Source organism: Desulfurococcus sp., assembly GCA_026626905.1.
Taxonomy (GTDB): Archaea; Thermoproteota; Thermoprotei_A; order Sulfolobales; family Desulfurococcaceae; genus Desulfurococcus.
In genome coordinates this window covers 1-94,228 of sequence record JAPNUX010000002.1, presented here as the reverse complement: position 1 = coordinate 94,228, position 94,228 = coordinate 1, and the positions used below count along the sequence as shown (strand labels likewise).

Sequence of the window (94,228 nt, the reverse complement as noted above, 5' to 3'; positions counted from 1 at the left end):
AGCTTACTAGAGCTAGCTGAGCACTTAGAGGGGAGGATAAGAGAGCTTGGAGGAGAGCCAGCGTTCCCAGTGAACATTAGCATCAACCATATTGCAGCACACTACACTCCGATACCAGGTGATAGCAGCGTGATCCCCAATGACTCCGTTGTAAAAATAGATATAGGTGTCCATGTAGACGGCTTTATAGCTGATACGGCTGCAACAGTAGCTTTAAGCCCTGTCTACGAGGGGCTTGTGGAAGCATCGCGTAGAGCCCTAGAGAAGGTTGCAGAGGCAATCCACCCGGGGGTTAAGGCTAACGAGATAGGGAGGATTATCGAGGATACAGTTAAATCCATGGGGTTTAAGCCTGTGAGAAACCTTAGTGGTCACAGCATAGACTGGTATACTCTGCACGCCGGCCTCAGCATACCAAACTACGCTGACCTACTCTCTAGGTGGAGACTGGAGCCGGGGGTTTACGCTATTGAGCCTTTCGCATCAACTGGCGTGGGCTTGGTTGAAGAAGCAAGGGAGGTCACAATATACTCACTTAAGAAGAAGAATAGAATTCCATCGGAGGTTAGAGATATCTACGAGAAACTCTACGGTGAGAGAAGAACTCTACCATTCGCTGAGAGATGGCTCTACAAGTACACGAGGGATACACGGGCGGCTGTAAGCCAGCTAGCTAGAGCTGGTCTTACTCAATCCTACCCGGTGCTAGTTGAGAAGTCTAGAGGCATGGTCTCTCAGTTCGAGCATACATTCCTGGTACTCGAGAAGGAGGTTATTATAACCACTATTTAAATTCCTCTAAAGCACTCACAGATATCACGGCAAGCTGGTGGCAGTAGAATATGTGGTGAGACTGAATGAACGGGGATACATTATCCTTGATAGTCCAGATAGCCTGGCTGATCCTATTCGTGCTGATTCTAACAGGATTCAACCAGAAGATACAGATGAAGATCTGGGTTGCCGACATACGGATGAAGCTTAACTTCATTAGAAGTATTGTTGAAGAAGATAGAAGGAAGGTTAGAAGCATGCTCATGAATCTAGGATTGCAGGCACCCGAGGTCCTCGTGGATCGGTTAATGGAGTTCTTCACCATCGACCCCGTGGCTGTTGAACCCGTGGATATAATTAAGAGAATGGATCACTTGATTAGAACAAGTGATTCAACTGTGAAGGGGCTCGTCGAATCTAACCTAAAGCATATAGGCAGGTATGAGAGGAGTCTTGTCGAGACATCCATTATGATAGTAGGCGCTCTCTACATGCTGTACAAGGTGGTTAGACACTACCTTCTAATAGGTGAGAAGGAGAATAACTGGGTGTTGATAATGCAGCTGCAGATGCTAATGCCTCAGATACTGAGATACGTTAACGCCTACCATGAAGCATTCGAAGCCTTCTCTACAGGCAAGCCTATTGGTGATGGTGTAGGCCCGCTCATAGCATACCGGCTCATAGAGATGGGGGAGAAAGTATCCTCGAAAGTCTTAGATGAGACATCAGTAAGCGAGATCCGGTATAAGGATAGAAGGATATTCGTGGTTAAAGCCGAGGGGCCTGGAAGCAATGTAGGCCATCCTGGCGCAGTGATCAGTAAGCTCGTAGAGGAGCTTAACGGTGGAGTAGACCTCATAATAACTGTTGATGCAGCCCTCAAGCTGGAGGGTGAAGCAACAGGTTCTCTAGCTGAGGGTGTTGGCGCAGCTATAGGGGATCCAGGCCCGGAGAAAATAGCAATTGAGAGAGCAGCATCAAAGTATGGTATCCCTCTGAGGGCCCTCGTAGTGAAAATGGAGCTTCGCGAAGCTATAACCACGATGCGCAAGGAGATATTCGACAGCGTTGAAGCAGCTTTAAAGTACATCGATAAGTTAATAGAGGAGAATACTAAGCCCAACTCCACAGTACTCGTCGCCGGTATAGGTAACACTATGGGTATACCAGGGTGACGAGTGTTGGATGAAAACACTCTCTATAATCTAGTACTACTCATTCTCCTCATAGTGTTCATTGTATACTTCTACTTTGAGGCCCGCTCGAGAAGGGAGAAGAGAGAAGAAAGCGTCACGAGAGTCCTATTACAGTGCGTTAACTGCGGCTTTAAGCTGGAAAGAGACTTCGAGGCAGGAGACTACATTGGATTAGAGCGGGGTAAGTGCCCGAAGTGCGGTGGAACTCTCAAGATCAGAGGCATATATGCAGTCGAGAAAAGCAGAGTTCTCTCCAGCCATAAACCTGAAGGTAGCTTCAAGCAGGCCTTCATTAAATACCCTTCTGTGAAGTCAAGCGAGGAAACGCTTTAAAACCCCTCTACCGTAATAGTGTAGCTTGGCACCCGACCCGGCCATAGTGGCCGGGCAACACCCGGTCTCGTATCGAACCCGGAAGTTAAGCCGGCCACGTCAGAACGGCCGTGAGGTCCGAGAGGCCTCGCAGCCGTTCTGAGCTGGGATCGGGTGCCGTTTCTAATCAAAATAGCAGTGTATCAAGTACTCCTGCTCGAGCCTGCTGCATCGTTGATGTCGCTGGGAGATTTAAAGAAGACGGGGAGTATTGCATCTACCGGGGGTGCTTGTGGCTAAACAATACTATGCACGGGATTCCGTGAGAGTTAAAATCATTGAGGTGGAGGGTAAGAAGCTTGTAGGTGTTGAGGTATCGCTACCCAACAGTCCTCCACTAATAGTCCTGGCTGGAGAGAAAGGTTTCGCTATGTGTGGGCTCCTCAATATTAGTGTAGTTGAGAAGCTTAGAGTAGCTGCTGTTAGGGTTCCGGGTGTAAGCTCACTGGAGGAGCTACTGGATGGACGGATAGCTGATGCTACAAGCACAGCTAGATCACTCGGTTTAACTGAAGGCAGCAGGTTGAGGGATGTTATCCACGCGCTCTAGGTGGGGTCTGTGGGTAGAGTTAAAATCATAGTGACACTTGGGCCTAGCAGCATTGAGTATGATGTAGTTAAGAGAATGGTTAAGGAGGGGGCTTCAGGTGTTAGAATAAACTGTGCTCACGGTGATGAGAAATCATGGATGGAGTACGCTAGAATCGCTAGGGATGTTGCAGCCGAGCTGGATACAGTTGTCCCGTTAATACTTGACACGCCGGGCCCGCAGGCGAGAAGCGGTGACTTCACAGAGTTTACAGTAAACCGTGGTGACACAGTAGTCTTCACTCTCAACCGCGATGGGCAGGGAGAGAAGAATATATGGCTACCCATGAAGGCATTCTACACTACAGTTTCAATAGGAGACACGCTGCTATACGGTGACGGCGAGCTATCCTTCCGCGTAGTGGATGTTGAGGATAGTGCTGTTAGAGCAGTAGCATTAAACTCCGGGGTAGCGAAGCCCAGAAAGAAAGTAGTCGTAGAGGGGAAGGAGTACGAGGCATCTTTTCCAGGCGAGGTGGATAAGAGGGTATTCAAGTTTGCTGCAGATGTTAAAGCCAGCTTCATAGCTTTAAGCTACGTGAAGAAGCGTAGGGATGTAGAGATAGCTAGAGACCTCCTCGCCATGCATGGATGGACACCGGGGCTTATAGCGAAGATTGAGACTAGAAGCGGCTTCATCAACATGAGGGATATACTTGAAGTCGCTGATGGTTTAATTGTAGCGAGAGGGGATCTTGGATTACACTTCCCTCTCGAGGAGATCCCGCTGATTCAAGAGCAGATAGTTAGAGAGGTAGTGAAGCAGGGAAAGATCGTTATAGTGGCTACTGAAGTACTTGAATCCATGGTTAATAATCCAAGGCCTAGTAGAAGCGATGTAGTCGACCTCTACAACTCAGTATTCAACCTGGTAGATGCAGTTCTACTAACTAATGAAACAGCTATAGGCAGGTATCCTGTTGAAGCCGTTAAATGGGCTAAGAGGATAATAGAGAAAGCCGAGCTAGGGTTATCGAGGAGTATTGTAAACGAGTACAGAAGCTTTATCCCAGTGAGAGATCTATTGGAGAAGTATGTTCAGGGATTAATCTTGCTGAGCGAGAGTATTGGAGGAGTGATAGTAGACTTCAGTAGAACAGGGCGTGTGCCAACACTACTCTCCAAGCTTAGACCTCAAACCTCAGTGTATATCGGTGTGAGCGATAAACTACTAGCTGAGAAGCTTACACTAAGATACGGGTTGAACGTTATTGAGATGTCAAAGATTCTTCCAGCTGAAAGTGACTATGAGAGAGGGGTAGCTAGATTACGAGAGCTACTAGTAGAGACAGGCCGCTTAAAGCCTGGAGACATAGTTATTGAAACTTACGCGAGGCCGCATATCAATGTGCACGAGATAAGAATAAGCCAGGTCATGTAGTCTTCTCCATGATGTTGAAAATAAAGCCGCCGGCGGGATTTGAACCCGCGTCCACCGGCTGTCCAGCGACTTCGGCTTGACAAGCCGTTACGAGGCCGGCGCTCCACCGGGCTGAGCTACGGCGGCTTTTCAAGGCTTTATTGAGTATTCTAAGGGAGCTTAAAATGTATTCTAGCTGCCGGGAGTAATGTATCAGCTCACTTGAGCTACATGTTCATCCGCAGGCTGGCAGCTTAATTAAGATATATACGGAATTAAGGTCTTCGTGGTAGTCTTGCAAGAGAAGCATGGATTGTATGACCCACTGGAGTTGTATTCGAGGCTTGAACCGGTAGTTGCACCTTATGTAGGCGGGGAGCAGTATAGGAGGTACTATAGATTCCGCCGTGATAGATGGTATGGCGGTATAATCACAGGGGATACAGTAGGCTGTAATCTCCGCTGTGGATTCTGCTGGGCATACTACTTTACATGGGGTGGTTTCTCCAAGGGGGAACTGTATAGTCCCCTCCAAGCCGTGGAAATTTTAACTTCGCTAGCTAGAAGGCATGGTATAAACCGTATACGGTTGAGTGGTGGTGAGCCTACACTAGGGTTTGATCACCTGATTAAAGTGATAGAGCTTATCACGAGCAGAGGATACCACTTCATTCTAGAAACTAATGGAGTAGTCATAGGCTCCCGGGAGGAGTATGCACGTAGACTAGCAAGCTTCCATGGTGCTGGAGTAAGTGTTAGAGTATCTATAAAGGGGACAAGCCCACAGGAGTTCGTAATGCTAACTAGAGCAGAGCCACGTGCATGGGGATTCCAGTTGAAGGCGATTAAACTACTAGTTGAATACGGGCTTGAACCAGGCGAGGAGGTTTACCCGGCTGTAATGCTAAGCTTCACTGATAGTAAGGGTGTTGAGAGAATAAAGCGAGTACTTAGAGCAATACATCCAAGGCTAGCTGAAAGCATTGACCCTGAGTACGTTATACTGTACCCGCATGTAGTGAACCTGCTTAAGACTACTGGGTTAAAGCCTCTTGTAGCCTTTAAGCCCGACGAGTTACCCTCAGAGCTCATATGACCTAGCGGTAGAAGGCTTCGAGCTCCCTGTAAAGCTTTTCACGCCAGCTGGTAGTGCCTAGCCTTCCATGCACGTACGAGATTGTTTGAACTAGGCCGGCTCCAGCGCTGAAGGAAGCTACAATTAAGCCTTGAAGACACTGCCTGCTAATGCTGCAAGTCCTACACCAAGCCCCTCCCTTAAGACACATGTTTTTTGATGCTAGCTTCCCCGTGAGACCTAGATAATATCTAGCAAAGCGGGTTAAGTGTCTATCGCCAGGCGCGACCATTGATGAAGCACCAGTGAATAGTATTATGGCATCAGCTATCTTCGGACCCACACCTTTAATGCTAAGCAAGCGTTTTCTCAGAGTCTCCAGGCTTACCTCGCCTACTTTCAAGACAACATCTCGTAGCTCGGGGAGAATTCTAGCCAGGAGTCTGGGTTGAGGACTGGTGAGTTTTTCCGCGGTTGAAGCAGCCTCCACGAGTAGCGAGCTCTCTTTTAGATCTAAGCCCCCAAATATCAGTTTCATCCACCTTCTAACGTTACCTGCATAGCTGGTATTAGCTGAGAGAACTACAGCCGATGAGACCAGTATTCTATCCACGGGCTCTAAGGCAGCAGCGATCCTAAGCCCCGGATACAACTCAAGAAGCCAGTTGAACCCTGAGTCTCTAAGGATTGATATGCAGTCACTCCAGCACCATAATCCCCCAATACCATGCAGGAGCCGGTGGGAGCATCCATCTCCACTACAACATAATTCCCCACCCTGTTGAACCAGTAGGTGCTTAAACCCTATTCTCCTAACCCAGTATCCAGGCTTCTCGAAATCGTATATGCTTGAGAGGAAGCTGGGATACATGGTTAAATCGAGATTAAAGTCTTCTCCAACACTCACGCAGAGCGCTGGCATAGCGAATCACAGGTGCAGATGTAATCCTCTCCATGATGAGATTAAACTCTGCCTCAAATAATGCTTCTAGAAGCATTATCTTGCATACCGGCTCCCCGGTAGATTAACCGGAGGTTTTCTCGGATAACCTCTACTCGAGGAATAAACTAAATTAAAGAAGTATGTGGAGGCTGGAGGAAGTGGAGTAAAAATGTAGCCATGTTAAACTTATAATGCTTTAAGCATCGATTCAGCCATCTCCTTCATTACATTGTAGGGGTCCTTGGCTTTCACTATACCTGATGCTACCAGAACCCCCATGGTGCCTAGTTTTACAGCCATGTATGCGTCTTCACCTGTTGTTATGCCAGCTCCAGTTAGAATCACGGTTTTCTCGTTGACACGTCTAATCATCTTCACGCTGTTTGTCACAACCTCTGGTTTAGCCTTGCTAACACTTACACCGCTCCCTATGAGCTCAGGGGGTTCTACTGCAACATAGCTGGGTTCTAAGACTGCTACAGCAGCACCTGTCTCAGGGGTATCAGCGCAGACCAAGGTTTCCAAGCCAAGGCTTCTAGCTTTCGCCACTAAGTAGTTTATCTCGGATATTCTAAGCTTGTGCTCACTGTGATTAATGATTACTCCTTGAACACCAGCCTCCTTTAGTCCTTCAAGCGGCATAAAGCCTGTGATAGCACCTGGCTCAAGAGGGTCAGCGTGCTGAGCGAATACTTTCACGCTACTTCCTTCAACTATCTCCTTAATTCTCCTTATCTCTGTGAATGGTGGTGCTAGTATGATATCCACACCTGTCTCACGCCACACTCTTACAGCATCCCTTGCTATCCTGTACGCGTTCTCGCCGAAGCTATGGGGGTAGTATGCTTTGAAGTTGACTGCTAGAATAGGTTTAGCCATGTGACTTCCTCCTCATTAACATGTATGAGTTATAGATGGGAAAAAAGTCTCGAGGAGACTAATCGTGAGATTCTAGCATCTCGCTGTGTCTCTTAATTACCTTATAGGCTTCTTCAGACTTAACGAACCTATCCTTCAGCTTCTCTAGTACCTGTGGTAGTGTCGTGTACTCCATTTCCTCAGGTCCAAGCCTGTGCGGCATGAATGGGCCGTGTCTCCTCATGTAGTCGGCGATAGTCTGTGCCAGCCTCCTAGCTTCATCGAATGCTACATCATCGAAGAGGTCGGCTGGACCGATCAGCCTGCCGTTAGAGATGTTCCATCCAAGTGCTATGATTCTCGGAGGCCCATCGAAGCGTGTGACTCTAGCGTACCTCATTGGAACAGGCATTAGAGGGCCGTGATGACTGCCTCTCATCCATCCAGCAACTAGGTGCGGGAAGCTGAAGGGTTCTAGGACTTCTCCTAGAGCCGGGAGGCCATGCTGTGCTCTCACGATTGCAACTGGATCATCCTTACCAACGTACTTGCCAGCCATGAGGTTTAATCTCTCAACGCTGACTACTGCAGCTAGCAGGTTATCACTCTTCCTGTACACTCTTCTCACAATGTACCTGCCGGGGGTACCGATTAAGGCTAGTATATCGTACATCTCCTCCGGAGACTTTAGAAGAACGCTTCTACCCTCGAATACATCGAATATCTCGAAGACGAATCCGTCATGCATGTTTGGATCAATCACTAGTCCAGCCGTGTTGAATGGATCTGCGAATATCCTGAAGATAGGTAGGTTGAATGCACCAGGCTCAGTTTTATCAGCGTGGAACGTGACAACAGGCTCAGACTTCCTCTCCTCCATCTCAAGCTCTGCTACACCAGGCCCCATACCTCTAACGTTGCCTGAGAAAGCTTCTGATAGAAGGTCCTGGCCGGCTGCATACAGCTTCAACTCGCGTGCAACCTTAGCAGCAGCCTGGAATGCATCCCATGCTAGCCCATGGATATCAGGGTGGTCTGTTCCCTTGGTATGAGTCATTATCAATTGAATATCGTCGCCGACGTGCGTGACGTAGAAGTCAATTATAATCCCCTTCTGCTTAGCCTCAGAGAGCACTTTTGTAGCAGCAGCTAGCTGGTCGGGGTGTGGCATGTAGTGGCCTGCGATACTTCCTAAGTCCGCTTTAATAACAGAGAGAGTTACCTTCATGTTCATGCACCCATCAATATTGAATTGAATGGTTAAACCCTTAATAAACCTTACCCTGAGTAAAACGCCTGAACTTTTAAATATCCAATTAAATTAGTGTTAAGCTGGAAGGAAGTACTCTCCTCGAAGCCTCTGCTCTCTATCCATTACTGAGCCAGGCTTGTTTATCCTCGGCCTTCCGCTTTCACTATCTCTTCTAACAGTTACATCCAGTTCCTTTAAGAGAAGGTTTAGTCCCTCCTTCACGTTCACTGGCTGGTATGCATGGCCGTGGAGACCTGGCTCCCCGAGGAAGACTATCACTCTGTCAGCAATATAGCTTTGCATAAGGAGGTCGTGTTCTACAACGAGAGCACTCTTCCCTTTCTCCTCAACTATTCTCCTTATAGTTCTTGCAATACTAATTCTCTCTTCAACATCTAGATAAGCTGACGGCTCGTCAAGGAAGTAGAGGTCGGCTTCTCTAGCTAGAGAGACTGCTACAGCAAGCTTCTGTAGTTCTCCCCCGCTTAACTCATCTACTCTTCTATCCAGCAGCTTATTCAATCCTAACCTTCTCACCAGCTCATGGTAGATCCAGGATGAAGGGTCTAGGGTTTGAGGTGACGCGCTCTTCAAGTTCCCTGCAACACTCTCCTCACTGAAGATTCTTGGTGAAAGCTCCTGGGGCTTCAAGCTTACTTTTCCAGCTGAGATTAAAACCATTCCCTCCTGCGGCTCTAGTTCCCCGCTTAAAAGCTTGATTAGCGTAGTCTTCCCTATCCCGTTTGGCCCTAGGATTCCTAGTACCTCCCCAGCATGCACGTCGCCTGGCTCGACTACAAGCTTGAAGCCAGAGCTACCGTACTGGAATACCATTGAATCCCACTTGAGTATCGGGTAGGATTCCGGGGTAACCTGCTTCTCCTGAGCCTGTATTCTAAACTTTATTTCATCTTCTCTTATCCTCATGTTTTCTGCCGGCAGGTATCCTTTCAGGTAGTGGTTTACTCCTACTCTCGTTCCATAAGGCTTGGAGACAATACCGTATACTCCTGGCTCCCCGTATACTACGACAATATTGTCGCTTATGTAGTCGAGGATCATTAAATCGTGTTCAACGACTACTACGTAGTTCTTAGAGGGCTCACTGAACTCTCTAATGGTATTTGCCACTCTTATCCTCTCCCTTATATCCAGGTAGCTACATGGCTCGTCGAAGAAGAATGCATTCCCATTCCTCGATAGAGTTGCAGCTACAAGGAATTTCTGTAGCTCCCCACCGCTTAGCTCGCTTACCTTACGGTCTAGTAGGTTGGTTAACCCTAGCTTCTCCACTAGCTCGCGTCCTAAGCCTCTTTCATCTACTTTACTCAGCAGTTCTCTCACAGTGCTTTTTAACAGCCTTTTAGCAGCCTCAATATACTGTGGTTTAACTACAGCTTTAATATCGCCGTTTGCAAGCTTAGTAAAGTATGATTGTAGCTCTGTCCCCCTGAAGTACCTTATTATTTCATCCCAGTCTGGTGGATCCATGTATCTCCCTAGGTTAGGCTTCACCTGCCCGGAAAGTATTTTCACGCTAGTGGATTTTCCAGCACCGTTTCTCCCGATTACCCCTAGAATACCTCCGATGCGTGGTGCTGGTAGATTATATAGCTTGAACATATTGGCTCCGTACCTGTGCACTAGTGTTTTCTCGAGCTCGTCGGGTAGGTTCACGATTGATAGAGCATTGAAAGGACACTTCTTAACGCATATACCGCATCCGATGCAGGTCTCCTCGTATACTACTACATACTTACCGTCACTACTCAACTCTATAGCCTTCTTCTTCCTCCCCCTGTTGACAGGGCAGAACCTAATACACTCCAGGCTACACTTATCCGGCTTACAGTAGCTTCTATCTACTATGGCGACTCTAACCAAGGCTGACACCTCTCCTCGTAAGCAGTTCTTCAATCATGTTAACCAGGGTTACCGGTATTTTTCTTTCTCGCAATGCATCCTCTCAGGTTGTACCTGGCTGCAGGGTTTAGTGCCTTCCTCCTATAGTTGAAATAGTTGAGCCAAGCACTATTAAAGCACCTCCCACTAGGTCTCCTACTCCAAGGCTTTCTCCCAGCAGCATGCTGCCGAGAAGGGCTGTGAAGACAGGGATTAAGTTCGCGAAGGGGGCGGCTATAGCAGGGCCCACTAGTGAAACTCCTTTATTCCAAGCGTAGTAGCCTAAAGCCCCTGTTGCAACAGCAATCCAGAGGAGGGCTAAGAGAACCTCTGGTTTCAGCATGATCTCGAGCTTCGTGTAGATTAATGGTGAGGCAGTAAGCCCTAGTAGGGGTGCTGTTAGAACTATTGAAGCATACGTTAATGCTGCTTGATCTCCTCCAGGATAGAACTTGCCTTGGAGGACAGTGTAAACCGCCCATATAACCCCTGTTGAAACCCCTAGGCTTAAACCCAGTATATCGCTGCTGGAGGCTGCTGCTCCTTTAAGCGTGAAAAGCAGGATGACGCCTAGTACTGAGAGAGTGGATCCAGCAACCTGTAGTCTGCTTGGTTTTTCAAGGCCTATTAGAGCGGAGAATATTAGGATTAATGCAGGCGTGAAGCCGTATGCTAATCCTACAAGTGACGCTTGCGTTAACGCTAGGGACTCGTAGAGGACGATGTTGAAGAGTACCATGCCTGTTAAACCCAGTATCAGCGTCTTCACGCTGATATAGCGTTTCACCCCCCATATAACACTCCACCCGAGTATTAGAGGGTAGAAGGGCATTGCCAGAAGCCACCTGAGAGCAGTTACAGTCACCGGGTCTAAGACCCCGCCTAGTACTCTCCCAGCAATGTTGTTAGTACTCCACAGGAAATGGCAGAGAACCAGCATTAAAACCCCCTGCATAGTCCTCTTAGATTTCATCCCAGCCCACCTAGCGAGCTTTTAAGACTCCACTGGTACTAAGCTACTTTAACTAACCTAACCACTCTTGAGACTCTGCAGTTAATAAGGTCTACTTGGATCAAGCTGGTTGAGATGATGAGTGGTGACGGCTCCGAAAACCTGTAATGTGGAGACCATGCAAGCTGAAGCCTTGTAGTCTTAATCTAATTCCTCGGTTCCCTCTTCTTCTTGTGCCAGCTCCTCTAGAAGCACCTCGTAGTACTCTCTAAGCATCTCTCTTTCCTCCTGTGAGAGCCTTGCTTCCCCTGCCTCAGTTGCCTGAGCAGTTGAAACCCGTTTGCTTGCATCCACGTGAAACTTCACTTTGTGTTCTCTTCTATCTTTAACTTCTACTTCATAACCGCATCTATTACACTTAAGAATAATCTTCCTTCCCTTCTTAACAGGTACGAGTGGCCCTCCGCATCTAGGGCAGAATTCAACCAATAAGCCTCACCGCTGCTACCCTTGGATTAAACCTATTAAACTGGTGTTATACCAGGTTATAAGTTTTTCATTCAGCCTCCACAGTGAAGGTGGACTCGACCCCCTGGATATTTAAAAACCCAGGTGCATGGAGATCGTGATTGTGTGGGAGGTGTAGTCGTAGTGAAGCCGTGGCTAGAGGAAGAATGGGAAGAAGAGGAGTGGGAGGAAGAAGAGTGGGAAGAGGAATGGGAGGAGGAAGAGTGGTAGGCTAGCGGAATGCTCTAGGTTTTTTCAAAGCATCCTGCAGGAACGCCCTAAATACTAGCTGCGTGCTATATCATCTCAAGTAATGCATGAAGGTTTTTCACGAGGGGTGTGAAATCACTGACCCCTACCTGCTCAAGCTTCTTGAGAGGCTTGCAGTACTCTCCATTGATACTAGCCTGCCAGCCGGGTTCTACAGGCGGCTCCTCAGCTAGCTCAACTAGGTAGTACTCGAGGCTTCCCTCAAATAGGTCTCTAGCCTTAGAGAGAGCTTTGGAGATCTGAGTGTACCCTGTGGAGAGCATTAAGAGTAGTAGCCCCTTATTCTTGAATCTCGAAAACTCCTTCTTGTATATTATGAAGTGAAGAGCACCTTGCACTATCTGTGGAATACTAGTCATGCTTAAAGGTATTATAGCTATAGTAACACCTGTTCTTTCGCCTAGTTCTTCGAGCTCCTCGTCTAGGCTGTTCTTCCTCCTACTGCAAACACTAATCCTTAAGTAAACGGTTTTCTCGAAGAGGGATATACGGTGGAATCCACCTGGGAGAGATTCAACTGTAATCGGCTGCATAATGCTCATTGCTCAGCCTGCTCTAACGCCGCCTTGCGTTTAGACTGAATAGCTATCAAGTGGGTCACATAGCCGGCTATCATGTTCCTCAGCTTCTTCGATGATGTATCCACCAGCCTTGAGACTACAGCCTTATTGTGCTGGAAGTCTCTTGTAAACAGCTCTGGATGCTTCTCCAATAGCTCGCGTGCAATCCTCTTAACAAGTCTTATTCTCACCTTACCCATTAAACTCACCTTTTAACGCTGAGATCAGGGGTATAGCATAGAGGATTTTTAAGCTTAGAGCTACTGGAATCGATCTACAGGCCTGCGAGTAAGCTGTTGATTCACTACTACCTCAGCCCCCGCTAGCTCTATCACATGCTACTTCACGCCTGCTAAGTGGGGTTTGAGAGTGCTGTATGCAAGCGTGGATGCTGACTCTGAATTAGAGAAGAAGCTCCTGTCTAGATGAAGAGGCCTACCTGGAGTCAGCTACACGTGTAGTGGTTATCCTAGCATGAAGTTTAATGCCAGTAGTATGGTGAAGCCTGTTAGAGGTACTGTGATATTATCGTCTATTCTCTCGTAGATCTCGAAGTGTTCTACTATGCTGGCTGCTACAGCTGAAATTAAGCCTGGCAGGCCTGCTAGATAGTAGCCTATTGGAGCGACTGTAGCTAGCATTGCTATATTACCATACCAAGATTTATTCCTCCCACCGTAGATCAAGTTTCTAACAATACCTGTCACTCCATCCCCGAAAGACATGAAGGCTACCGGTACAACCCCGTAAACCCAGTTATTGAAGAGCAGCCATGAGGACGTCATTACTACACCCCACATGATAATGAAGTGTACTTCATTAATGTTCTCTGGATCCTGAAACCAGTACATGAGTTTTCCCTTCTTATGGGGGAGGTAGGTTGCAGCAGCTAGGAGCACTATCATTGGTATGATAGTTACAGGTGTCTTGTACTCCAGTAGAGGAATCATTATGGATACTAACCCGCCTGCAAGAATATGTATAATCTTTCTATTATAGTATACCGCTTTATTATGGGGGACCCCATGCCTCCTCATCAAGTAGTATAAGTGTTTGGTTAAAGGGTGGACGACTACTATAACCCATGCGAGTAGTAGGAGTGTGTAGACACTCTCTTTTACTAGCACTTGGGGTTCGAGTGGAAGCATAGCTCTGTACACCACTTCGTACTGTTACCTTGTTACCAGCTGGTAGCTAAAATATTATAGAACTACAAGAGTGGAGTTGGCTTTAATAAAGCTAGGTATCAGTCTATAAAGGCTTGGCAAGCTATACGAGTATACTCATGGTGAACGACGTGGAGTACCGTGTCAAGGATTTATCCCTAGCCCCTCAAGGTGAAGCCAGGATCTCCTGGGCTGAACAGCATATGCCGGTTTTAATGCTTATTAGAAAGCGGTATGAGAGCTCGAAGCCTTTGAGGAATGTGAGAATTGGGGCTGTGCTCCATGTGACTAAGGAGACAGCTGTTCTAATGAAGGCCTTTATTGATGCAGGAGCTGAAGTAGCATTAGCTGGAAGCAACCCGCTTTCAACACAAGATGACGTAGCAGCCGCTCTAGTAGAATACGGTGTCCACGTCTACGCGTGGAGGGGTCAGAGCAGTGATGAATACTACTGGTGTCTTGAGAGGATTATCGAGTGGAAGCCGGATATAGTGTTAGATGACGGGGCTGATCTCCACGCTTACCTGCATGAAAAGCACTTGGATACGGCTAGCAGAATCACCGGGGGGACTGAGGAGACTACAACCGGTGTCATAAGGCTTAAAGCCTTGGAGAGGGAAGGCTTATTAAGGTATCCTGTGATAGCCGTGAACAACGCTTACACAAAGCACATGTTCGACAACAGGTATGGGACAGGGCAGAGCACATTCGACGGGATCCTTAGGGCTACGAATATTCTTGTAGCCGGTAAGGTGGTAGTAGTCGCAGGCTACGGCTGGGTTGGCAAAGGTATAGCTGCAAGAGCAAGGGGGCTTGGAGCAAGGCGTGTTATAGTCACAGAGGTTAACCCTATCAGGGCGCTTGAAGCAGTATACGATGGCTTCGAGGTTATGCCGATGAGCGAGGCCGCTGAGGTAGGCGATGTATTCATAACGGCAACAGGTAATAAAGCGGTGATTAGGAGAGAGCACTTCGAGAAAATGAAGAATGGTGCTATACTAGCTAACGCAGGACACTTCAACGTAGAGATATGGATACCAGACCTCGAAGCCCTCTCCAAGGCTAAAAGGAATATACTCCCCAATGTAACTGAGTACGAGCTCTATGATGGGAGGAAGCTCTACTTGCTCGCGGAAGGCAGGCTAGTAAACCTTGTAGCTGCAGAAGGTCATCCCAGTGAAGTAATGGATATGAGCTTTGCAAACCAGTTTCTTGCATCACTATATCTGCTCGAGAATAAGGGTAGGCTGCCTGCAAGAGTCTTCAATCCACCAGTAGAGCTGGATGAAATGGTTGCTCGATTAAAACTTGAGTCAATGGGCGTGAGAATAGACTTCATGACAAGAGAGCAGGAGGAGTATACTGCTTCATGGAGGTATGGAACGTAGCAGGTTAAGGGGTCTCCATGGGCTTAAAAATACGAAGACCTGAGCCGAGAGAACTCTCAGAGCTAAGGTGGATAGCGAGACTTCAGTTTGGTGTTAGAGGCGAATTTATACCCGACTCGGTAGAGCTCGCTGTCAGCCCGAGCACAATGAAAGTAAGACATGTCATGCTAGGTGGCGTGAAATACCTGACTCTAAGAGCAGGAGACTACAGGTTTAACCTGCATGTAGCTTCAGGCAGAGTCCTTAACAAGATGCTCCCCTATCCAAAGCTGAGAGTCTACGTTAAACGAGACTACGCTGAATTCATAGCGGCTGGAGGCAACTTGTTCAGCCGGCATGTGTTGGCGGCAGATCCAGGTATACGGCCCGGCGATGAAGTTCTAGTAGTCTCACTGAGCGGGGATTTACTTGCTGTGGGAAGAGCTGTTCTCGCTGGACACGAGATGGTTTACTATAAAAGAGGCGAGGCTGTTAGAGTTAGAGAGGGAGTGATGGAAGGGTTAAGCAATGATATCATTCATTAAAACCTCTGATGTAGACCTTCGCTCACTAAAACAAGCGTTTCTAGTGACCGGCTACCAGGGCTTCGGGATGGTAGGGTATCTTACAACAAGACATATTGTAAGAGAGCTTAAGCTACGTAGAATAGGCTTCATAAAGACTAGGTATATGCCTGAATTCACATTCTATACTAGAGAGCATGGACTAGTATACCCCTTCGAAGTCTATGCTGGTGAAGCTGGTGGTAGAAGCCTGCTTGTAGTACTCCATAATGCAACACCTGTTGAAAGAGAGAGAACAATGTACGCTGAGTATCTAGCCTCATTCGCCAGGGAGCTGGGTGTTGAAGAGGTTGTTCTAGTAGGGGGTCTAGACCCCAGCTTAAGGGAAGGCAATGAGAAGTATAGGTGGATACCGATAGGCGAGACAAGCATTAAGCTTAATGCTAGGATACTCGAGGAGAGATACGTTATCGGGCCCCTCGCCTCAACTATGATGTTCATGCAGGCGTATGGATTAAAGGGTGCTACGATACTACCCTACACAGAGCTCTATAGACCTGATCCTAGAGCCAGCATAGTTGCCGTTGAAGTGTTAAGCGAGGTTCTCAACGTTAAGATAGGCACGTCAACTCTCGAAGAGGAAGCATTAATGATAGAAGCTATTGAGAGCGAGAAGGAGAAGATCGAGAAGGCTCTCGAGGAAGGAGAGAGGAGATCTCGTCTATCCTACATATAGCTGTAATATCCTCGACTCCTTTAACCTCTCTAAGTATTTCAGCATAGAGCTTTTTATCAAGCCATCCAGCCTCCACGAGTATTATTTTTACTGCCCCCTTCTTCTTCAATTCAGCGAGGAGCCTTCCAATATTCCTCGATGATATATCGCTTCTAGTGAACAAGGCTTCATGCTGGTAGAAGGGGTATGTTGACGACAACCCGGGAGGGATTAAGCCTAGCATCGGGTGGAGGAATAGTAGTGCTATTCTACTATCACTACCATACTTTTCTTCGAGTACAGCATACTCCACCTGGCTTGTATAGGGTTTCCTGTAAGCTGGGATAGCGATTACAATCTTGTTCTCGACGAGGTCTCCTATAGCCTCTCTAACTCTCCTCGAGGTGGCCTCTAAGCGTGGGTTACGGGTTGAAGAGCTATCAACTAGCATTAGAGCCCTGGCGTCAGGCTTGGATACAGGATTGTACTTCTCTAGTATACGCCTGTACTTAACAAGCACTTTAAAGGCCTCGCGGAGGCGGGGATGCCCTCTACTCTTATACTCGAGGAGCTCCCATAGCCTCCCCTCTCTGATAGCCTGTTTTACTCTTCTAAGCTCTTCTGCTAGAAGATGAAGATTGTGGAGTGCGATTAACCTTGTTCTCTCCTGCCTAGGCATCTCAAGTAGCTCTCTCACAGTATACCTGCTGCAGATAGGGCAGCTGCATGGAAGGTACTGGAGGTCCCTTATATTCCTCGTCCCTGTTTCAGTCATGTATCTATCGTCTCGAGCGTAGAGCACGTAGCTTGCTGAATCAAATAAGTCGCCGCCAGCAGCCACCAGGAATGGTATTATCATGGGGTGGCCGACTCCGAAAACATGGATTGGCTTTCCTGGTGGCAGCGTCATCCTAGCTAGGATTGTTGACTCCACGATTCCAGCATAACTGTACTTCTCGAGGAGGATTGTCGGGGATCCAAGAGCATATATACTATAGACTGGTAGCCTCCAAGCGAGAATAGATGATCTAACAACTAAATCCCTGTAAGGAAGCCCCTGGATTGGTAGAACCCATAGCTGGTCGCTATCAGATATTAATGGTGCAGCCTCCACTGCCCTCTTGTACGTCTCGTAAACGCTTTTAAGGGCTTCTTCATGGGATGCCATGCTACCTGTAGGCTTATCTAGTATTACTCCAATATCAACTCCTATATCCCTCTGATAGGAAACTATTGTTCTATTATCGACTTCTACATCCCCGTATACTAGAACCTGGTAGCCCCCGGAATCCGTCATTAATACTTTATCCCACTTTAAGGCTTCGTGAATAGACTCCACAGACCCTTTTCTCCTCTTGTAGAAGAGGTAAGCGTTTGTTACCACTCCGTTGAATCCCAGCTCCGCTAGGCTGTTTAAAGACACTTCTTGTCTCAACGGGTCTACAACGGGAAAAAGATAGGGGGTTTCAATACGCCCGTGCCTAGTGGTTAACCGTGCTATCCTCCCAGCTAGATCGTGTTCTCTCGGCTCGAAAAAACATTCCTTTATCCCTGCACAATCTTTCTCCTATACTCCATGTACTTCACGTAGATGCTGTGAAGGGTTTCAGCTATAGGGCCTGAGCCTATTACGCCCTCCTCGCTGATCCTGTAGCGCCCTTGGACTTCTACAACTCTAGCTTCAGGTATTACTTTAACCATGTGCTCTGGTATCCTCATCTCTCTTAAAACCCATTCCTTGAACTCCTCTGGATTGAATAACGGCTCCTCAAGTATCATTATCTCTGATATCCTCTCACCTTTGATTAAGACCTTTGGGATTCTACCTCCCTTCTCGTTGACAGCTCCTCTCAGCAGCAGGTTTAAGCCTGGATGGTCGAAGCCTACTAGTATCCCCTCATAGTATCTTCCATCGCTTAGTACTACACGGATCTTTTTATCCATCAACGAGGTAAGCTCGCTGACTAGTTTTCTCGACGCGTCAACCACAGACATCCTGCACCACCAATGCTTATTAAAGCCTAGGTATCTTTTTATCTTACCCTAGGCTAATTAGTGAAGCAGGTGTTTTAAACAGTGGTGGAGTACGAGTGTAGTATCAGTGAAATCCAGCAGCTGAGGGCTCCAAAAGTATACAGGCTGAAGGCTTCATGCGGGAGTGGATTGCTCATCGAGGTAGAACTACACGAAGAGGTAGTAGAGCAGCCTAGAGTAGATGATACAGTAGTTGAAGTATACGTGGGAGGCGATAGAGAGGCCTGCCTCGAGAAATATTTCTGTGCTCAGGGATACATTGTATCAAATACCATGCTGGGCGGCACCTATAGAACTGTGATATCTCTTCACGGGCTGCTAGTAGTAATCAGAAGCCCTGGCGAGCTAGGATTAAAACCCATGGATAAAGTCTACGTTGGCTTAACCTTTAAGTCTAAGCCAGGTTAGAAGAGAACTGGGAGTAATACTTTAGGTTATTCGAGCATGATTCTAGATAGAAGCCTCTAATTCAGCCGTGAACTAGAGTGAAGCGGGATAACTGTGTTTAGAAAATATATCGGTTGATCTGCACTTTACTTGCCTGTATTCATCCCGTAGGAGGTAGGATTATTCGGGCAGGCTATACGTGTTCTTGAAGCATGTTAACGAGCTGTGGGTGTGGCTTAAGAGTATTAGTGAATCCTTATAAAAAGGAGTGAGTATTGAGCTTGGTTATTCTTCCTCCTTCTTCTCTTCTTCGCCAGGCTTCTTGGTTTCTTCTTTCTTCTCGAGCTTGCTTGCAGCTATGACGTCATCTATTCTTAGTATTATTGTTGCGGCTTCTGTGCCAGCTTTAATAGCGTTGGCTATTACGCTGACAGGCTCTATAACACCCTTTTCCTTCATGTTCACGAGGTCTCCGGTTGAGAGGTCTACGCCAATGTGCTTTCCATCATCTCTCTCGTGGGCTGCTCTTAGATCCATCATGACGTCTATCGGGTCTAACCCGGCGTTCTCGATTAACGTGGTTACTAGTCCCTCTAGAGCTTTAGCGAAGGCTTCTACTGCCAGCTGCTCTCTACCCCCGATTCTAGTAGCCAGCTTTCTGATGCGTTTTGCTAGCTCGACCTCTACTGCTCCACCACCGGCCACGAACATTCCATCTCTTATAGCGTCAGCTGTAGATGAGAGAGCATCTCTCAGGCTTCTCTCAGCTTCATCTACAAGCCTCTCTAATCCACCTCTGATTACTATGCTTACAGCCCTCGGGTTCTTACATCCCTCAATGAACACCATCTTGTCTTCTCCAACCTTCCTCTCCTCTACTAGCTCAGCATAGCCTAGATCCTCGGGTGTTAGGTCGTCAATGTTGCTTACAATTCTGCCTCCGGTAGCTCTCTCAAGTTTCTCTAGGTCGCTTCTTTTTACTCTTCTTACTGCTAGTATTCCTTTCTTGGCGAGGAAGTGCTGGGCTACCTCGTCAATACCCTTCTGGCATACAACAACATTAGCACCAACACTAGCAATCTTATCAACCATCTTCATTAGTATCTCTTCCTCCTGCTGCAGGAACTTGTCGAGCTGCTCGGGATCGCTTATCCTTATCTCTGCATCGATCTCTGGTTTCTCTATTTCTAGTGGGGCGTCGAGGAGTACTATTCTAGCATTCTCTACTCTCCTCGGCATTCCCGGGTGAACAACCTCCTTATCTAGAACTATACCTGAAATCAGCATTGAGTCTAGTAGTGCTCCACCATACTTCTTGACTATCTGCACGTTGTCGAGGTCAACGTAGTACCTGTCGCCTCTCTTCTCCACAATCTGCTTTACTGCTTTAACAGCCATCTCAGCGAAGAACTCGCGGGCATCATGAACAGCTTTGCTTGTGAGAGAGGTTCTAGCAATCTTTTTCAATAGCTCCTCATCAGCTATGTTTAACGGCTCGGCTATCTCGCTGAGAGCCTTTAACGCCTCCTCCATAGCTATCCTGTAGCCGGAGATTATGACTGTCGGGTGGATGTTCTTGTTGAGTAGTTCTTCAGCATTCTTTAAGAGCTCGCCTGCAAATATAACTGCACGCTTTGTTCCATCTCCAACCTCACTATCCTGGCTCTTGGAGACCTGGACTAGCATTTTGGCTGCTGGATGCTGGATCTCAGCTTTATCAAGTATTGTTGCACCATCATTAGTTATAGTGACGTCTCCAAGAGCATCAACGAGCATTTTATCCATTCCTTTAGGCCCATAAGTAGTTTTAATCATTTCTGCAACAGCTCTAGCAGCGAGTAGATTAGCTCTTAACGCGTCTCTCCCCGCTGTCCGCTGCGTCCCCTCCTTTAATATCAGTACAGGTATACCAGTAGGCTCAGCTGCCATGGAGATCACCACTCGAGAGAATCCAGGGATATCTCATGTAAGGGCTTCTATATAAACTTTTCTATCATGACTGTTTAAATGATCACCATGTTGGCATTAGTCAACCTTTCAGCTTGAACTCCAAGGTCTCCTTAAGCAGATTTCCCTCTACAATACTCCACTCCTCAACTACGTAGTAGTCTCTAATAGCATCACTACTTAGAATTCTTTTAGCAGTACTTTCATCTTCGATGAGAACTAGCACGCTGCTCCCACGTACACGTGCACCTTTAACCCCTGGAATCCTGTAGAGGTGTAGTAGCACTGTGGCTATGCAGCTAGGGCACCCTTTGCTTTTAACTCTCATTATGAGTGTCCACACCACTAGACACCATTTTATGCCGAAGACTGGAATAGATATAAGTCTTTCTAGCAGAATATATACTTAGTAGTATTAGATGGTGAGTAAAGCTGAGTAAGGTCTTTGAGGCTGAAGAAGGCAGCGAGCTGCTTAGAGTACTCGAGGAGCTAGTTCAAAGTCTCTACGGGGAGCAGGGGGTTAAGCTACTCAAGCTTATCATTGAGAGAGGATACGTTGCTGAAGAACTCCTCACGCAGGATACTGGGATAAAATCTAATGAAGGCAGGAAGATCCTGCAGAAGATGTCGGAGGAGAATCTAGTTGTTCCCGGTAAGCTTAGAACAAAGGATGGAGTACTCCACATATGGAGGCTTAATGAGCCTGGAGTTAAAAGCGCCCTGCTCCTCAGGTTGAGGAAGACCCGTGAGAAGCTTGCCGCGAGACTACGCTTCGAGGAGGAGAATGCCACATACCAGTGTCCTAGGTGTGGTAGAAGGTATACACTTGAAGAGGCTTATGCAAGCGACTTCCTCTGCCCTAACGATGGTGAACTCCTCATTGAAGTAGATAGAGATAGAATTATAGAGGCCCTGAAGGAATCTATTAAGAGGGTTGACGAGTTAATCAGGAGGCTGGAACGGGTTTAAGATTGAAACCCGTCTACAAGTATATTGACGTATTCTCGGGGGCTGGGGGCTTCTCACTTGGATTCCACTTGACTGGTAGATTTAAGCCTCTACTAGCTGTGGATAGCTTTAAGCCAGCTGCCCAGACATATAAGGCTAACTTTCCTAGCACTATAGTCTTGAATGAAGATGTTAAGGATCTCAGCAGAGAGCTGATAGTAGAGCTCGTGGATCCAGGTGAAGTAGACTTAGTTATAGGTAGCCCTCCCTGCGAGCCTTTCACAGGAGCTAACCCTAGGCGCGAGAGAAACCCTGTGGATAGGCTTTACAGCGATCCTATGGGCCAGCTAACCCTCCACTTCATAAGGATACTAGGATACTTTAAGCCGAGGGTTTTCGTCATGGAGAATGTTCCAGCTATAACTGAAAACGGGCTACGCGACGCACTAGTATACGAGTTCAAGCGAGTCGGCTATAGCAGGGTATACTTCAACGTGCTGCTTGCTGAAGACCACGGGACTCCAAGCCACAGGAAGAGAGTCTTCATATCAAACGTTGAAATTAAGCCTGCTAGAACGAGGGAGAGAATTACTGTGAAGAAGGCTCTAGAAGGGCTCCCGCCGCCTGGACGCTGGCCTCCGAACCACGAGAGTCCACCAGAGCTCCCTTGGAGGAAGCTTAAGAGAGTCCAAAGGCTTAAATGGGGTGAGGCACTAGTATTCTACCAGGGTGCTAGAAGACTCCTTCCAAACCTAGTAAGACTTAACCCGGATACCATAGCGCCGACTGTTCTAGGCTCCTCGAGGTTCATCCATCCCTTCGAGAACCGGCTGCTGACTGTTAGAGAGCAGGCTAGATTAATGGGCTTCACAGATACATTCGTTTTTATAGGAGGAAGAGATGAGCAGTATAATATGGTTGGCGAGGCTGTCCCAGTCCCGTTAGCAAGAGCTATAGCCGGACACCTAGCTGAACTACTAGATAGCGGGGTGGCTTAGAGTGTACATGGCTCTCTACTTGCCCTCAAGTATCCAGAAACTCATGGACTTCATTAAAGCCGTGTATACTTCAAGCATCCTCGTACCGGTTGTAGTAAAACCTATTGGGGCAGCCGCGCAGATAGGAGTGCCGGAAGCCCATAAGCTGGCAATAAAGCTCGGCAGGCCCTTCATAGTTCTACCCGAAGTCAGAGATCTCCGCGGCGTGCTTGGATGCGAGAGAGTAGTCTACGTTAGCGAGGCTGGAAGAGAAGTAGGGGTAGAGGAGCTTATCGCTGGATCCGTGAGGACAGCTCTACTCCTGGGTTCAGGCGACCAGGAGCCTAGTGGAAGGGAGATTGAAGGCTTGGAGATCGCCTGGCCTAGAGGCGTGCCTAAAGGTATGCCGGTGACAGCGCTAGCAGGGATACTAGTATACGAGATATTAAGGATTAAGGGGTAGTGAAGTATTATTAAGCAGCGTGGAGTCTAAAGGCTAACATGGTGGTTACTCGTGAGCTTAAAGTTCAGGTTAACAGGACTAGCTAGAACGACACGTGAGACAGGGGAAGTATACGATGTAATAGTAGTAGGTGGAGGGCCAGCTGGGCTTACAGCAGCACTCTACAGTGCTAGATACGAGCTTAAAACTATAGTTGTAGCTAAACTACTCGGAGGAGCATTATCTGAGGCTCCATTAGTCGACGACTACATTGGTATCCCTGATACACCAGGCAATGACCTAGTAGACAAGTTTGTTAAACATGTAAGAAAGTATAACGTGCCGATAGTATCAGGCGAGGTAGTCAACGTCTTTAGGAAGCCTGAAGGCAGCCAGTGGTGCGTTGAGCTTAGTAGTGGTGAAGTCATATGCGGCTACGCTGTTATACTGGCAGTTGGAAGCGAGAAGAGGAGGCTCAATGTTCCCGGTGAGAGAGAGCTTGTCGGGAAGGGAGTCTCCTACTGTGCTACATGCGATGGCCCGCTCTTCAAGGGTAAAGTAGTAGCCGTAGTCGGCGGCGGTAACTCTGCTCTGACATCAGCACTATACCTTGCGAACATTGCATCCCACGTCTACCTTATACATAGAAGAGACTCCTTCCGTGCATTCAAGATATACGTGGATGCAGCCTTCAAGAATCCCAAGATAACAGTTCTAACCAACAAGGTTGTCAAGGAGGTAGTCGGTAGTGAAAGCCTTGAAGCTGTGAGATTAATGGATACGAAGACCATGGAGGAGACAGAGTTGAAAGTAAACGGTTTATTCGTGGAGATCGGGCTGGAACCCCCAGTAGAATTCTTCAAGAAGATAGGTTTAGAGCTCGACGAGACAGGTCGAGTCAAAGTAAACGTGGATAGAAGCACTAATCTACCAGGAGTATTTGTAGCAGGTGATGCTGCAGGCGGCCCCTACAAATACAGGTTCGAGCAGGTGATAACAGCAGCAGCCGATGGAGCTATAGCTGCAGACGCAGCCTTCAAGTACATTCTCGCAGTCAAAGGATCCAGCTGAAGCCTGCTAGGGCTTCCATGCTAGGACTTCATGCAAGTGTAACCACCTGAAGCTCAGTGATTCTAGAGATACCGCGGGAAACTATCCTTTGAAAGGAAGATGGTTTTTACAGAGTATACCAAGGCTCTCCGACAATATCTTTGATATACAGGCTGATAGAACACCTTCCTCAACCAGCCCTCTAAGGCTACCAGCATCTCCTCTACCCGCGCCACCAACAAAGAGCTCAAGTTGTAGTTTAATCCTGCAGGATTCAATGGAGATTAAGCAAGCATGTGAAAAACTATTAAAACCCTTTTACAAGTCATTAGAATACGCTTAGGGCCCGTAGCTCAGCCAGGTAGAGCGCCCGGCTCATAACCGGGTGGACCGGGGTTCGAATCCCCGCGGGCCCATCCTTCAAGCCATCCTCCAACCCTGGGGCTTGCAGGTAAGCCTAAACTACTGTAGACTATGGGATCTCCGTAATAGTAGTTCTTTTGAAAGCAATTTCTTTTCCGTGCCCCTAGGAATCTTTCCTTTTTATCTATGTTTTATCAACTTGATGAAGCTCTATGATGCTGGGCTTGAAGAAGCTTCATGACTCCTGTGCGACTAGAGTATGTGTGAATGAGGGGGTAAGATTCAATAATAGTAGTGTAGGGTCAAATGGTTACTGGTAGATTGATGGCTCCTGGTATGCTCTTTCCGGACGCCATTCACTACTGCGCAGCTTCTTCTTGGCTTTAACCTTCTCTACGGCTTCTAGGAGGTCCTTCATTACGACTTGCCTGCGGCCTGCACGTATAGCATTGTATCCTGCTTCTGTCACCACTGCTTTAATCTCTGCTCCAGTGAAGCCGTCGGTGAGCTTGGCTAGCACGTGGAAGTCTACGTCGCTGGCGAGCTTCATTCTACGAGTATGTATTCTGAATATCTCGATTCTCCCATTGTAGTCTGGGGGTGGTACTTCTATCAGTCTATCCAGCCTGCCCGGCCTCAGTATTGCTGGGTCTAGGATGTCTACTCTATTTGTTGCCGCTATAATCTTGACTTTATCAAGGGGCTTGAATCCATCTATCTCAGCTAGGAGCTGCATTAGGGTTCTCTGGACTTCTCTCTCACCGCTAGTGCCTATATCTATCCTCTTAGCTGCTATAGCATCGATTTCATCTATGAAGACTATTGAGGGGGCTTTCCTCCTAGCGAGGTCGAATAGCTCTCTAACTATTCTAGCTCCTTCACCAATGAACTTCTGGACTAGCTCGCTGCCGACTAGAGCTATGAAGGTTGCATTGGATTCCGAGGCGACTGCTTTAGCGAGCAGGGTTTTACCGCATCCAGGAGGCCCGTATAATAGTACTCCTTTAGGCGGCTCTATCCCTGTCTCCTCGAATAGCTCTGGGTGCTTGAGTGGTAGCTCTATTACTTCTCTCAGCTCTCTAATCTGCTCTGCTAGCCCGCCGATATCCTCGTATCTCACGCCAGGCTTCTCCACGACCTCCATTAACTGCACGTAAGTGTCTATATGGGATGGTAGTACTTCAACTATAACTGAGCCACGCTGGTTGAGGGCTACTCTCGCTCCTGGTTTAATGAGGCTTCTATCAACTCCTTCAGCAACTGGGACTATGAGGTTAGGGCCTGTCGAGCTCTTTACTACTACTCTACCATCCTCTAGAATATACTCGACGATACCTTCTATGAGGGGTGGTGAAATCATCTTCTCCAGCTCAGACTTATAGTAGTTCAGCTTCATTAAGAGTTTCTCGCGCTCTGCCTCCAGGAGTCTAACCTTTGATTCAAGATACCTTATGTAGTCCTCCTCGTTTAATGCTACATCTACTTCACTACTACTCTTATCCATTTCACTGCTCAAGGCTTAAACCCCTCTTCGATATGGCTTTATGAAACTAATTTAAACCGTAGAGCCATCTCTTCAAGGTAGCCATGGCTTAAGGCTCACCAGAGTAGATTTAATGGGTGAACCACACTTCTTGTTTAATGGTGCTGGCGATGCCCTGCTACTGTGAGATATGTGGTAGAGAAGTCGAGGACTGGGAGTGCAGGAAGGTTGTAGTTGAGGGCAGTGTGCTCAACGTGTGCCCTCAATGCTACAATAGGCTTGTAAGAGAGGGGAAGGCTAGACCCTTCATACCAGAGAAGAAGTCTCCGAGTACAGTAAGACAGCCTGTAAGAGGCATGCCGGTGAAACCAAAGCCGAAGATAAGCGAGGAGTACGAGGTTGTAGAAGACTATGCTAGGAGGATTAAGGAGGCTAGGGAGAGGCTCGGGTGGAGTCAGCAGGCGCTGGCTCAGAGAGTAGGTGAGAGTGAGGGTGTGATTAAGAGGATTGAGTCGGGGAGGCTTAAACCCGACCTGGATCTAGCTAGGAGGCTGGAGAAAGCTCTCGGAGTAAAACTGCTTGAGCCAGTTGTGGAGGAGAAGGTTGAAGCCCGCGGTAGCAGCGAGGATCTAACAATCGGTGATTTAATAAGGCTTAAACGAGAGTAGAGCTGGGTGGAGTATTGAGGGTAGCTGTAGCGCTACCTGGAAGGTACTGGGGTTTCCTAGAGGAGGAGCTTGGATTAGTGAAAACCCTCTATAGTAGTATAGAGCTTGTTTTAAAGATTGGAAAGCCTGTTCCTAAAACGTATATTTCAATGGATAAAATTGAGAAGCTTAAGAGCGTGGACTTCGACAAGCTGATTGTAATGGATAGGCTTAAGCCATCCCAGCTAGTGAACCTAACTAGGGAGTTGAAGAAGGATATCGTGGATAGAGTACTATTGATACTCGAAGTATTCGCTGAGCACGCTGGATCCAGGGAGGCTAAGCTACAGATAGAGCTAGCTAGACTCAGGTACAGCATGCCTTTAGTCAAGGAGGCTATAAGGTACGCTAAGATAGGCGAGCTCCACGGATTCCTCGGCGCCGGTAGGTACGGCTACGAGAAATACTACCTGATGCTGAAGAAGAAGGAGGCAAGGGTTAGACGAGAGCTAAGCGAGCTGAGAGCTATCCGCGAGCTTAGAAGGAGGCTTAGAGTTGAAGCAGGATTCCCCCATGTAGCTATAACAGGCTACACTTGCGCAGGGAAGACCAGCCTCTTTAACGCTTTAACAGGGTTGAGTAAGCCTGTCGGCCCGGAGCCTTTTACAACGCTAACACCTAAATCCAGTAGAGTCTCCTACAGGGATTTAACGTTTATTGTAACCGATACTGTCGGCTTCATAAGAGACCTGCCGCCCGAGGTTGTTGAAGCATTCTACGCTACACTAGAAGAAGTTAGCTCAGCTGACGTAGTAGTGAACGTGGTAGATGCCTCTAAGCCCTTGGAGAGGATAAGCGTGGAGCTGGAGACAACTAGAGGAGTGCTAGCTAGACTGGGAGTTCAGGGTAGACCTGTAATTATAGCTCTCAACAAGATAGACCTGCTAGGAGACTATACGAGCGTGGCTGGGAGTGTTGAGAAGCTACTGGGTGATAGAGAGGTATTAATCCCTGTCTCCTCACTTAAGAAGCTTAACTTAGATAAGCTAGTAGAAGAAATCTACCGTGTTGTTAAGAGGTAGAGCTATGAGAGTCTACGTTTTAAGATACGGTCATAGGCCTGGGAGAGATAAGAGGATTACAACACATGTAGCTCTCGTCGCGAGAGCTTTCGGGGCAAGCGGCTTTATTCTCGGTGATGTAGTAGACGAGAGGATCCATAACTCGCTTGAGAAAGTCGTAGAGTGGTGGGGTGGTAGACTACACTTCGAGATGGGTGTTAACTCCCAGAAGTACTGTATTGAATGGAAGAAAAATGGCGGGGTAGTAGTACACTTAACAATGTATGGAGTCCACTTAGACGACATTATAGACGAGATTAGAGGGCTCGGCAGGGATATACTAGTGGTAGTAGGCTCCAGGAAGGTTCCAGGCTTCTTCTACCAGATAGCAGACTACAATGTTGCTGTCGGCCACCAGCCTCACTCGGAGGTGGCTGCACTAGCAGTATTCCTAGACAGGCTGTTCAATGGGAGGGAGCTCCACTTAAAGTTCCCTGATGCTGCGCTCGAAGTAGAGCCGTCGCCCCGTGGAAAGAAGGTTAAAAGAATTAAGCCGGGGGAGTAGTCTCAGGCTTCACAGTCTTCTTGCCAGTAGAGTACATGAAGCTAGCATGACTACTAGTGAGATTAACGGTAGGAGAACTATGATTAGAGGTGGCCAGCTTCCAATCCTCTGGAATGAAACCTTATAGTAGGTTAGAGTAGAGTTTTGGAGCTCGCCTGTGGACACCACGTATATTGATATATTGCTGTTAACAGTATACCTGGTGTAGTATGCCTCGCCTACTATGCCTCCATTACTCCTGAGGACTCCGCCGGCTTCAACTGGAAGGTATACTGTGAGTACTCTAGACTCGTTGACTCCTTGACCGCTGAACTGGGTGATAACGTAGGATGGTATAATGTTATCCTTGAAGTTGAATGATATATTGACTAATGCTACACCATTGATGCTATCAGTTGTCGCATAGTAGTATAGTGAAGGGGTTGTTTCATTCAAGTACACTCTCATTTCTGATAGAGGCAGGCTTACCCTTCGATCACTAGCTGTGTAGCCGGCATTCAACCCTGTTGACAAGTAGAGTATTGAGGATGCAGCATTAAGTGCTACTAGGAGGAGGATTACTGCAACCGCTATAATCAGTCTTACTCCTCTAGCCTTCTTCGAGATAACCCAGGCTGTTACTGAGGCTGCAGGGATGCCGGCAGCGTTAACTACTGTTGTATAGAGGCTTAAGCCTCTCACGGATACTACAGCGTATTTTGTTTCAGCTGGCCCTAGAATGAGCTCCCAGGGGACTCCTCTAATTACTTCAATGCTTATAGAGCCGTCTCTCACATCTACTAAGCCTAGTGTCACGCTCTCCTTGAAGTACACGTGGATGCTTTGAGCAGTATTCAAAGGTATAATCCAGGTGTAGGATAGCCCTGAGTCAAACCAGTATACGTATGCGAAGACTACTAGTGAGAGTAGAGCTACTGCTAGGGCTAGAATAGTATTGTACGAGAGCTTCACCTCAATGCTCACTACTACTCACCGCTAGACAGGTGTTCAAGGTGACTGGTTCTCCCAGTCAGCCTACAGTATAAGGGAGGATGGCTTGAACAAGTATTAAAATTAAAAAAGATTAGGGGTTAGGGAGGGTTATTTCGAGACAATGCTTCTCCTTACAGTCAGGTAGGCTAGTAGAGCGAATATCATGGCTAGCAGCGAGAATACTACAGCTCCCACACCAGTGTAGAAGGCGTTGGATGCTGTAGCCCCTGCTGCATCAGCCTTGCTTATAGCAGTATCAACCTTGCCTGAGACAGTGTTAATACTGCTCTGCACGCTGTCAACTTTGCTTGAGACAGCATTCACATCACTCTTTGTTGCGAGATTGGCTAGATCACTCTTTGTAGCAACGTTAGCTAGCTGGCTTGAAATGCTGTTAACTTTACTTGAGAGGTCGCTTACACTGGTCTTTAAGCCTGATACATCGCTAGCTATACTGTTAACCTTGCTGCTCACGCTGTTAATGCTCTCCACGGCTGTGGAGAGCTGGCTGGCTACACTGTTAATCTTGCCTACAGCATCGCTTAGGCTTGCAGACAGCGTGTCTATCTTACCGCTTACACTGCTGAGAGTTGATGAGACAGAATCAATCTTACCGGCTAGCGTGTTTACATCATTCTTCGTGGCGACGTTAGCTAGCTGGCTTAATACATCGTTAAGCCTGCTTGAGATGTTGCTGACAGAGCTAGCTATACTGTTCACAGTTGTTGATATCGAGGATACAGTGTTAGCTACGCTTCCCAGAGTACTGGATACCTTGTCAACTTTGCTTGAGACAATGCTTACATCATCTACTGTTGCAAGCCTCGAGATGTTGTTGACTACGTACACGTATCCTGGCAGGCTCTTCTTAATTACACCGCCTACTAGAGAGTAGACTAGGCTGACAGCATACTTACCAGGCTGCACCATAGGTATCCAGAGGCCGAGTACATCTGTGAACTGGCTTGTCAGCACACCGTTGCTATCTGTGGTCCACCTCTGCACGTTTGATGTAACACTGAGTAAGGCGTCTGTATCATTAACCAGCACTCCGAGTACAGCTACATCAGGTGTGAAGCCTGTACCGAGTACTCTCACTATGCCGCTACCGACTAGTATCGGCACGTAGTCTCCGCTTAACGCGGCTAGTAGTATCTTAGGTGTTACCTGCGGGTTAGCGTAGTCGTTAACGTTCATTGAGAAGTTCACGACGATTTCACCGCTAACACTGCTAATTATCCTTATAGTGTACTCGCCTTCAGGTAGTGTTGGAACTACAAAGCTGAATGTTAAGACACCCTGGCTGTCAGCAGTAGCAGTTCCAACAAGCTTGTCGCCGAAGTATACTTCAACGCTCTCACCGGGCACCATACCGTATGCTACAACCTTTATCAGGTCGCCGAGGTAATCGCACTCCTCGCCATACTTGACGCACTCACCGCAGAAGGCTGTACCGTTGACAGTTTCACACGGGCATACTATGAATGATGTAGTTAAGCCTGGTAGTGTAGCAGATACTTGAGTACTAGGCAGGCTTGTATTGGTTAGCGGGTTGATGCCTACCCAGTATGCTTTCACGCCGACGACTACTGCAAGGCTGTACTCGTACTCCCATCTATCAATACCCCATATGTAGTGTGCACCGAATGGTGTATCTAGTGGTATCTGTACTGTGAAGGTTGCATTACCATCCTTACCTAGCGGTATACCTACAGCCAGCCACCTAATCTTGTCTAGCGAGACGTTGAGGAAGTTAGCCTGGTATCCCCACTCCTCTCCAGGACCGTAACCGTATGCAGCTATAGTGATAGTGTCACCAGGCTTCACGCTTGGTGCTGGAGCATCACACTGCGGGGCACCGCCTACCACGTAGCATAAGAGTGGCCTGACTAGGTGATACGTGTTCCTGAACGTGTAGCTTGAGCCATCGCTGAGAACTACTATGGGTATGTATAAGCCTGCAGTCATATTAGTGAAGTTGAAGCTCTTCAAGTTAGTTATATTGAAGAAGCCGTTGGCGTCTGCTGAAGTGTTCACGTTGAATACGTAGACTACATTAGTGAAGTTAGTGTTGAATAACTTCACCTGGCTTACTGTAGCATTAGCTGGGAACCCGTATCCAGCTATGGAGATAGCCTCAACATCCCTGCCGTGACCATAGTTCGGGGTGATCACTGCTTGAGGTATAATTGATAGTATCCCTGTTGAAGTATTAGCTGCAAGGCTTGGTGTTGTTGTTGTAGCATAGCTGAAGTTTACACTATAGGTTCCCATAGGTAGCTGGAATGTAGCATTGAATGATACAGTTACAGCGACACTACCATCAGAGCCTGTAGTAGCCGGGGTATCCAGTAAGTATGGAGTGGTATTGAATTCCACATCAGTTATATTGATACCCTCTGGGAAGCCGTAACCGTAGACTGTCACGCTCTTAAAGTTGCCTAAGCCGTCAACTATTGTTGTCGTCGATGGTGACACCTCTATTAACGGGTACACATAGAGAGTTCTCGAATCGCTGCCTATGAAGGGTATGCTAACTGTCACTAGTAGTGCTGGCGGGTCGGTGGTTCCAATGTTGGGTAGCTTCTTGGGTATTGGGATCTGCACAGTGTATGTTCCAGGTGCTGGAGGAGTATAGTATTGAGTTGCATATACTACACTGGTATTATGAGCATTATAGATAGTGATTATCACTTGTGCTACTATCGGGGCATTAAAGTTTACTATTACTACTCCACCAGGGTAGACTCCATACTCGTCGCCTGGGGATCCCTTCACGTAGTTTATTATTCCTTGTGCTGTTGCTACCGGGATGAATGCTGTTAGAGATGCTAGCATAGGTGCTATGAGTAGTATTGAGAGTATTATGGATAGTATTCTCCTAGACATTTACTCCACCGTGCTGAAAGTAATGGCCTGGTGAACTTATAAGAGGGGTGTTTAGACAAGCATATACACTGTGTATACACTTGTATACAAATGCATACTCTAGGCTCAACTAGTGATCTAGGCTGGCTGTGCAAGTAGGATAGTAAGGCTTAAAGGAGTTAACTATAGGTGTAGTAGAAGAAACAAGAAAAAATATTGGATTAAGTGTTTTAGTTTAAGGGAACCACCAGGAGTACTGGAGTCCTGTTATAACCCAGTCCTCTAGTATGTATGTTGCTGTGACAGCCTCGTAGCTTGTACCATTCCACCTGTATACTGGTAGGCTTGGAGCTGTCACCTCAACGAGTATTGAGATGTCAACTCTATCTAGTGTTGTACCAGTATTACTCCATCTTAGAGTATACGTGAATATGTAGAATGATGGGTAGGATCCAGTGTAGCTCTCTGGCGTCACACTGTATGTTCTTGGATTCAGGTATTGTGAGCTGAATACTGGGAATGGTGATACATCAACTATAGCTGTAGACTTATTCACAGGGTACGGGAAGTATACTCGTAGCATCGTGCTGCCACTCGCAGGCATAGGGGTTAATGGTAGTCTCTGAGGTACTGAGAGCGGCCAGACTGACAGCGTGAATTTCTCTAGGTTTGTTGATGAATCGAATAGTACTGTTCTAACAGCTATAGTGTAGACTCCTAGTGTAGGCTTCTTTGATGGGTAGAGCATATACCTGTACGATGTACTCGGGAATATTATAGTCGAGGTGTTTCCTCCAACCCCTCCTGTAGCATGCCACATGAATATGCCGCTACCTAGATACCTGTGCCATGATACTGATTCACCATAGGAGACTCCAGTGAAGAATCCGTTGGGACCTATAGTGTATACTACGAGAGAAGTGTTAGGTAGACTCCACCTGGCTTCAACCTGCATGTACGCTATACTGGGGCTTGCCACGTTAACATAGAAGAACCTCCAGTCTCCAGCCTCATACCTCCAGCCCCAATCGTTCTCTCCTCTTAAGTGTGATGAAGGCATTATAGAGCTAGTATCGCTCAACAGGTTCAATACTGTTTTAATCCCGGGGGTTAGTGATGCTACTACTGTATACGTGAGGGGCACGTAGTATTCTCTCTCACCATTGTTAACGATGACTTTTACGTAGGATTGGTAGACTGTTGGAGGTGTTGAATACGTAGTGGATACGAGGCCGTAGACTGTTATAGTTCTACCAGGGTATACTGTGAACGTGAAGCTGGGTAGCTTAACTGATGGGTCATCGACAGCCTTATAGTAGGTTACTGTTATGTTTACTGGTGCATTAATTAAGTCGCCCTTACTTGTATCCACGTCATTCCAGATCCTGCCTCTTATAACAAGTTTTACATCACCGTAGTATGAGGCGAATTTATCGAGCCATGCTCTTGGGTTAGCTATCTGGAGCCTGTTATACGAGCTTCTATGCAGCCCGTAGTTAACGTAGGCTAGCTCACCGGCTTGTATCATATTGCGTGGATCACTCGGATTGTACGGGTAGCCGTTTCTATCTGTATCGTTAATCCATATATAGGCGTACAACAGGGCATCGTAGTCAGGCACGTAGTTCCTGTTAGCGTCAAAGTACTTGAATGGCATGTTAATCTCGACATCCATGAAGGCTATGTCGCCGGGTATCTCACCTCTATCGAGTATCACGTAGAATGAGTAGTCGCTTAGATTCTTCGGTACAGTGATATTAAAGCTATAGGTTTTCTTGTAGGAGGCCTGGAATTTAAAGCTCTTAAAGGCTACTGTTATTGGAGTACTGGTAGGATTGTACACGGAGAGATCGAAGACTCTTGACAGCCCGAGCGGTATATCCGGCACGTAGACACCGTAGTAGCCTAAGCTACTCCATGATGAAGGCATGGAGGGTTGCGGCGGGAGCACTAACACGCCGTACCATTGTAGGATGTTGAAGGGTATGTAGTCCCTCCAGTAGTAGAACCAGGTTTCTGAGAGCTTGCCTGCCACACCACTATAGTAGCTTCTAGAGTATATTACTGGCTCACTGCTAGCTAGGATGCTGGCGACAGCTCTATAAACGTTTACTCTCCCAGCACCCTGGTCTAATGGCGGGTAGTTAAGGTAGTCTGCTGTGTTCATTAACAGCTGTTTAACCTCGAATGGACTAGTATACCTTGCCTCCTCACCATACCTGCTGATTAACGCTTGAAGCACAAGGGCTAGCGAGCCAGCAGTCAGCGGGGTAGCATAGCTTGTCCCGCCGAAGATACCTATGTATCCTGCATTCCACCCTATAACACTAGCAGTTAATCCGAATGCGCCGACATTAACTACATCAGGCTTCAAGTAGCCTGCTGGAGCCGGCCCTCTGGCAGACCAGCTTATTATTTGATCCCATGTTACATCACCGTACCCGAACAGCAGGTAGTAAGGCCACCATGATGTTGATGCACCTACTGTTATTACGCCTGCTGCAGAGCCAGGTGATGTCACTGTGCCGTAGCCGCCGCCACCATTGCCTGCAGCCTGAACTACAATTATACCCGGGTAGCCTGGATCGAGGAAGCCTGGTGTGACTAGAGCGTTCTCGAGGATTGATGTGAAGTCGTAGCCGAAGCCTGAGATATCATATATGAAGCTACTGATACCCCAGCTATTACTTATAATATCAGCTCTCCTGCTACCAGTGTAGTATAGGAAGCCGTAGCTGTCTACATCGAAGCCTGCAGCCCACAGCATACCGAGCTCAACATTACCCCACCATAAGGCTTTAACACCAATCACCTTAGCTCCAGGTGCTATACCCTGTAGTAATCCACCGTACATTACATCTACTCCTGCTGCAGCTGAAGCACAGGCTGATCCATGCCCGTGGAAATCATAGAATATACTAATGTACCATCCATTTAGATCCCAGCCTGGCAGGAACCTACCCGAGCTAAACCACCATCCGAGATCGTAGAAGAAGCCTCCGGCTACACCAAAACTATATTGCGGTTCAGTTAGGCTGGGTGATACTAGTATCCTGTTACCGTAGTAGGATGCCTTCATGTCAACGGGATCCGTGAAAGCACGGTTTCCATCGAGATCCACGTATAGCTCAGTATAAACGCCTGGGGCGGCAGGGTCTGCTAGTAGAATGAATCTTACAACAGGTTTAGAAGAGCCTACAAGGCTTAGGTATGTTAAGCCCACCCTGTATACTCCACTCGCTGAGGTTACACCTGTAACGTTAAGCGTGATGTCAGAGGATATGGGTATGTCCACAGGGAATGGTGTTATAACCCGGAATACTGTGCCAGCTGGAATAGTTATAACTCCATTTGTAGCTGTAAAGCCCTGGAGTATTATAACTTGTGATTCATCAGCATCTAGTACTAGTGGCTCAGTAATGTTGACTAGGTTGCCGTAGGCGTCAATGTACTCTCCACTCCAGTATATCAGTTTACCCTGAAGGTTGGGGTGCCCGTAGTCTACTCCCGTGTCAACAATAGCTATGGTTACCCCGCTGCCATCTACTCCGAAGACTCCTTCAGCTGCATCCACTCCTGTTATATACCTTACGAATGCTGTATCAACTTTAGGTATCTCTTTAACTGGTGCTGAGTCAGCTATTCTCTCATCTATTCTCGTGTTCATTAGAGTTAATGCTGGCTTCACGAGTACGTTGCTGAGGACTACACCTTTAACACCTTCAACTGTGCTTAACACTAGGTCTCGGGGCCCGAATACTTTTACAACGTAGTTTCCAAGCTTATCTCTAATAAGTCTTGATGCAGCTAGACTAACTTCTGCACCATAGTACTCGAATTTAGTGCTCTCAAGCTTACTATACAGCTTGTTAACTATGCTAGCTGGGGTTGACTTATCTACTACTAGTACTAGTGAGATGTAGTTTCCGTCAACCTTATTCACGATGTCTCGTATACTTGCTATACTGGGGGTTTTAACGCTGGCTGCTTCCACCATGGGAGAACTGTAGGATAGTATTACTATTGAGAGGAGTATTAACGTGGGTACTACTAATACTCTACGAATACTCATCCCACACACCCCAGACTTCAAGTTACTAGTGGTGAATATATAAGTTTTCCCCGTGTAAGCCGGGTTAGAGAGGCTTCTAATAGTTTTAAGCCTGCTACAGCCTAGTTGATCAAGGGGGTAAGCGTGTCGAGAGAAGTTAGAAGGAGATTCGTACCACTCTCTGATGAGGTTATCAATGAGGCTCTCGCGGTCTCCGAGAGGTATGGTATGCCTTACAGTGTGCTTATAGAGAGAGCTTTAGGTGGGCTGCTGAGAGTTATGAGGTATAAGTCCTCTATACTTGAGAGTATTGTTCTCGTCGACGCTGTAGACGACCTTAGAAGACTAGGCTTAGTCTTCATGCCGTACACTATTGCAGTTAAAATGATCGAGGAGGCTGGGGAAGAATTATACAGGCAGCTACTGGAAGAAGCCTCCAGGTCTGCCAGGTGGTTTGGAGAGCTGAGTAGAGTTAAACGAGGAAGCTCTCCACGCGAGTTCCAGACAGCTCTCTCAATATGGGCTCCACTGACAAGCGTGGATGTAGCTGATGAAGGAGAAGGAGTCTACAAGTACGTGGTTTCAATGGCTAATGCAACCCCTAGGGTGATGCGCTTACTAGAGAGTGTCATTAAGTCTATGGCGGCAGGCTACGAGCTTAGAATACTTGATTTAACAGTAGGCTCGAACACCATAGTGGTAAGGGTGACAGGATTCCTTGAGAAAGAATAGGAAGATGATTAACTTAGAGGCAGAGTACGTGGATGCCATCAAGGAGATCGCTAGGAGAAGAGGGCTCAGTATCTCAAGCTACATAAGACAGCTTCTAGATGAAGCCCTCCGCGTGGAGTCAATGGGCTACTATGCTCCTAGAGCTCTAATGGAGAGGTGGATCGAGCTACTACTAGTGAAGGCAGGATTCACCTACATACACCCTGATATTCTCACAGTAGAGGATCTAGGGGTAATCGAGGAGAAAGGGGTAAAGCTTGGTAGAGTTCTCTCAGAGCTGGGAGCAGACGCCATGAAGATTATAGAGCTACTGGGATCCGAGGCAGGGGTTGCAGTTGTGCAGGGTAGCTCTATAATACTGCTTCCCCAGGAGGATAAAATTAAATCAAAAATGCTCTCCTTGATTAAAGGGGTTGCGAGAGGAGCAGGGTTAACAGTATCAGTGAGCGGGAGCCTCACTATTATTTCAGCTAGCAGAAGGAGCCTCCTATAGCTTCCTCAACTTTATAATCCACTAGAGAGTGTTAGATTAGTATAGTATCAACTAGTGGTGGTTTAATGGTGGATGCTCTACCAGGCACAGTAGTTGGATTAAAGACTAGTGAAGGGGTTGTACTAGCCAGTGAGAAGAGGTTAACGTACGACGGCTTTATTCTAAGCAGGAACGCTAGGAAGATACACATGGTGACAAGTCGTGTAGGCGTAGGGTTCGCTGGCTTAATGGGGGATGTAAACTTCCTTGTAAGATTATTGAAGCTGGAGGCTAAGAACTACGAGCTACAGCACGGCAGGGAGATTAAGGCTAGAAGCCTAGCTAAACTCCTCTCAGTAATACTATACAGCTACAAGCTAATCCCAATGCTAACAGAAGTAGTAGTTGGAGGATACGATAATGACACTCCATCAATCTACATACTAGACCCTGTAGGCAGCTTAATCGAAGAAAAGTATGCTGCACTAGGCTCTGGAGCCCAGCTAGCCCTAGGATACATAGAGCCCCGGTACAAGCCCGACCTAACACTCAGTGAAGCCGAGGAGCTAGCAGTCAACGCTATTAAAGCGGTCATCGAGAGAGATGTGCTATCAGGTGACGGAGTAGATATAGCGATAATATCCAGAGAAGGCTACAAGTTCAAGGAGATACTATTCAAGGTAGCCAGCCAGTAAAACCCGAAACCCGAAAGAATCACTGGCTGAAAGCTTGATCCTGGAGTCTACAGCTCGCTCGTTTATAATTCTCCCATCCTAGATAGTAAGCTCAGGGCCCGTCGCCTAGCCAGGATAAGGCGCCGGCCTGCGGAGCCGGAGAACCCGGGTTCAAATCCCGGCGGGCCCGTTAACCCTCCTATAGAGAGATTTAACGTAGTTCTTGTTTCATAGGGGTTCCAGGAACTCTTTGGGGCTTGCTCTTAGATTCAGCTAGTAGTTCTTGGCAGGAGATGGTTAGGATTGAAGCTTTAAACCGGGAAGTCAGGTATAGGAGTGGATACCCAGAGGCTTGTCTACTTTTAGGGGGAGAAGTAGCTAGATTCCTGCAAAACCGCTTCAGAGAACTAAAAGTAAGTGAGGCTAGATACGAAGACCTACTCAGCGAAGCAGACCACACATACCCAGAATACCTGAAAACACTAAGAGAACAAAACTGCATCTAGAAGGGGAGTTATATTATTGAAATTCCTTACGAGTATCTCAGAGATTGTTCAAGGTTTATACAGAGGCTTCTCTGGTATACATACCCTTAAAAATCTCTGAACCCGCCGGCCCTGCAAAATTTTAAGGGTATAACCCTAAGATGCCCTTTCCCTCCGCTTCGAACCACGCTAAAGGAAATTCCACGTGAGTACTTTCTTGTCTTTCTCTTTCTTCGTCTTCACGTGAATTATCTTAATATTAGAGTCTAGTTTATTACGGAGCTCTACGATGCTATTTATTCTCGAAGATCTTCTTTTCTTATCTATTCTTTCAAGGTAGTTACGTTCATCGAAGAACAGGATGTACCTCTCATTCGATGTTTCTCCTAACTTTGCTAGTTTTCGAAGGTCGCCTTCAACATAACGGTAGCGTTTTTTGAGCTGTGAGCCCTTGAAGCCATTGAGGAATGATTTAACTTCGATGACGAGCCAGGGCTTATCTACGCACGGGAACTCCTCATTACTGAGTTTTAAGAGCTCCCCACTTTTTACATCGCCGGCTACAAAGTCGAACTTTCTTCTCTTACCTACTAGACCGCAGATGCGTGTATTCAGGTGAACCTTGCTTGCATTATCGAACTTGGAAATCCACAGGTAGTAGAGGTAGCCGACTACATCGGCTTCTAGGATTGGAGTGAACTTGCCATTAGCATAGTCTTCAGAGAGGGCTTTCAATAACTCTTTAAGTCTACCCGAATTCTCTATATCTACCACTAAACTCGTAGAGTGCTATACGCTATAATATAATTTTTAACACTTTACTTCAACGATTACTGCATGCCCTTGAATGCCCCAGATATAGCCAACATCCCATGGATTAAGAAGTATTGAGGAAGATGATGGTGATAGTAAGTCAAAGATAAGAAAGGAGCATATTGATAGGCGACTCGGGATCACTGCAGTAATGTAGTGTTGAGGAGTGAAAAGAGATAACAGGGGTAGTGAAGAATACACTCTAAGGAAACCCTACCCTAATCTTATTCTCAGCTCATCTTTACTTTACAAGCTCCTTCTGGTTGCAAAAGAAACTCATGCAACTTTAACGGGCTTGCCCGTAGAACACGGGCTAAAATAGAATCTCCACGGGCTGAAATTTGAATTCGATTTGAATCGAATTCGAATTTGAATTAATAGAGGAAGAGACTAGTGGTTTATCTTCTCGAATACCTCAATGTATGATATCATGATTGGATTCTCGCTGAGTAGCATGTTGAGTTCTCTCACATTCTTCTTTTTCACTTCTTCTAGGTTGTATTGGGTCTTCAGCTTCTCCTGGTATCTTAGCTTATTCAAACACTATTTAATGGTTGATCTTCAATAGGCTCAATGAAAATTAACGACTAGAAGCAATCAGAGAAGACTTAAAGGGAGATAATGTCTCTAAGTTCTTTTTCTGTTATATTGTAGAGCTGGGCAGTAATGCTATCTATTTCAGCTTCAATTCTCTTGAGCTTGTTCTTCAGGTTTGCTCTATCCTTCCCGTGGATTAGTCTAGCTACCTTGTGCGCCTCTTCTGATAGCATGCTTAGCTTCCGGTGTAGTGGGTCGCCTGGATCATACTTTGGTACTCTAATGTACTCTAGGATGTGTGTTGAGATTGCTGTTCCTAGAGCGTAGGATGATACGAGCAGTATTATAGGTGAGGAGTTAAGGATTCCTGCAAGGTAGTAGGCTTCGCTTCTATCCTCTAGTGGAACTATAACTAGCTTCTCATTAGGGATAACGGTTTTCACCCCTACATACTGGTCGCTTACAGGCTCTAGGACGGCTGCCGAGAACCTAGCTTTACCTGAGACTCCCCCGGCAATATACTTCCAGGCAACCTTGTAGGGTTTGAACGTGTAGCCTCCTATATCGTAGAGAGTGTAGAATGGCTTTCCTCTACCCCAAAGCTTGTGAATGGATCTATCCTCCAATTCCTCCTTGAAGCTAGCGAGGTACTCGTAGGTTCTAGGGTACTCGGCTTTCAATACGTCTTCAGGTATAGGCTTCCCTGATACCGGGTCGTGGGGGATGATGATCCACTCGCTCATCCTCTCTACAAGCCATCTCCTAATACTTCTACCTCTAACCAGCGGGTAGACTAGGTCTCTCTCTACTACCTGCTCTACCTGTTTAACCTTCTTCTTCTGGCCGGGTAGTGGTGGATTCGTGACGATCAGGAGGTTGCTTGATACCTCTGAGAGTACTTTAATCCAGTAGACTTGGTTGAGGGCTGTATTCACGCCTTCATAAGCTTTATACCATGGGGTTGAACCAGTAATCTTCTTCAACGTTCTGTAGGCTCTCCAGGATACCTCCATCCAGGGGCTCCCAGGATCCCTTCTGCTCACTGGGATGACAGCTACACTAAGCCTCCTGCAAGCTTCTACAGCCTCCTCCAGGCTTGCATCTCTCCTTATTCTCCTTGAACTACGCCACAGCACGCATGGCACTGGAAACCTAGTCTCCCCCTCCTTCTCCACTACGATTAGAGAGGTCATGTTGACTGCATTCTCGAAGGGGGTGAGCTCGACGAGGTCATGGATCCTCAGGATCCTACCTCTACTCGCCAGGAACCCCCTCAAGCCGGCTCCAGCCTGAGACTTAAAGACTGAGAAGGGTACTAGGAATGCCAGTACCCCTTTCTCCCTTACATACGAGTCTAGGCTTCTCGCTAGAAATAGCATGGAGATATCTCTCTTAACTCTACCAAGCCTTGCTCTACCTGACGACTTCAATAGCCCGTAGCTCTCCCACAGGGTCTTCGAGCTCCTCCTATACTCTAAAGGCAGCTTCTCCCAGTTCACCCATGGTGGATTACCGATAACATAGTCGAATCCCTTATAGGAGCCCGCAGCGAGGAGAGCTAGTATACTTCTCAGCATGGAGTCTCTTTCACTGTCTTCAAGCTTTAAGAGAAAGCTGTAGAAGCCTGCTACCAGCTGTACCTCGTTTTCACTGAGATTGAATCCCCTTTCAGCTACCTCCTTGAACTCTTCTACCCTGCATTCTACTCTCATGCATTCAGCTACAGCATTAACTAGCTTCCTCAAGAACTCTTTATCCCCAGCTTTAACTGGTAGTACTAGCTCTCCTAGCAGTGTTCTAACCACATATACACCTCTAGATGAGTCTACTTTAACTTCAACACTCAAAGGATCTGCTAAGTACACTGGTATTTCAAAGGGTTCTTGAAATGGCAGGAGGTCGGCTACTACAAGCAGGTAGTTTGTTCTAGCTGCTAGCACTGCAAGCGGGTTTAAATCAAAGCCTACAACACTCCTTGGTAGGTAGCCGGCTAAGTGGTCCTCTAAACCCTGCTTCTCAGCGTATTCTCTAAGCTTCTTCACTGCCAGGATCAGGAAGGTGCCGGAGCCACATGCTGGATCCAGGATCCTCAGATTCAATGGTGCCAGCGGGTCTCCTCTCTCTTCAGCCAGCTTCTCAAAATTCTCAACTGTTATTCCTGCTTCGCTTAAAACAAGATCGGCTAGCCAGTCTGGAGTATAGTATTCACCTAAACTACGTCTAACCTCTCTTGGCACAAGGTTCTGGTACAACTCCTTCAACAAGTCTCTCGGGTACTCTAAATCTAGTACCATGGCTGCAGGCTCATACTCAGAGAGCCTCCTAGCTATAGTGATTAATACTTCAGCGAGTTCTTCATCAAGCTCCTCGAGATACCATGAGGTGAAGCTGTCTCCACTGTAGTTTGCTATGTTCAGGATGCTCTTGAATAACACTCCGCTCTCAAGCTCCATTAAGAGCTTCTTGAAGGTGTTTAACCCGCTCGCGTAGGCTTCTTCAAGCACATCCACATATGACTCCAGGTACCTACCTGTACCGTAAGGATATGCTACGCTTGCTGCTAGCAGTTTCATGAGGAAAGCGTAGTAGGTGTAGACTGAGAGTAAGAGGGCTTCATAGTCTACTCTACCCTCTATACCGTAGAGATCCCTTAGCTCCTCGAGACCCCTGGATGCACGTAGGATATTAGCTTGAGGAGACGTTTTCCTCCAGTGCTCGAGGAGTCCTCTAGTCTCCTGGTTATTCGACTCTGTGAGCTTCTCGTAGAGTACTCTTACAGCACGCTTGGTGAGAGGGCTTGTAGACCCAAAGTCTTCGAGTAATTCATCTACTGACAGCCTTCTCCCCTTGAGGCTTCTAAGAGCTGTGAGAAGCATTAGGAGGGAGCGTCTTCCGAGGTCGTAGGGTCCTTTAAGCACCCAGCGCTTACTCTTAGAGTCGTATCTAGCGAACACTACTCTACTGCCTAGAATAACTAGTAGAGGTCTCTCATGCTCTTTAACTCCAGTATTCCTTAGAATACGCTCTGCAATCCTTTCAACAGCCTCTGCAGTGTTAAGGTCTCCTGAGAGTTCTTCTGTAGCCTCGTACACCACTATGATGTGGGTGAAGGGAGAGTCAACTCTAGTACTAGATATTAAAGTATACTCGGAGCCCTCTACTGGTAAACCAAGCTTTAAGGCTATACTTTCAATTATGCTAGCTGCTTTAACCCTAAAGTTTCTGCTCCCAGAGCACTCTTTAAGCCTGCTTAAAATATCCTCTACACTTTCTCCACCAGCCACTTAAACAGCACCTTACTCCCCGCAATCCCTGTGAATAATATTACCTCGAGTGTATTTACTCTATCTACTCTACTTGAAGCACGCCAGAGATCTCGAGAGGAATGCTTAAGCTGAATACTTTCACGAGGCCGTAGAACTCTACTGGGATTGTAGCAGTAGCTTTCACCTGGTAGCTTATACTAGTATCTCTCTTAGAGGCTAGCTCTGCTAGTAAAGCTAATGCATCTCTATCTTTCACCTCGAGATCTAAGTAGACTGGTGTCGTCGAGTTAGCTGGGATGAAGATACCCTCCTTGTAGCCGTTGCCGAGGAACACGCCCTCAACGTATACATTGTATACTATTTTCTCAACCTTCAGTGTATGGCTTGAGGTATTGTTGACCAGTATTCTAAAAGTTATAACGGCTGCATCAGGTAGAGGCTTGAACGGGGGATTAAAGCCCTTAAGCTTAACGCTAGCTACTTCCACCTTAGCATTTATACTCTTGGCAGTTGTATACATTCCATATAAGCTGTAGCCAAAGCCGGATAATACTAGCAGTAGCACTATAATTACGATAATCTTCTTAGCCATCTAAACCACCATCAGGTAAAAATATGGTCTTAGCCTTGTAAATTCTCTACTAGACTAGGATAGCTCTTAAGGCGTGGTAACTGTGCTAATCATTCAACAATAGTGATTTATGAAGGCTAATTGATCATATGTGATGAGGTGTCTACTTGATGCCCCAAAGCATTATTGAGGCTCGAGTAGTATTCCTGGTTGAGGATAGAGCTAGCAGGCGGTACTTCCTCGGAGAGCACGGGTTATCTGTTCTAGTGGAGGCTGTAGCCGGTGACGGCAGGGTTTATAGAGTACTCTTTGATGTCGGCCAGCATGCTGATACTGTAATTCATAATGCCAGGCTACTGGGAGTGGATTTATCCAGTGTAGATGTAATTGTACTCTCCCACAACCACTATGATCACACGGGGGGCTTGATCAAGGTTTTACAGAGCATCGGGCGTAGAACACCTGTTATAGCCCACCCAGACATCTTCAAGCCATCGATATACATTGGAAGTGAGAGAGTAGAACTTGATATCGGGCCCGGCTGGAGTAAGAGTAAAGCTGAGGAGGCTGGAGCATACTTCATTCTAACACGTAGCCCCATGGAAGTAGCACCAGGAGTATACTATCTGGGTGAAGTAGTAAGAGAAAGAGAAGATCTAGCTCCAGGGCTACCAGGAGCTTATACTATCGAGGATGGAGAGCTAGTTCCACACAAGCTTAGAGATGATACAGGTTTAGCTATCAGTATAGAGGGGTACGGGCTTGTAGTTTTAAGTGGCTGCGGTCACTCCGGGATAACCAATATTACCTTGCACGCCTCGAGAACCCTGAAGGAGAATGTTAAAGCTGTTATGGGAGGCTTCCACTTGCATTCAGCAAGGCTTGAAGTGATACGTGAAGTTACAGGCATGCTGAGGGAGATGAGTGTAGAGGAGGTCCATGCAGGACACTGTACTGGGCTTAGAGCAGAAAGCATGCTGCTCGAAGCCTACAAGGATAAATTCCACCAGGTGTCAGCCGGTTATACAGCTGTATTCAAAGCCTTGAAGAGCTAAGCTCACCAGTAGGATACAGCGAGGAAACCTGTTGTTAACACTGTCAAACCGGGTAATCTATGATGCACAGGGACTTGAAGCCTAGTGTTTTCACGGGGGTCTACATTAGAAGCTACGAGGAGCTATTAGAGTATGTGGATTCAAGGTTAAGAGAGATTAAGGGGAAGGCCACTAGCAAGCTGCTTTCAAGGAAGCTCGACATTGCGTGTACAATTGTAGTAGGTGAGCTCGAGAATATTGTAAAGGCCTCGGAAGCTGTCAGCGGGATGCACGAGTTCTTCAGAGAGCTGTATAGAGTCTACGTGGGTGAGGATCCATCGGTTACCGCGCGTGGATTCAGAAAGCTTTCAAGGGTAGCACGGGATCTATGTAGAGACTACGAGAGTAAGCTCAATGATCCACAAGCAGACCACGTGGCTGTTTTTAGAAGCGGGCTTGGGAGGCTTCTCTCCTTGTACAAGAGGAAGGCGAGAACAGTATCTCTAGTGAAAAAGTATGTGAGTGAAGTGTCGAGAATGCCGGATGTCTCAGGAGACTACAGGGTGGTTATAGCTGGAATGCCACAGGTCGGTAAGTCAACTCTACTCTCCAAGCTTACCAGGGCGAAACCTGAGATTGGAGCCTACCCCTTTACAACCCGTAGCCTGATAGTAGGACACGTGGAGGTAGACTACGGTAGAATAGTCTTAATTGACTCGCCAGGACTACTGGACTCTAGGATCGAAGAGAAGAATATCATTGAGAAGCGGGCTATACTAGCTGTAAAACACCTCGCAGACCACCTCTTATTTGTTTTCGATGTAAACCCCTCATTCTACTACTCTCTAGAGGAGCAGCTTAGAGTATACAGCATGGTTAAGGAGATTCTGGGAGATAAGCCTGCCATGCTAGTGGTTAACAAGATTGATTCAACACCGAGGGAAATCTTAGAGAGTGCTGTAGGCTTCATTGAATCCAGGACTGGGTTAAAGCCTATATTGATCTCAGCTCTCCTAGGATTAAACCTAGACTTGTTGAAGAAGAAGCTTTACGAGGCTTTCACTTCACGTGTAAAGATAGGATAACTCTACTAGCTTCTACGGCTGGAATCCCACGCCGCGTACCGTTATGAATCCAGGTTTATCTAGCTCTCCTTCAACCTTGACTTCAGCTTCAGGGAAGAAGAGCCTGCTGACCTCGATTGCTGTTAGAAGATGCAGTGTTATTCTTGAAACCCCGATCCTACTGACCCCTCTAGCTAGGAACATGTATGGGATGAGCATGTCGCCCATATGCCTGTCGAACGCCATTCCAGACTCTAGTTCCTCTATAAGCTTTAATACAGCCTCCTCTCCAACCCTCTCAGCAGGCTTCCCCTTCTCACCTAGAGAGTCACTGCCGATTCTAACCCCTGGGTCGGCTTCAGCGTATACTAGGATACCGCTACCAGGCCCTAAATGGGGATCCTTTTCAGGCGGGTAGAATTCAAGATTCTCCTCTACATCCTCCCTGAATACTTTTGAGAGAACATCTCTCGCAGCTTTCAACTGTCTTTCAGCAACATGTTGTGGTAGCTTAACACAGTAGCTGTGTATGAAGAATCTTCTCAAACGTCCTCTCTTAACGATCTGGAGGGGTTTCAGGTAGTCTGATAATCCTTTAACCTCTACGTCGACTACTCCGCCGCCACGCGGGTAGTGTCCTCTTCTGATTACTTTAATGCCGGCTTCAACACCCACGTGCTTTATGTTATAGAGGAAGACGTGCTGGAAGTAGTCTACGGGCGGGCTCCACGGTACGTTTGTTCCTCCTTTAAGCCTGATCCTCGAGGATCCCTTAGTGAAAGCTAGTACAGGTAGTATTGCCTGTAGTACTAGAGTGATGCTTCCAGCTGTTCCAACATCAATCTCTGAGATACTGCTACCCCTATACCTGGGCTTGAAGACTATCTCAGTGCTTCCAACCCTAGCATTCTCTACTTCAGCTCTTGTCAGCTCTCTAAGAGCTTCTACAGCTGTTAAATGCTGGGGGCGTAGCCCTGGATTATCTCTTTTAGCTCTAATATTGTATATTCTCACAGGCCTAAGTGTTAGAGAGGATAGTGCTAGAGCGTATCTTAAAACCTGTCCTCCTCCTTCACCTATACTTCCATCAACCTCTAGTATGCTCACTCCTACACACCTCTCTTATCCTCTCTACTCCCCCGATCTCCTCGATGAACCCGGCTATAGCTTCAGGTACTAGTAGCCTCCACTCACTGGATCCTTCAGCTATAAGCCTCCTAATGTACTCTCCTCTATACCTCTCGGGCTCTACTAGCTGGACTCTAATAGTGTTTAATCCGAGCCACTTGAACAAGTAGAGTATATGGGGGTTTCCTGACGCTACACTATCAATTCTCGGGACTATTGAGAGGACGTGTGTAGTCCAGGCCATAGGCATGTGCAGGTCGGGTACTGGTATAAGCCATGACTTATCGAAGATAGACTCCTCCTTGAATAAACGAGTGATCATTTCGACTCGTTCTCCAGCAGTAAACGGGTTCCTGCAGGTGAATCCCTCCTGAGCACTCCCAATTAATACTACTACTTCGTCGAACTCCTCTAGAAGCTTCTTGACGGCTGTTAAATGCCCCTTATGGAACGGCTGGAATCTCCCAGGGAATAAAACTCTCTTCACAGCGACATCCTCTCTGTATTTCTAGAGGAGGTTGATTGCATCAAGTATATTGGGGACTAGTATCTCAGGCCTACCCTTACTCCTTAGTTCTTTATCAGCTTTTAAGAGTGTTGAGAGAGCGTTGAGAGCATTGGGCTCCCCGTGGTTTAATATTATTCTCCTAGGTCTAGGCTCCACGCTTCTAGCGTAGTCTAGGAGCTCGCGTTGATCGCTGTGGCCGCTGAATCCTTCTATACTGTAGACTTCTAGCTCTACATGTAGTACTTCAACTTTGTTCTCGGTGACCATGGTTACACTCCTCGAGCCATCTTTAATCTTCCTGCCGAGGGTTCCCTCAGCCTGGTAGCCTACGAAGATGAGGGAGTTTCTCTTATCGCCTGCAAGCAGCTTCAAGTAGTCGACTGCAGGGCCTCCCGTGAGCATGCCGCTGGTCGCTATTATAACTGACGGTCTATCCTCCACTATATCCGGTCTAGCTGTACCAGACTCAATTGGCTTCACCCACTCAGAGGTAAAGGGGTTCTCGCCATTGTATATTGCATCCCTCAGCGATTTATTCAGGTATTCAGGGTACTGCATGTGTATTGCTGTCACCTCGTTGACAAGGCCCTCCACGTATATGTTCAGCTTAGGTATCTTACCTGTCTTAATAGCCTCATTGAGTACTAGTATTATCTCCTGCCCTCTACCCACAGCGAACACAGGGATTAATACAACGCCACCTCTCTCAGCAGTCCTCTTGACAATACTAGTCAGCTGTTCTTCCGCTTGACTCCTGCTCTCCTGAAGTGTTGCCCCGTAAGTCCCCTCCATTATGAGGGTTTCAACTCGTGGGAACTCAGCGTTAGCCTTATTAAGGAGTCTTGTATCCGAGTACTTGAAGTCCCCTGTATACACGATGTTGTAGAGCCCCATTCCTATGTGCAGGTGGATTATTGCTGACCCAAGAATGTGGCCTGCGTTATACATTGTGAGCTTTACGTCAGGGGCGACATCTGTCACTTCATCGTAGTCTACTGTTATCGTGTGCAGTATCAGCGTGGAGATATCCTTCTCGGAGAACGGCACGTACTTACCCGACCTTCTAGAGACCTCTACGAGATCCTTCAACATTACTATCATCAACTCTCTTGTAGGCTTCGTAGCATAGACCGGGCCACGGTACCCGTACTTGTATAGTAGCGGGACGAGTCCGACGTGATCTAGATGTGCGTGCGATACTATAATACCGTCAAGCTCCTCTAATCTAAAAGAGTCTAATTCCAGCAGCGGGTATGCTCTAGTGGGATCATCAATTGCACCAGCGTTAATCCCCAGGTCTAGCAGTAGCTTGCTCTCCCTGGTTTCCACGAGTATTGCTGATCTTCCTACCTCGCGGAATCCTCCCAGCCCTGTCACTCTCACGTAGTTGCTCTTGAATATTACATCCCTGTGTATTCTCTCCCCTAGCCTCCTCAGGAATTCAACCCTATAGCTGCTCTGCTTTAACACGTTGCTGAGAACCTCGTAGAGGGTTTTCGACTCCAGTGGAGACGACCTCTGGGGGATCACGCGCCACCCTGTCTTAGCTAGGATTAAATGCCTCATTATGCTTCCTCTGCCGACAAGATAGCCTGGCTTCTCGACTTTAACCCACATCTCGCCTGAAGTGTCATCGAAGTATATGCCTTTAGGGTCTATTCCTGCATCCTTAGGGGCTAGCTCGAGTAGAATACTCTTAGCTTCCTCAGGCGGGAGGCGGTTCTCAGGTGAAACCCTGATTACTATCCTCTTCCGTACTTTCCTAGCGATATTCTGAGCTAGGTCGAGGTGCTTCTCTATAGCGTTCCTGTTTTTCACGTATATGACTATGAAGGGGCCCTCGAACTCTATGTTTGATAGTTCAAGCTCTGCTGGTATTTCTTCAACTATGCTTTTCAGCAGTTCAAGCTTGTTCTTCTCAAGCACTATTCTATCTAGCTTCAAAAGACATCACTTCGCGTTAAGCTCTCTTAGAAGATGTTTACGATGCGTATTCAAGCTAGTGCTGATCAAGTGAAACAGTGCATAAGGGTTTATAACTCTTTACCTTGAATGGAAGCGGCTAGATTACACGGGTCTCCTCCGAGATCCTCTTAAATGGAATTGTCTCCTCCAGGTAGCCTTCAGGGCCTATTACAACCAGGTCAACTCCCTCGCCACTAAATCCATCTCTCATCACTGCAGCGGCAACAGCCTTGAAAGCCAGCTCTCTAGCTTCACTAAGGCTTAAATCCTCTCTATACCCTTGCTCGAGCACGCCGAATGCTACCGGCGAGCCGCTTCCAGTAGCCATGTACTTCTCGCGGGATAAGCTGCCGTAGAGATCCATGTAGTAGAGGCTAACACCAGTGTGATCCCTTCCACCTAACAGTAGCTGGACTATGAAGGGCGAGTACCTCAAGTATGCTGAAAGCACTAGAGATAGCCATGAGGATAGAGAGCTTATAGGCATAGGCTTCCCTACCTCCAGCTTATATCGTTCAGCAGTAATCCTGGCCATTTCAGCAATGTACTGGGCGTCAGCTACAAGCCCTGAGATTGTTAGTGCAGCGTAATCCGTTATCTTCAGGATCTTCTTGACGGCTTTATGGTAGACCATGGGTCCTGCTGTAGCTCTCTTATCAGCTGCTAGCACCACGTGATCCCTGGTGACTAGTCCCACCGTAGTTGTCCCAGTCCTCTTCTCCATTGAGAGAACCACCCTCTAAGACTATCGAGATATTAAGGCTTTCAGCATTATAAAGATAACCATATAGCAGGGGGTTGTAGCCTTGAATAGTATCCACGAGATAACGCTACCAAGCAAAGTGCTCATAGGTCCTGGTGCAATCAAGAGGATTCACGACGTGGTCTCCGGGATACCCAGGGTACCTGGCCAGATAGGTATTGTGACAGGCGAGAACACCTATAAGGCTGGAGGCAGGATTGTTGAGGAGATGCTAAGCCGAGATAACAGTGTTGTAACATGGTTTGCTAGTGATGCCTCAGTATCCACAGCTGAGAAGCTAGCCTACGAAGCTGTAGAGAAAAAAGTAGGCATAGTGGTAGGTGTCGGTGGTGGACGCGTAATAGACTTAGCTAAGTACATTGGATTAAAAACAGGCGCTCATGTTATAAGCGTGCCTTTAGCGCCAAGCCATGATGGGATAGCAAGCCCCTTTGCAAGCCTTAAAGGGCTTGCTAGACCGACAAGCATATACACGAAGACTCCCTACGCAATAATAGCTGACACCGAGATAATATCCAAGGCTCCGAGGAGACTCATACTCTCAGGTGTAGGAGACCTGCTCGGCAAGCTTGTAGCAGTTAAAGATTGGCGTCTAGCACACATGTTGAAAGGCGAGTATTATGGTGAATACGCTGCTCAGCTAGCATTGATGAGCGCGAGGCATGTCATAAAATACCATGAATTAATCGCAAGAGGGTCTGAGGAGGGTATAAGAATACTCGTAGAGGCGCTTGTGAGTAGCGGTGTCTCAATGTGTATAGCAGGCTCGAGTAGACCTGCCAGCGGTAGCGAGCACTTATTCAGCCATGCACTCGATTTAATCGCGCCGGGTAGAGCGCTTCACGGCGAGCAGGTGGCGCTTGGAACAATAATAATGCTCTACATATACGGGGATCCGAGATGGAGGCTTGTGAGAAACATTATGAAGAAGATAGGCTTGCCGACAACTGCTAGAGAACTAGGGTTCACGCCGGAGGAGGTAGTCAAAGCTCTAACAATAGCGCACTCCATTAGACCCGAGAGATACACTATTCTAGGGGAAACGGGTCTGACAAGCGAAGCAGCATACAAGGTAGCCAGGGATACAGGTGTAATCGATTAAAGAAAGACTCTAGCTCTCGCTGCTACCCAACGGGACCCGGCTACTGGCTTCTAGTGATTACCTCCTGGAATACCAGAGAGGATACTTTATCCTTGAACAAGTCGAGTATCTCGGCAGCAAGCGCTATCTTAGAGTAGCCTAGATCCCTCTTCGATAGATACTTGCCTGGTATTGAGATAGTCATCTTTCCCTCACTTTCGCTTATAGATACTTCTACTTCACTGAGCGGTATCTTAAGGTATCTCGAGGAGAGAGCTCTAGCCTTCTCAACGAGATCCTCTATCTTCCCTACTATTTTCACCTTGTATACAAGGGTTTTACCGGCTAATGGGTGATTAAAGTCTACTGTGACTCTACCGCCACTCACGCTTTTCACTATTCCGCGGGCTCCTTCCACCTCCACTACATCACCTACACTAGGATTATAGCCTCTTCTCTGGAACTCTCTTAAACTGTAAACTCTGACTTTATCTGGTGATCTCTCCCCGAAGGCCTTCTCAGGCGGTAGCTCTACTTCAATCTCGCTTCCAACATCGTATTTGAGTACCTCCTCCTCTACATGCTCGTTCAGCCAGCCTCTTCCAAGTATTATTAGCGTGGGCCCGTACAGCTTGTCTGCTTCATAGATATTCTCCTTCTTAGCTAGCTCTGCATCTGTTGTGTCTACCAGTGTATTCGACTCTTTAACTCTAACAGTGTACTCGACTAGCACGAAATCTCCTTTACTCAGCGGCAAGACTCCCACCATGCAATCCAGCCTTTTAATTCATGCTACAAGCTGTTTCCTAATCTCCTCTACCCGATTTTAAATATCTTGTCTTACAAGAACACGTGGATAATCCAGCTGGCAGAGGGTTGAGTAGCTGGGTCTTCACGCATAGCGTGCGATAGCTTTAAAAAGAAGGCCCCGGGGAGCTATTCCTGGAAGCGTAATGATCATAGGAGTTCATTGAAGGTTAGGACAAGAAGCTCAGGCGGCTTGTACATGGCTTTCCCTAGTCTAGCACCTACCAGCACTTTAACCTGCTTCTCGGCTGCAACATCTATCAGCCTCTGAGTTATTATACCATCGAATACTACAGCGTATACTCCCCCAGGCTCAACCCCCTGTATCTCGGCGACTAGATCCCTCACCTGCACCTGCTTAATGAGATTCCAGCTGCTCGAGTATAACTTGGCTTCTAGTGTTCCATGGAGCTCCTTAACGTCCTTAATAAGGCTTGATGGTAGTGTTAGAGTCTCCGTCTGCTCAGATACCAGTTTCTCAGGGGGTTTAACAGCCTCCTCCGGCATCTTGTGAAGCCTTCTCTGCACTTGCATGAGGAACTGGGCTTCCCGAACCCCTTGCTTGAGCTGCTCCTCTAGGTACTGGAATACATCTACCTTCCTGGAGAGAGCCTCCTCAACCTCCCGTGAGCTGAGTTCCTCGACCTCCCGCTCGCTCGGCGCCCGCGCTACATAGTCGACCTTCATGTTTCTTAGAACTTCCCTTAGTATTAAGTCCCCGCCGTGGTCTCCGTCGACGAAGAGAGTTATCTTTTTGGATTCAGCTAGGCTTTTTAGGGTTTCAGGGACTCTTCTAGCTCCTCCTAGAGCTATAACGTTCGTGTAGCCGTAGCGTAGTAGGTTTATTACGTCGGCTCGTCCTTCGACAACTATTACCTCCTCCGCTTTATCCACGTCTGGTCCGGCTGGAAGCTCCTCGGGGCCGTATGATATTGGTTCAGGGGTCTTCATGTACTCCTGTATAGTTTTAATTAGTTCCTTGACATCAGGAGTCTTCTCTTTACTCCACTTTCTAAGTATTTCTACAGCTCTCTCAATCACCTTCTTTATTCTCTCCACTCTAAGATCAATGATATCCACTACTGTTATACTTGAATCGTAAGGTCCTACTTTATCGACAGTTTCAATTAATGCGGCGAGTAGTGCTGTCTCAACTCTATCCAGGTTGCTGGGTATCTGTATTTCTCCCACGGTCTTGTTCCCTTGAACCCTAGTATTTACTACTATTCTCCCGACGCGACCTCTATCCTGGAGAATTCTCAAGTCAAACTCGTTACCAAGGATCCCTTCTGTCTGCCCGAAGATTGCTCCTATAATGTCATGCTTATCGACAACTCCGTCGATTTCTATCCTGGCTTTAACAAGGTACTTAGCCATAGTGCTGACACCACTCTTAAGTAAAACTTATGTGTTAAGAGAGGTAATTATTCTATCTAAATCACAGGTATTAAGCCTGCTGCCTCCGGGTTAAACTACTCGAATCCTATTAACCTTCTTGTTAGCCCACTTATACCTCCTAATCCTCTTACTCCTGCCGAAGCCGCATGCTGCACAATACCCTTTCGCTACATTGAAGCTGTGGCGCCCGCATCTCCTGCATCTTATATGAGTCTTGCTTCTCCCATGCTTACCCATACTGGTTGTACCTTTAACCATCTAGCACACCCCTTCCTACTCGTTTAACGGTGATACAAGTACTACGGTATCGCCTCTAACTACAACTGTTCCAAGCTTTCTTGTTGATCCATCACTGTGTATTTCATCAGTGTCATCTAACACTACATTTAAGTGCTGGTCGAAGCTTCTAAGCCTTCCTCTGAGCGCCGTGTTATCCTTAGTTTTAATTAAGACTAGTTTTCCAATACTCTCCTCGAGTATCTTGTGAGCTGTCTCACTCAACTATACCACCCATGACTCGAGTACTCCAGTTCAAGCTACTGGTAGCTTAGTAACGTTTAATTCTACCTCTTCTTTAAACTTAGAGTATCCTTATAAATCTACCTTTAATCAACTAGACTTCCCTCTACTGTAGTCGAAGAGGCTTCTCCTGCCAGCTGTGCTTGCAGCCTTCTTTAATGTATCCTCTGTCACACCAAAGTAGCCGAGGATTCTTAGCGCTGCTGGAATAACCTGGTGTTCCACGTAGTAGGCTGAATCCACGCTTCTCGGATCCTTGACTAGAATGTAGGGTTCAGCTCTCTCAGAGATCTTCCCTGAACCCTTAACTACAATATATCCTACTTTATCTCCTACTTCAACCCGCATACCCATTCCTTTAAGCTTTCTCGCAGCGTTTACATGTGGTGCTTCAACCTTGTACTCTTCTAGCGGCCTTGTGAGAGTCTTCCACACGATTAGTTTCTCGAGAGGTATTTTACCCTGGTTTAAATCTGCTATAATCCTTCTAACGTACTCTATGGCTTTATCTACATTCTTCTCGCTGAGGAGGATCTCTGTGACCTCCTCTTGAACATCCTTAGCTATCTCAGCCCAGTCTCCTCGCACTGCCTCAAATCCTACTATATCTACGCGTCCATCTTCTAGTAGCCCAGCATACCTCTTCTTGGCTTCAGTGAAGAATACTCTCCTGTACACCTTGTCAACTTTTATCTCGAAGCCTAGTTCCTTCTCAACGAATTCTACCAGCCTGCTTATTTTATCCGGGTTGTTCTCTACGAAAAGAGAGTCTGTGTCACCGTATATCACTTTTAACCCTATTTTTCTCGCGTAGTCTATTGCACTCAGGATCGTTCTACGCCCCCAGGCTGTCACAGCTTCAGCACACTTCCTGCAGTACCATCTAGCTGCAATCCATCCCATGTATCCGTACGCAGCGTTAGCTAGTACTTTAATAGCTTTCTGCCTTTCATCCAGTAGCTTGTATTCTGGTGAGTCGGGAGCATACTTCTTCATTTCAGCTCTTATTTGTCTTCTAAGCGATAGTAGTGCTTGAAGGACGTCTTTGAGGAAGCCTGGCGGCTCTCTTCTAAAACAGTGTCCTACCTCAGGTGCAATGTTATGCTCTCTCTCATTGCATTCATCTTCCACTATGGTGTCAGGCCCTATATTATACTTTATCATAATACTGGGGTACATGCTTGTAAAGTCCAGTACTGCGATATTCTCATGGATCCCTGTTAATGGCTGGAGTACTACAGCCCCCTTATAGGGTTCAGCCTCCTTCTCCACTCTATTCGGTATCAGCTCATTCTTCTCGAAGGCCTCCCTCATAAGGAACCATTCAAGCCTGTTGCCGACGCTTGCAGCTCCAACTTGATCCAAGGGTAACCCTGTAATACTGGAGAGCTGCATAGCAAAGGGGAGGAACTTCTCGGCTAACCCCATTGTGGATTCAACATCATCCATGTTGTACTTGAGGAGCAGGCTTCTCTTACCTGGATCCCTCCAGTACTTTGGGATATCAGTGTAGTCTATGAGTACTCTCTCACTTCTCTTCATTACACCGAGGTAGTCTGCTACTACGTCAAGGCTCTTCAACTTTACTTCAGGTATGCCTTCAGCATAGTCTAGCAGGTCAACGTTAAGCCTGCCTGGAATAGATACATGGCCGTACGTGCTTGTAGAAGGCTGCCCGTTGACTCTTCGACCAACATCTAGCTTCAAGCCCAGGGTTTTCGATCGCTCCAGCAGGTACTGCCAGTCGAATCTATTACTATTATATCCTACTATCACGTCCGGATCGTACTCCAGGATGTAGCCTGCAAAACCTGAGATTACTCCTCTATCATCCATGCCTTCAGCCGTGAACTGTTTTCTCTCACCGCTACTAGTTTTCACTCCTATCACTATAACCGGGTCTCTCTCAGGATGCGGGGAGCCTGACTCAGTGAACACCTCGATGTCGAATGCCAGCACGCGGAGATCGGAGGGTGGTCTTACATCACCAACTGGTTTTATAGAGCCTGTGACCTCGAATGCCCTGGCGACTCTATAACCTGGTGGGACAGGGGCTTCCACCACCTCCGCAGTATGCCATCCACAGGGCTCCAGCATGTGGTCGAGGATATACCTCATGCTGAACCTTATATCTGCTTCTAGGACTTCCTCCACTCCGCTAATAGTTCTCACGATATCCCTGTATCTCCTCACGGATTCAGGTATAACTGTTGTAACCCTTAACGCTTTAACCCTTCTCCCGAAGAACTTCTTCTCAACAGGTCTTACATCTATTATCGGGGATCCCGCTTCACTCAGCGCTTTAATTCTTCTAGCTATGGTGTCGGTGTCAGCATCCTCCCTCAATATAATGTAGAAGTATGGGCGGAACCTCCGGTCCCTTAAAACTATTCTCTCACCACTTCTAGTTACACCCCAGAGTATTACGTGGGGCTCCCGGCCCACAATCTCATAGGTTGCATCTAGAAGGTAGAATTCGATCTCCATGAGTATTCACTCTAGCCCCCATTAGAATACCCTGGTAACCCACTATATTAATACCGTCTTTTAAGACTCTAAACCCGTGGAGAATAAGCTCCATAGCACTACGTGAAGGTGAACAACATGAGGATACTTGAAGAAGACTTGAGAAGCGGGGTTATCAGAGTCCTCGTAGAAGACCAGGATGACCTCTGGGCTCTATTCATGCTGTTGAAGCAGGGTGATATAGTATACGCTAAGACAACCAGAGAGGTTAAAGCTGGTGAAGGAGGTAGCAGCAGGAGAATACCTATGACGCTGGGGTTACAGGTTGAAGCAGTAGAATTCCAGGAGTTTACTGACAGGCTTAGAATTAGAGGCATAGTAGTTGATGGCCCAGAGGAGTACGGGATTAAAGGACACTACCACACGATCAATGTGCATCCAGGCGACCAGGTAGTACTAGTAAGAGAAGCCTGGGATGAACAGAGCTTGAGCTTCCTGAAGGATAGCGTGAAGAAGAGAAGAATTCTCCTGGTTACAGTAGACTACGATGAAGCATGTGTCGCCGTGCTCACAGAGCAAGGTGTTAAATACTATGATGAGTTGAGGTCTAACATCCCCGGGAAATCCTATAGAGTTGAATACGATGAGTTAATCAAGAATTACATTGAATCACTTGAATCCATAGTAGCCGGTGTTCTAGAGAGAGAAAACATTAATGCAGTTATAGTAGCGGGGCCAGGCGACTTCAAGAATAGGGTTGCAGAAGCTGTAAAAGCTAGTAGAGCAGGCATCCCAGTATACGTGGATTCTACTTCAACAGGAGGATGCCACGGGGTAAGCGAGCTTCTGAGGAGAGATGTAGCAAGGAGGATTATGGGGGAGCTGAGTATTGTGAAGGCAAGGGGGATCCTCGAGGAATTCAAGAGGCTCTTAATCTCAAGCCCCGAGCTAGTAGCCTACGGTTTAGACGATGTATACGAGGCTGCTCTCTACGGCGCTGTATCTAAAGCAGCCTTAACCCACGAGCTACTACGAGAAGAGAATGAAGAGAAGCGTGAACGTGTATATGAAGCGCTCGAGAGGATTAGAAAAAGTAGAGGGGAAGTCGTAGTTGTCTCCAGTAGAAGTGATGTGGGAGCTGAAATCGAGGGGTTTGGAGGTATTATCGCTCTCCTCAGATACAGGTTATTCCGAGAGCATCCTCCTCAGGAAGACGTTTCTCCGGGATAACTCTTCTAAAGCGTTTTCAAAGGACTCTTCGGGTGCGAGCTGGTGTTTAAGGAAGACTCCTGTCCTCCCTATAATACTCCTCCTGGTTAGAACTCTCACTCTCTCCAGTACGGTCTCAATACTTACGTCCAGCTTTCTCGCAACATACTCCTCGAATCCTCTGACCGTGACCTCCACGTGTCCTCTTGGAGTAGGATCTATGAGTACCAATGCTTTGTTTACTCCTGGAACCCTTAAACCCTCAGCCAGCCCTTTGTAATCCAGCATCCCCCCAAACCTGTAGAACTCGTACTCTCTTGGTTTAAGCTTGAGGAGCGGGAAGCTAACAGTCTCTTTTTCCTCGCTATCCAGTACTATGTAGGCTTTAGGAGTGTTAACAGGTGTAGCCATAACTATGAAGCGAGCGTAGGGTTTAATCCCCTTTTCCTCGAGTATTATCTCAACGAGATAGCTGGGGATGGGTTCAGGTATAAACAAGTCTATATCGCTACCCTTCCAGACATCTCCTCTCGCTATGCTTCCATGGACGTAAGCGTTAACTCCCTTCTCATTGAAGAAGCTGAGTAGTCTTAAAGCCCTCTCTCTAAGCCTTCCGAGAAGACTCCAATGCTCACTAGTGTAGACTACCTCTTTAAATTCTGATGTTGAACCCGGCTGCATCCTTCTCAATAATCCAGCACCTGATTAACCTCCAGGCTTCTCGAAGACCCCTGCAGGTGATTTATCGCTTTACACCCTAATTTAAGACTTCAAGCTTTCATCTTCACTTAAAGAGGACTTAGAGAATCCGTAGTCACGTGGATTGAATACCAGGGATTGATCGCCATGGATTGGATGACTACTGTAATACTCTCGGTAACCGTCTTCTGGGTAGTTGTTAACCTGCTCTACAGGCGGGTACTCCAGGGGAGGTATAGTGGTGTAGAGGTAACAGGCTATGTTATTTTAAATGTGAAGAAGAGCTTGAAGGTTGAGAGCAGGCTCTCCAAGAGAAGCAGCATCTACAATATCCTGGTGATCCTAGCTTTCGCAGCCTCCCTAGTATTCTTCTACGCCTCGATCATTGCTTCAATAGCTAGTAAGATATCAACTGGTGAGAGCGGTGTCACTCTTCTAGTGCCGGGGGTGAACGTTGTAGGAGTAGACATCTTATACTTTATTATAAGTGTAGGCTTAGCTACCTCTCTCCACGAGTTCCTCCACGCGCAGCTCGCCTTGAGGAACGGTATTAACATTAAATCCTATGGATTCATTCTAGCCCTGGTAATCCCTCTTGCATACGTTGAGATAGATGAAGATGCATTCAAGCAGGCTGGGATCTCGAGGAGGCTCGGTGTGCTATCAGCTGGTATTGCAGGTAATCTTGCTCTAGCACTTACTTCACTACTACTTCTCTCAGCTATCACGCTACCGGTTGGCTTAATGATCACTGATGTAAAGCCTGGGAGCCCGGCTGACGGCAGGCTACAGGCTTACGATATAATAGTAGAGGTTAATGGGACACTAGTTAAGAGCATCAAGGATATACCTAGAGTAGAGAAGTTAGCTAAGCCGACAGTACTCTATGTAAGCGTTTTAAGAGAGGGCAGGATAGTGAACCTCAGCATCCCCATAGGATTAAACGATACTAGAATAGGAGTGTATCTTGCACCCGCCTTGAGAACAGAGTTAATAGCTTTTCTCGGAGCCCCTCTAACTGAAGCAGTATACAGATTCCTCTCATGGAACTATATCGTGAACTACAGTATAGCTCTAGTAAACGCTGCCCCGCTTTTCATCACAGACGGCGGTAAATTCCTCAAGGAGATACTAGGGGATAAGCATAAAAGCGTAGCCGACACCATCAGCCTGGTAACACTCATACTAATCCTCCTACTAATACTCCATCCTTGAGAAGAAATAATAACCCGCTAGACGATAGGAAAGCATGCCGCGGGCGCAGGGAGGGCCTGGCTTAAGCCAGGCCAGAAAACTACTGCATCCACCAGGAGCCGGCCACCCCCCGCGTGAGGCCGTGAACCCCGCCCCATGGGGCCGGCGGAGGCGGAGCCCCCTCTGGAGGGAGGGGGTGAACCGCCTTAGCTGGGGGAACCTGGCCAGGCCCGGAAGGGAGCAACCTAACCCTGGACGCCGGCGTTCATGGGTCAACGGGGCTGAGCCAGCGCGGATAAGGCTCTGGCCGGCTTCCTCGGTGGATGCAGTAGAGCTGTGCCCGCGGCCGTTCTCGCTAGATGGTTTTAAGCCCTGAGCCTGTTAGCACTATTAAGGTCTTCTTGCCTGCAAGCATGCTTTTAACCTTCTGGAATGCAGCGTAGGCTGCTGCAGATGTAGGCTCTACAGTGAAACCCATCTCCCAGAGCTCCCTCCAAGCTTTCTCGATCTCGCTGTTGCCAACTAATACTATGCTACCCTTGTACTTACGGATGACATCAGCTATCTCCTGGAGTCTCGGGGGATTAGGGACCATTATACCGTCAGCTAGCGTCGACTCCTCGCCTTGCGCTACTTCCCCTGTGAGAGCCCTGTATACGGGTTGAACGCTGTAGCCTTGAACAGCTATGAAGTGGGGTATTCTAGTCAGCCATCCTGCCTCCACAGCTTTCTCGAAGCCTTTCACTAAGCCGAGGAATAATCCACCAGAGCCCACCGGGGATATAACGTAGTCTGGTGTATCCTCCTCAAGGACCTCCCATGCTATAGTCGACGCTCCGAGAATATAGAAGTAGCTCCAGGTGTGAGCAACATAGAAGCTTGAGCCTTCTGTCTCCCTTAGAACCATCCTGGCAGCATCATCCCTTGATGGAGCCTCGATTACTTCTGCTCCAAGCATTCTTAGAACTCTCTTCTTTCCTTCAGGGGCTGCTCGAGGCATGTAGATTCTAGCTTTCAAGCCGTATAGATTAGAGTAGAGGGCTACAGCTATACCGGTGTTCCCGCTAGTATCCTCTACAGCCCTCTTGAACCCCATTAAGTAAGCATAGTATAAGGCTAGAGCTGAACCCCTATCCTTGAAGCTCCCGCTGGGGTTGAGGTATTCAAGCTTGAAGAGTAGGGTAGAGCCCTCAATCTTCTCGGCGACTAGAGGAGTATCCCCCTCTCCTCTAGTCTTCTCGGGCTTCAAGGGTATTAAGCCATGATACCTCTCCCACACCCTTCCTGATTCATGTTTCACCAGCTTAAACTCATGCGAGATATCTAGTGGCATCCCGCATCTAGGGCACTTCCAGTAGTATACGCTGAACGCATCAGCTTCAAACCCGCATTTAGGGCACACCCACTTCACGCTACTCACCCCTGGAACCCCAGGCACGTGGGTCTAGTACTCTCCCTAAGTGTATATTATAGCTTAACTAGTCTAAACGCTCCCCTGATAGTTTAAAGCGAGTGTAGCTAGAAGTATTCTCGAACCCCAGGGTACTATTAGAGCTATAAAACACACTCTAGCTGAACAGGGTCGTGTTGAATACAGAATTAAGTTTATTAATGGATATGTATCTGTGGTTTATCTAGCAGGTTTAACCTAAGTATTGAGTGGTGCATGATTATGCCTAAAAAGAGGGAGAGTAGAGGGAGGAGAAAAGGGTCTAAGGGTAAGGTAGAGTATATTCAGTGCGATAACTGCGGCAGGCTCGTGCCGTCAGATAAGGCGGTATGCGTGACTAGAATGTACAGTCCTGTACCACCGCAACTAGCCATGGAGCTCGAGAAGAAGGGGGCGATTATACAGAAATACCCTGTCACCAAGTGCTACTGTATCTCGTGTGCAGTACACTTAGGTATAATCAAGGTTCGCCCAGAGGAGGAGAGAAAGGAGAAAACAACGCTAGCCTAAAGGTCTAGCATTAGACTCTATTTGTCTCACAGAGATAGTAAAATATTAATATTGAATGGACTACTAATCCTACCCACCTTTCAACGCCTTCACGATCTCAACTTCCATATCCCTGCATATATCCTCGTTTCCACCCAGTGTTCTACCCTGGCTTACAGCTAGGAGAATATTGTACTCGGGTTTCAAGTCGCATTTAGAGGCTATTTCCTCTAGAAGAGACTCTACTTTCACACATCCACTGCTTTCAATTATTACTCTACAGTCTCCGCCAACTACTTCGGCTACTATGCGTGGCACTAGATTCACCTAACCAGCTCGAGGAGACCCTTAAACTCTGAGAGCTCCAGGCTATCTAGGGTTTCAGGCTTAGGGATGCCTCTTTCATCCCATCCTAGTTCACTGAAGTACTGGGCTAGCATGGTTTTCACAGTACTCCTCTCTGCAGCCTTACCCTTATATGGCCCTGAGGGGAGGGGCTCATAGAATCTCTCTGGGTTCTCATCGTCAACGCCTGGAGTCCACTTGACATCAGGTCCACCGGCTAGTAGCAGTAGTCTTTGAAGTGTTAGTATCCTTCTTCCTATATCGTAGAGGCCGTTGATATCCAGCCCCCAGCCTGTAACAGCGTTTAGATAGTCTAGTAGAATTGTATCAGCGTTATCATGGAACGTTAGGAACATGCATACAACAGCACTATCAATTACCGCTGACCAGGCCTCCGAGGACCTTGACTTCACGGGTACTCCTGCCACGCTTGTATGGTCTCCTCCCTGCACTGAAGCAGCATATGCTATTGGCTGAGGGTAGTCTTTTCCACTTCTAATCCCGTGGGCTCCGATAGCTATCCCCTTGGATTGAACAGCATATTTAAGTAGATCCTTTCTACCCTTTAATTCCATTAGCTTTAATGCAGCCCTATAGGTTCCCTCAGCGAGGATATCGCCTATCCCTCTTCTGCAGGCTATATCGTTTAGCAGTCTTTCGAGAGCATTGACGTCACCCCAGTTAACCTCGTAGCCGAAGTCTTCTTTGGTTAGTATACCTCGTTGAAGCAACTCTAATGCGAATCCAACTACATTCCCTGTCTGTATGCCGCAGAGTCCTAGTTCATCGGCGACAGCTGAGAGCCTTGTTGCCCCCTCTGGTGTTAGGACTCCTAGGTCTCCACCCATGTATGCTGCCATCTCGTAGTCGGGGCCATCAGTTATGTATCTTCTACCACTCTCCGTCACTCTACTCAGCTTCATGCATGCTAGAGGACAGCCATACTCACTCCACGGGTTCTTAACCCACAGCTTCTTCTCAAGCCAGGCATGCGAGAATTCAAGTCTCTCATGGTACTCCTCCTGCCAGTTTCTTATAGGCATGCTCGACGTTACATTACCAGTATACCATGTGCCTGAGGTTGTACCCCACCGCCTGAAGTCTATATTCCTACTGTAGATCTCCACTAGCTTTCTATGAAGCTCGAGGAATCTATTCGAGTCTGCTATCGGCGGGAGGGGCCCGTTACCCTTTACTACTATGGCTTTCAACTTCTTACTACCCATGACAGCCCCGTAACCCCCGTATCCTGAGGCATGTGTTATCTTCGATAATACCACGGCTGTTCTAACCTTGTTCTCGCCTGCCGGGCCAATGTAGAGGCTTGCGGGCGGCCTCTTAAGCTTATGCTCTCTTCTAGCTATCTCTGCCAGCTTCTCCACTAGTACTCTACCTGTAAGCCCCCATAGCTCCCCGGCGTCTCTGACTTCAACTCTATTATCCTCGATATACAGGTATACTGGTTTATCGCTTGCTCCTTTGACTATTAAGCCATCGTACCCGGCGGATTTAAGCTCTACTGCAACCTCGCTTGAAACAGTGGATCCAACAACTCCATTAGACTGCGGTGACTTACCGCTGATAGTCATCTTAACTCCAGGATAGTATCCTGTGAGAGGCCCTGTAGCAATTATTAATGGGTTCTCAGGGGATAGCGGGTCTAGGCTAGACCACTTCTCACCATAGTGTTTAGCTAGGTAGTATACTGCAAACCCTCTACCTCCAAGGAACCTCCTGAATACTCTATCCTCGAACTCTACTACACGCCACTTGCTGCTCGATAAATCTACCTCGAGGAACCTGCCCCAGAATCCATTCACTTATCTCACCCCTAGTATGATCCTCTCGTATATCTCCTTGGATGTCTCGTAGGGGTCTTTCAGGAATACTTTGACTGATCCCTCCGGCTTCTCAATTAGTGTTAGAGCGTTATACCCTGCTTCACTGCATGCTTTAACGCAAGCTGGCTCTCCACCACAGAGGTCGCAGATTAACACGTAGTTCTTACCAGGTATTATTCTAGGTATCTCTAGCGGGCAGGCGTTGACGCATGCCCCGCATAGAGTACAGTTCTCTGGTATGACTATGACAGCCCCGGTTTTCTCATCGATCTTTAAAGCGTTAAATGGGCATGATTGAACACAAGGGTAGTCCTCGCATTGAACACATGTAACTGGTACAGGAGCTCCCGGGTAAGGCTCGTAAACCTGTATTCTCGATGCAGACGGCCATATACTGCCTTCATGCGTGAGGCTACAAGCGATCTCGCATAGCCTGCAGCCTGTACATCTCAATGGATCCACGAGGATCCACGGTTTACTCAAAATACTCCCACCCCAGTATTCTAGAAAATAGCCGCAATCATTAATAAGTCTATCCTTGATCCTCGTGGTGGCTATATTTAATCTCACTAAATCATAAGGAAAGGGATGTAAAGATAGGTGGTTGAGCATGGTTAAAGTAAAAAAGATTGTTCTCGTGACTGCTGAACACCACCCCTACCATAAGCTCTGGATGAAGCTAGCGGAAACCCTCGGGAGAAAAATTAACGCAGAGGTAGAAGTTAGAAACGAAGACTACGTGTACCTGGTTGAACACGGAGATAAAGATGAATTAGGCATGAGCTGGCTGCCCCAGATACTCGCTGAGCTCGACGATGGAAGAGTCCAGTGGCTTCTCTCACAGCTACCTTTAAACGAGAGGCTTGAGCCAGACGAGGAGGAAGCAGTCAGGAAAATGAGTGATAAGCTAAGAGAGCTCGGCGTTGAACTCCAATTCGAGGAAGCTTAAAGCCAGCTGGGTGCATCATAATGTATTTTGTACCCTTTGTCCCCACTCCCTACCCTGTTGTTAGAGAAATGCTCAAACTTGCCGGGGCAAGTGAAAACGATGTAGTATACGATCTAGGATGTGGTGATGGAAGAATCCTCATAGTAGCAGTAAAAGAGTTCAATGTTAAGAAGGCTGTAGGTATTGAGAGAGATGCAGAGAGAGTTAAAGAAGCCATTAGAAGAATAAATGAGGAGGGTGTCAGCGGGAGAGCTATAGTTATACAAGGAGACTTCTTTGAAGCTGATTTAAGTGAAGCATCAATTGTAACTCTCTTCCTGCTAACCTCCGTGAATGAAGCACTCCGCCCTAAGCTTGAAAGAGAGCTGAGAGATGGAGCCCGAGTAGTCAGCCACGAGTTCAGGATACCTGGCTGGAGGCCTGAGAAGACAATTGAAGTTAGAGATGACCACGGCTTAACTCACGTAGTCTACCTCTACGTGAAAGGAAGACACTTATAGTAGCCTGCAAGTCCAGCCATCCACGCCTCTAAAATCCTTATTCAGCAGTCAACTCTAGGATTCAGCTGGTACACCAGACTCTTCTAGCGAAAACCACGTAGCCTGTATGCCCTATCATCCTAGTAAACGGTCTAACAGCTCCTTCTTCAACTTTGTATTCTCTAAGTAGTACTTCATAGGAGTGAATGTCAGCGAAGCATGGATTCTTCTTCAACTCCACAACTGTCTTCTCAACCTGGTTAATAGTTGGAGAGTAAACTAGGAGTGTTCCCCCAGCTCTAACTAACCCTGCGACCACGCGTAGGGCATTCCAGGGGTCTGGTATATCAAGGAAGAATGAATCAAGGTCTACTGGAAGGCTAACAGGCTCTCTTATATCATGCTTCAAGAGCCTTACTCTCTCAAGAAGTCCAGCCTTCTCCAGGTTGCCTTTAGCTACCTCTAAGTTCTTCTCTGAGATATCAAAGCCGTAGAGGATCCCGGTGTCACCTATACTATTGGCTAGCACTATTGTGAGAGCTCCTGAGCCGACACCAGCCTCCCCTATCTTCGAGCCGGGTCCAATCCCAGAGAGATGGATCATTAAGCCAGCGTCCTTGGGGTATATGATCTGGGTTGCACGATGAAGAAGCGTGGAGTAATCGTGGGGCAACGGCTTAAGGATCAAGGCTTTGAAACCCTGTGAGGTTTTAACTATAACCCCGTAGGGTTTCCCAATGAGGTCTCCCAGCTTCACGAAACCCTTATCAGTGCCTAGAATACCGTCTCTTCTAACCCTAGCTATAAACCTCCTCTTCTCATCTAGTACTACTAAGACTGAGTCGCCTTCACGTATAATGCCGCTCATAGACTGATACCTTTCAGCTCTGGCGTCACTCATCACAGCTCAGAAATACCAGCTTTCAACATCTCTTTTAAATCCAAAGCTTCATCTCATCAACTCCAGTTCTCGTTTCAAGCTTATAAGCTTTACACTCAGTCTCACCATCTACAGTGGATCGAAGGGTTTACAGGGGTCATTAATTCCCGTGGTGAGAGAGCCTGCGGGAATAAGCTTGAATAAAAGCCATCTACAAGTGAAGATTAATAGAGAAGGGTGGAGATGGCTGTGGTTAAAGGCTGCTAAATAGAGTTCATGTAGTCGGTATTAACTTAGGGTGCCCTGTGTTGAGGGTGTTCATTTTCAGTATAAAGCCTGTGTATGCTTACAGAATATTCACAGGGAGCAAGAGATTCGAGCTTAGAAGATTTCTAGGCAGGTACGTGGAGAGAGGAGATAGAATAGTACTCTACGTGACAGGAAGGGTTAAGGCTATTATGGGTGAGTTCACAGCTGGAGATGTAATTAAGGGACCCCCGGAGTACATTTGGAGGAGGCTTGAAGCCTTAGAGTATACTGGAGTGCTGGCAGGCGACTACCGGTATATTAGCGGCTCGAAGACCGCGATGGCGATAGAAGTTGTTAACCCATTAATGTACAAGCAGCCTATTCCACTACGCACTATAAGAAGAATATTCCCTGATTTTAATCCACCTATGAGCATGAGGGAACTGGATCCCTTCGACCCGGTTGTTGAGTTACTACTCAATAAAGCAGTTGACGCATCTAGAAGACGCTGGTAGTATTCAAGCCACCTGTATTCATCCAGGCGCCTTGGGTTCACGTTTCAGCTCTCTTAAGCCAGAGCTCCTTCTTCAATAGATCCCTGACTGCAATCCTGATAACCTCACTTCTACTACTATACCTCCCCATTCTCACCAGCTCATCTATTCCTTCAATGTAGAATTCAGGCATCTTAACTGTTATCAACTTCATTCTAGGTATTACGCCAGCCATCTCTAAACCCTGTGGGTTTCATGGCACTGGAGAAAAGATTAAAAGCCCTTGGTTAAACCATGCTGCTAACTAAATATGATGTTTTCGGCTACCCGTCACCTATAGTTCAGCTTGTTAGAACCCTGATGACAACTCCCTTTAGCCTGGATTCAGCAAGCCTGTACAAGCTTATCAAGTAGGAGATGTTAGCCTTATTCACAACATAAGTGACAGTGTAGACTAGGTACATGTATACGAATGGAGCTAGCTGAATACTATAGAAGCTGTACTGTGTTCTCCCTCCCGCCAGCCATAGGAGAACATAGCCGCTCCACGAGCCCAGCAGGTATAGCCAGAGCAACCCGTGCTTCTTATCCCTGAAGGCGAGGGGGGCAAACACTAATATAGAGATGAACACAGTGGACCAGAATGGAGTGAATCCTTCAGCGTAGACGTCTGGATTCAAGTACACGGGGAATGCATTAGCTCCAAGAAACCAGTCCCATGGGGATGAGCTAACAGGGCATCCAGCCCCCATGCACTTAACACTTGTATGCCACTTCAAGGGGTTTAGCAGGGAGTCTCTAATCCATCTAACTGTGCCGAGATAGCTTATTAATGGTAGAGATATGAGAGTAAGCAGGGCTAGGTAGAGTACTAGGGCTGTGAATGCTAGTGCAAGCAGGTTATATGCTAGAAACAGGGTGGAGGGATTCCTCCTAGCCCACTGCCTCAGGTATATTAGTGCTAATGGTATTAGAGAGAAGAGTCCTGAGAGCTTGAACAACCCGCCTAGAATCCCTGCTAACAGTGCCCCCTTGTACCTTCCATGTACTGCGAGGTAGAATGAAAGCATTGAAGTAAAAGCTACAAATCCGTCGAGTAAGGCTAGAGAGAACATTACTCTGGATAAGGGTTCAGCTACAAGCAGTACTGCTGAGGTTAAGGCTATAAGAGTGCTCCCTGAGAGCTTTCTCACAGAGAGGTATACTAGTACCACGGTTAGAGACCCTGCGAGAATTAATGGAATTCGCCACGTGAATGGTTCATCCCCTAAAGCATAGATTGAGAGAGCTATCAGGTACTTACCTAGAGGCGGGTGCTCGAGGTTAAGGTATCTATTAATACCCTCGTTGTCAGGTAGCATCCATCCTGGTATAGCGTCAACCACTTTTACAGAGCCCTGGATCTCGCTCATAAAGCGTAGAACATTTTCTCTATCACCGTATACATAGAAGGCTTTAAGCTTAGAGTAATCGCTTCGAAGTTCAAGTCCATATGCAGCTGCAGTATCCTTAAGTAGCTCGAGATCCAAGTTGCCCTCGTATATAACTGTGTATCCGTAGCTTCCACTAGCCATCCGGGGCTCTAAGCCGAAAACCTTGACAAGGAGTATTCTTGCAGAGCCCACATACCATACCTCATCAGACACGTATCCCCTCCCATTCCTCGAAGACTCTAACTCTTGGAATTGAAGGGCGCTTAAAGCGAAGACTGTAAATGCAGCCATACCTATTACTACGGCTATCAGCACCTCCCTTAGAATGCTTCTACCTTTTACCACTCCACTTATCACCAAGCTGGGGTCAACAAGAATTACTCAGCTGGAAAGAGTTATTAAGTCTCAAACCTTATCCACTCACTCAGAAGCCGGGGTCGCCTAGCCTGGTAGGGCGCCGGCCTGCTAAGCCGGTGGGGGGTTCCCCGCGCGGGTTCAAATCCCGCCCCCGGCGTCAGCTTCCATAACCTCTTTTAGTGCTTGGAGAGCGTACACAGCTAGCATGGAGTCCCTGGTTATAGATATCCATTGAATAGGGTTCTCAAGCGATAATGGATTAGGCGATGCATCCAGCCCAATGCTCCTTAAGGCTTCAGCTATCACGCCGGCTTTAAACCAGAGTATTATTATCAATGCATTCAAGAACTCCACAGTCAGTAACAGCCGTGCATCTCTCCTAACAAATAGAGTTGGAATCAGTGGTAGTATCAAGAGGAGTGTCTGAGGTACAGGCTGCGGGTGCAGCGAGTAAAGTAGTAGCATTACTACAGGTATGTACATGGTGAGACGTTCTCTCTCGTTTAAAGAAGGACTAACAGCGTATAAGGTGAGAAGCAGCAGTATCCATAAACCCATGTTCAACCCATAGGCTGCTTCAACTGAAAGCCATGGTGTAAGCACTTGGAGGAGACCGTTATTAAAGCCAGCTTGAATTACACTGCTCACAACGCGTTTAATGTAGCTTGGATCCACTGCGAGAACTAGGAGTAATGGTATCAATCCGTAGAGCATCCCAGTGTAAATGGATTCATCTAAGTTAGGATCTCTCAGTAGGAGATATACTAGTAGCCCCAGGACAACTATAGAGTAGAAGCTCGTTGTGAATGAAAGTGTCGAGTAGAATAGTGCCCGCTTAACCTCACCCTCCCTAATACTAACTACTGCTTCAGCTATGAGGGGGAGTGCGAGGGAATCATAGCTGTATACTCCGTAGACTAATAGGGTAGTAGCGTAGACAGGATACAAGTATATGCTGCGAGCCCTCACAAGCCTGTAGATACCGTAGGATACAGCGGCAGTTGAGATAGCCGAGTAAATTAGATAGAAGTAGACAAGAAAGTCGCTGGCACTTGACGCTAAAAACCTGCTTAAAGCTGTAGCCAGGAGCACTGTAATCCAAGCTAGAGGAGGCTGGGTAGGCTTTAAATCCGCGATCACTCTCCACGGGGGTTTACTATACGATTCAACTAGGGTGTCGTGGAGCTGGCTGTATACATCGCAGTATATGATTGAACCTGCTTCAAGTAGCCTTCTACCGAAGAGCGTGGATTGAACTTCGGTGGGCATGTGGAGTACCATAGATACTAGGAGCAGGACCACTGTTACAGTTAAGGTTAAAGCGGCTGCATGCCTCATTTTACTTAGACCTCGCCGTAGCTAGGAGGCTTTCTCCCGCTGGCTACGCGCATCTCTCTATTGAGCCCTCCCCCAACTACATCCTCCCATTTTATTGATAGTGCTGTAAGCAGCTGCTCTAAGCTGCTCTTCAATAGTTCAATGTACTTATCTGGGTCTACTTCGTGCAGTCTAGCCAGTTGTATCGCCTTATACCCTTCCTTACCTTTAACTTTAATGAATGTTATCACATCGCCTTCTGCTACACTAATACCGTAGTTAGCGAGCTGCATTGCAGCCCTTACGTGGGGAGGCTTAGTCTTAGTATAGGTTGATGGTGGTTTCGTTAAAGCTACCTTAATTGCTAGTTGATCCAATGGTATCTCCTTACGCTTAAGCTTCGTGTAGTATTCTTCCAGCGCGTGTTCAAGCCATTCAACGAACTCCATGAATCTCTCTGGTGTATCAATCTCTCTCATTTTATCTAGCATCTCCTGGAAGAACTCCTTGAGAAATTCAGGTGTATTCCTCTTCTTCGCTACCAGCCCCTTTATTTCCACCTCGCCGCTCTTACCTCGGCCTAAATAATTCTTCTTCAATCCTGTGAAAACAACATATGTAAATTCTTTATCTAGCTCGATTTCAAGCCCAAGGTTCTCTAGAATCCACTTCTGGAGAGCCTCAACCTGGCTTCTCGTAGGATTCCATACGAAGATTGAATCTGTATCCCCGTAGAGGGGTTTAATACCTAGCTCTGCTGCCTTGAGCACTATTGTCATCAGGGACTTCCTGCCCATGGCTGTAACACTTTCAGCTACAGCCGGCGAGAACAAGGGGAACCTGCTGTCACCGAAGACGCCGTAGCTGGCGTTAATGAATACTTTTATGGCTCGTTGAACAACGTCATACCATGTTAGCACTTCTCTTGGAAGTGATTTATCCTTAGCTCTCTTCTTGTAGACTCCAACCCTGAAATCCCTGAGTATCCCTATTATCTGAGCCGTCAGCCCGGGCTTATCAGTGCAGACTGAGTGAAGCTTCCTGCCTGTCTCATCTACAATATCGATTGTTGACTTACACCACGATGTATCAACGGTCTCATAACTTAAATTGTACTTTTTAATTATGCTAGGGTATAGTGAGGCTATATCGAATACAGCAACATTGAAGAATACTCCTCTAGGAGGCTCGATGACTAGTGCGCCAGCGTACTTCTTGCCTTCGATTACAGCTTTAGTACCTGCTTTACCAGCGTACCTAAGTATATCCTCGTTGTTAGGTATCAAGTATCCTAGCCTTCTATGCTCCCAGAAGAACTGGTTTTGAATCCAGTTTGAGATCCGCCTTCTACACACATCCTCGATACTCGTCTTTGATACACGGCTGAGAAGCACCATTAGTCTCCACACAAGCTCGTTATCAAATAGTGTCAGCTGGAGTGTTATATCAGCATCCCTCACGTTGTATGCTACGAGTAGTGAAGCTGAGACATCGCTGATAGCCTCCTCGAAGCCTATCTTAGATACACCTAGCAGCGCTGAGGATACAGCATCAAGCTTCTCCTCTCTGTAGCGGCCTCCAAAAGCATAGTTCTTCACCGCGTTATTCGAGAAGAATTTATACAAGTCCAGGTGGATGCTGTTCTTAAGTCTAATCATGTCTTCTCCTATGGATATTGGTACAAGGTATCCTGGTATACCTAGCCTTATAGCTCTAGAGTAAATGTATAGCAGGTCGAATTTATCGCCGTTATATGTGAGTACAACTGGGTACCTGGATAATGCGTCAAGAACCTCTAGGATTAATGCTTTCTCGGAGTCGTATATCTCGACTTCTACATCAGCAGGGTACTCGTCGGACATGTAGTCGAAGTCGTGTTTAAAGTTCCTCTCCAGCAGGTATACTTTTCTGAAGCCGTTGCTAGCTGAGATGGCCACGCTTATGATAGGGTACTCGCCTTGATGGGGGTTTGGCACCCTACCTTTAAACGGAGTGTAGACTTCTATATCTAGTGCTGCTCTCAGCGCTCTGGGGGGAGCCTCCTCGAAGAGCACGAGGTATTCTTCAGCCAGCTCAATTGTTTCACGAGGCTCCCCCCTGAATAACTCGGTGACGGCTTGCTTGAGAGGTAGGGGTATCTCGGGTTTAACCAGTACAAGTCTGTACTGCTGTCCATTGTTTTCTAGAACATACCTCATTCCAGGTATCAACTGATTATCGAATATGTAGTTGTTATGGTACTTTATCTTCGCCTCCCAAGCTGATGCCTTACCAGTAATCTTGTTTCTCAGCTTTCTCACTGCTAGTGGATCCTTTGTCACAATTTTAGTGACTCTAATGCTCTCCATGGTTAAAGGGTTGACTTTAAATACCTCCTCTACGTGGTCAACAGCTTCATCTTTGAGTACTTCCTCTAGGATGCTCGGGTTCTTTACGCCTGCATCAGTGAGGAGGTATGGCTTATGGCCTGTGGGGTCCGCTATCTTTATGAGCTTATCTCCGCTCTCGCTAAGGAATTCGAGGACTGCTTTCCCCAGCTTCCCATCATAGTATACTCCTAAAAGGTAGTGTGGCTTACTGAGAGCTTTGTAGATGTCTCTTAAACTGGTGCTTACTTCAAGTTGAATTCTGCTGGTATCCTGCATTGTAGGGCTACCTCACTCGCCTTTAAGCATCATGATAGCTTGTAGTATGTCGCCTCGACTCTTGACTAGTGCCTCCCTAGCCTTCTCGTATGATGCGCCTGTCTGCTCCATTACGAATCTAATATCATCTTCAGGGATTTCTGTTGCTAGAGGCTCAGCTGGCTTTCCGGCTTCCTCGACTACCTCCTGTGCACCTGTAACCTGGTAGAAGACTTGCCCTCCAGCCTTAAATACTAGTATTTGAGGATTCCTTAATACTATCCTCTTATCCTTTAAGACTATCTCAACCTGCCTGGCATCCTCTAGTTCTTCAACCTCTACTCCCATCCTCTTGAGAAGCCTCTTCAATTCACGTGGGTTCGATGCAAACATCTCTAGGCACCCAAGCTATTAAAATCCCTGTTTTGAATCGTGGTATCTAGGTGCTTAGAATTAAGCATCCGTTTAATTAGGGTTTCCACAGCGTGATCTGGTCGTCAAGTATGGTGGTGAATATTGAAGATCAGGGTTCTTGGTGGTGGAGGAGAAGTCGGTAGAGCCGCCTTCCTCGTCGAGGACGGCCAGCAAAAATTCCTCCTAGACTACGGAATAAACCTTGACGAGAAAGATATGCCTAGACTTCCACTCCACGTAAGGCCTGCTGAGATCACAGCACTCGTATTATCGCACGCACATCTTGATCACACGGCTGCAGCACCATACCTCTACATAACTGGGAGGCCTAAGGCTTTTTCAACCAGGCCGACACTCGATGTCGCTAGACTGCTAACTATGGACTTCCTGAAACTGAATGCAGCTGTAATAGAGTACGATATGAGGGAGTTTGAAAACCTATACAATAACACAGTGTTCCTCGACTACGGGGAGAGCTATGAGGAGGAGGGATTTAAGCTAGTCTTCTCTAGTGCAGGGCACATAATAGGTAGTAGCATGACTTACCTTGAAACTAGTAGTGGACGTAGATTAATGTACACCGGGGATGTAAACGACGTAGATACATGGACTCTCGGAGGCGCTGAAATACTGGATACAAGGGTTGATACAATAATAATAGAGTCAACGTACGGGGGTAGAAGCCATCCACCACGCTATGCTGTCGAAGAGAAGCTGATTGAGATAATCGAGGAAACCCTTGATAAAAAGGGTACTGTGCTTATACCAGCTTTTAGCGTAGGGCGTAGCCAGGAGATCGCATCCATAATAGCTCACAAGGCACCGTACGTTGAAGTATACGTAGATGGGATGGTTAAAGATGTCACCGACGTATACCTTAGACATGCAAGGTTCCTGAGGGATCCAGTAGCATTCAAGAAGACATATGAGACCGTGAACTTCGTGGCAAGCTTCAAGGATAGAAAGAGAATCGTGAACACTCCCTGCGTGATAATAGCTTCAGCTGGAATGCTGAAGGGTGGCCCCAGCCTCTACTACTTTAAGAAGCTCTATCAGAACCCGCGTAACTCGATAGTACTAGTCAGCTATCAAGCCCCCAGCAGTAACGGGCATAAAATACTGGAGGCTGGAGAAATCCCTGAGCTCAACACTGGGAGAATTGAGGCTAGGGTTGAATGGCTGGACTTCTCGAGTCACGCTGGGCGGGAAGGGCTTCTGAGAATACTATCCAAGTATAAGAGTGTAGTAGGGAACATTGTAATAGTCCATGGGGAACCAGAGGAGGCTGAAAGCTTAAAGAACACCATAATCGAAAAACTGGATAGCGATATAAACGTATATACTCCTAGTGTAGGCAGCGAGATAGTAGTGTAGTGGAACGCCGGGGCGGGGACTCGAACCCCGGACCACCGGGTTTCCGCACCAGGCTTCTATCCTTTAAGCGGTTAACAGCCCGGCGCTCTACCAAGCTGAGCTACCCCGGCTCCATGAATTCAATAGAGGAGGTAGGGGGATTAATAAACCATTTAGTCCTCGAGAAAATAGCTGCATCTAGATTAAGCTAGCACGGTGTTTTACGGCGACATGAAGTCCTCGGGTTTCGGTGGCTCAGGCTTTAATCCTTTCCTAGTCCTAATCTTCGCTATTAGATCAGCTAGCATGCTTTCAGGTACTGGAGCCCACCTGCTAAAGTCCTGACCCCATATCGCTTTACCAGCTGTTACATTCCTCAGCATGTCAGCTATATCGAAGGACTCTGAGACTGGTATCTCAGCTACTATTCTCGCCCCTGCCTCCATCTGCTGGACCTCTATGAGTTTTCCTCTCTTCTTAGTGATTACTGTTGAAACATTACCTATGTATTCAACTGGGGTTCTTATATCCAGCTTTAGTATTGGCTCAAGTATTGTTGGCCTAGCTGTCAGGAAGCCTACGAATATAGCGTTTCTTACAGCTGGGAATATCTGAGCTGGACCCCTGTGCGCCGGGTCCTCGTGTATTACTGCATCGTGGAGTATTACTTTAACACCGCGTACTGGCTCCATTGCCAGCGGGCCCTCCCTCATCGCTAGCCTGAAGCCCTGGATTACTGTATCTCTAACCTCCCTCAGGTACTGTACACCAGTGGTTAGATCAATCAGGATGTTGAGGTTTTCATCAATAGCCATAATTCTTCTTGCTTCATCAGCATCCCAGCCTGCTTGATCCCTCAGGATCTTTGCTCTCTCGCGTGCATCCATGTCCTCGGTGACTATGCCTTCACTCATTAATCTAATGGTTTCCTCGTTTAGTGGTGAGACGCTAATATAGAACCTGTTATGCTTGTTAGGTGACTTACCCTCGAATATTCTGCTAGCTTCTCTTATGGTCTCCCTGTACACTATGACGGGTGGTGAAGCCACGACGTCCAGCCCGTAGAGATCTTTTAGTAGGGTGAGCGCGATCTCAATGTGTAGCGTGCCGACACCGCTGAGGAGGTACTCGCCTGTCTCTTCGTTAATCTTAACGATTAAGCTTGGATCCTCTAGGTGTAGCTTGTATAGTGAGTCAATGAGCTTAGTCAGCTGCTGCGGGTTCTTTGGTTCTATTGCTACTGTGACAACAGACTCCGTGATCATTCTCAGCCTCTCGAATGGCGTCATGGAATCCTTGTACTTTAGCGAGACAACGGTTTCACCTGACCTCGCTTTATCTAAGCCTAGTGCTGCAGCTATGTTGCCTGCTGCGATCTCATCAGCCAGCTCTCTGTAGGGCCCCATGTACAAGCTTACTTGGAGAACCCTCTGAGGGGATCTAGCATTAACCAGCCATACTTCATCCCCAGCTCTAAGAGTACCCGAGTATATTCTCCCAGTGGCAACTAAGCCGGCGTGCGGGTCAACTCTAATATCGTTTACAAGCATTACTAGCGGGCCATTCGGGTCAGCTTCAATCATGTACTTTGCTACTTCATGGTTGAGGTCTCCATGCCATATCTTCTGGATCCTGTATCTCTGAGCCTCCCTTGGGTTAGGCACGTACTTAACTACCATGTCGAGTATTGCCTCGTGAAGAGGCGCGACCTTCTGTAGCTCTGCAATAGCATCCTTGCCTCTATTGTAGGTATCAATTATATCGGAGAATTTAATCCCCTTCTGCTGTACCAGGGGTATTGTGAGACCCCAGCGGTCTCTCGCCGAACCAAATGCTACCTGGCCCTTCATGGGGTCTAGTAGCCATGTCTTCTGGAACTCCTTGTCCGCGTAGTTAGCTATAAGCGTATTGATATCCTTAACTATCTGAACTAGTCTTTGTTGTATCTCGCTTGGTGAGAGCCGTAGCTCCTTAATTAACCTATCAATCTTGTTTATGAAGAGTATTGGGCGAACCCTCTCCTCTAAAGCTACACGTAGATACATTTCTGTCTGAGTCATAACACCTTCCACAGCGTCTACTACTACTATTGCTCCATCTATAACGCGAAGGGCTCTGATAGTCTTCGACTGGAAGTCCACGTGTCCCGGCGTATCTATCAGGTTTACAAGGTATGGTTTACCCTTGTACTCGTGGTAGAGGCTAACGTTAGCTGCTTTAACAGTCATCTGCCTCTTCTGCTCTACATCAAGGTAGTCGAGGGCTAGTGCTTGACCAGCCACCTTCTCGGAGAGTAGTCCTGCAGCACTTAACAGAGAGTCGGATAGAGTTGTCTTACCGTGGTCTACGTGAGCGGTTATACCTATATTCCTAATCTGCTCAACGTTCTTCATGAGCCTTAACACTTCAGCTGTCTGCTTGTATCTAACCATTAAACACCACCTCTACACCTAGCATTCTCGATCAAGAATATGCTGTTATAAAACTTGAGTATCATTGCGGTTCATGGAGGCTTGATTACACTAATTAAACATCTAGGATCGGTACTTCTCAATCAGCTTCTCGAAAACTACCCTAGCATGATTGATTGCATCCTGTAGTATCTGCTCGTAATCGTATAGGTCGCCGAACGGGCCTGACGCCTCTAGATCCAGCTTTAGGTTTAAGTGGTCTCCTTCAAGCTCTATACTGATAACAGTATTCACGTTGGATCCTTTCGGGAGCTTCGATGAAATGTACTCGAATACCTCGTTATCTAGTCTTAATACTATGCTCTCCATTACATCCAGGCTTACTTCATTAAGACGTATTCTACCCAGCTGTCTACCGGCTGGCTGTGAGGCCATGCTTACTTAAAGCCTCCTTTATCTTAGCTTCGAGCTCGCTGACCTGCTTGTTAACGAAGTCTAGTTGCTTACGGTACTTATCTCTCTTCACTATTAAGAGCTCTTTTCTATCCTCAAGTTCTTTTACTACTTCAGCCTTACTCTTCTTTATGATCACGTGGCCGAGTGCCTTGTAAAGCTCAACGTCATCGCTCGTGTTTTTCAGTGTATCCAGAATGCTCTCTATGTCGCTTAACTCTGCTTCAACAAGCTTTAACTCTGCATCTATTCTAACCTGGTGTTCACGGAGGGTTTGATACTGGACTAGCATCTGCTGGATCTCTGGTGGAAGACTCTTCTCGCTCAACCTTAAGCACCTCCAGTAGCTCTACTAGCATGAGTATCATATTGGTGAAGCTGTTATTTAAGGCTTTTAGGTCACTGGCGTTATCGCATGCTAGTTTAAGCTTTAGCGCTTTCTCCTCAATTACTATCTCGCTGCTACAGTTTCCTGGGATCTCGCTTAGTTCAGGCTTAATGGAGGAGGCTACTGTTTCACCAATACTACTTTCTACTGCTAGAGTGTACTCGACTTCAATACGCTTACTTATATACAGTCACCTCTCTAACCTTGATTAAAGGGCCGACTTGACGGTTTACAGAACTATAGAATCTCATAGTAACAGCCTCACCATCCTCTAAAACGACTTTAACGTCAGGCTGGTTCCCGAGCACCTTAAAGAATATAGCTAGTAGTAGGTCTGCTAGAGTAAAACATAAGTCGGTCGTGCAATTCTCATAATCAATACCAATGCTTCTAGGATTATACACTCTAGTCGACAAGGGATTCTCCCTGGAGAGCCTTACTCCCTTTAACTTGATGACTGCATACCTACTCACCTGGAACAATCCTGTAGATGCTTCAATCCTGTAGACTAATAGCTGTGAGGGGTTTCCACGGCTCTCACATACGATTAGAATATACTGGAGGCCACGCCGATAGGCTTCTGCAGCGAGATCGCTGAGCCTCATTTTACCCCGTGTAATCCTTGCAGAGTACGGTATTAGTGAAGCGAGATCCTTAGTAAAAGACCTAGTCCTCTGGGATGGCCTATGGGATGTCGATATTAGTAGCAAGAATGTTACTCCCTTACAATAACACTTGGGAATAGTTTCGCGGCCTCAGTTTTCGGTAGGTATGCTCCTCCAGCCCATTTAGCACCACACTTCTTACACATCCATACACCGGTTGATACTCTTACAACTCTGCCTGAATGCCCGCAGAACGGGCACGTGTGATCAGCATACCTCTTCTCTAGTATATCACGTACTTTCTTCCTGAGTGTTGAACCATACCGAGTTCCATATCTTCCCGCAATACCTACAATCTTTGTTCTACCCATTTAAGCACCACCCTACTCGAATGCTAATGGCTTCATGTATTCCTCAGGGTTATTTAATACTTTCCTCATTAAATCTATGAGCTCCCTACCCTTGGATACCGCTGTATCTACAGCATTCTCGAGAACCCTCCTCGATAAACCAGTTAAACCCCTCTTCTGTATCCCACAGATCCTTCCAGCTTCATCTACAGCTATTGTGATGAACGAGTCAAGGACAGCCTCCTCTTCTAGTAAGGGGTCTACTACCACGGTGTCACCATAGATCCCCATTGTTACTGTTGCAACAAGAGTGTTTACTGGTAGCTTACCAGTTGTCTCATTATAGTCAACTCGGTAGCCGTCTTCAGTTTTGATAGCTTTAGGTATTCTAGCAGATGCTAAGGCCAGCATAGATGCCAGCATGCTTGCATCAATAATATTGCCTTGATGATCTAGCAGGTATATATCGTTGAAGATAACCCACACTGTTCTCCCTGCCTCTAAGACTAGATCTTCTAGTTTCACAGCCTTCGGTTCTCTTAGGGATCTATCGATTACTCTAGCTACTTCAATCGAGTTCTCGTCCGGAGGCCCGGGCTCGAAGGATGATGATGCTAGTGGAACAAACTCCGCGTGCACCTGGAGGACTCCCTCGTTCGGCCGGTCCTCGAAGGGTTCTCCCAGCTCTAGTTTAACGCCTACTAGTACTTGGGTGCCGCCGAGTCTTACCAGGGAGCTACCTGAAGCCTTAGGTATTGGGTTTAATATTACATCTATCCGCCTGTAGTCGCTTAACCCTCTCCCATCTACTCTCTCACCCTTCCTCAGGGATCTCAGTATGTTTTCAACCTGCGACCGCGGTAATAGGGGTTCCCTGCTTGGTGTGACACTCATTTAAACCACCATGGAGTGTTCAGCTTACTGCTTCAAGCATCTTTAAATACCTGCTGGAAATAGCCTCCTTGGCAACCTTGTATATTTCCTCTACTCCTTTGAAAGCCATATCCAAAGCCTGCTTAAGTTCATCTCTCGTTAAAACACCATTCAGCTGGAATAATACTATTTCACCTAAGTTGGGAGCTATACCCACTGGTAGATCAGCCTCCCCGTACTCGTCTTCTACCTCGTTGATATCTAAGACTAGCACGCCGTTAACCTTACCCACTGCGACACCTATCGCTAGATCCTTCATTGGTATCCCTGCATCGGCTAGAGCGAGTGACGCTGCTGTTAGCCCGGCTGTCCTCGTGCCTCCATCAGCCTGCAGTATCTCTATGAATACATCTATGCTGGCCCTCGGGAACTGGGATGTAAATACAAGGGATTCAAGGGCTTCACGTATAACCTTAGATAGCTCTATCTCCCTTCTAGTTGGCGCTGGTGACTTACGCTCGGTTGTTGAGAATGGAGCCATATGGTATCTTACTCTCAGTACTGCTCTATCAGGTAGGCTTATATGCTTGGGTAAAGCCTCCCGTGGACCATAAACGGCTGCTAAAGCCTTTGTACCACCGTACTCGACGAGAGCACTTCCATTAGCGTTTCTTAACACTCCGATCGCTATTCTTATGGGGCGGAGCTCGTCTGGTCTCCTCCCATCAATTCTTAAACCATCCTCTCTAATTAGTACTGGCTTACCGCTCATACTACCCCCTCAACTTAGACTCTAGAGTAGACCGCACCTCCTCGGTGAGACCACGTATATGCGCCTTTAACTCAATAAGCTTTATCGTGTCTATTAAAACCTTAGTAGTGTATTCATCCTTACACTTCAACCATACATAACCATTCTGAGCTATTGTTATATCACAACCTGTTGTAGAGGTGAGAATATTATACATGCTACCCCTCCTCCCAATTAAACGTGCTACCTTGCTTGGTTTAACCTCAACGACAACACCCTCTGTGATCTTCCCTAAACCTTTCCCCCTAGTGGTTAAAACAGGGTCTCTCGTTCTATCGAATACGGCTATTTTAGCTAGAACGTAGTCGCCTATATCTAGATAGTTCTTTAAGTTGTGGATTATAGGATTGAACCCCTCTACGACATCCTGTCCTGGGAGAACAGCCTTGTAGGGGGCTCTTATATCAACACTCCATGCTGTCACGCCTATCCCGCTTATAACTCCAATGACTAGGTCATCTTTTCTAGGGTAATATACGCCTTCAAGAGGTATCACGTTTAAATCCTCGTTTTCAACGTAGACTATGCCGAGGACATCGCTTATCACTTTATTACCGATCACATATACGTGCTTCTCGGGATACCTCTTTAACTCGCTAACGCTTTCATTAAGTATGGCGAGGCAGTCGCCGGGCCGCACTAGCTGTCTATCAGCTACTAGGATCTTCAATGGAAACCACCATTTAAATCCCATAAGTGTATTTAGTGTGAAGAGGCTTTAATCCTGTTAAGCAGAGCTGTGCGACTACTTCACTTACCAGCAGTAGTAGAGTTATCATTAAGCTTGAAGAAAACACGGCTACTCTTACCCATGCTTCTCTAATTGTTGATATTACTGCTTGAAGCATTAAAACTATTCACCCGACGCTTAGTATCTTGACTTCACCACTACCCTTACTTAAAGCGTTAACTTTATCTATCAGCTCCTGTTGCAGTCCTGCAGGTATCTCTATCTCAGCGTACAGGCTGCCATCCTCACGCCACTGAGTCTTCTTCACGACTCCAATGGATTGAAGCTGCCTGAATGCTCTAGAAGCGTACTCTCCAGGTATTCTCACAGCTACATAGGCCTTCGCGATCTTTATTGGTATTACTCTAGCTAGCTGGGAGACCACGTGCTCTAACTGTTGTTCAGCAGGCTTGTATGGATCTATGGATACTCTAGCCTGCTCCATGGCTAGCTCCAATCTCTTCACTGGGATTGGAAGCTTTGTTTTAGGGTCAATAGCGTTTCTAGCGATCAGGTTGAGTACCTGCATCTTCTTCTCTTCTATAATCCTTCTTCTCTGCTCAGCTGTTAACTGCAGCTCACCATGCTTTATGACTTCTAGGGCGACTACTCTAGGGTCATCTGTTCCAAAGACTTCTCTCATGGATTCCGGGGATGCCTTCAACCCTTTTCTTACATCTTTGTAGACGAAGTCTCCTGCAAGCACATCGTCAATGTTAACCTGCTTCCCCTCCTTAATCTTGAGGGCTAGCTCTGGATCCACGAGGACCTCGAATCTATGCCCTTTAGACTCGTAGCGTGCGATGACAAGTTTATCTTTCACGGTTTAAAATCCCCCTATGAGTAAATGTAAGCGGTAAGTTTCCTACTGGCTCTTTAATTTGCCTTCTTTTTCGAGCTCCTCTATGAGCATCCTAATATCTTTCTCCGAGAGTATCTTGAATTGTTTAGATTCAACGTCGACATACCCGATCTCCATGTAGCTCTCGTAGGGTCTAGCCTCAACTATTCCTGCTAGAGTCTGGACGGCAAGCTTCAGGGATTCACGGGTGTCAAGATTGTACGAGTAGTTCTTCTCGAGGAATTCAAGTACTACATTACTCTTCTCTCCTATTGCTGTAGCATAGTAGCTGAGATACCTGCCACTAGGCTCAGTCATATAGAGCTGTGTCCCCCCGTCATCTACTCCAGCGAAGATCATTGCAACTCCGAAAGGTCTTACACCAGCATGCTGAGTGTAAGCCTGCTTGAAATCACATACCAGCTTCGTAATGTACTCCACAGGTGCCGGCTCATCATAGTAGAATCTATGTAGTAGTGCCTGGCTTATAGCATAACTTACAAGGATTCTTCCATCACCAGCCATCCCAGCGTAGCTGGCTCCTATGTGGTCATCCACCTTGAAGATCTTCTGGACAGTCTTTTCATCTACAAGCGATGTGATCTTCCTCTTCTCGGCTGCTACGATCGCAGCACTCTTAGTTCTCAAGCCTATAGTAGTCCACCCTCTCCTTACAGCCTCGAACGCATATTCTACCTGGTATATTCTCCCGTCAGGCGAGAATATTGTTATCGCCCTATCATACGCTGCAGCCATGGAGAAACCCATGCTTCTACACCACTCTCCAGTTCCTAGCATCTCCTTAATGCAGCCAGGCATTTTTAACCTTGAGAAAGATGCAGGCACATTAATTAAGGGAGTCTAGTAATCACTAAGACCTTGATGATGAAGCCGCTCCAGAATGACCTGTGATTGCTTCGCGACGATCTGACTTTAACTGCAGGCTCGAAGCCCGCTACAGCTAGAGTGCACTAACCCTACAAGAATGAATATATTGTTAATCTAGACCCGTGGTCTTAAACCAGGAGTAAAAATTTAATGCCCTGATCCAAGTATGATTTGATACGAATGCGGGGGTGCCCGAGCTTGGCCAAAGGGGGCGGACTTAAGATCCGCTGGCGTAGGCCTGCGTGGGTTCAAATCCCACCCCCCGCACCTCACTACGGTTGCTAGCTGTATCACCCGGCTTCAACGGCTTCTCTACACTTCTTTAGTGTTCCACAAGTCCTTAACGGTATCACAATGCATTTTGCATCACCGATCGATTTGAGCAAGCCTAGTACTGCTACAGCGTGATCTCGGTAGAGATGGCTAACTCTTACTATTCCTCTCTGCTCTTCCTCCAAGAATAAGATTAGCTGGGGTGAAGCCTTGCTGAGAGTGCTTTCACCGAAGTACCTAGCGAAGACTTCAGTGAAAGTTTTCTCGAAGGCTCTCCTACTAACAGGCTTACTACATGACAGCGTGAAGGCTATATAGCGTTTCCTCAATTTAATAGGCTTCCCCTCTCTCTCAGCCTCAGCAAGCGCGCGGCTGGCTTTCAGCACGCTGCCGGCCTTCCTGTACGCTTTAATAGCTAAGACTAGCGAGAAGAGGGATAAGGCGAGCACTGCAATTACTAGTCCTTCTAGAGTGTCCATGGAGTCCAGTCCACCTGTATTAACTAGAATCAATATTAGCGGATAGAGATTTATGGAGCCATCATTAATCATGTAAGAGACTAGTATATTAAATACCTCGATGGCTCTACCGAACAGTATTATTGCGGATAGTAGTCTTGGAAGCCATGATCTGGGCTGGCGTGGCTGTAATGGACATTAAAGCCTTGGTTTCCGGTATATCGTAGGCTACTTTAAGGAAGCTTACTATTACACGAGGATGGAGAAGATCCCACCAGTCCTCAGCTCCGGAGCCTACTACTAGTTGCACGCCCATTCTAACAGCTAGATTCAGCCTCCTATAGAATCTACCGCCTTCACTCCCACTGAGAGAAGTAAGATCCCTCATGGATACTTCAAGCGGCTTCCTATAGATCTTCATGGTTCTAAACTGCTTCTTATCGAATAGCTCTAAGTTCTCACCAGTCATCATAATTGAATCTATCCTTCCATCGTGAGAACTCCATCTCGCAGTGCTGACTGTTAACGGCACTATTGAAACGTAGCCTTGAAGGTCTCCTGCAAGTACCCTCTTGAGTTCACTGACACTTTCAGCCTTAACTACTACCCTCCCTACTGCTTTAACTCTCCCCGTGAAGCCGTTATGCATGCTACTACACGCTAAGTAGCTGTATCCAAGCCTCTCAGCTACTCTTAAAATCTGCTCGTTACACTTGGCAACATTTACATCGATGAACACTAAACCACCCTCGTATATTTCAACCCGTGTTGTTAAGGAGACTTCGAGGGGCTTGAAGCCACGCCTAGTTCCTCCAGGTACTCGAGTAGTCTTCCAGTATCTCTAACTCCCTTGAAGTGGACTACTATTTTAACTACATCATCGGAGTCTAGTAGTCTCGCTTTACCCATGAAGGCATCTTGCTTGCTGAACCTCAACGTTAACCTTCTTGCTTTTTGGTCGAAGCGTAAGTGTATTGAAACTCTTAGAATAGACTTGCTGGTTTCATCCATTATCGATGAAATATAACGTAAAACCTCCTCGCACTGCTCTAGTATTCTCGCTCTAAAAACTGTTATCCTGTTCCCATAGTATCCTGTAGTTGTTTCCTCAGTGAGTATAACCCCATCGCGTAGACTCGGGGGTAGAAGATTCAGTATAGAGGAGCGTACCCTCCCGCAATCCTCTGTTGCATGGCAGAATGCTGAGAGCTCAACAACATGTGGTGCTACTCCTCCTGCTTTCTCTCTACTACCTGCCATGGCTCGCGGGCTCCTCTACTGGCTTCGTGGCGCTTCTTCAGCTCTCTCTCCTTCTGCTTACGCTTCCACTTGTATTTAACCGTGCCTTTAAGTCCACGGCTCTTTCTCAATCCTCTCATCTTCTTGCCTGCGCTTGTAAGCCCTCTGAACACTCTACCTCTATGCTGAGGCTCACATATCCAGCCTACATCAGGATCGTTGCAGATTGATGGGTGGTGGGGGTCTACTAGTATTACTTCATACCAAATGTATCTTCCATCCTCGGCAACATAGTAGCTGTTGAGGACTTCGAGGCCGGGGAATTTTCTAGCCGCTCTCTCCTCAGCTATAAGCCTTGCGCTCTTAGCTGGAGAGTAGCCGTAGACACCCATTCTCTTAGGTCTTCTACCACTATCAGGTCTAGGCCTGTTCAAACCTCCTTTTCTAATTCTAACTCTCGCTATGACGAAGCCTACCTTAGCCTTATACCCTAGGGATCTCGCTCTATCTAGTCTTGAAGGCTTCTCCACTCTAACTACAGATGGCTCTCTCCTCCACTCTACTAACTTCTCTCTTAAGAGGTCTCTAAGCTCTCTATCCTCTCCACTCCAAGCCTTCCTCCAGGCCTCAGCTATATAGTGGTACATGCTTCTACTCATAATCAAACACCACTACTAGTGGCGCATGCGTTGCCAGCACTGGTGCCCTCAAATAGCAACTGCTGATTATAAATATTTCCATTCAGCTAGTATCGTGTATAGGGTTGAAGCCAGATGCCGCCACCAGAGATCCTGGTAGGTATTGTAGGTAAGACTAATGTCGGCAAGTCAACTCTCTTTGCAGCTCTAACAATGATACCAGTTAAGATTGCAGACCACCCTTTCACAACTATAGAGCCTAATATCGGTGTAGGATATGTGAGAGTCCGCTGCGCCCACGTCGACTTAGGGCTGCCAGCGTGCAACCCGCGTTCAGGCTTCTGTATCGCTGGTAACAGATTCATTCCTGTTAAAATAATAGATGTAGCTGGCCTCATACCAGGAGCAAGCAAGGGAAGAGGGCTCGGTAACAAGTTTATGGATGACTTAAGGCAGGCTGACGTGCTAATACATGTTGTAGATGCATCCGGCTCAACTGATCTAGAGGGTAATCCCCAGCCCCCTGGAACCCAGAATCCGGTTGAGGAAGCTGAGAGCATAGTCAACGAGATAAATGAGTGGTTCAAGAACACGGTTATACGTGTATGGGAGTCTAAGATCTCTAGATCTCTTCTCTCAGCTCAAGCCCCCTTGGACTTAATAGCTCAGAACCTCTCTGGGCTGAGCATTGGAAGGCATCACGTAGCTGAAGCTGTAAAGAGGGCGGGGCTTGAGGATAAGCCGCCTAAAGCGTGGAGTACAAGAGATGTAGAGGACTTCGCAGTTAAGCTGAGAGAAGTTAGTAAGCCGATCATCATAGCAGCTAATAAAGTAGACATACCAGTAGCCTTCGAATACGTAGGGGAGCTTAAAAAGAGGTTTGGTGAGGAGAATGTTGTACCTGTGAGCGCGCTAGGAGAGTACATTCTAAGAAAGGCTGCTTCTAGCGGGGTAATCGAGTACCTTCCAGGGGACTCATCCTTCACAGTTAAAGATGGATCAAAGCTAACAAGCGAGCAATTGAAGGCACTACGACTTGTAGAGAATAACGTCCTCAAGCGCTACGGTTCAACAGGTGTTCAAGAGCTTCTTAACACAGCTGTCTTCAGGAAGCTCGGGTTTATCGTAGTATACCCTGTTGAAGACGAGAACAAGTATACTGATCACTATGGAAACGTGCTTCCAGACGCATACTTAGTCCCCAAGGGTATTACTGCTAGAAAACTAGCTTACATGGTGCACACAGAGCTCGGCGAGAGCTTCCTCTACGCTATAGATGCAAGGAGTAAGAGGAGAATTGGGGAAAACCACATCCTGGGAGATGGAGATGTAGTGAAAATTGTAGCAGCTAAGTCTAAACCCAGAGCCCACTCTGAGAATGCAGGCTAGAATCTAACTTATTTGAGAGCTACTTTATGCTCCAGGATATCCCGCCAGCCAAGGACTCCAGGCTAGTTTAATCCTTCTCCTCGACGCGTGCTTCCAGGCCTGCATTACCCCTGAGGAGTCTATTCAGTGTCCTCCAGAACTTCCTAGCCTCCTTGTAGTAGTAGTCGTCCTCTTTTCTCCTCCCGAAGTATTCTAACCCTTTCTCTTCTAGAATTCTCCTAAGCCTTACTCCCTCTTCTACGCTCAGCTCTTCGTGTTTAACAAGGTAGTCGAGGACTTCTAGGGCTTCCTCTACAGTTTTACAGCGTCTTATGTAGTCTATTGCTGAAGGTAGATACCCCTTCCACGGGTCAATGTAGCTTGCATCAAAGATTATCTTCAAGTCTCCTTCGCCTTCACCGTCAAGTATCTCTCTAGCTAGATTCGGGTACTTCTCTTTGAAATCCTCTATTCTGTATGTTCTCGTCATCTCTCCTCCACTACACTTTAATCTAATTAATCCCGGCTTTTATTCCTACTCTCCCCGCTACCATAGTATATGGTGTTAGATTCAACATCCCTGTAGACTACTGTACCCGGCATGATCCAGGCGCCACTTCCAATCTTAACGCCTGGTGAGATCGATACGTTGACTCCTATTGATGCACGGGCCCCTATTACAGCTCCCATTTTAACTCTACCCGTGTCCTCGATGTGGTTCTCTATGTTCATTTTAATTGTAGCTCTATCAAATCTAAGGTTAGCTATGATTGTCCCAGCAGCTATGTTAACCTCCTCGCATATAATGCTGTCTCCTATGTAGGCGAGGTGTTTTGCTTTTACGTTCTCTAGTATCACGCTCTCCTTGACTTCAACACTGAATCCTATCTTCGAGCCGCTGCAGACTACGGTCCAAGGTCTTATCCTAGCACTCGGGCCTAGTTCAACGTTTCTATCAATGTATGCCGGCCCCTCTATTATCGTGAAGGGTTTTACTACCGCATCCTCCCCTATGTATACATCTCCAGTAATGTATACAGGCTCCACGATTGATCCCTTTATGATCCTTCCTTTTAATTCCTTTAGAGCCATCTTGTTAGCTTCAATAATGTGCCATGGCCTGCCGACATCTATCCAAGTTGACTCGGGTAGCTTGGCTACTCTCACTCTAATACCTCTTCGACTCATGTTATTTACGATATCAGTGAACTCTAGCTCGCCTCGCGGGCTGGGCTGTATATCACTGTTCTCCACGATATCTCTCACCTTCAACTTGTATATGCCGCTATTAACTAACCGTGATGGTGGTTGAAGCGGTTTTTCCACTATGGTCTTCAGGAACCCATTCTCCTCGACTATAACACCGTATTTCTCTGGATCGCTTACCTCGGCGGCGACGAGAACACTTCCTTCAATTCTGGCGATCTCTGGTATTACGTTTACAGAGGAGTAGATGTCGGAGTATACTATAACTACATCCTCATCGTGATCCAAGCCTTCAATCCCCTTTATAACAGCGTCTCCAGTACCTAAGGGCTTCTCCTGCTTAACAAACCTTACTTTGAATGGATGCTTGTAGCTTTCAACTAGGGTTCTAATAGCGGTATCCATGTATCCAACAACGATTACAACTTCATCTATCTCTCTAACTGAGGCGAGTCTCTCTAGATGCCAGAGTAGTAGGGGTTTACAGAGGACTGGGACTAAGGGTTTGGGGCGAGTCTCGGTCACAGGCTTCAGTCTAACACCGTTTCCAGCAGCTAGTATAACTGCCTTCAAAAATCCTCCCTCAGCTAGTATGTTCCTGCTGCTCGATAAAATATACTTAACGCTAAACTATCAAATAGTAGTATTCAAGTAAATCTACTACTAACTGTAGAACCAGACTACCCGATTCAAATAGTCTTCATGCTTATGGAAAAACCCAGCTACCCGAGGAGCGGGCGTGAGGCTTTCAGCCTAGCTGTGGTGTAGCAGCAGGCTTAGGCTCCACGGATACTGGCGGCGCTGCTAGCAGCTTCGACTTATATACTTCAACTCTTCTAATCGGGTATATTTTTCTCGCTAGCTCAGCTATCTCACTCGAGATCTTGTAGCTTAGTATCTCCTGGAGGAATTCGTCTAGTGTCAGCTCGCTCGCCTTCTTGAGTATGTACTCCCTCATAATCTTTCTGATAGCCTTCTTCTGGGTTGTCTTGCACCTATAACTTGTCAGCGCTATTATAGTTACACGTAGCTTGTATCCATCCTTGGTTGTCACGTCAACTATCCCCTGGATCTTGCTGCTCTTCCTTCTCACTAGGCTCTTAATGTAGTCTCTCGCTAGCTCGTGTCCTTTAAACCTTGTTAAAGCCTTGTTCCCTTCCACACTCGTGACCTGGAAGTATAATTTAACGTGGACTTGTGTTATATCACCGGTTATATCGTAGAGTGTTGTCTCAACAACTCTCCCGATCAGTTTCTCAGGGGTGTCGGCGGGGGTTGTAGCTACTACTATGCCGCCGAGTGATTGTGGGACTACTACATCATACCACTTCTTAAGCTTCCATTTATCTCTCACTACAGCTCTACGCCCTGAAGACATTTTAGTCAGCCTCTAACCATCTAAATCAGGCGGAGTAATGCCTTAAAGGGATATTTAAATTCTCAGGCAGTCCCCTCAATTACAGATTCAAGCATTGCCAGCAGGTTTAGTATCTCGCTGATTGTAGAGCGTGCTGTTTTAAAGGCACTGGAGAGTCCACCCTTGACGCTTACTTCAACCTTGTACAGGTTGCTGCTGATAGTCTCCGAGATCCTGATCTCCTCTCCAGCCTCCAGGTTATCTGGGTGTAGTGAGGAGTATACTGCTTCAACGAACTCTCGAGGACCGCTAATAGTTAAGCATGCTATGCAGGAATGCCGGTCTTCTACTTTACTACGCATAACTGCACCTCATCGCACCTAGCGTAAGCATCTTCTGGTTTAACACCGATTCTCAAGAGCTCTCTCAGCTCTGTCACCTTTACTCCTTCATGTAGTATTAGAACGGGCCTTCCCTGTGGTAGAGCGTTAAGATTACCTAGGATATCTGCAACTATCCCCGGTCTCTCGAAGAACTCTTCTACATCAATATACTCGCTTCTATCAGCCAGCCACTTCGGTATTGTTATTCCGAGCAAGCTAGATGCTTCCTCAATGTGTTCTTCGTAGACTGTAAGCATGGAGGGTATTAAGCTTGAATCAACACTGACCCCGATAACATATAGTGGGTTGCGTTTCTCTAAGCTGTTGAAGACTAAGAGGGCTCCCATAGCTTCACTTAACTGTAGCTTTAAACCCTCGAAGACCTCGCTGGATACTATGAAGTCGCCTAGCAGCTTGTTTGAAAGCTCTCCTACATTCACGTTTAGGACTCTAGCCAGCTCTCGCAGAAACTCAAGTAGCAGTATCATCTCCTTCTCGTTGGAGGCATCAAGCACCCTGAGCTCCTCGGGATTCCTCTTGAAGATCCTCTGGGTGATCTCTTTTATGGGTTCAATATTACCTGTTAAGCCAGGCATGAATGGAATAAGAGTTCTTTTAAGCGAGCGCGCTAACCCTAGTCTATCAACTCCCCACGCCCTCAGCATTGACGGGACTTCTACAAGCTTTTTACTGCTAATCAGCTCTCTTAGAATCCTGTCTTCAACACCCTTGAACTTACCTTCCCTAAAGACGTATAGATTCCTGTATAAGCCAGCAATTATAGCTAGTACTTTATCCCACCACTCGATCACAAATAAGTCGTCGAGCAAGCTGGCAATAATACCTGTAATAGAGCTCTCCCCCGTAAAAACTAGCGAGACCTGCCTGCTCCCGCTGACAGGCGGTAGATTCAAGAGAATTGATGGTTCATCCCTGTCATCTAGGAGCAACTTGGGATCCAGGGAAACCCTAGGCGACTTATTATGCTCTCTAAGAGTCTTCAAGAGAATGCTTGCAGCAATCAGAGAGTCGAGCGACGTATCGGGCACTATCCTTATCTTCTTCTCCTTAGTTAGCACTGAGACCAAGTCTCCTCCACTGGTAGCCTTACTCAACTCATCCACCAAGCATAATCTAAGAGACTACAGTCATTTAACCACATGAAACTAGAAAGTTAACGTGAGTAAAAAAAGCTGGAATAGAATAATAGGATTAGCGTTTCCTTAATAGCAGTCCTCCTAGAATAGCCCCGACTACTAGTGCTAGCACAACTACTAGTATAAGCGAGCTAGTATCAATAGTTTTAACAGTTAGCGTCGTGGTTTCAGTCTCCATTAAGGTTTCGGTTCTAACCTCGGTTACCTTTACAGTATTCGTTGAAGTTAACGTAGTAGTCGATACTCTAGTCTCCACTAAAGTTTTTGTTGCCGTCTCAGTAAATACTTCTGTAGTAGTTGTAGTCACTAGCCTTGGCCCTACTATAGGGAGAACAATGCCTGTAGCATTAAGGGGTGGTGCAATCCCTAGGATATATGCTATCGTTGGGGCTATACTCGTCGAGCTTATATAGCCTAAGCGTCCAGGAGTAATGGAGGATCCTATCGCACTAAATACTGCGAGTAGTTGAGGGTAGAATGGTAAGTCTGCATGTGTTCCAGTTATAGTTTTAAGTGGAATAGCAGGCGAGAATATTATGCCTTCACCACTACTCTTATTGATTACAAGGCTTGTAGAGGCAGAATAGCCTGGTCTCAGGCTGAACACCACGTCGCCTACGCGGTCACCGTAGAGTCCTAGTATCCTTGCCTCCTCTCTCCTCATGATTAACCCGAATACTGGTTCCCCGGTTTCCGGGTCTCTAATACTCGCCAGAGCAGACATTACTTTTCTGACAACATCCTCGTACTCCGACTGCCCTACGACCCTATTTTCTTCTCTATCCTTCAAGTTCACGAAGATCTGGTTTGAACCTGTGTAGTATGCTTTCACGGCACTCCAGAGTATATTGCCTTTTTCATCAACGCTTATCAATCCTGCATTATACAGTATACTGTTAATGTTAACCAGCTTTTTAACCGGCCACTGCCCGTGATCTGAGACTACTACCACCACGGTTTTACTGAGGTCGACGTTTTCAAGTATTGCCTTCAGGATCTCATCTGCCCACTGGTGGGCTCTTACTATATAGCTCCAGTATAAGCTAGCCTTGCTTTCATCGTAGTAGGGCATGCTAGGGTCAACTAGGCCTAGGAATTGATGGTAGACATTGTCTACTATAGGGGTGTAGCTCATTAGTAAATCCCACTCCGTATTCTTCAGCAGGTATAGCGTGAACTCCTTGAAGAACTCGTTAGTGTAGTGAACTGTCTCCATGTATGTCTCTGGATCAAACCACTCGTTTACAAGGCCGAACCAATCTCCATCCGTGATCATCCCGGTTTTCACGACCACGTTATTCCAGACCTTCCATGCTAGCTCGTAGTTGTTGAACCAGCTGCCGTTGAACGGCCTCATGAGGCTTCTATACAATCTGAAGTTCTCGAGACTCAAGTTCAATGCTTTAAACAGTGGAGCCACAATATACTTTACGCTTCCCACAGTTATGGTTGTATTTACAGGCTTACTCCACTCGCCCTCGCCAAGTACAGCTACAGCTTTACGTAGATCTTTCTCTAATGGCACAATAGCTACTTTATCAGGGTACCCGTCACCATTGATATCGGCTAGATACAGATACCACTTGTCGTCGCCCATAGGTATTTCCGCTTCAAGTGCAAGGCTTACTCCACCGAGTACATCGCTGACGCCACTCCAGTTCACCGCTTCCTTGAAGTTAACTACTCTGGCAGCCTTCACGCTGGAGTTGCTTGTGTACAGCGTGGAGTAGGATACTGGTATGAAGCTATCATAGGGATTGAATAGTATTGAAGTGTTAACTCTACTAGCCCAGTATGATGGAGTACTTTGAGGAAATGCAGCTACAACTGCCTTTAAGCCTTGACGTTCGAGAGTAGCCCATAGTGGTTCAGCTTGAAGATTGCTTCCATCGAACCCGGATACCACCTTGTTGACTGCTGTACCCGGCAAGTGAATATTATTGCCTGTAATACCGGTTGTACCTGGTGGAGCACCTGTAGATATAACTGCATGTGATACTGATGTCTCAGAGGGGAAGCTTACAATCATGCCTGCTGCTACAACAACATTCTCCATAACCTTCTTGAATCCGGGTAGCAGTCCCTCCTCTGCAAGCTTCATGGTATAATCTATGCGGGCAGCATCTATGCTTAACAAGACGACTTTCTCAGCGAATTTAACTCTACCTCCTACTCCACTAGCTGATGCAGGTGTTAGGGACGACGGTGCTATTACGAGCGAGGAGGTAAGGAGAGCTGCAATCAATATTAATGTAACTGCATTACCATGGAACTTCACGCTAGACTCCCCTTAAAACAAAGTCTAATGCTGAGTAATTATTAAGGTTGCTCTACTAGTTGAAAGCAGCCGTGTGGAGACATCAGCCGGCGTGAGAGTATTCCAGCTAGAAGCCTGCTTTCCCATCAGACTTCTTGAGTATAAGCGTGTGGAATGGATGCCTCCAGCAATACTTCCCGCTAATAGCTTTAGAAGCCTTTGTTAGTAGCTTGTTTTCAGCTTCTATCATGCTTTCTAGAATACTGTATGATTCGTCTTCTACGCATTTTCCCTCACTATACTCTAGTATCAACGGCTTCAAATATTCTTCCTCGATCCCTCGTACTCCATTAATATACTCTCGTACTACCTGGCTGTAATAGCATGACTGCAGGAGTGATTTAAGCCTTCTATGCACCCACCAGTAGTTTTCAGGATTATACTTGTTACTCGTCTCCTTGAAGCTTACGGGAGGATTAAAGCCGAAGGGTATGGGCTTATACGCTGAGAGACATGGGTACGGTGAAATAGATGCTAGGATTAATGGTTTACAGCCGGGTTTCAATGCCACGATCATTGATGCAGCAGTATGAGAGGGCCGCAGGAGACCTCCGTAATGCATGCATATATCCCTCGTGGATCCTCGTGCTGGATGGTAGGGTTCCCTGCTATGACTTCTCAATATACTCATGAAGTCCTCTACTGTGAGTTCCCCCTTCTTCTCTAAGAGCTTCGTGTACGTGAACCTTCTTCTCTCTCTTCCACGGGCAAGCCAGGTGTAGAGTCTATCACTATAACATTATTGAAAAGTTGAAGCCCTCCTTACTGCAATTGTATTTTTCTACTCCATGCTTTACTAGCTCCGGGGGGATAGATCCTAGTCATCGCTGATCGTTAACGCGTTGGAAGCGGAGTATACATCGCTTACTCTTTTAGCAGCCCAGAACTCACCGGCAGACTCAATAATCCATGCTTCACTAGAGTCCACTATCAGGTAGGAGTTGTGGTATCTAAAAGGCTTCTCATAGCTATAGTTTCCACCCTGTCCGGGACTCTCAGTTAACTCAATTACTACTTCTAAGGCCTCTCTAGCGCTACGGCTTCTCTCGAGAGTTAATCTAAGTATATCCATTCCAAGCAAGCCGCTATCCTTATAGGGTTCCCTAGTGAAAACCGCTACGTTACCCATTACTACTCCATGCTCATTAACTCCCATTTCAGCACCATAAGTCCACCATGGACGAGACAGTAGTACAGCGTAAGTCTCTTTGACATGCTTTACAAAGCCGCTGGTTGCTTTAACT

At 46.9% G+C, this 94,228-nt stretch carries 97 protein-coding genes, 6 tRNA genes, 1 rRNA gene and 1 other RNA gene; 39 read left to right on the top strand and 66 right to left on the bottom strand.

What is annotated here, in order from left to right; all coding sequences use genetic code 11:
- The 7 genes from map to pyk all read left to right on the top strand — a co-directional run.
- Positions 1–792, top strand: a 792-nt coding sequence (gene map / locus OWQ48_01990) for a type II methionyl aminopeptidase (GenBank protein MCY0867987.1), incomplete at its 5' end; no start/stop codon positions are given.
- A 65-nt stretch (positions 793–857) separates the two neighbouring features.
- Positions 858–1,952, top strand: coding sequence for a DUF1512 domain-containing protein (locus OWQ48_01985; protein MCY0867986.1), 1,095 nt, complete (start codon positions 858–860; stop codon positions 1,950–1,952).
- Between the two features lie 6 nt (positions 1,953–1,958).
- Positions 1,959–2,306, top strand: coding sequence for a hypothetical protein (locus tag OWQ48_01980; protein ID MCY0867985.1), 348 nt, complete (start codon positions 1,959–1,961; stop codon positions 2,304–2,306).
- 33 nt (positions 2,307–2,339) lie between these two features.
- Positions 2,340–2,458 (top strand): 5S ribosomal RNA (gene rrf / locus OWQ48_01975).
- Position 2,459: 1 nt separating this feature from the next.
- Positions 2,460–2,585 (top strand): hypothetical protein, encoded by a 126-nt coding sequence (locus OWQ48_01970; GenBank protein ID MCY0867984.1) that lies wholly within the window; start codon positions 2,460–2,462, stop codon positions 2,583–2,585.
- Complete coding sequence (locus tag OWQ48_01965; GenBank protein MCY0867983.1) at positions 2,578–2,895, top strand: DUF1805 domain-containing protein; 318 nt, start codon at positions 2,578–2,580, stop codon at positions 2,893–2,895. Before OWQ48_01970 ends, OWQ48_01965 begins: the two co-directional genes overlap by 8 nt.
- A 9-nt stretch (positions 2,896–2,904) precedes the next feature.
- Entirely contained in the window at positions 2,905–4,314 is a 1,410-nt protein-coding gene (pyk, locus tag OWQ48_01960; protein MCY0867982.1) for a pyruvate kinase, read from the top strand.
- A 24-nt stretch (positions 4,315–4,338) separates the two neighbouring features.
- Here the strand turns inward: pyk and OWQ48_01955 are convergent.
- Positions 4,339–4,440 (bottom strand) — tRNA-Thr (locus OWQ48_01955).
- 139 nt (positions 4,441–4,579) lie between these two features.
- Between OWQ48_01955 and OWQ48_01950 the strand changes: the two genes are divergently transcribed.
- A complete protein-coding gene (locus tag OWQ48_01950) occupies positions 4,580–5,389 on the top strand; it encodes a radical SAM protein (GenBank protein MCY0867981.1) in 810 nt (269 codons plus the stop codon).
- A 1-nt stretch (position 5,390) separates the two neighbouring features.
- Here the strand turns inward: OWQ48_01950 and OWQ48_01945 are convergent, their stop codons facing one another.
- The 9 genes from OWQ48_01945 to OWQ48_01905 all read right to left on the bottom strand — a co-directional run bounded on the left by OWQ48_01945 (position 5,391) and on the right by OWQ48_01905 (position 13,760).
- Positions 5,391–6,290, bottom strand: a complete 900-nt coding sequence (locus OWQ48_01945) for a hypothetical protein (protein MCY0867980.1) — start codon at positions 6,288–6,290, stop codon at positions 5,391–5,393.
- A gap of 207 nt (positions 6,291–6,497) precedes the next feature.
- Positions 6,498–7,190 carry a triose-phosphate isomerase gene (gene tpiA / locus OWQ48_01940; protein ID MCY0867979.1) on the bottom strand — a complete coding sequence of 231 codons (693 nt, stop codon included), beginning with the start codon at positions 7,188–7,190 and terminating at the stop codon, positions 6,498–6,500.
- Between the two features lie 58 nt (positions 7,191–7,248).
- Positions 7,249–8,403, bottom strand: a complete 1,155-nt coding sequence (gene fbp, locus OWQ48_01935) for a fructose-1,6-bisphosphate aldolase/phosphatase (GenBank protein ID MCY0867978.1) — start codon at positions 8,401–8,403, stop codon at positions 7,249–7,251.
- 93 nt (positions 8,404–8,496) lie between these two features.
- Entirely contained in the window at positions 8,497–10,305 is a 1,809-nt protein-coding gene (locus tag OWQ48_01930) for a ribosome biogenesis/translation initiation ATPase RLI (GenBank protein ID MCY0867977.1), read from the bottom strand.
- A gap of 106 nt (positions 10,306–10,411) precedes the next feature.
- Positions 10,412–11,296, bottom strand: a complete 885-nt coding sequence (locus tag OWQ48_01925; protein ID MCY0867976.1) for a DMT family transporter — start codon at positions 11,294–11,296, stop codon at positions 10,412–10,414.
- A 180-nt stretch (positions 11,297–11,476) separates the two neighbouring features.
- Positions 11,477–11,764: a DNA-directed RNA polymerase subunit M gene (locus OWQ48_01920; GenBank protein MCY0867975.1), complete on the bottom strand. Its 288-nt coding sequence runs from the start codon at positions 11,762–11,764 to the stop codon at positions 11,477–11,479.
- A gap of 314 nt (positions 11,765–12,078) precedes the next feature.
- A complete protein-coding gene (locus tag OWQ48_01915; protein MCY0867974.1) occupies positions 12,079–12,594 on the bottom strand; it encodes a hypothetical protein in 516 nt (171 codons plus the stop codon).
- The gene (locus tag OWQ48_01910; GenBank protein MCY0867973.1) at positions 12,591–12,812 is read right to left on the bottom strand and encodes a 30S ribosomal protein S17e; all 222 of its coding nucleotides are present in this window, start codon (positions 12,810–12,812) and stop codon (positions 12,591–12,593) included. The genes OWQ48_01915 and OWQ48_01910 overlap by 4 nt, the downstream gene beginning before the upstream one ends.
- A 264-nt stretch (positions 12,813–13,076) precedes the next feature.
- Positions 13,077–13,760, bottom strand: a complete 684-nt coding sequence (locus OWQ48_01905) for a dolichol kinase (protein MCY0867972.1) — start codon at positions 13,758–13,760, stop codon at positions 13,077–13,079.
- A gap of 149 nt (positions 13,761–13,909) precedes the next feature.
- On the opposite strand from OWQ48_01905, the gene ahcY reads away from it, so the two are divergent.
- The 3 genes from ahcY to OWQ48_01890 are packed head-to-tail and all read left to right on the top strand — an operon-like array spanning position 13,910 to position 16,405.
- Entirely contained in the window at positions 13,910–15,166 is a 1,257-nt protein-coding gene (ahcY, locus tag OWQ48_01900) for an adenosylhomocysteinase (protein ID MCY0867971.1), read from the top strand.
- 17 nt (positions 15,167–15,183) lie between these two features.
- Complete coding sequence (locus OWQ48_01895) at positions 15,184–15,690, top strand: pseudouridine synthase (GenBank protein MCY0867970.1); 507 nt, start codon at positions 15,184–15,186, stop codon at positions 15,688–15,690.
- The gene (locus OWQ48_01890) at positions 15,674–16,405 is read left to right on the top strand and encodes a PAC2 family protein (protein ID MCY0867969.1); all 732 of its coding nucleotides are present in this window, start codon (positions 15,674–15,676) and stop codon (positions 16,403–16,405) included. The genes OWQ48_01895 and OWQ48_01890 overlap by 17 nt, the downstream gene beginning before the upstream one ends.
- Here the strand turns inward: OWQ48_01890 and tgtA are convergent.
- Together tgtA and OWQ48_01880 are read right to left on the bottom strand one after the other, a co-directional pair.
- Positions 16,329–17,933 carry a tRNA guanosine(15) transglycosylase TgtA gene (gene tgtA, locus OWQ48_01885; protein MCY0867968.1) on the bottom strand — a complete coding sequence of 535 codons (1,605 nt, stop codon included), beginning with the start codon at positions 17,931–17,933 and terminating at the stop codon, positions 16,329–16,331. The genes OWQ48_01890 and tgtA overlap by 77 nt on opposite strands.
- Positions 17,930–18,379, bottom strand: coding sequence for an Lsm family RNA-binding protein (locus OWQ48_01880; protein ID MCY0867967.1), 450 nt, complete (start codon positions 18,377–18,379; stop codon positions 17,930–17,932). Before OWQ48_01880 ends, tgtA begins: the two co-directional genes overlap by 4 nt.
- Before the next feature lie 81 nt (positions 18,380–18,460).
- Between OWQ48_01880 and OWQ48_01875 the strand changes: the two genes are divergently transcribed.
- Positions 18,461–18,826, top strand: coding sequence for a DNA-directed RNA polymerase subunit G (locus OWQ48_01875; GenBank protein MCY0867966.1), 366 nt, complete (start codon positions 18,461–18,463; stop codon positions 18,824–18,826).
- 264 nt (positions 18,827–19,090) lie between these two features.
- On the opposite strand, the gene thsB is transcribed toward OWQ48_01875, so the two are convergent.
- Together thsB and OWQ48_01865 are read right to left on the bottom strand one after the other, a co-directional pair.
- Complete coding sequence (gene thsB / locus OWQ48_01870) at positions 19,091–20,734, bottom strand: thermosome subunit beta (protein MCY0867965.1); 1,644 nt, start codon at positions 20,732–20,734, stop codon at positions 19,091–19,093.
- Between the two features lie 100 nt (positions 20,735–20,834).
- Positions 20,835–21,098, bottom strand: a complete 264-nt coding sequence (locus OWQ48_01865) for a hypothetical protein (GenBank protein ID MCY0867964.1) — start codon at positions 21,096–21,098, stop codon at positions 20,835–20,837.
- Between the two features lie 122 nt (positions 21,099–21,220).
- Here OWQ48_01865 and OWQ48_01860 point away from each other — a divergent pair, with 122 nt between their 5' ends.
- From OWQ48_01860 to OWQ48_01840, 5 genes are all read left to right on the top strand, one after another.
- Positions 21,221–21,721: a transcription factor TFIIE gene (locus tag OWQ48_01860; GenBank protein ID MCY0867963.1), complete on the top strand. Its 501-nt coding sequence runs from the start codon at positions 21,221–21,223 to the stop codon at positions 21,719–21,721.
- A 2-nt stretch (positions 21,722–21,723) separates the two neighbouring features.
- Positions 21,724–22,698 carry a DNA cytosine methyltransferase gene (locus tag OWQ48_01855; protein ID MCY0867962.1) on the top strand — a complete coding sequence of 325 codons (975 nt, stop codon included), beginning with the start codon at positions 21,724–21,726 and terminating at the stop codon, positions 22,696–22,698.
- Between the two features lie 7 nt (positions 22,699–22,705).
- Positions 22,706–23,140: a RecB-family nuclease gene (locus tag OWQ48_01850; GenBank protein MCY0867961.1), complete on the top strand. Its 435-nt coding sequence runs from the start codon at positions 22,706–22,708 to the stop codon at positions 23,138–23,140.
- Between the two features lie 51 nt (positions 23,141–23,191).
- Complete coding sequence (locus tag OWQ48_01845) at positions 23,192–24,190, top strand: FAD-dependent oxidoreductase (GenBank protein MCY0867960.1); 999 nt, start codon at positions 23,192–23,194, stop codon at positions 24,188–24,190.
- 321 nt (positions 24,191–24,511) lie between these two features.
- Positions 24,512–24,585 (top strand) — tRNA-Ile (locus OWQ48_01840).
- 257 nt (positions 24,586–24,842) lie between these two features.
- On the opposite strand, the gene OWQ48_01835 is transcribed toward OWQ48_01840, so the two are convergent.
- Complete coding sequence (locus OWQ48_01835) at positions 24,843–26,036, bottom strand: proteasome-activating nucleotidase (protein ID MCY0867959.1); 1,194 nt, start codon at positions 26,034–26,036, stop codon at positions 24,843–24,845.
- Positions 26,037–26,185: 149 nt separating this feature from the next.
- On the opposite strand from OWQ48_01835, the gene OWQ48_01830 reads away from it, so the two are divergent.
- From OWQ48_01830 to OWQ48_01820, 3 genes are read left to right on the top strand one after another with little or no spacing between them, the layout of a single operon-like run.
- A complete protein-coding gene (locus tag OWQ48_01830) occupies positions 26,186–26,683 on the top strand; it encodes a multiprotein bridging factor aMBF1 (protein MCY0867958.1) in 498 nt (165 codons plus the stop codon).
- 14 nt (positions 26,684–26,697) lie between these two features.
- Positions 26,698–27,744: a GTPase HflX gene (gene hflX, locus OWQ48_01825; GenBank protein ID MCY0867957.1), complete on the top strand. Its 1,047-nt coding sequence runs from the start codon at positions 26,698–26,700 to the stop codon at positions 27,742–27,744.
- A 4-nt stretch (positions 27,745–27,748) separates the two neighbouring features.
- Positions 27,749–28,288: a tRNA (cytidine(56)-2'-O)-methyltransferase gene (locus OWQ48_01820; GenBank protein MCY0867956.1), complete on the top strand. Its 540-nt coding sequence runs from the start codon at positions 27,749–27,751 to the stop codon at positions 28,286–28,288.
- Between the two features lie 9 nt (positions 28,289–28,297).
- Here OWQ48_01820 and OWQ48_01815 read toward each other — a convergent pair whose 3' ends face one another.
- The 3 genes from OWQ48_01815 to OWQ48_01805 form a co-directional block, all read right to left on the bottom strand.
- Positions 28,298–29,251, bottom strand: coding sequence for a hypothetical protein (locus OWQ48_01815; protein MCY0867955.1), 954 nt, complete (start codon positions 29,249–29,251; stop codon positions 28,298–28,300).
- A gap of 117 nt (positions 29,252–29,368) precedes the next feature.
- On the bottom strand, positions 29,369–32,149 hold the full coding sequence (locus OWQ48_01810) for a methyl-accepting chemotaxis protein (protein ID MCY0867954.1): 2,781 nt from the start codon (positions 32,147–32,149) through the stop codon (positions 29,369–29,371).
- Positions 32,150–32,363: 214 nt separating this feature from the next.
- Positions 32,364–36,200, bottom strand: coding sequence for a S8 family serine peptidase (locus OWQ48_01805; protein ID MCY0867953.1), 3,837 nt, complete (start codon positions 36,198–36,200; stop codon positions 32,364–32,366).
- Between the two features lie 123 nt (positions 36,201–36,323).
- Between OWQ48_01805 and OWQ48_01800 the strand changes: the two genes are divergently transcribed.
- From OWQ48_01800 to OWQ48_01780, 5 genes are all read left to right on the top strand, one after another.
- On the top strand, positions 36,324–36,911 hold the full coding sequence (locus tag OWQ48_01800; GenBank protein MCY0867952.1) for a hypothetical protein: 588 nt from the start codon (positions 36,324–36,326) through the stop codon (positions 36,909–36,911).
- Positions 36,898–37,404 (top strand): ribbon-helix-helix protein, CopG family, encoded by a 507-nt coding sequence (locus OWQ48_01795; GenBank protein ID MCY0867951.1) that lies wholly within the window; start codon positions 36,898–36,900, stop codon positions 37,402–37,404. Before OWQ48_01800 ends, OWQ48_01795 begins: the two co-directional genes overlap by 14 nt.
- A 65-nt stretch (positions 37,405–37,469) precedes the next feature.
- The gene (locus OWQ48_01790; protein MCY0867950.1) at positions 37,470–38,078 is read left to right on the top strand and encodes a proteasome subunit beta; all 609 of its coding nucleotides are present in this window, start codon (positions 37,470–37,472) and stop codon (positions 38,076–38,078) included.
- Between the two features lie 94 nt (positions 38,079–38,172).
- A tRNA-Arg gene (locus OWQ48_01785) sits at positions 38,173–38,247 on the top strand.
- 103 nt (positions 38,248–38,350) lie between these two features.
- A complete protein-coding gene (locus OWQ48_01780) occupies positions 38,351–38,563 on the top strand; it encodes a hypothetical protein (protein ID MCY0867949.1) in 213 nt (70 codons plus the stop codon).
- A 168-nt stretch (positions 38,564–38,731) separates the two neighbouring features.
- On the opposite strand, the gene OWQ48_01775 is transcribed toward OWQ48_01780, so the two are convergent.
- The 4 genes from OWQ48_01775 to OWQ48_01760 all read right to left on the bottom strand — a co-directional run bounded on the left by OWQ48_01775 (position 38,732) and on the right by OWQ48_01760 (position 43,750).
- Positions 38,732–39,316, bottom strand: coding sequence for a hypothetical protein (locus OWQ48_01775; GenBank protein MCY0867948.1), 585 nt, complete (start codon positions 39,314–39,316; stop codon positions 38,732–38,734).
- A gap of 429 nt (positions 39,317–39,745) precedes the next feature.
- Complete coding sequence (locus tag OWQ48_01770) at positions 39,746–39,895, bottom strand: hypothetical protein (GenBank protein ID MCY0867947.1); 150 nt, start codon at positions 39,893–39,895, stop codon at positions 39,746–39,748.
- Between the two features lie 68 nt (positions 39,896–39,963).
- Positions 39,964–43,176 carry an N-6 DNA methylase gene (locus OWQ48_01765; protein ID MCY0867946.1) on the bottom strand — a complete coding sequence of 1,071 codons (3,213 nt, stop codon included), beginning with the start codon at positions 43,174–43,176 and terminating at the stop codon, positions 39,964–39,966.
- A gap of 64 nt (positions 43,177–43,240) precedes the next feature.
- A complete protein-coding gene (locus OWQ48_01760) occupies positions 43,241–43,750 on the bottom strand; it encodes an LEA type 2 family protein (protein MCY0867945.1) in 510 nt (169 codons plus the stop codon).
- 149 nt (positions 43,751–43,899) lie between these two features.
- On the opposite strand from OWQ48_01760, the gene OWQ48_01755 reads away from it, so the two are divergent.
- Positions 43,900–44,784 (top strand): MBL fold metallo-hydrolase, encoded by an 885-nt coding sequence (locus OWQ48_01755; protein MCY0867944.1) that lies wholly within the window; start codon positions 43,900–43,902, stop codon positions 44,782–44,784.
- A 62-nt stretch (positions 44,785–44,846) separates the two neighbouring features.
- Positions 44,847–45,848, top strand: coding sequence for a 50S ribosome-binding GTPase (locus OWQ48_01750; GenBank protein MCY0867943.1), 1,002 nt, complete (start codon positions 44,847–44,849; stop codon positions 45,846–45,848).
- A 12-nt stretch (positions 45,849–45,860) separates the two neighbouring features.
- On the opposite strand, the gene rtcA is transcribed toward OWQ48_01750, so the two are convergent.
- The 4 genes from rtcA to OWQ48_01730 form a co-directional block, all read right to left on the bottom strand.
- A complete protein-coding gene (gene rtcA / locus OWQ48_01745; GenBank protein MCY0867942.1) occupies positions 45,861–46,934 on the bottom strand; it encodes an RNA 3'-terminal phosphate cyclase in 1,074 nt (357 codons plus the stop codon).
- Entirely contained in the window at positions 46,915–47,442 is a 528-nt protein-coding gene (locus OWQ48_01740) for a nicotinamide-nucleotide adenylyltransferase (GenBank protein ID MCY0867941.1), read from the bottom strand. The genes rtcA and OWQ48_01740 overlap by 20 nt, the downstream gene beginning before the upstream one ends.
- A 21-nt stretch (positions 47,443–47,463) precedes the next feature.
- Positions 47,464–49,407 (bottom strand): beta-CASP ribonuclease aCPSF1, encoded by a 1,944-nt coding sequence (locus tag OWQ48_01735; GenBank protein ID MCY0867940.1) that lies wholly within the window; start codon positions 49,405–49,407, stop codon positions 47,464–47,466.
- 118 nt (positions 49,408–49,525) lie between these two features.
- Positions 49,526–50,152, bottom strand: coding sequence for a proteasome subunit beta (locus OWQ48_01730; protein ID MCY0867939.1), 627 nt, complete (start codon positions 50,150–50,152; stop codon positions 49,526–49,528).
- Between the two features lie 82 nt (positions 50,153–50,234).
- Here OWQ48_01730 and OWQ48_01725 point away from each other — a divergent pair, with 82 nt between their 5' ends.
- Complete coding sequence (locus tag OWQ48_01725) at positions 50,235–51,293, top strand: NAD(P)-dependent glycerol-1-phosphate dehydrogenase (GenBank protein ID MCY0867938.1); 1,059 nt, start codon at positions 50,235–50,237, stop codon at positions 51,291–51,293.
- Between the two features lie 40 nt (positions 51,294–51,333).
- Here the strand turns inward: OWQ48_01725 and OWQ48_01720 are convergent, their stop codons facing one another.
- The 5 genes from OWQ48_01720 to OWQ48_01700 form a co-directional block, all read right to left on the bottom strand.
- Complete coding sequence (locus OWQ48_01720) at positions 51,334–52,038, bottom strand: peptidylprolyl isomerase (GenBank protein MCY0867937.1); 705 nt, start codon at positions 52,036–52,038, stop codon at positions 51,334–51,336.
- A 191-nt stretch (positions 52,039–52,229) separates the two neighbouring features.
- On the bottom strand, positions 52,230–53,456 hold the full coding sequence (gene dnaG / locus OWQ48_01715; GenBank protein MCY0867936.1) for a DNA primase DnaG: 1,227 nt from the start codon (positions 53,454–53,456) through the stop codon (positions 52,230–52,232).
- Between the two features lie 90 nt (positions 53,457–53,546).
- Complete coding sequence (locus OWQ48_01710) at positions 53,547–53,735, bottom strand: 50S ribosomal protein L37e (protein MCY0867935.1); 189 nt, start codon at positions 53,733–53,735, stop codon at positions 53,547–53,549.
- Between the two features lie 15 nt (positions 53,736–53,750).
- Positions 53,751–53,978, bottom strand: coding sequence for an LSm family protein (locus OWQ48_01705; protein ID MCY0867934.1), 228 nt, complete (start codon positions 53,976–53,978; stop codon positions 53,751–53,753).
- 108 nt (positions 53,979–54,086) lie between these two features.
- Positions 54,087–56,483, bottom strand: a complete 2,397-nt coding sequence (locus OWQ48_01700; protein ID MCY0867933.1) for a DNA polymerase II — start codon at positions 56,481–56,483, stop codon at positions 54,087–54,089.
- 117 nt (positions 56,484–56,600) lie between these two features.
- Here OWQ48_01700 and OWQ48_01695 point away from each other — a divergent pair, with 117 nt between their 5' ends.
- The gene (locus OWQ48_01695) at positions 56,601–57,692 is read left to right on the top strand and encodes an mRNA surveillance protein pelota (GenBank protein MCY0867932.1); all 1,092 of its coding nucleotides are present in this window, start codon (positions 56,601–56,603) and stop codon (positions 57,690–57,692) included.
- On the opposite strand, the gene OWQ48_01690 is transcribed toward OWQ48_01695, so the two are convergent.
- Positions 57,648–58,361 carry a nucleotidyltransferase domain-containing protein gene (locus OWQ48_01690; GenBank protein ID MCY0867931.1) on the bottom strand — a complete coding sequence of 238 codons (714 nt, stop codon included), beginning with the start codon at positions 58,359–58,361 and terminating at the stop codon, positions 57,648–57,650. The two genes, OWQ48_01695 and OWQ48_01690, sit on opposite strands and share 45 nt — an antisense overlap.
- 156 nt (positions 58,362–58,517) lie before the next feature.
- Between OWQ48_01690 and OWQ48_01685 the strand changes: the two genes are divergently transcribed.
- Positions 58,518–59,585 (top strand): site-2 protease family protein, encoded by a 1,068-nt coding sequence (locus OWQ48_01685; protein ID MCY0867930.1) that lies wholly within the window; start codon positions 58,518–58,520, stop codon positions 59,583–59,585.
- Positions 59,586–59,638: 53 nt separating this feature from the next.
- An RNA gene (ffs, locus tag OWQ48_01680) (signal recognition particle sRNA) lies at positions 59,639–59,905 on the top strand.
- A gap of 14 nt (positions 59,906–59,919) precedes the next feature.
- On the opposite strand, the gene OWQ48_01675 is transcribed toward ffs, so the two are convergent.
- Positions 59,920–60,975, bottom strand: coding sequence for a pyridoxal-phosphate dependent enzyme (locus OWQ48_01675; GenBank protein MCY0867929.1), 1,056 nt, complete (start codon positions 60,973–60,975; stop codon positions 59,920–59,922).
- Positions 60,976–61,236: 261 nt separating this feature from the next.
- Here OWQ48_01675 and OWQ48_01670 point away from each other — a divergent pair, with 261 nt between their 5' ends.
- On the top strand, positions 61,237–61,524 hold the full coding sequence (locus OWQ48_01670) for a 30S ribosomal protein S26e (GenBank protein ID MCY0867928.1): 288 nt from the start codon (positions 61,237–61,239) through the stop codon (positions 61,522–61,524).
- Positions 61,525–61,593: 69 nt separating this feature from the next.
- Here the strand turns inward: OWQ48_01670 and OWQ48_01665 are convergent, their stop codons facing one another.
- The 3 genes from OWQ48_01665 to OWQ48_01655 are packed head-to-tail and all read right to left on the bottom strand — an operon-like array spanning position 61,594 to position 64,172.
- Positions 61,594–61,821, bottom strand: coding sequence for a hypothetical protein (locus OWQ48_01665; protein MCY0867927.1), 228 nt, complete (start codon positions 61,819–61,821; stop codon positions 61,594–61,596).
- A gap of 5 nt (positions 61,822–61,826) precedes the next feature.
- Complete coding sequence (locus OWQ48_01660) at positions 61,827–63,668, bottom strand: aldehyde ferredoxin oxidoreductase (GenBank protein ID MCY0867926.1); 1,842 nt, start codon at positions 63,666–63,668, stop codon at positions 61,827–61,829.
- Entirely contained in the window at positions 63,669–64,172 is a 504-nt protein-coding gene (locus OWQ48_01655; protein MCY0867925.1) for a 4Fe-4S dicluster domain-containing protein, read from the bottom strand.
- 127 nt (positions 64,173–64,299) lie between these two features.
- Between OWQ48_01655 and OWQ48_01650 the strand changes: the two genes are divergently transcribed.
- Together OWQ48_01650 and OWQ48_01645 are read left to right on the top strand one after the other, a co-directional pair.
- The gene (locus tag OWQ48_01650) at positions 64,300–64,638 is read left to right on the top strand and encodes a hypothetical protein (protein MCY0867924.1); all 339 of its coding nucleotides are present in this window, start codon (positions 64,300–64,302) and stop codon (positions 64,636–64,638) included.
- Positions 64,639–64,658: 20 nt separating this feature from the next.
- On the top strand, positions 64,659–65,138 hold the full coding sequence (locus OWQ48_01645; protein MCY0867923.1) for a protein-lysine N-methyltransferase: 480 nt from the start codon (positions 64,659–64,661) through the stop codon (positions 65,136–65,138).
- 61 nt (positions 65,139–65,199) lie between these two features.
- Here OWQ48_01645 and OWQ48_01640 read toward each other — a convergent pair whose 3' ends face one another.
- Entirely contained in the window at positions 65,200–66,018 is an 819-nt protein-coding gene (locus OWQ48_01640; GenBank protein ID MCY0867922.1) for a tRNA (adenine-N1)-methyltransferase, read from the bottom strand.
- 287 nt (positions 66,019–66,305) lie between these two features.
- On the opposite strand from OWQ48_01640, the gene OWQ48_01635 reads away from it, so the two are divergent.
- Positions 66,306–66,761, top strand: coding sequence for a DNA-binding protein (locus tag OWQ48_01635; GenBank protein ID MCY0867921.1), 456 nt, complete (start codon positions 66,306–66,308; stop codon positions 66,759–66,761).
- Between the two features lie 37 nt (positions 66,762–66,798).
- Here the strand turns inward: OWQ48_01635 and OWQ48_01630 are convergent, their stop codons facing one another.
- Both OWQ48_01630 and OWQ48_01625 read right to left on the bottom strand, forming a co-directional pair.
- Positions 66,799–66,975, bottom strand: a complete 177-nt coding sequence (locus OWQ48_01630; protein ID MCY0867920.1) for a ribbon-helix-helix domain-containing protein — start codon at positions 66,973–66,975, stop codon at positions 66,799–66,801.
- Positions 66,976–67,081: 106 nt separating this feature from the next.
- Positions 67,082–68,530, bottom strand: a complete 1,449-nt coding sequence (locus OWQ48_01625) for a glycosyltransferase family 39 protein (GenBank protein ID MCY0867919.1) — start codon at positions 68,528–68,530, stop codon at positions 67,082–67,084.
- 73 nt (positions 68,531–68,603) lie between these two features.
- On the opposite strand from OWQ48_01625, the gene OWQ48_01620 reads away from it, so the two are divergent.
- A tRNA-Ser gene (locus tag OWQ48_01620) sits at positions 68,604–68,687 on the top strand.
- On the opposite strand, the gene OWQ48_01615 is transcribed toward OWQ48_01620, so the two are convergent.
- The 3 genes from OWQ48_01615 to OWQ48_01605 are packed head-to-tail and all read right to left on the bottom strand — an operon-like array spanning position 68,669 to position 72,864.
- The gene (locus OWQ48_01615; GenBank protein MCY0867918.1) at positions 68,669–69,868 is read right to left on the bottom strand and encodes a hypothetical protein; all 1,200 of its coding nucleotides are present in this window, start codon (positions 69,866–69,868) and stop codon (positions 68,669–68,671) included. The two genes, OWQ48_01620 and OWQ48_01615, sit on opposite strands and share 19 nt — an antisense overlap.
- Before the next feature lie 5 nt (positions 69,869–69,873).
- Positions 69,874–72,492, bottom strand: coding sequence for a DNA-directed DNA polymerase I (locus OWQ48_01610; protein MCY0867917.1), 2,619 nt, complete (start codon positions 72,490–72,492; stop codon positions 69,874–69,876).
- 12 nt (positions 72,493–72,504) lie between these two features.
- The gene (locus OWQ48_01605) at positions 72,505–72,864 is read right to left on the bottom strand and encodes a nascent polypeptide-associated complex protein (GenBank protein ID MCY0867916.1); all 360 of its coding nucleotides are present in this window, start codon (positions 72,862–72,864) and stop codon (positions 72,505–72,507) included.
- 120 nt (positions 72,865–72,984) lie between these two features.
- Here OWQ48_01605 and OWQ48_01600 point away from each other — a divergent pair, with 120 nt between their 5' ends.
- Positions 72,985–74,259, top strand: coding sequence for an MBL fold metallo-hydrolase (locus OWQ48_01600; protein MCY0867915.1), 1,275 nt, complete (start codon positions 72,985–72,987; stop codon positions 74,257–74,259).
- A 5-nt stretch (positions 74,260–74,264) separates the two neighbouring features.
- Here OWQ48_01600 and OWQ48_01595 read toward each other — a convergent pair.
- The 12 genes from OWQ48_01595 to psmA all read right to left on the bottom strand — a co-directional run bounded on the left by OWQ48_01595 (position 74,265) and on the right by psmA (position 82,519).
- Positions 74,265–74,369: transfer RNA gene (locus OWQ48_01595), tRNA-Asn, on the bottom strand.
- A gap of 90 nt (positions 74,370–74,459) precedes the next feature.
- On the bottom strand, positions 74,460–76,670 hold the full coding sequence (locus OWQ48_01590) for an elongation factor EF-2 (GenBank protein ID MCY0867914.1): 2,211 nt from the start codon (positions 76,668–76,670) through the stop codon (positions 74,460–74,462).
- Between the two features lie 102 nt (positions 76,671–76,772).
- Entirely contained in the window at positions 76,773–77,084 is a 312-nt protein-coding gene (locus OWQ48_01585) for a hypothetical protein (protein MCY0867913.1), read from the bottom strand.
- Positions 77,062–77,430, bottom strand: coding sequence for a prefoldin subunit beta (locus OWQ48_01580; protein MCY0867912.1), 369 nt, complete (start codon positions 77,428–77,430; stop codon positions 77,062–77,064). The genes OWQ48_01585 and OWQ48_01580 overlap by 23 nt, the downstream gene beginning before the upstream one ends.
- 236 nt (positions 77,431–77,666) lie before the next feature.
- The gene (locus tag OWQ48_01575; protein ID MCY0867911.1) at positions 77,667–78,200 is read right to left on the bottom strand and encodes a ribosomal biogenesis protein; all 534 of its coding nucleotides are present in this window, start codon (positions 78,198–78,200) and stop codon (positions 77,667–77,669) included.
- 5 nt (positions 78,201–78,205) lie between these two features.
- A complete protein-coding gene (locus OWQ48_01570; protein ID MCY0867910.1) occupies positions 78,206–78,466 on the bottom strand; it encodes a 50S ribosomal protein L37ae in 261 nt (86 codons plus the stop codon).
- 12 nt (positions 78,467–78,478) lie between these two features.
- Positions 78,479–79,339 (bottom strand): exosome complex protein Rrp42, encoded by an 861-nt coding sequence (rrp42, locus tag OWQ48_01565; protein MCY0867909.1) that lies wholly within the window; start codon positions 79,337–79,339, stop codon positions 78,479–78,481.
- A gap of 19 nt (positions 79,340–79,358) precedes the next feature.
- Entirely contained in the window at positions 79,359–80,090 is a 732-nt protein-coding gene (gene rrp41 / locus OWQ48_01560) for an exosome complex exonuclease Rrp41 (GenBank protein ID MCY0867908.1), read from the bottom strand.
- A 1-nt stretch (position 80,091) separates the two neighbouring features.
- On the bottom strand, positions 80,092–80,799 hold the full coding sequence (gene rrp4 / locus OWQ48_01555) for an exosome complex RNA-binding protein Rrp4 (GenBank protein MCY0867907.1): 708 nt from the start codon (positions 80,797–80,799) through the stop codon (positions 80,092–80,094).
- 13 nt (positions 80,800–80,812) lie between these two features.
- Positions 80,813–80,977 (bottom strand): hypothetical protein, encoded by a 165-nt coding sequence (locus OWQ48_01550; GenBank protein ID MCY0867906.1) that lies wholly within the window; start codon positions 80,975–80,977, stop codon positions 80,813–80,815.
- A gap of 9 nt (positions 80,978–80,986) precedes the next feature.
- Positions 80,987–81,682 (bottom strand): ribosome assembly factor SBDS, encoded by a 696-nt coding sequence (locus tag OWQ48_01545; GenBank protein ID MCY0867905.1) that lies wholly within the window; start codon positions 81,680–81,682, stop codon positions 80,987–80,989.
- A 42-nt stretch (positions 81,683–81,724) separates the two neighbouring features.
- Positions 81,725–82,519 carry an archaeal proteasome endopeptidase complex subunit alpha gene (gene psmA / locus OWQ48_01540; GenBank protein ID MCY0867904.1) on the bottom strand — a complete coding sequence of 265 codons (795 nt, stop codon included), beginning with the start codon at positions 82,517–82,519 and terminating at the stop codon, positions 81,725–81,727.
- A gap of 251 nt (positions 82,520–82,770) precedes the next feature.
- On the opposite strand from psmA, the gene OWQ48_01535 reads away from it, so the two are divergent.
- Positions 82,771–82,855 (top strand) — tRNA-Leu (locus OWQ48_01535).
- 23 nt (positions 82,856–82,878) lie between these two features.
- Here OWQ48_01535 and OWQ48_01530 read toward each other — a convergent pair.
- From OWQ48_01530 to OWQ48_01515, 4 genes are all read right to left on the bottom strand, one after another.
- The gene (locus tag OWQ48_01530; GenBank protein MCY0867903.1) at positions 82,879–83,373 is read right to left on the bottom strand and encodes a ribonuclease P; all 495 of its coding nucleotides are present in this window, start codon (positions 83,371–83,373) and stop codon (positions 82,879–82,881) included.
- 73 nt (positions 83,374–83,446) lie between these two features.
- Complete coding sequence (locus OWQ48_01525; protein ID MCY0867902.1) at positions 83,447–84,058, bottom strand: ribonuclease P; 612 nt, start codon at positions 84,056–84,058, stop codon at positions 83,447–83,449.
- 32 nt (positions 84,059–84,090) lie between these two features.
- Positions 84,091–84,579 carry an exosome protein gene (locus OWQ48_01520; protein MCY0867901.1) on the bottom strand — a complete coding sequence of 163 codons (489 nt, stop codon included), beginning with the start codon at positions 84,577–84,579 and terminating at the stop codon, positions 84,091–84,093.
- Positions 84,546–85,217, bottom strand: a complete 672-nt coding sequence (locus tag OWQ48_01515; GenBank protein ID MCY0867900.1) for a 50S ribosomal protein L15e — start codon at positions 85,215–85,217, stop codon at positions 84,546–84,548. Before OWQ48_01515 ends, OWQ48_01520 begins: the two co-directional genes overlap by 34 nt.
- A 114-nt stretch (positions 85,218–85,331) precedes the next feature.
- On the opposite strand from OWQ48_01515, the gene OWQ48_01510 reads away from it, so the two are divergent.
- Positions 85,332–86,585 (top strand): redox-regulated ATPase YchF, encoded by a 1,254-nt coding sequence (locus tag OWQ48_01510; GenBank protein ID MCY0867899.1) that lies wholly within the window; start codon positions 85,332–85,334, stop codon positions 86,583–86,585.
- A 67-nt stretch (positions 86,586–86,652) separates the two neighbouring features.
- Here the strand turns inward: OWQ48_01510 and OWQ48_01505 are convergent, their stop codons facing one another.
- The 8 genes from OWQ48_01505 to OWQ48_01470 form a co-directional block, all read right to left on the bottom strand.
- Positions 86,653–87,054: a DUF2095 family protein gene (locus OWQ48_01505; GenBank protein MCY0867898.1), complete on the bottom strand. Its 402-nt coding sequence runs from the start codon at positions 87,052–87,054 to the stop codon at positions 86,653–86,655.
- A 26-nt stretch (positions 87,055–87,080) separates the two neighbouring features.
- The gene (locus tag OWQ48_01500; protein MCY0867897.1) at positions 87,081–88,343 is read right to left on the bottom strand and encodes a sugar phosphate nucleotidyltransferase; all 1,263 of its coding nucleotides are present in this window, start codon (positions 88,341–88,343) and stop codon (positions 87,081–87,083) included.
- A gap of 175 nt (positions 88,344–88,518) precedes the next feature.
- Positions 88,519–89,148 carry a 30S ribosomal protein S3ae gene (locus tag OWQ48_01495; protein MCY0867896.1) on the bottom strand — a complete coding sequence of 210 codons (630 nt, stop codon included), beginning with the start codon at positions 89,146–89,148 and terminating at the stop codon, positions 88,519–88,521.
- 62 nt (positions 89,149–89,210) lie between these two features.
- A complete protein-coding gene (locus OWQ48_01490; protein ID MCY0867895.1) occupies positions 89,211–89,489 on the bottom strand; it encodes a KEOPS complex subunit Pcc1 in 279 nt (92 codons plus the stop codon).
- Positions 89,474–90,625 (bottom strand): phosphoesterase, encoded by a 1,152-nt coding sequence (locus OWQ48_01485; GenBank protein MCY0867894.1) that lies wholly within the window; start codon positions 90,623–90,625, stop codon positions 89,474–89,476. Before OWQ48_01485 ends, OWQ48_01490 begins: the two co-directional genes overlap by 16 nt.
- Positions 90,626–90,722: 97 nt before the next feature.
- On the bottom strand, positions 90,723–92,945 hold the full coding sequence (locus tag OWQ48_01480; GenBank protein MCY0867893.1) for an alkaline phosphatase family protein: 2,223 nt from the start codon (positions 92,943–92,945) through the stop codon (positions 90,723–90,725).
- Between the two features lie 106 nt (positions 92,946–93,051).
- Positions 93,052–93,615, bottom strand: coding sequence for a hypothetical protein (locus OWQ48_01475; GenBank protein MCY0867892.1), 564 nt, complete (start codon positions 93,613–93,615; stop codon positions 93,052–93,054).
- Between the two features lie 186 nt (positions 93,616–93,801).
- Positions 93,802–94,228 (bottom strand): C69 family dipeptidase (locus OWQ48_01470; protein ID MCY0867891.1); only part of this gene is annotated, 427 nt, incomplete at its 5' end.

Coding starts and splice junctions, on each gene's coding strand:
- OWQ48_01985 (MCY0867986.1), top strand. CDS start 858: ATGAACGGGGATACATTATCCTTGATAGTCCAGATAGCCTGGCTGATC.
- OWQ48_01945 (MCY0867980.1), bottom strand. CDS start 6,290: ATGCCAGCGCTCTGCGTGAGTGTTGGAGAAGACTTTAATCTCGATTTA.
- tpiA (MCY0867979.1), bottom strand. CDS start 7,190: ATGGCTAAACCTATTCTAGCAGTCAACTTCAAAGCATACTACCCCCAT.
- fbp (MCY0867978.1), bottom strand. CDS start 8,403: ATGAACATGAAGGTAACTCTCTCTGTTATTAAAGCGGACTTAGGAAGT.
- OWQ48_01925 (MCY0867976.1), bottom strand. CDS start 11,296: ATGAAATCTAAGAGGACTATGCAGGGGGTTTTAATGCTGGTTCTCTGC.
- OWQ48_01915 (MCY0867974.1), bottom strand. CDS start 12,594: ATGAGCATTATGCAGCCGATTACAGTTGAATCTCTCCCAGGTGGATTC.
- OWQ48_01910 (MCY0867973.1), bottom strand. CDS start 12,812: ATGGGTAAGGTGAGAATAAGACTTGTTAAGAGGATTGCACGCGAGCTA.
- OWQ48_01905 (MCY0867972.1), bottom strand. CDS start 13,760: ATGCTTCCACTCGAACCCCAAGTGCTAGTAAAAGAGAGTGTCTACACA.
- OWQ48_01895 (MCY0867970.1), top strand. CDS start 15,184: ATGGGCTTAAAAATACGAAGACCTGAGCCGAGAGAACTCTCAGAGCTA.
- OWQ48_01890 (MCY0867969.1), top strand. CDS start 15,674: ATGATATCATTCATTAAAACCTCTGATGTAGACCTTCGCTCACTAAAA.
- OWQ48_01880 (MCY0867967.1), bottom strand. CDS start 18,379: ATGTCTGTGGTTGACGCGTCGAGAAAACTAGTCAGCGAGCTTACCTCG.
- thsB (MCY0867965.1), bottom strand. CDS start 20,734: ATGGCAGCTGAGCCTACTGGTATACCTGTACTGATATTAAAGGAGGGG.
- OWQ48_01850 (MCY0867961.1), top strand. CDS start 22,706: ATGGCTCTCTACTTGCCCTCAAGTATCCAGAAACTCATGGACTTCATT.
- OWQ48_01835 (MCY0867959.1), bottom strand. CDS start 26,036: ATGGATAAGAGTAGTAGTGAAGTAGATGTAGCATTAAACGAGGAGGAC.
- OWQ48_01830 (MCY0867958.1), top strand. CDS start 26,186: ATGCCCTGCTACTGTGAGATATGTGGTAGAGAAGTCGAGGACTGGGAG.
- OWQ48_01820 (MCY0867956.1), top strand. CDS start 27,749: ATGAGAGTCTACGTTTTAAGATACGGTCATAGGCCTGGGAGAGATAAG.
- OWQ48_01810 (MCY0867954.1), bottom strand. CDS start 32,149: ATGTCTAGGAGAATACTATCCATAATACTCTCAATACTACTCATAGCA.
- OWQ48_01805 (MCY0867953.1), bottom strand. CDS start 36,200: ATGAGTATTCGTAGAGTATTAGTAGTACCCACGTTAATACTCCTCTCA.
- OWQ48_01790 (MCY0867950.1), top strand. CDS start 37,470: ATGGTGGATGCTCTACCAGGCACAGTAGTTGGATTAAAGACTAGTGAA.
- OWQ48_01780 (MCY0867949.1), top strand. CDS start 38,351: ATGGTTAGGATTGAAGCTTTAAACCGGGAAGTCAGGTATAGGAGTGGA.
- OWQ48_01760 (MCY0867945.1), bottom strand. CDS start 43,750: ATGGCTAAGAAGATTATCGTAATTATAGTGCTACTGCTAGTATTATCC.
- OWQ48_01755 (MCY0867944.1), top strand. CDS start 43,900: ATGCCCCAAAGCATTATTGAGGCTCGAGTAGTATTCCTGGTTGAGGAT.
- OWQ48_01750 (MCY0867943.1), top strand. CDS start 44,847: ATGCACAGGGACTTGAAGCCTAGTGTTTTCACGGGGGTCTACATTAGA.
- OWQ48_01730 (MCY0867939.1), bottom strand. CDS start 50,152: ATGGAGAAGAGGACTGGGACAACTACGGTGGGACTAGTCACCAGGGAT.
- dnaG (MCY0867936.1), bottom strand. CDS start 53,456: ATGGCTAAGTACCTTGTTAAAGCCAGGATAGAAATCGACGGAGTTGTC.
- OWQ48_01710 (MCY0867935.1), bottom strand. CDS start 53,735: ATGGTTAAAGGTACAACCAGTATGGGTAAGCATGGGAGAAGCAAGACT.
- OWQ48_01700 (MCY0867933.1), bottom strand. CDS start 56,483: ATGGAGATCGAATTCTACCTTCTAGATGCAACCTATGAGATTGTGGGC.
- OWQ48_01695 (MCY0867932.1), top strand. CDS start 56,601: ATGAGGATACTTGAAGAAGACTTGAGAAGCGGGGTTATCAGAGTCCTC.
- OWQ48_01685 (MCY0867930.1), top strand. CDS start 58,518: ATGGATTGGATGACTACTGTAATACTCTCGGTAACCGTCTTCTGGGTA.
- OWQ48_01670 (MCY0867928.1), top strand. CDS start 61,237: ATGCCTAAAAAGAGGGAGAGTAGAGGGAGGAGAAAAGGGTCTAAGGGT.
- OWQ48_01650 (MCY0867924.1), top strand. CDS start 64,300: ATGGTTAAAGTAAAAAAGATTGTTCTCGTGACTGCTGAACACCACCCC.
- OWQ48_01645 (MCY0867923.1), top strand. CDS start 64,659: ATGTATTTTGTACCCTTTGTCCCCACTCCCTACCCTGTTGTTAGAGAA.
- OWQ48_01640 (MCY0867922.1), bottom strand. CDS start 66,018: ATGAGTGACGCCAGAGCTGAAAGGTATCAGTCTATGAGCGGCATTATA.
- OWQ48_01630 (MCY0867920.1), bottom strand. CDS start 66,975: ATGGCTGGCGTAATACCTAGAATGAAGTTGATAACAGTTAAGATGCCT.
- OWQ48_01615 (MCY0867918.1), bottom strand. CDS start 69,868: ATGAGGCATGCAGCCGCTTTAACCTTAACTGTAACAGTGGTCCTGCTC.
- OWQ48_01610 (MCY0867917.1), bottom strand. CDS start 72,492: ATGCAGGATACCAGCAGAATTCAACTTGAAGTAAGCACCAGTTTAAGA.
- OWQ48_01605 (MCY0867916.1), bottom strand. CDS start 72,864: ATGTTTGCATCGAACCCACGTGAATTGAAGAGGCTTCTCAAGAGGATG.
- OWQ48_01590 (MCY0867914.1), bottom strand. CDS start 76,670: ATGGTTAGATACAAGCAGACAGCTGAAGTGTTAAGGCTCATGAAGAAC.
- OWQ48_01585 (MCY0867913.1), bottom strand. CDS start 77,084: ATGGCCTCACAGCCAGCCGGTAGACAGCTGGGTAGAATACGTCTTAAT.
- OWQ48_01570 (MCY0867910.1), bottom strand. CDS start 78,466: ATGGGTAGAACAAAGATTGTAGGTATTGCGGGAAGATATGGAACTCGG.
- rrp42 (MCY0867909.1), bottom strand. CDS start 79,339: ATGAGTGTCACACCAAGCAGGGAACCCCTATTACCGCGGTCGCAGGTT.
- rrp41 (MCY0867908.1), bottom strand. CDS start 80,090: ATGAGCGGTAAGCCAGTACTAATTAGAGAGGATGGTTTAAGAATTGAT.
- OWQ48_01550 (MCY0867906.1), bottom strand. CDS start 80,977: ATGCTTCAAGCAGTAATATCAACAATTAGAGAAGCATGGGTAAGAGTA.
- psmA (MCY0867904.1), bottom strand. CDS start 82,519: ATGCCTGGCTGCATTAAGGAGATGCTAGGAACTGGAGAGTGGTGTAGA.
- OWQ48_01520 (MCY0867901.1), bottom strand. CDS start 84,579: ATGGCAGGTAGTAGAGAGAAAGCAGGAGGAGTAGCACCACATGTTGTT.
- OWQ48_01515 (MCY0867900.1), bottom strand. CDS start 85,217: ATGAGTAGAAGCATGTACCACTATATAGCTGAGGCCTGGAGGAAGGCT.
- OWQ48_01510 (MCY0867899.1), top strand. CDS start 85,332: ATGCCGCCACCAGAGATCCTGGTAGGTATTGTAGGTAAGACTAATGTC.
- OWQ48_01505 (MCY0867898.1), bottom strand. CDS start 87,054: ATGACGAGAACATACAGAATAGAGGATTTCAAAGAGAAGTACCCGAAT.
- OWQ48_01495 (MCY0867896.1), bottom strand. CDS start 89,148: ATGTCTTCAGGGCGTAGAGCTGTAGTGAGAGATAAATGGAAGCTTAAG.
- OWQ48_01490 (MCY0867895.1), bottom strand. CDS start 89,489: ATGCGTAGTAAAGTAGAAGACCGGCATTCCTGCATAGCATGCTTAACT.
- OWQ48_01475 (MCY0867892.1), bottom strand. CDS start 93,615: ATGAGTATATTGAGAAGTCATAGCAGGGAACCCTACCATCCAGCACGA.